This is a genomic window from Methanoregula sp. (assembly GCF_049686655.1).
In the GTDB taxonomy this organism is placed as follows: domain Archaea; phylum Halobacteriota; class Methanomicrobia; order Methanomicrobiales; family Methanospirillaceae; genus Methanoregula.
This window is the reverse complement of the sequence record NZ_JBAVIG010000065.1, coordinates 56,583-166,149: the sequence shown is the minus strand read 5'-3', so window position 1 is coordinate 166,149 and position 109,567 is coordinate 56,583. Positions and strand designations below refer to the sequence as shown.

Annotated in this window: 120 protein-coding genes, 2 tRNA genes and 3 pseudogenes (1 of these 125 running past the window's edge); 45 read left to right on the top strand and 80 right to left on the bottom strand. The window is 53.8% G+C overall.

Annotated elements, in window-relative coordinates:
• Positions 1-699 precede the first annotated feature (699 nt).
• The 5 genes from WBL42_RS09375 to htpX form a co-directional block, all read right to left on the bottom strand.
• Complete coding sequence (locus WBL42_RS09375) at positions 700-2,031, bottom strand: DNA primase family protein (RefSeq protein WP_424721002.1); 1,332 nt, start codon at positions 2,029-2,031, stop codon at positions 700-702.
• Between the two features lie 613 nt (positions 2,032-2,644).
• A tRNA-Val gene (locus WBL42_RS09370) sits at positions 2,645-2,718 on the bottom strand.
• 3 nt (positions 2,719-2,721) lie between these two features.
• Positions 2,722-2,792: transfer RNA gene (locus WBL42_RS09365), tRNA-Gly, on the bottom strand.
• A 143-nt stretch (positions 2,793-2,935) separates the two neighbouring features.
• Entirely contained in the window at positions 2,936-3,943 is a 1,008-nt protein-coding gene (locus WBL42_RS09360) for a hypothetical protein (RefSeq protein ID WP_424721001.1), read from the bottom strand.
• Between the two features lie 462 nt (positions 3,944-4,405).
• Positions 4,406-5,290: a zinc metalloprotease HtpX gene (gene htpX, locus WBL42_RS09355; RefSeq protein ID WP_424721000.1), complete on the bottom strand. Its 885-nt coding sequence runs from the start codon at positions 5,288-5,290 to the stop codon at positions 4,406-4,408.
• A 179-nt stretch (positions 5,291-5,469) separates the two neighbouring features.
• On the opposite strand from htpX, the gene WBL42_RS09350 reads away from it, so the two are divergent.
• A complete protein-coding gene (locus WBL42_RS09350) occupies positions 5,470-6,120 on the top strand; it encodes a putative phosphothreonine lyase domain-containg protein (RefSeq protein ID WP_424720999.1) in 651 nt (216 codons plus the stop codon).
• Here WBL42_RS09350 and WBL42_RS09345 read toward each other — a convergent pair.
• The 24 genes from WBL42_RS09345 to WBL42_RS09230 form a co-directional block, all read right to left on the bottom strand.
• A complete protein-coding gene (locus WBL42_RS09345) occupies positions 6,108-6,347 on the bottom strand; it encodes a hypothetical protein (protein WP_424720998.1) in 240 nt (79 codons plus the stop codon). The genes WBL42_RS09350 and WBL42_RS09345 overlap by 13 nt on opposite strands.
• A gap of 179 nt (positions 6,348-6,526) precedes the next feature.
• A complete protein-coding gene (locus WBL42_RS09340) occupies positions 6,527-6,673 on the bottom strand; it encodes a 50S ribosomal protein L40e (RefSeq protein ID WP_292544608.1) in 147 nt (48 codons plus the stop codon).
• A 45-nt stretch (positions 6,674-6,718) separates the two neighbouring features.
• Positions 6,719-7,288: an XTP/dITP diphosphatase gene (locus tag WBL42_RS09335; RefSeq protein ID WP_424720997.1), complete on the bottom strand. Its 570-nt coding sequence runs from the start codon at positions 7,286-7,288 to the stop codon at positions 6,719-6,721.
• A complete protein-coding gene (locus tag WBL42_RS09330; RefSeq protein ID WP_424720996.1) occupies positions 7,285-8,865 on the bottom strand; it encodes a bifunctional N(6)-L-threonylcarbamoyladenine synthase/serine/threonine protein kinase in 1,581 nt (526 codons plus the stop codon). The genes WBL42_RS09335 and WBL42_RS09330 overlap by 4 nt, the downstream gene beginning before the upstream one ends.
• A gap of 6 nt (positions 8,866-8,871) precedes the next feature.
• A complete protein-coding gene (locus tag WBL42_RS09325) occupies positions 8,872-9,063 on the bottom strand; it encodes a 30S ribosomal protein S27ae (protein WP_424720995.1) in 192 nt (63 codons plus the stop codon).
• 2 nt (positions 9,064-9,065) lie between these two features.
• Positions 9,066-9,365, bottom strand: a complete 300-nt coding sequence (locus WBL42_RS09320) for a 30S ribosomal protein S24e (protein ID WP_424028408.1) — start codon at positions 9,363-9,365, stop codon at positions 9,066-9,068.
• Positions 9,366-9,461: 96 nt separating this feature from the next.
• Positions 9,462-9,953, bottom strand: a complete 492-nt coding sequence (locus WBL42_RS09315) for a GTP-dependent dephospho-CoA kinase family protein (protein ID WP_424720994.1) — start codon at positions 9,951-9,953, stop codon at positions 9,462-9,464.
• On the bottom strand, positions 9,953-10,159 hold the full coding sequence (gene spt4, locus WBL42_RS09310) for a transcription elongation factor subunit Spt4 (protein ID WP_424720993.1): 207 nt from the start codon (positions 10,157-10,159) through the stop codon (positions 9,953-9,955). The genes WBL42_RS09315 and spt4 overlap by 1 nt, the downstream gene beginning before the upstream one ends.
• Positions 10,143-10,781 carry a DNA-directed RNA polymerase gene (locus tag WBL42_RS09305; RefSeq protein WP_424720992.1) on the bottom strand — a complete coding sequence of 213 codons (639 nt, stop codon included), beginning with the start codon at positions 10,779-10,781 and terminating at the stop codon, positions 10,143-10,145. The genes spt4 and WBL42_RS09305 overlap by 17 nt, the downstream gene beginning before the upstream one ends.
• Before the next feature lie 8 nt (positions 10,782-10,789).
• Entirely contained in the window at positions 10,790-11,167 is a 378-nt protein-coding gene (locus tag WBL42_RS09300; RefSeq protein ID WP_424720991.1) for a PIN domain-containing protein, read from the bottom strand.
• 2 nt (positions 11,168-11,169) lie between these two features.
• Positions 11,170-12,405: a translation initiation factor IF-2 subunit gamma gene (locus tag WBL42_RS09295; protein ID WP_424720990.1), complete on the bottom strand. Its 1,236-nt coding sequence runs from the start codon at positions 12,403-12,405 to the stop codon at positions 11,170-11,172.
• 245 nt (positions 12,406-12,650) lie between these two features.
• Positions 12,651-12,947: a DUF2098 domain-containing protein gene (locus WBL42_RS09290; RefSeq protein WP_424720989.1), complete on the bottom strand. Its 297-nt coding sequence runs from the start codon at positions 12,945-12,947 to the stop codon at positions 12,651-12,653.
• A gap of 108 nt (positions 12,948-13,055) precedes the next feature.
• Positions 13,056-15,653, bottom strand: coding sequence for an oligosaccharyl transferase, archaeosortase A system-associated (locus WBL42_RS09285; RefSeq protein WP_424720988.1), 2,598 nt, complete (start codon positions 15,651-15,653; stop codon positions 13,056-13,058).
• 63 nt (positions 15,654-15,716) lie between these two features.
• Complete coding sequence (locus WBL42_RS09280; RefSeq protein WP_424720987.1) at positions 15,717-16,850, bottom strand: glycosyltransferase; 1,134 nt, start codon at positions 16,848-16,850, stop codon at positions 15,717-15,719.
• 47 nt (positions 16,851-16,897) lie between these two features.
• On the bottom strand, positions 16,898-17,299 hold the full coding sequence (locus tag WBL42_RS09275; protein ID WP_424720986.1) for an acyltransferase: 402 nt from the start codon (positions 17,297-17,299) through the stop codon (positions 16,898-16,900).
• 197 nt (positions 17,300-17,496) lie between these two features.
• The gene (gene glmS / locus WBL42_RS09270; protein WP_424720985.1) at positions 17,497-19,242 is read right to left on the bottom strand and encodes a glutamine--fructose-6-phosphate transaminase (isomerizing); all 1,746 of its coding nucleotides are present in this window, start codon (positions 19,240-19,242) and stop codon (positions 17,497-17,499) included.
• A 1-nt stretch (position 19,243) separates the two neighbouring features.
• On the bottom strand, positions 19,244-20,398 hold the full coding sequence (gene glmU / locus WBL42_RS09265) for a bifunctional sugar-1-phosphate nucleotidylyltransferase/acetyltransferase (RefSeq protein ID WP_424720984.1): 1,155 nt from the start codon (positions 20,396-20,398) through the stop codon (positions 19,244-19,246).
• Between the two features lie 7 nt (positions 20,399-20,405).
• Positions 20,406-21,605, bottom strand: coding sequence for a bifunctional sugar-1-phosphate nucleotidylyltransferase/acetyltransferase (gene glmU / locus WBL42_RS09260; RefSeq protein ID WP_424720983.1), 1,200 nt, complete (start codon positions 21,603-21,605; stop codon positions 20,406-20,408).
• Between the two features lie 23 nt (positions 21,606-21,628).
• A complete protein-coding gene (locus WBL42_RS09255; RefSeq protein ID WP_424720982.1) occupies positions 21,629-22,879 on the bottom strand; it encodes a phosphopentomutase/phosphoglucosamine mutase in 1,251 nt (416 codons plus the stop codon).
• 58 nt (positions 22,880-22,937) lie between these two features.
• On the bottom strand, positions 22,938-23,573 hold the full coding sequence (locus WBL42_RS09250) for a hypothetical protein (protein ID WP_424720981.1): 636 nt from the start codon (positions 23,571-23,573) through the stop codon (positions 22,938-22,940).
• The gene (locus WBL42_RS09245; RefSeq protein ID WP_424720980.1) at positions 23,570-24,184 is read right to left on the bottom strand and encodes a cyclase family protein; all 615 of its coding nucleotides are present in this window, start codon (positions 24,182-24,184) and stop codon (positions 23,570-23,572) included. Before WBL42_RS09245 ends, WBL42_RS09250 begins: the two co-directional genes overlap by 4 nt.
• Positions 24,181-24,837: a protein-L-isoaspartate(D-aspartate) O-methyltransferase gene (locus tag WBL42_RS09240; RefSeq protein WP_424720979.1), complete on the bottom strand. Its 657-nt coding sequence runs from the start codon at positions 24,835-24,837 to the stop codon at positions 24,181-24,183. The genes WBL42_RS09245 and WBL42_RS09240 overlap by 4 nt, the downstream gene beginning before the upstream one ends.
• A 12-nt stretch (positions 24,838-24,849) precedes the next feature.
• Entirely contained in the window at positions 24,850-25,965 is a 1,116-nt protein-coding gene (locus tag WBL42_RS09235; protein WP_424720978.1) for a SufB/SufD family protein, read from the bottom strand.
• Entirely contained in the window at positions 25,950-26,681 is a 732-nt protein-coding gene (locus WBL42_RS09230) for an ABC transporter ATP-binding protein (RefSeq protein ID WP_424720977.1), read from the bottom strand. Before WBL42_RS09230 ends, WBL42_RS09235 begins: the two co-directional genes overlap by 16 nt.
• Before the next feature lie 122 nt (positions 26,682-26,803).
• Here WBL42_RS09230 and WBL42_RS09225 point away from each other — a divergent pair, with 122 nt between their 5' ends.
• Positions 26,804-27,721 carry a DNA-methyltransferase gene (locus tag WBL42_RS09225; RefSeq protein WP_424720976.1) on the top strand — a complete coding sequence of 306 codons (918 nt, stop codon included), beginning with the start codon at positions 26,804-26,806 and terminating at the stop codon, positions 27,719-27,721.
• A 13-nt stretch (positions 27,722-27,734) separates the two neighbouring features.
• On the opposite strand, the gene WBL42_RS09220 is transcribed toward WBL42_RS09225, so the two are convergent.
• The 3 genes from WBL42_RS09220 to WBL42_RS09210 are packed head-to-tail and all read right to left on the bottom strand — an operon-like array spanning position 27,735 to position 30,196.
• Positions 27,735-28,766 (bottom strand): hypothetical protein, encoded by a 1,032-nt coding sequence (locus WBL42_RS09220; RefSeq protein WP_424720975.1) that lies wholly within the window; start codon positions 28,764-28,766, stop codon positions 27,735-27,737.
• 6 nt (positions 28,767-28,772) lie between these two features.
• The gene (locus WBL42_RS09215; protein WP_424720974.1) at positions 28,773-29,585 is read right to left on the bottom strand and encodes a TIGR01458 family HAD-type hydrolase; all 813 of its coding nucleotides are present in this window, start codon (positions 29,583-29,585) and stop codon (positions 28,773-28,775) included.
• On the bottom strand, positions 29,540-30,196 hold the full coding sequence (locus WBL42_RS09210; protein WP_424720973.1) for a type 1 glutamine amidotransferase: 657 nt from the start codon (positions 30,194-30,196) through the stop codon (positions 29,540-29,542). Before WBL42_RS09210 ends, WBL42_RS09215 begins: the two co-directional genes overlap by 46 nt.
• A 137-nt stretch (positions 30,197-30,333) precedes the next feature.
• On the opposite strand from WBL42_RS09210, the gene WBL42_RS09205 reads away from it, so the two are divergent.
• A complete protein-coding gene (locus WBL42_RS09205) occupies positions 30,334-31,383 on the top strand; it encodes a ribonuclease H-like domain-containing protein (protein WP_424720972.1) in 1,050 nt (349 codons plus the stop codon).
• Positions 31,370-33,676 (top strand): DEAD/DEAH box helicase, encoded by a 2,307-nt coding sequence (locus tag WBL42_RS09200; RefSeq protein ID WP_424720971.1) that lies wholly within the window; start codon positions 31,370-31,372, stop codon positions 33,674-33,676. The genes WBL42_RS09205 and WBL42_RS09200 overlap by 14 nt, the downstream gene beginning before the upstream one ends.
• Positions 33,677-33,719: 43 nt before the next feature.
• Here the strand turns inward: WBL42_RS09200 and sepS are convergent, their stop codons facing one another.
• From sepS to WBL42_RS09155, 9 genes are read right to left on the bottom strand one after another with little or no spacing between them, the layout of a single operon-like run.
• Positions 33,720-35,366, bottom strand: a complete 1,647-nt coding sequence (gene sepS / locus WBL42_RS09195) for an O-phosphoserine--tRNA ligase (RefSeq protein ID WP_424720970.1) — start codon at positions 35,364-35,366, stop codon at positions 33,720-33,722.
• Entirely contained in the window at positions 35,363-36,262 is a 900-nt protein-coding gene (gene twy1 / locus WBL42_RS09190; RefSeq protein ID WP_424720969.1) for a 4-demethylwyosine synthase TYW1, read from the bottom strand. Before twy1 ends, sepS begins: the two co-directional genes overlap by 4 nt.
• On the bottom strand, positions 36,243-37,907 hold the full coding sequence (gene argS / locus WBL42_RS09185) for an arginine--tRNA ligase (RefSeq protein ID WP_424720968.1): 1,665 nt from the start codon (positions 37,905-37,907) through the stop codon (positions 36,243-36,245). Before argS ends, twy1 begins: the two co-directional genes overlap by 20 nt.
• A complete protein-coding gene (prf1, locus tag WBL42_RS09180) occupies positions 37,907-39,178 on the bottom strand; it encodes a peptide chain release factor aRF-1 (protein WP_424720967.1) in 1,272 nt (423 codons plus the stop codon). Before prf1 ends, argS begins: the two co-directional genes overlap by 1 nt.
• A gap of 41 nt (positions 39,179-39,219) precedes the next feature.
• Positions 39,220-40,104 carry an alpha/beta hydrolase gene (locus WBL42_RS09175; RefSeq protein WP_424720966.1) on the bottom strand — a complete coding sequence of 295 codons (885 nt, stop codon included), beginning with the start codon at positions 40,102-40,104 and terminating at the stop codon, positions 39,220-39,222.
• 2 nt (positions 40,105-40,106) lie between these two features.
• Complete coding sequence (locus tag WBL42_RS09170; RefSeq protein ID WP_424720965.1) at positions 40,107-40,604, bottom strand: NUDIX hydrolase; 498 nt, start codon at positions 40,602-40,604, stop codon at positions 40,107-40,109.
• Entirely contained in the window at positions 40,605-41,270 is a 666-nt protein-coding gene (gene queC, locus WBL42_RS09165) for a 7-cyano-7-deazaguanine synthase QueC (protein ID WP_424721008.1), read from the bottom strand.
• Entirely contained in the window at positions 41,270-41,878 is a 609-nt protein-coding gene (locus WBL42_RS09160; protein ID WP_424720964.1) for a 7-carboxy-7-deazaguanine synthase QueE, read from the bottom strand. The genes queC (WBL42_RS09165) and WBL42_RS09160 overlap by 1 nt, the downstream gene beginning before the upstream one ends.
• Positions 41,865-42,305, bottom strand: coding sequence for a 6-carboxytetrahydropterin synthase (locus WBL42_RS09155; protein WP_424720963.1), 441 nt, complete (start codon positions 42,303-42,305; stop codon positions 41,865-41,867). Before WBL42_RS09155 ends, WBL42_RS09160 begins: the two co-directional genes overlap by 14 nt.
• Before the next feature lie 165 nt (positions 42,306-42,470).
• On the opposite strand from WBL42_RS09155, the gene WBL42_RS09150 reads away from it, so the two are divergent.
• The 4 genes from WBL42_RS09150 (at position 42,471) to WBL42_RS09135 (ending at position 46,376) form a co-directional block, all read left to right on the top strand.
• Positions 42,471-42,899, top strand: coding sequence for a 30S ribosomal protein S12 (locus tag WBL42_RS09150; protein WP_015286779.1), 429 nt, complete (start codon positions 42,471-42,473; stop codon positions 42,897-42,899).
• 5 nt (positions 42,900-42,904) lie between these two features.
• The gene (locus WBL42_RS09145) at positions 42,905-43,495 is read left to right on the top strand and encodes a 30S ribosomal protein S7 (protein ID WP_424721007.1); all 591 of its coding nucleotides are present in this window, start codon (positions 42,905-42,907) and stop codon (positions 43,493-43,495) included.
• A 24-nt stretch (positions 43,496-43,519) separates the two neighbouring features.
• Positions 43,520-45,715, top strand: coding sequence for an elongation factor EF-2 (locus tag WBL42_RS09140; protein ID WP_424720962.1), 2,196 nt, complete (start codon positions 43,520-43,522; stop codon positions 45,713-45,715).
• A 148-nt stretch (positions 45,716-45,863) separates the two neighbouring features.
• Positions 45,864-46,376, top strand: coding sequence for a GTP-binding protein (locus tag WBL42_RS09135; RefSeq protein ID WP_424720961.1), 513 nt, complete (start codon positions 45,864-45,866; stop codon positions 46,374-46,376).
• Between the two features lie 1,006 nt (positions 46,377-47,382).
• Here WBL42_RS09135 and WBL42_RS09130 read toward each other — a convergent pair.
• From WBL42_RS09130 to WBL42_RS09110, 5 genes are all read right to left on the bottom strand, one after another.
• A complete protein-coding gene (locus tag WBL42_RS09130; RefSeq protein ID WP_424720960.1) occupies positions 47,383-47,856 on the bottom strand; it encodes a peptidylprolyl isomerase in 474 nt (157 codons plus the stop codon).
• 84 nt (positions 47,857-47,940) lie between these two features.
• Positions 47,941-48,651: a peptidylprolyl isomerase gene (locus WBL42_RS09125; protein WP_424720959.1), complete on the bottom strand. Its 711-nt coding sequence runs from the start codon at positions 48,649-48,651 to the stop codon at positions 47,941-47,943.
• A gap of 69 nt (positions 48,652-48,720) precedes the next feature.
• A complete protein-coding gene (locus WBL42_RS09120; RefSeq protein WP_424720958.1) occupies positions 48,721-49,404 on the bottom strand; it encodes a hypothetical protein in 684 nt (227 codons plus the stop codon).
• Position 49,405: 1 nt separating this feature from the next.
• Complete coding sequence (locus WBL42_RS09115) at positions 49,406-50,932, bottom strand: PEGA domain-containing protein (protein WP_424720957.1); 1,527 nt, start codon at positions 50,930-50,932, stop codon at positions 49,406-49,408.
• A gap of 56 nt (positions 50,933-50,988) precedes the next feature.
• Positions 50,989-52,170 carry a PLP-dependent aminotransferase family protein gene (locus tag WBL42_RS09110; RefSeq protein WP_424720956.1) on the bottom strand — a complete coding sequence of 394 codons (1,182 nt, stop codon included), beginning with the start codon at positions 52,168-52,170 and terminating at the stop codon, positions 50,989-50,991.
• A gap of 145 nt (positions 52,171-52,315) precedes the next feature.
• Here WBL42_RS09110 and WBL42_RS09105 point away from each other — a divergent pair, with 145 nt between their 5' ends.
• On the top strand, positions 52,316-52,753 hold the full coding sequence (locus WBL42_RS09105; protein ID WP_424720955.1) for a C-GCAxxG-C-C family protein: 438 nt from the start codon (positions 52,316-52,318) through the stop codon (positions 52,751-52,753).
• A gap of 378 nt (positions 52,754-53,131) precedes the next feature.
• On the opposite strand, the gene WBL42_RS09100 is transcribed toward WBL42_RS09105, so the two are convergent.
• The 3 genes from WBL42_RS09100 to WBL42_RS09090 all read right to left on the bottom strand — a co-directional run bounded on the left by WBL42_RS09100 (position 53,132) and on the right by WBL42_RS09090 (position 56,634).
• Positions 53,132-54,622, bottom strand: coding sequence for a DHA2 family efflux MFS transporter permease subunit (locus WBL42_RS09100; RefSeq protein ID WP_424720954.1), 1,491 nt, complete (start codon positions 54,620-54,622; stop codon positions 53,132-53,134).
• 10 nt (positions 54,623-54,632) lie between these two features.
• Positions 54,633-55,349, bottom strand: coding sequence for an HlyD family efflux transporter periplasmic adaptor subunit (locus WBL42_RS09095; protein ID WP_424720953.1), 717 nt, complete (start codon positions 55,347-55,349; stop codon positions 54,633-54,635).
• Between the two features lie 64 nt (positions 55,350-55,413).
• The gene (locus tag WBL42_RS09090) at positions 55,414-56,634 is read right to left on the bottom strand and encodes a hypothetical protein (protein ID WP_424720952.1); all 1,221 of its coding nucleotides are present in this window, start codon (positions 56,632-56,634) and stop codon (positions 55,414-55,416) included.
• A 229-nt stretch (positions 56,635-56,863) separates the two neighbouring features.
• On the opposite strand from WBL42_RS09090, the gene WBL42_RS09085 reads away from it, so the two are divergent.
• From WBL42_RS09085 to WBL42_RS09065, 5 genes are all read left to right on the top strand, one after another.
• Positions 56,864-57,526, top strand: a complete 663-nt coding sequence (locus WBL42_RS09085; RefSeq protein WP_424720951.1) for a TetR/AcrR family transcriptional regulator — start codon at positions 56,864-56,866, stop codon at positions 57,524-57,526.
• A 459-nt stretch (positions 57,527-57,985) separates the two neighbouring features.
• Positions 57,986-59,227, top strand: coding sequence for an aldo/keto reductase (locus tag WBL42_RS09080; protein ID WP_424720950.1), 1,242 nt, complete (start codon positions 57,986-57,988; stop codon positions 59,225-59,227).
• Positions 59,220-59,843: a TetR/AcrR family transcriptional regulator gene (locus WBL42_RS09075; protein WP_424720949.1), complete on the top strand. Its 624-nt coding sequence runs from the start codon at positions 59,220-59,222 to the stop codon at positions 59,841-59,843. Before WBL42_RS09080 ends, WBL42_RS09075 begins: the two co-directional genes overlap by 8 nt.
• A 4-nt stretch (positions 59,844-59,847) precedes the next feature.
• On the top strand, positions 59,848-60,573 hold the full coding sequence (locus WBL42_RS09070) for an ABC transporter ATP-binding protein (protein WP_424720948.1): 726 nt from the start codon (positions 59,848-59,850) through the stop codon (positions 60,571-60,573).
• Entirely contained in the window at positions 60,566-61,972 is a 1,407-nt protein-coding gene (locus WBL42_RS09065) for a hypothetical protein (protein ID WP_424720947.1), read from the top strand. The genes WBL42_RS09070 and WBL42_RS09065 overlap by 8 nt, the downstream gene beginning before the upstream one ends.
• Before the next feature lie 60 nt (positions 61,973-62,032).
• On the opposite strand, the gene WBL42_RS09060 is transcribed toward WBL42_RS09065, so the two are convergent.
• From WBL42_RS09060 to WBL42_RS09030, 7 genes are all read right to left on the bottom strand, one after another.
• On the bottom strand, positions 62,033-62,278 hold the full coding sequence (locus tag WBL42_RS09060; RefSeq protein ID WP_424720946.1) for a hypothetical protein: 246 nt from the start codon (positions 62,276-62,278) through the stop codon (positions 62,033-62,035).
• 138 nt (positions 62,279-62,416) lie between these two features.
• Positions 62,417-62,641, bottom strand: a complete 225-nt coding sequence (locus tag WBL42_RS09055; RefSeq protein WP_424028272.1) for a type II toxin-antitoxin system HicB family antitoxin — start codon at positions 62,639-62,641, stop codon at positions 62,417-62,419.
• A gap of 123 nt (positions 62,642-62,764) precedes the next feature.
• Positions 62,765-63,679, bottom strand: coding sequence for a DUF362 domain-containing protein (locus WBL42_RS09050; RefSeq protein WP_424720945.1), 915 nt, complete (start codon positions 63,677-63,679; stop codon positions 62,765-62,767).
• A 146-nt stretch (positions 63,680-63,825) separates the two neighbouring features.
• Positions 63,826-65,196 carry a flavodoxin family protein gene (locus WBL42_RS09045; RefSeq protein WP_424720944.1) on the bottom strand — a complete coding sequence of 457 codons (1,371 nt, stop codon included), beginning with the start codon at positions 65,194-65,196 and terminating at the stop codon, positions 63,826-63,828.
• Between the two features lie 22 nt (positions 65,197-65,218).
• Positions 65,219-65,482, bottom strand: coding sequence for an AbrB/MazE/SpoVT family DNA-binding domain-containing protein (locus WBL42_RS09040; RefSeq protein ID WP_424720943.1), 264 nt, complete (start codon positions 65,480-65,482; stop codon positions 65,219-65,221).
• A gap of 97 nt (positions 65,483-65,579) precedes the next feature.
• On the bottom strand, positions 65,580-68,231 hold the full coding sequence (locus WBL42_RS09035) for a PAS domain S-box protein (RefSeq protein ID WP_424721006.1): 2,652 nt from the start codon (positions 68,229-68,231) through the stop codon (positions 65,580-65,582).
• A 139-nt stretch (positions 68,232-68,370) separates the two neighbouring features.
• On the bottom strand, positions 68,371-69,153 hold the full coding sequence (locus tag WBL42_RS09030; protein WP_424720942.1) for a DNA-methyltransferase: 783 nt from the start codon (positions 69,151-69,153) through the stop codon (positions 68,371-68,373).
• A gap of 275 nt (positions 69,154-69,428) precedes the next feature.
• Here WBL42_RS09030 and WBL42_RS09025 point away from each other — a divergent pair, with 275 nt between their 5' ends.
• From WBL42_RS09025 to WBL42_RS09015, 3 genes are all read left to right on the top strand, one after another.
• Positions 69,429-70,217, top strand: a complete 789-nt coding sequence (locus tag WBL42_RS09025; protein ID WP_424720941.1) for a hypothetical protein — start codon at positions 69,429-69,431, stop codon at positions 70,215-70,217.
• A gap of 87 nt (positions 70,218-70,304) precedes the next feature.
• On the top strand, positions 70,305-70,805 hold the full coding sequence (gene tsaA, locus WBL42_RS09020; RefSeq protein ID WP_424720940.1) for a tRNA (N6-threonylcarbamoyladenosine(37)-N6)-methyltransferase TrmO: 501 nt from the start codon (positions 70,305-70,307) through the stop codon (positions 70,803-70,805).
• 200 nt (positions 70,806-71,005) lie between these two features.
• Positions 71,006-71,500: a DUF2124 family protein gene (locus WBL42_RS09015; protein ID WP_424720939.1), complete on the top strand. Its 495-nt coding sequence runs from the start codon at positions 71,006-71,008 to the stop codon at positions 71,498-71,500.
• 45 nt (positions 71,501-71,545) lie between these two features.
• Here WBL42_RS09015 and WBL42_RS09010 read toward each other — a convergent pair whose 3' ends face one another.
• Positions 71,546-72,517 (bottom strand): hypothetical protein, encoded by a 972-nt coding sequence (locus WBL42_RS09010; protein WP_424720938.1) that lies wholly within the window; start codon positions 72,515-72,517, stop codon positions 71,546-71,548.
• 239 nt (positions 72,518-72,756) lie between these two features.
• Positions 72,757-73,497, bottom strand: a complete 741-nt coding sequence (locus WBL42_RS09005) for a Yip1 family protein (RefSeq protein WP_424720937.1) — start codon at positions 73,495-73,497, stop codon at positions 72,757-72,759.
• Positions 73,498-73,704: 207 nt separating this feature from the next.
• On the opposite strand from WBL42_RS09005, the gene WBL42_RS09000 reads away from it, so the two are divergent.
• Positions 73,705-76,653 (top strand): phosphoribosylformylglycinamidine synthase subunit PurL, encoded by a 2,949-nt coding sequence (locus WBL42_RS09000; protein ID WP_424720936.1) that lies wholly within the window; start codon positions 73,705-73,707, stop codon positions 76,651-76,653.
• A 1-nt stretch (position 76,654) separates the two neighbouring features.
• Entirely contained in the window at positions 76,655-77,521 is an 867-nt protein-coding gene (locus WBL42_RS08995; protein WP_424720935.1) for a phosphoribosylformylglycinamidine synthase subunit PurQ, read from the top strand.
• Positions 77,522-77,544: 23 nt separating this feature from the next.
• Here the strand turns inward: WBL42_RS08995 and WBL42_RS08990 are convergent, their stop codons facing one another.
• On the bottom strand, positions 77,545-78,219 hold the full coding sequence (locus WBL42_RS08990; RefSeq protein WP_424720934.1) for a double zinc ribbon domain-containing protein: 675 nt from the start codon (positions 78,217-78,219) through the stop codon (positions 77,545-77,547).
• A gap of 170 nt (positions 78,220-78,389) precedes the next feature.
• On the opposite strand from WBL42_RS08990, the gene recQ reads away from it, so the two are divergent.
• The 3 genes from recQ (at position 78,390) to WBL42_RS08975 (ending at position 80,981) form a co-directional block, all read left to right on the top strand.
• Positions 78,390-80,189: a DNA helicase RecQ gene (recQ, locus tag WBL42_RS08985; protein ID WP_424720933.1), complete on the top strand. Its 1,800-nt coding sequence runs from the start codon at positions 78,390-78,392 to the stop codon at positions 80,187-80,189.
• Positions 80,190-80,233: 44 nt separating this feature from the next.
• A complete protein-coding gene (locus WBL42_RS08980; protein WP_424720932.1) occupies positions 80,234-80,602 on the top strand; it encodes a hypothetical protein in 369 nt (122 codons plus the stop codon).
• Between the two features lie 70 nt (positions 80,603-80,672).
• A complete protein-coding gene (locus tag WBL42_RS08975) occupies positions 80,673-80,981 on the top strand; it encodes a hypothetical protein (protein WP_424720931.1) in 309 nt (102 codons plus the stop codon).
• Between the two features lie 178 nt (positions 80,982-81,159).
• On the opposite strand, the gene WBL42_RS08970 is transcribed toward WBL42_RS08975, so the two are convergent.
• Positions 81,160-82,278 (bottom strand): hypothetical protein, encoded by a 1,119-nt coding sequence (locus tag WBL42_RS08970; protein WP_424720930.1) that lies wholly within the window; start codon positions 82,276-82,278, stop codon positions 81,160-81,162.
• A 208-nt stretch (positions 82,279-82,486) separates the two neighbouring features.
• Between WBL42_RS08970 and WBL42_RS08965 the strand changes: the two genes are divergently transcribed.
• Positions 82,487-82,633 carry a hypothetical protein gene (locus tag WBL42_RS08965; RefSeq protein ID WP_424720929.1) on the top strand — a complete coding sequence of 49 codons (147 nt, stop codon included), beginning with the start codon at positions 82,487-82,489 and terminating at the stop codon, positions 82,631-82,633.
• Between the two features lie 224 nt (positions 82,634-82,857).
• Positions 82,858-83,655, top strand: a complete 798-nt coding sequence (locus WBL42_RS08960; RefSeq protein ID WP_424720928.1) for an EFR1 family ferrodoxin — start codon at positions 82,858-82,860, stop codon at positions 83,653-83,655.
• 41 nt (positions 83,656-83,696) lie between these two features.
• Here WBL42_RS08960 and WBL42_RS08955 read toward each other — a convergent pair whose 3' ends face one another.
• The 7 genes from WBL42_RS08955 to WBL42_RS08925 form a co-directional block, all read right to left on the bottom strand.
• Positions 83,697-84,269, bottom strand: coding sequence for a hydrolase (locus WBL42_RS08955; RefSeq protein ID WP_424720927.1), 573 nt, complete (start codon positions 84,267-84,269; stop codon positions 83,697-83,699).
• A 524-nt stretch (positions 84,270-84,793) separates the two neighbouring features.
• Complete coding sequence (locus WBL42_RS08950) at positions 84,794-85,393, bottom strand: pyruvate kinase alpha/beta domain-containing protein (protein WP_424720926.1); 600 nt, start codon at positions 85,391-85,393, stop codon at positions 84,794-84,796.
• 357 nt (positions 85,394-85,750) lie between these two features.
• On the bottom strand, positions 85,751-86,719 hold the full coding sequence (locus WBL42_RS08945) for a serine/threonine protein kinase (RefSeq protein ID WP_424720925.1): 969 nt from the start codon (positions 86,717-86,719) through the stop codon (positions 85,751-85,753).
• 157 nt (positions 86,720-86,876) lie between these two features.
• Entirely contained in the window at positions 86,877-88,862 is a 1,986-nt protein-coding gene (locus WBL42_RS08940; protein ID WP_424720924.1) for an APC family permease, read from the bottom strand.
• Positions 88,863-89,485: 623 nt separating this feature from the next.
• Entirely contained in the window at positions 89,486-89,665 is a 180-nt protein-coding gene (locus tag WBL42_RS08935) for a CxxC-x17-CxxC domain-containing protein (protein WP_424024539.1), read from the bottom strand.
• A 416-nt stretch (positions 89,666-90,081) separates the two neighbouring features.
• The gene (gene queC, locus WBL42_RS08930) at positions 90,082-90,753 is read right to left on the bottom strand and encodes a 7-cyano-7-deazaguanine synthase QueC (protein ID WP_424720923.1); all 672 of its coding nucleotides are present in this window, start codon (positions 90,751-90,753) and stop codon (positions 90,082-90,084) included.
• A gap of 154 nt (positions 90,754-90,907) precedes the next feature.
• Positions 90,908-91,606 (bottom strand): shikimate kinase, encoded by a 699-nt coding sequence (locus tag WBL42_RS08925; protein ID WP_424720922.1) that lies wholly within the window; start codon positions 91,604-91,606, stop codon positions 90,908-90,910.
• A gap of 358 nt (positions 91,607-91,964) precedes the next feature.
• On the opposite strand from WBL42_RS08925, the gene WBL42_RS08920 reads away from it, so the two are divergent.
• Positions 91,965-92,219 (top strand): helix-turn-helix domain-containing protein, encoded by a 255-nt coding sequence (locus tag WBL42_RS08920; RefSeq protein ID WP_424720921.1) that lies wholly within the window; start codon positions 91,965-91,967, stop codon positions 92,217-92,219.
• Between the two features lie 65 nt (positions 92,220-92,284).
• Here the strand turns inward: WBL42_RS08920 and WBL42_RS08915 are convergent, their stop codons facing one another.
• From WBL42_RS08915 to WBL42_RS08905, 3 genes are all read right to left on the bottom strand, one after another.
• On the bottom strand, positions 92,285-92,815 hold the full coding sequence (locus WBL42_RS08915; protein WP_424720920.1) for a ribonuclease III domain-containing protein: 531 nt from the start codon (positions 92,813-92,815) through the stop codon (positions 92,285-92,287).
• Between the two features lie 172 nt (positions 92,816-92,987).
• Complete coding sequence (locus tag WBL42_RS08910; protein WP_424720919.1) at positions 92,988-93,155, bottom strand: hypothetical protein; 168 nt, start codon at positions 93,153-93,155, stop codon at positions 92,988-92,990.
• A gap of 416 nt (positions 93,156-93,571) precedes the next feature.
• Positions 93,572-93,889: a hypothetical protein gene (locus WBL42_RS08905; RefSeq protein WP_424720918.1), complete on the bottom strand. Its 318-nt coding sequence runs from the start codon at positions 93,887-93,889 to the stop codon at positions 93,572-93,574.
• A 340-nt stretch (positions 93,890-94,229) separates the two neighbouring features.
• Between WBL42_RS08905 and WBL42_RS08900 the strand changes: the two are divergent.
• The 3 genes and pseudogenes from WBL42_RS08900 to WBL42_RS08890 all read left to right on the top strand — a co-directional run.
• Positions 94,230-94,394: pseudogene (locus WBL42_RS08900) on the top strand (helix-turn-helix domain-containing protein); the annotation flags it as partial.
• Positions 94,395-94,469: 75 nt separating this feature from the next.
• A complete protein-coding gene (locus WBL42_RS08895) occupies positions 94,470-95,294 on the top strand; it encodes an ImmA/IrrE family metallo-endopeptidase (protein ID WP_424721005.1) in 825 nt (274 codons plus the stop codon).
• 130 nt (positions 95,295-95,424) lie between these two features.
• Positions 95,425-95,775, top strand: coding sequence for a hypothetical protein (locus WBL42_RS08890; protein WP_424720917.1), 351 nt, complete (start codon positions 95,425-95,427; stop codon positions 95,773-95,775).
• 134 nt (positions 95,776-95,909) lie between these two features.
• Here the strand turns inward: WBL42_RS08890 and WBL42_RS08885 are convergent.
• Positions 95,910-96,338: pseudogene (locus WBL42_RS08885) on the bottom strand (HIT family protein).
• Between the two features lie 181 nt (positions 96,339-96,519).
• Between WBL42_RS08885 and WBL42_RS08880 the strand changes: the two are divergent.
• The gene (locus WBL42_RS08880) at positions 96,520-97,167 is read left to right on the top strand and encodes a DUF3800 domain-containing protein (RefSeq protein ID WP_424720916.1); all 648 of its coding nucleotides are present in this window, start codon (positions 96,520-96,522) and stop codon (positions 97,165-97,167) included.
• Positions 97,168-97,280: 113 nt separating this feature from the next.
• On the opposite strand, the gene WBL42_RS08875 is transcribed toward WBL42_RS08880, so the two are convergent.
• Positions 97,281-97,517, bottom strand: a complete 237-nt coding sequence (locus tag WBL42_RS08875; RefSeq protein WP_424720915.1) for an HIT family protein — start codon at positions 97,515-97,517, stop codon at positions 97,281-97,283.
• 55 nt (positions 97,518-97,572) lie between these two features.
• Between WBL42_RS08875 and WBL42_RS08870 the strand changes: the two genes are divergently transcribed.
• Positions 97,573-97,791: a DUF2281 domain-containing protein gene (locus WBL42_RS08870; protein WP_424720914.1), complete on the top strand. Its 219-nt coding sequence runs from the start codon at positions 97,573-97,575 to the stop codon at positions 97,789-97,791.
• 35 nt (positions 97,792-97,826) lie between these two features.
• On the top strand, positions 97,827-98,189 hold the full coding sequence (locus tag WBL42_RS08865; RefSeq protein WP_424721004.1) for a type II toxin-antitoxin system VapC family toxin: 363 nt from the start codon (positions 97,827-97,829) through the stop codon (positions 98,187-98,189).
• Positions 98,190-98,249: 60 nt separating this feature from the next.
• Here WBL42_RS08865 and WBL42_RS08860 read toward each other — a convergent pair whose 3' ends face one another.
• Positions 98,250-98,459, bottom strand: coding sequence for a hypothetical protein (locus tag WBL42_RS08860; protein WP_424720913.1), 210 nt, complete (start codon positions 98,457-98,459; stop codon positions 98,250-98,252).
• 109 nt (positions 98,460-98,568) lie between these two features.
• Between WBL42_RS08860 and WBL42_RS08855 the strand changes: the two genes are divergently transcribed.
• From WBL42_RS08855 to WBL42_RS08845, 3 genes are all read left to right on the top strand, one after another.
• Positions 98,569-98,766: a DUF1016 N-terminal domain-containing protein gene (locus tag WBL42_RS08855; protein WP_424720912.1), complete on the top strand. Its 198-nt coding sequence runs from the start codon at positions 98,569-98,571 to the stop codon at positions 98,764-98,766.
• A 64-nt stretch (positions 98,767-98,830) separates the two neighbouring features.
• Entirely contained in the window at positions 98,831-99,103 is a 273-nt protein-coding gene (locus WBL42_RS08850) for a hypothetical protein (RefSeq protein WP_424720911.1), read from the top strand.
• 21 nt (positions 99,104-99,124) lie between these two features.
• A complete protein-coding gene (locus tag WBL42_RS08845) occupies positions 99,125-99,430 on the top strand; it encodes a hypothetical protein (protein WP_424720910.1) in 306 nt (101 codons plus the stop codon).
• Positions 99,431-99,463: 33 nt separating this feature from the next.
• Here the strand turns inward: WBL42_RS08845 and WBL42_RS08840 are convergent.
• A pseudogene (locus WBL42_RS08840) lies at positions 99,464-99,622 on the bottom strand (HIT family protein); the annotation flags it as partial.
• 113 nt (positions 99,623-99,735) lie between these two features.
• Between WBL42_RS08840 and WBL42_RS08835 the strand changes: the two are divergent.
• Entirely contained in the window at positions 99,736-100,836 is a 1,101-nt protein-coding gene (locus WBL42_RS08835; protein ID WP_424720909.1) for a type I restriction endonuclease, read from the top strand.
• 95 nt (positions 100,837-100,931) lie between these two features.
• Here the strand turns inward: WBL42_RS08835 and WBL42_RS08830 are convergent, their stop codons facing one another.
• From WBL42_RS08830 to WBL42_RS08820, 3 genes are read right to left on the bottom strand one after another with little or no spacing between them, the layout of a single operon-like run.
• A complete protein-coding gene (locus WBL42_RS08830) occupies positions 100,932-101,156 on the bottom strand; it encodes a type II toxin-antitoxin system HicA family toxin (protein WP_424720908.1) in 225 nt (74 codons plus the stop codon).
• The gene (locus WBL42_RS08825) at positions 101,153-101,383 is read right to left on the bottom strand and encodes a type II toxin-antitoxin system HicB family antitoxin (RefSeq protein ID WP_424720907.1); all 231 of its coding nucleotides are present in this window, start codon (positions 101,381-101,383) and stop codon (positions 101,153-101,155) included. The genes WBL42_RS08830 and WBL42_RS08825 overlap by 4 nt, the downstream gene beginning before the upstream one ends.
• A 54-nt stretch (positions 101,384-101,437) precedes the next feature.
• A complete protein-coding gene (locus WBL42_RS08820; RefSeq protein ID WP_424720906.1) occupies positions 101,438-101,623 on the bottom strand; it encodes a type II toxin-antitoxin system HicB family antitoxin in 186 nt (61 codons plus the stop codon).
• Positions 101,624-101,818: 195 nt separating this feature from the next.
• On the opposite strand from WBL42_RS08820, the gene WBL42_RS08815 reads away from it, so the two are divergent.
• Both WBL42_RS08815 and WBL42_RS08810 read left to right on the top strand, forming a co-directional pair.
• Positions 101,819-101,950 carry a hypothetical protein gene (locus tag WBL42_RS08815; protein ID WP_424720905.1) on the top strand — a complete coding sequence of 44 codons (132 nt, stop codon included), beginning with the start codon at positions 101,819-101,821 and terminating at the stop codon, positions 101,948-101,950.
• Between the two features lie 14 nt (positions 101,951-101,964).
• A complete protein-coding gene (locus tag WBL42_RS08810) occupies positions 101,965-102,129 on the top strand; it encodes a hypothetical protein (RefSeq protein WP_424720904.1) in 165 nt (54 codons plus the stop codon).
• A 487-nt stretch (positions 102,130-102,616) separates the two neighbouring features.
• Here WBL42_RS08810 and WBL42_RS08805 read toward each other — a convergent pair whose 3' ends face one another.
• Both WBL42_RS08805 and WBL42_RS08800 read right to left on the bottom strand, forming a co-directional pair.
• Positions 102,617-103,417, bottom strand: a complete 801-nt coding sequence (locus tag WBL42_RS08805; RefSeq protein ID WP_424720903.1) for a winged helix-turn-helix transcriptional regulator — start codon at positions 103,415-103,417, stop codon at positions 102,617-102,619.
• Between the two features lie 45 nt (positions 103,418-103,462).
• Positions 103,463-103,885 (bottom strand): pre-peptidase C-terminal domain-containing protein, encoded by a 423-nt coding sequence (locus WBL42_RS08800; protein WP_424720902.1) that lies wholly within the window; start codon positions 103,883-103,885, stop codon positions 103,463-103,465.
• 315 nt (positions 103,886-104,200) lie between these two features.
• On the opposite strand from WBL42_RS08800, the gene WBL42_RS08795 reads away from it, so the two are divergent.
• The 5 genes from WBL42_RS08795 to WBL42_RS08775 all read left to right on the top strand — a co-directional run bounded on the left by WBL42_RS08795 (position 104,201) and on the right by WBL42_RS08775 (position 107,434).
• A complete protein-coding gene (locus WBL42_RS08795) occupies positions 104,201-105,106 on the top strand; it encodes a hypothetical protein (protein WP_424720901.1) in 906 nt (301 codons plus the stop codon).
• Between the two features lie 24 nt (positions 105,107-105,130).
• On the top strand, positions 105,131-105,697 hold the full coding sequence (locus WBL42_RS08790; protein WP_424720900.1) for a YIP1 family protein: 567 nt from the start codon (positions 105,131-105,133) through the stop codon (positions 105,695-105,697).
• Positions 105,698-106,335: 638 nt separating this feature from the next.
• Positions 106,336-106,530, top strand: coding sequence for a hypothetical protein (locus WBL42_RS08785; protein WP_424720899.1), 195 nt, complete (start codon positions 106,336-106,338; stop codon positions 106,528-106,530).
• Positions 106,531-106,805: 275 nt separating this feature from the next.
• Positions 106,806-107,183, top strand: a complete 378-nt coding sequence (locus tag WBL42_RS08780; RefSeq protein WP_424720898.1) for a hypothetical protein — start codon at positions 106,806-106,808, stop codon at positions 107,181-107,183.
• Positions 107,180-107,434: a hypothetical protein gene (locus tag WBL42_RS08775; RefSeq protein ID WP_424720897.1), complete on the top strand. Its 255-nt coding sequence runs from the start codon at positions 107,180-107,182 to the stop codon at positions 107,432-107,434. The genes WBL42_RS08780 and WBL42_RS08775 overlap by 4 nt, the downstream gene beginning before the upstream one ends.
• 455 nt (positions 107,435-107,889) lie before the next feature.
• Here WBL42_RS08775 and WBL42_RS08770 read toward each other — a convergent pair whose 3' ends face one another.
• Complete coding sequence (locus WBL42_RS08770; protein WP_424720896.1) at positions 107,890-108,072, bottom strand: hypothetical protein; 183 nt, start codon at positions 108,070-108,072, stop codon at positions 107,890-107,892.
• Between the two features lie 427 nt (positions 108,073-108,499).
• Between WBL42_RS08770 and WBL42_RS08765 the strand changes: the two genes are divergently transcribed.
• The 3 genes in view from WBL42_RS08765 to WBL42_RS08755 are tightly spaced (each overlapping or abutting the next) and all read left to right on the top strand, a layout consistent with a single transcriptional unit that may run on beyond the window.
• Entirely contained in the window at positions 108,500-108,793 is a 294-nt protein-coding gene (locus WBL42_RS08765) for a hypothetical protein (protein ID WP_424720895.1), read from the top strand.
• On the top strand, positions 108,793-109,002 hold the full coding sequence (locus WBL42_RS08760; protein ID WP_424720894.1) for a hypothetical protein: 210 nt from the start codon (positions 108,793-108,795) through the stop codon (positions 109,000-109,002). Before WBL42_RS08765 ends, WBL42_RS08760 begins: the two co-directional genes overlap by 1 nt.
• On the top strand, positions 108,999-109,567 hold the 5' portion of the coding sequence (locus WBL42_RS08755) for a hypothetical protein (RefSeq protein WP_424720893.1). The gene runs 55 nt beyond the window's last position; only the first 569 of its 624 coding nucleotides appear in the window; its start codon is at positions 108,999-109,001; its stop codon lies beyond the right edge, outside the window. Before WBL42_RS08760 ends, WBL42_RS08755 begins: the two co-directional genes overlap by 4 nt.

Genomic DNA, 109,567 nt, shown 5'->3' with positions numbered 1-109,567 from the left:
CTCTACAACCTCTCGAAAATTATTCTTGCGATCTTCAGATGGATCTTTTACTGAGGAATTCTACAGAGCCCTTTTTACATAGTAACTTTTACTTGTGTGGAAGAACCGACCCCGCCATAGTAAAGTTTGGGCAACCCATGATTCCATTTTTTTCCCTGCTTTGGGTTTTCTCATCATATTTTTGACGTTGATTTTCGCCAATTTTGACTTTGAGGCTATGATGTAAATGAAATACATTGCTTATAAACTCATTTTAGTGTAGTACACAAAGTTTCAACGTAATTCATGCACCTGTGCTAAAAAACAAACCAAGATAGTTAGATAATATGCGATTCTAATGTCAGGAACTCTTGAATTAGTATAAGGAAATCAGCATAACAATAAAATCTGGGTAATTGTTCTGATGGCCTTGCAGATTTGTTTAAACTATTGGAATTAGTGTAGGATCATAACCATTCATTTTTACATAGCACGCGGGTGTGATGATGACCCATACCTAGTTGTCGCCCTGTGAGAGCGAAGCATCCACATTGACCATCTGTGCTAAAACAAAGTAGTTGTTCTGACTTCACGAGGTAATCACGCGATTCACTACATTTTGGCACAAACTTCTTTTATCTTATTTTTCTTACTTTCCAATAGTTATAGTAAAAATCTAGTGAATGTAGTGCTTAACGTCGATAAAAATAGAACTACTAATCAAGAATCAAATGGTGAAGGTTTAATTTTAAACCCACAATAACACCATTTCTTTTCTCCGTTGATCGTCTTTTGGCGCTTTCTTGCTCCAGCCTTCTGAATTCGACCTCCAAATTCTTTTGGGGTAGAATCAATCCCGTTGTCATCACAATATTTTTTATAATGCTTATACAACTCGTCACAGGATACAAAAGACTCAATATTCCTCTCAAGGTGAGTGTTAATATAACGATAAAATGGATCACTGCCATTCAACCAAGTTTCTCGTGTTTGTTCCCACGAGGTTGATATGATCGTCCCTTTTGTGATGATATCCCGAATCCTTCCTAGCACGAGATTAAGAAATGCTGAAAGGTTCTCCTCTGTAAACCATCTTTCTGCAAATGTTGGGTCTATAGGAAATGACTGATTGAATTGAATCACCATCCATCTTTCCCAGAAAGCAGGATCATCACAGTGAAGTGGCGGGAAATCATTAGTTGCAAAAACGAGTATGGCTTTATTCTGATAGGAAAAACTATCACAATACTTTCTTTCTATGTCAATGCGACCACCACCAGTTAGGGCTTTGAATTTACCCAAATCCTCTAACTTCACATTCGATAATTCATCTGCAATGTTGATCAATTTACCAACGAGCCCAGATGCCTTAAACCTGTCATTCATAAGTTCATTCAGAGGAATGTTAGCACAATTAGAAGTACCAAAAAACTGTTCATTCAGCATATCAAGAAATGTTGTTTTACCTGAATTCTTCTCTCCGATGCACAGATATGACTTCTTGTAATTTCTCCCCAACATCGAAAGTAACCCTTGAGCAGGAATTTGGGTGAGAAGATCAATATCGCACCCCAACGATTCCAAATATTTTCTTATCTCTGAAGGGTTTGCATCAGGATTGAATATTACCGGTAATTTGTATGTAAACCGATGTTCTGGAGAATCATCGAGAAGAGTCACATTTCCTGAAGTAAAGTTAATCTTTAATACTCCATTCTTGACGGGAATAAGGTTTGTAGAATTGTTAAATGGGTATTCAGGTTCAGATGTTTCGCACTCTATAATATGCATAATCTGCCGTGTTGGTTCAGTGTATGATTTTGAGTGAGAACGACCACTGCGGTTAAGGATTGCAATGATGTCTCTTTGAACCTGCCCCTTATTCTCTGTATATACACCTTCACTATAAACGAATACCTTACCCGTAAATGTGACGATGTGGTATTCTGCAATCAATGCATGAGCAATTCTGTAATAGTCTAGATCGCTTACTGTACTTCCATATCCTCCAGTCGAGGATGATAGTGTTGTCTCTAAAATTGATTCAGTCAATATATCACCTTTGAAGAGCCCTCGCTATCGGTATATCAAATTCTATAGAATGATGGTTTATCCAACCCCGCGTGCTGAAATAACATCACAGGGCTTAAAAGTTCATAAAATAGCAATCTTCCCCACAACTATACTTGGGGCACCAATAGATTGACTCTTATATTTACTTGTATGTTATTATCAGTATATAAGGTACTTGTTACTTTGTTCACGTCGGTAATCTCTTAAAAATGATACCTCAAACACGGTAAAGAAAGTTATATAACATTAGTTGCACAATATTATACAATAGATGGTGACTGGAATGAAACCTATTGGGAAGTCCAAAGTAAGCAGACAAACGTCGAAGAAAAATGCGATCTATCCGTTTGTTAGATTTCCTCAAGGGTATGAGGATCTTATTGGCAACACCATGACGATATACGAGACAGAGCACGAAGGAAGGCGCGCATTCCTACTTGTCCCTTATGATGAGACAATTAGTGCCCCTAAAGTTATACAACCGATTGCTAAACTGTCCATTGAAAAACGCATAGATGGCCTTGAAACAAAAATCAATCAAGTTATAGACCTTATTAATTCCAATAAGGAGCAGAATGGTTCAAAACCGACATGGGCCCGTCGTGATTCGAACACGAGATCTTCGCCGTGTGAAGGCGACGTCATAGCCAACTAGACCACGAGCCCCGATGCATCGACCGGGAATCGAACCCGGGCTATAGGCTTGGAAGGCCTAAGTCATGCCTCTAGACCATCGATGCACTGTGCTCTACAATTTTGGTGGGGAGTGGTATTAATAATTGTCACTGCCCGGATCGATTGCTATGGTTATCCTGAGCGTATCACCCGGTCTGGTGGGGAATGGTAAATGGAATTGCAAGATCTGGTAATCCGGAACGTGAATTCATGGAGTATCCTGTATCCGGGCCGGAACCAGTGCCGAGATCAGTGCGCATACCGGGCCTATGATCAGTCCTGCCCAGAATACCAGCCCCAGCATACCGATGAGCAGCAGGGAGATCCTGTCACGAAATGAGTAGGGGACGGGCCTTCGGGCAAGTCGGAGAGTGAAGATACCCAGCATCACAGGAACTGCTGCGAAGATGATGGTTATTGCCGCCGCTGGAGGGATTCCGGTGTTCTGGAATACCCGGAACATCTGGATGGTGGTCATTGCCGCCCCTCCCAGGTACATGAGACCTGCGACTGTGGCCAGCCAGAACACCGGCCCGGGCCGTGATCCTTTTCGTTGTTCGCGACGGGCAATCACAATGATACCGAGGATGATCAAGGCAAAGAACGGGGCGAGGATGGTTAGGACAGGCTGGTCTTCCCAGAGACGGGTATTTATCGTGCTGACCGGGATGAGCACCCACTCTATAAGTGAGAACTCTTTTTTGTATCCGGAAGAGAGGCTGTAGTGTGTTCCGTTCTTCTGGCTGACTATGGCGACATAATATACTCCGGGATTTCTGACATCCTCTGAATATGTGGCAACTTTATAGATGGCAGCCGGAGTAAATGGCTCGTATTCTGCCATTGCCGGTGCATGACCGGTTACGAGAAGTGTGTCATACCCGGCAGGAGTTTCAACTCCTGCAGAGACATTCGTTATCGTCCCCGTGATTCCCGGGATCAGGATCACCATATTGGGGACCGGGTCCTGGGGTCCCACCACCATCAACGACAGGTCGAGGTTGTCTCCTGTATTCAGAGAATAACGAAAATACGCGGTATCACTGGCGTTCTCAAGGTTGCCATAAATGATGTAGGTTTTTGCCGGATCATCGACAGAAAATGCGTTTTTAATATGGGTGTTTCCCCCGGCCCCGAGAGGGACAAGGGCTCCTGCAAGCGGAGTGAGAAGCATGAGGCAGAGAAGAAGTGCCAAAAAAAGCACTCTGGAGAACATAATCAGAAGATCGTCTTCCGGCGATTTATACACTGAGCCCGATGCAGGACCCTGACGCACCTTACCCTGCACGCAGATATTCATCACGGGATCGTTAAACCGGCGTGTTGCAGTTTCCCATCCTGATATCCCTGCCACGATCCAGGTAAAATTTTGCGTCGTCCGGCTTCCAGGACTTCTTAAACCTGCCGAGATACGTCAACGCATCCGTATTATTTGGAAGTTGGCCGATTACTCCCTGAATGTCTGTATTGCCGATTCAAGGTATTTTGTCCGCATGCACATCACGCCGATCTGTTCGAAGATTTTAACCGAGAAGAGGAACTCATGATGTCACTTTAAAATGTGAATATCGCAATCAGAATAAAAGAATAAGCGGTTACCGGCCCGGTTTTCCCAATGTCCGGCCAAGCCGGGTAGATACGATGCCCCCCCAAAAAATGGTTGAAATGGGTATGCTGGTTAATAACTCCTGATCTCGGCCTCCACCTTCTCGAGGTTGGCGATCCGCTTCTCGAGCGGCGGGTGCGTGGAAAGCAGTTCCATGATGGTATTACCGGACAACGCAGGGATGATGAAGAAGGCGTTTGCCCCCTCGATTTTCGCCTTCGCTTCGGGAGGCACTGCCTCGATCCTCCCGCTGATTTTGTTCAGCGCTGATATCAGTGCCCTCGGGTTCCGAGTGATGAGTGCACTGCCACGGTCGGCAGCGAACTCCCGGTAACGCGAGAGCGCGAGGATCAGGAGTGTGCTGATTGCGTAGACGACGATCGAGACGATCCAGATGATGATCCCAGCCCCTCCGTTTTCCCGATTGTTGCCCCCGAAGAGCATAGAGAAGAAAAAGCTCTGCATGATTATGGACGCGATCATCGCAATGAAGCTCGCGAGGGTCATGGTCAGGATGTCACGGTTTTTGACGTGAGACAACTCGTGGGCAAGAACTGCTTCGAGTTCATCACGGTTCAGGAGGCGTATGATCGAATCCGTGCAGGCAACGACCGCGTGTTTCGGGCTCCTGCCGGTAGCAAAGGCATTCGGTACCGGGCTATGCATAATAGCAATCTTTGGCATCGGAAGCCCGGCTTCCTGACAGAGTTTCTCCACCATCATGTGCAGGTCGGGTTCTTCATCCTCGCCGATGATCCGTGCCCCGGTGGTCCAGAGTACCAGCTTGTCGGAAAAGAAGTACTGGAACAAGCCCATGCCCACTGCCAGCAGGACAATGAACCACACCGCTACGCCATACGCAAAGAGCACGGTCATGAACACGAGGTAAAGCAGTAATAACAGCAGTCCTGTCAGCCAGACCCTGGCCGTCAGGCCCCAGTCACGTTTCCATTCCATAAGTAGTACATGTTCTCACCGTACTCTCTTAAAGTAATCGAAAATTGCAAAAATCTGCGCGATTTTCGTGGCGTTCCGGTTGCCCGGTTCAAGTACCCGCAATGATCGCAACCGGAACCATCCCGAAATCACAGGATCAATACAGAAACTTTTTTTTAGCCAGCATCTGACGGATACGTATGGCTGATGTCGATCCCGAAGCTCTGGCAGATGTTGCATACGGCATCTTCGAGCATCTCTTAAATCGCGGACTGCTGGAGCAGGACAAGTACCTGTATGTGCTGGTCGAGGGAGGTATCGACTTCACGGCTGATCTTTCCGGCATCTTCGGGAAGTTCCGGGAGGAATACCCGCAACTTGCCGAGGCAATGCTGGAAAGGTTCTCCAGCATCGATACAATTTACCGGATGCTGTGCGAAGGAGAGGGTGTGATCCCCTCAAAAACAACCCAGATGTACTGGATTGTGCTGGACGCTCCGGGTAGCGCGCCTGAAGCGATCGAGGATGAAAATGCAGGCAAGTGGCTGCTTTTCCAGGAGCCGGATGTGGTGGATGCGGCATGGAAGAAGATCAGGGATGCGACGGTTGCCCACGAACTTGGGATCTCGGCAAAAGTGAGTACCGCCAAACCCAATCCGGATTCCCGTGACAACCGCAAAGTGATCTATGTCTATACAAAAGATTGGGCCGATGAGGCGGATGTCATGCGGGTGCGGGAGAAGCTCCGAACGCTCGGGTTCACCGACAGGATCGGGTATAAGCGGAACATCGAGACATTTGCCGGGGAATATGCCCAGAAAGGAAAGCGGGTTACGTATTATTCCGCGTAATATGCCAATGCGACTATGGCATTTCCCGGAATAGTGGTGCAACCGGTTCTTTTTACTTTTTCCTTCTGTTCTCTCTCTCTCTCTCTCGGCGGGAATGGTCCTGTTCTTCTTAAATCTGCGGGATCAGCCCTCCGGAAATCCTTGTACGCTATATCCTCTTTTACCCTCCGCGAAAGAATTGCAAAGATCATCGCGGTGTGGATACATGGTTTTGGAAGAAGGTACATGTAAAAATCCGGATGGTTGTCCTACAACGATCCGGGGATCCCCAGCAGTCCCTAATACGGGATCTTGGTGATGTTAAAAGGAGTGGGTGCATAGTGCAGTTGCCACATCCTCAAATAGCAGTGAATAACTGCGATAAGGAAATGAGAAAAACCGGAAAAAAACGTATTATATCAGATCATTACGCTTTTCTTTCCTTGTTCTTGGGGCGCAGGTTCTGGTAACCGCATTTGCGGCAGCTGGTTGCGCGGATTGCATTGCGTGCGTTGCAGTGCATGCATATTTTCACGTTGAGTAGCCGGGCCTCGGCTTCGGGAAACTTTGCCATTATTAAACACTCCTGTCTGCCCTTATAACAAAGCTGTAAGACTTCTTAACCGTTTGTGTCAATCCGATCCCGGAACTCCTCCAGGAACCAGTCATGGAAGGCGGCAAGCGCCTTCGCCCTGTGGGAGATCCGATTCTTCTCTTCCACTCCGATCTCCGCGAGTGTCTTTTTCCCTGTCTCGAAGATCGGATCGTAGCCAAAGCCGGAATCACCCCGCGGACTGCTGCTTATCCGGCCTTCAAGCGATCCTTTGAAAACTCGGGTACCGTTCTCATCGGTAAACGCGATGGCAGTTGTAAACCTGGCGGTGCGATCCACCCTCCCTTCCATCAGCTTCAGGATGCCGGTGTTCCCAATTGCATGCTGGACGTACGCAGCATACGGGCCCGGGAATCCGTTTAAGGCATTGATGAAGAGACCTGTGTCATCAACGATGAGTGGGGTTTTCAGCTGCCCAAACGCATACCTCGCCTTGCCCAGTGCTATCTCCCCCACATCCTCTGAACGGGTTTCAGGGATGTCGAGCGGTATGTGTCCCACTTCTACTGCCCCATGGAAGAATGCTGCAACTTCCGCTGCCTTGTTCGCATTGCTCGTAACGACCGTTATCTTCACAGGTACCTTCCCCGTAGTCCGATCTCGTGTTCCCGGGCGATGACCTCATTGGCACCCGCAAATGTCTCCTTGTACCCTTCGGTGAATGCGGCCTTGAGCTGATCTGCCCGTTCAGGTGCCGTGCTCTCGAGTGTCTGGAACAGGACGTGGATATCTACGCCCTGTTGCTCGATTTCATTGGTAACCTGGGCTAGGCCGAAATCAATAAGTACGCACCTGCCATCGGTCTCACGCAGGATAAGGTTACTTGTGGTCAGGTCTCCGTGCATGATGCCTGCAGCATGGAGCCTCCCGATCACACCTCCGGCCTCTCTGACATTTTCATCGGTCAGTTCCTGGGTTAGCAGCGTGTCCCCTATCCGCTCCATAACAATTGTATCAGCAGTAATATCCCGGATTATTGGAGTCGGAGCGCCACCTCTCCTGGCGGAATGGATGAGTCGTGCCTCGGCCCGTGTCCGCTCGGCTATCAGGCGCCGGTCGAGTGCAGGAACACGGTATTGCTTCGGGACCCTGTGTTTCTCGACGACGTCATCATGGAAGGTGACTACTGCCTCCGCACCACGTCGCAATGACCCGGGAGCCGGTATCCGTTCTTCCGTATGTTGCAGTTTGTGGCGCCAGGTCACTTCGACCTCATCTGAACGGAACGAGGGATTGATCCGGGACGCTTCGACAGGGAGTAAACATCCGCTTTCCAGCATCAGCTTCCCTGTATATGCGATCATCGCACCGTTGTCACCGAGATATTTCTGTTCGGGCACAAAGAACCGGGCACCACGATCCTCGCACATGATCCGGAGCATCTCCTGCAGGCGCCGGTTCGCCCCCACACCTCCAACCAAAAGAACTTCATCTTTTCCGGTTAGGGACAGTGCCCGTTCTGTCACCTCCACGCACATGGCAAACGCGGTCTCTTGCAGGCTGTAGCAGACATCAGGTAGCGGCGCTTTGTGATCCTTTGCTGCGGATACAATGCCGGAGAACGCGAGATCCATTCCTTTGACCGTGTAAGGAAGTTCGGTATAAGTCCCGTTTTTTGCCTGCGCTTCGATATGCGGACCGCCGGGGTGTGGAAAATTCTTTGCCCGGGCAAATTTGTCAAGTGCGTTTCCGATACCGATATCGAGCGTCTCACCAAAGATCCGGTACCTCCCGTTCAGGTACCCGATGACCTGCGTATTGGCCCCGCTTGCATAGAGTATTACCGGGTCCCGGCAACCGGTTGCAAAGCATCCGATCTCCACATGAGCTACGCAGTGGTTCACTCCGACCAGTGGGACATCAAGGGCAAGAGCAAGCGAGCGGGCTGCAGTAGCAACGGTCCGGAGGCATGGGCCCAGGCCCGGTCCCTGCGAGAAGGCGATACCGGTAATTTTCTCCGGCTCCTTGAGAACGGAACCGATGATATCTTTCATTACCGAAGCATGGTGCTGGGCTGCCTCCCTTGGGTGAATACCCCCCTGTGCGGGATTGTACGGGTGTGAAGCAAGAGTGACGAGATCGCGATCAAAAAGAGCGGCACTGAGGTTCCAGGCAGTGCCCTCAATCCCCAGTATCTGCCCAAAAACAGGCATTGGATCTTATTTTCTGAATTCGGTGTATCCGCACTTTCCGCAGGTGGTCCGGTCCTTGTGGTCTGCCATCATAACACCGGGTCCGCAGCGCGGGCAGTATTTCTTTGCAGTGGTGACCTTTGCACCCTCGACCTTAAAGTATAAACCCCTCTTGGGCCCCTTCGAGGCTGCCGCCTTTTTTGCGGTTGCTGCTGCCATTGTTATGCCGCCCCCTCTTCCTTGGGCTTGGGCATACCGCGCGCTGAAAGGTGCGGGCGTTCTGTCTTCTTCTTACCTTCTTCGCTATCGTAAATGCGTGCTGATCCGGTAAGTTCGGTCTTGCCAAAGCTGCTGTGCAGGGTGTCAAGGGTAACCTGATGCTCCTTCACATTGAGCAGGGCACAGAGTTTGCCGATGATCTGCATACGGGAGGGGGTCGCTCCATCGTATTTGAGGGTAAACTGAACCTCTCTTCTGGATAAAAGTTCATTTCTTTTATCGCTGGTGATCTCAAAGTCCATCGATATCCTGTAATTATTGGAAACCGGGTTATTTAAAACATGACCCCCGGCCGGTATCCTGAAGACCGGATAAAAAATGCGTAGTGAAAACTGGATTCAGGCAGCGAAATGCGTGAAACACTCGAGAAATTGCCGGGCCACGAGCTTTGCTTCAGGAGTGACCCGACGAAGGACGACCCCTTTGTGGGGTTGCCCGTAGAGTACGATAGCACCTAGGGGAGCTGCTATCACTACGGGAATTACTGCGAGATCCTCTTCGCCATCAACAACGATGGTCACAGGTGGGATTGCAATCGCTTTGTTGACTGCTTCGATGAGGTCCTCAGTCAGAGTCCCTGCGGGATTTTTTACCCTGATACAACTGCCCCTGAGTGGTGACTGTCTGCAACAAGGAGCTCGCATCGTTAAACCATCTATGATGGCGACATCCGGTGTGATTCCATTTCTCTGGAGATTATGTGTTACTACGTCCCCGACGGAATAAATGATCTGGCCCGCCAAAAGGGGCATTATCTCGTTAATATTCCGGTATAGGTCGCCAAAAGGTTCCTGGAAGAGCTTCCGGTGCTCCTCTGGCAGGGTGAGCATCAGCGGACCTTCAGCGCATAACGGCCTGGGAGTTTGATGTTCATCCTTTTGGCCACTTCGGAATTTTCCGGATCGATAATAACAAGGTACCCGGACCAGTCTTCGCTCAGGTTCGTTGTACCGCAAACTACGCAGTTTTCGCCATCGACAACCCGATGGCAGTCACGGCATACCTTGCCCTGTTTCTTCTTATTCGTCGGAGGCATGGTCCTTCCTCCTGCCCTTTCCCTTTTCGGGTGCTTGCTTTACAGCACCTGCCGGCTGCCCCGCCTTCTCTTTCTCTTTGGTCATTTCTTCTTCGAGCCAGAGAGCTGTGCCAAGCCCTGCCTGCCGCATTGTAAGCCCGATCTTGCTGTCACGGGGTTCGCGCTCGTTTAAGGATAAGGTTACGACCCTGACCCTGACCACGTCCCCGACGCCAATGAACCGTTTGGATTCCTGGCAGATCAAGCGTGAGTTCTTCTCATCATAGTTGATGTATTCATCGGAGATCTGGCTGACGTGAAGCATTGCATCGATAGGTCCCAGACTGACGAACGCACCGAAACTGGTGGTCTCGACAACGGCCCCCTCGATCACTTCCTGCAGTGCAAGACGAAGGACCATGGCCTCAAATTTCACATCGTAATAGACACCCCCGTCGCCAGGAACAAGTTCGCCTTCACCAACATCCTGTACCTTGGTGACACAGATGAATATCCCGATCTCCTTGTCGATACTTCCTTCAAGCTGTTCCTGCAGAACATCGAGGATGACTTTCTCAAGTTTTTCTCCCAGCCGCTGGGGTGGAACCCGCACCTTGTCCTCAAGCATCAGTTTATGATACATACTTCATCTTACCTCCGCATTATCTCCAGTTTCTTCTGATTTCTCATGGATATTACGCTTATACCCCGCGCATTCAAGGCATCCCGGATGCGCCGATCATTCGTGACAACCATGCATTTTGTTTGTGCCGCATATTCGATCACCTTTGCATCAACCGATTCCGATTCCAGATCTCCGCTTTCCGCGAGGGTGCATTGCGCAGCAAGCGCAAGACCCACACGGGCCGCCGCACCGTGCCGGCCTCTGGCCCGGGTGAGTCCCTCGAGCTCCTGCAGGACGGCAGAGAGTACGACTGGCTCAAAACTCCCGATGAGATTTCGGAGTTCATCGAAAAGGTCTATCTGGAATTGTGCCGGCATCATGAGGGCATTGGCGTCCAGCAGCACCTTTACTCGTCCAGTACTCCCATCCCGATCAGGCGCCAGCGTGCTCCCACCTGCCGGCTGATAGCGATCCGTGAGCCTTCTTCTGCACAAACGGGTCGTTTCAGCTGGATCTCAACACTGTCCTTCTTTGTATTGGTGACGACACCTACGGTGACAGCGGTTCCGACGGATAACATAAGGGGTTCGGAATGTTTAAGCGGTTCGATAATGAGTTCGCTGGTTGCACCAACTACCCGCTCCATAAGGGTGACCCGGCACCGGATCTTCTCCCACACCGGGGGAAGTTTCCCCTCGTGGCCCAGTACCTGGCCGGCAAGTGCATCACTTTTTGTCAGGGCTGGATCGAGCCTGGTCCCGACGCCAAGAAGTCCCCCCGGGGTTGCTGCTTCAACAACTTTGGAACCCGCATTGATGGATGTGACGGTTGTTGTAATGGGAATCCATTTGATCCTGTTTTCAACCTGCATCTGCCTTCCCGGACGGATCTCGATCTTGTCATCTTCGCGGAGGATGCCCCGTATAAGAGATCCCCCTACGACCCCTCCTTTCACGTCCTTCCAGTTGCAGCCGGGTTTGTTCACATCGAATGATCGTGCAATCAGCATCAAGGGTTCCGCATTCGGATCCCGTTCCGGTTCGGGAATGACCTGGTCCAGAGCCTGCACCAGTGCGCCCATGTTGATCCCTTTTTGCGAAGAGACTGGGATGATAGGTGCATTCTCGGCAATTGTTCCTTTGATGAATGCCTTAATCTCCAGATAACTGTCCATCGCCTCTTTCTGGCTGATCACATCGATTTTACTCTGGACGATCACGATCTTCTTGATGCCGACGAGTTCCAGCGCCATCAGATGCTCTTTAGTCTGTGGCTGGGGACATTTCTCGCTGGCGGCGATGACAAGCATCGCCCCATCCATGAGTGCCGATCCCGAGAGCATGGTCGCCATCAGCGTTTCGTGTCCCGGCGCGTCAACAAAAGAAATGGAACGGAATGGAGTTCCCTTTCCGCCACAGACCGGACAATCAGGGCTTGTCGAAAAGGCGTCAGTACCTTCGCACTTTTCGCACCGGTAGAAGGTGGCGTCAGCATATCCAAGGCGTATGGAAATACCACGTTTTACTTCCTCACTGTGCCGGTCTGTCCATGTCCCTGTGAGTGCGTTAACGAGTGTGGTCTTGCCATGGTCGACATGGCCCACAACTCCGATATTGACACTGGGAACTGTCACATCATGCAAATGAAATCGAACCTCCTTACTCTATATATAATGGTCATACTTATACATAACCAGTAAGAGAGAACTTTCGTGACAGGTTAGCCGTTTGATTTTGTTTTGAATATTTATCGCGCTGGCCATAACAACAGAACCGGTCCCCTCCCCTCATAAAATTTGATCGTCAGCTTGGTTGTTGATTTATCTGTGAAAAAGAATACAGATGAATATCCTTACGGGAAAAGAAATAATTGGAATCGCGGAGGGAATTATCCGCCACCCTCGCAGCTCTGATCGATATTTTTCAAAGCTTCCTGGAGATCGCTCCCCGCAGCAAATTCCCGCTCACGGGCAACGACTTTTTTTGCATCTTCAACAATTGTCGCCACAGTTTTTTGTGTTGTTGTTGTTGCAGGAATCAGTTGATCGATCCGGTACAGGAGATTGGTACTATCGAGTTCAGCAAAGGTTACGCCTTTGACCTGCTTTGTGCGTAGGATCTTCCCGGTGGTTCCGGTCCGGGGGTATCGTACCCGCATCCCGGGAGAAATCTCTTCTGCGAGCATATTGTTGAATGAGATGTTTCTGAAGATAAATTTTGTTTCAATAAAAAAGCGGTATTCCTGACTTCCCAAATATCTCAAAGAAGAAAAATGAAAATAGGATTGTAAAACCTAATCAATGGTCAGACCCTGCATCACTGCCGATTCTGGCACATCATACTGGCGGTCTGTTCCTTCAATCCGGTATTTGCCGGTAGTTTTCACATCATAGGAATTTCCTGTGGTGGAATAGGGAACAATAAACTCCCCATTGACACTTGCCTGTTGGTACGTGAAATTCCTACCGGTATTGGTGACTACTGGTACTTCGATAATTCCATCACCCTTGATGTGGGCCCCTTTGACATATTCAAAGGTTTTTACGTATTTCAGATCCGCGATTTTGGGATCGAGTACGTTTCTTGGGGACTCGTGGACAAGTCGGTAATGCTGGAGTGCAGGTACAATATCAACCGGTGAGACGAGCGATGGACTAAGTACAGCCGCATGGTATCCCGCTTGTGCCTTCAGATTATACTGATCTACAGCCTGATCGGCAGCGGACACATTCATGGATTGTGCTGCAATGATAACCGGCAATGATGCATGGGTTACTGACGGATCAACATATTCGACATAATATACGTCCGTTGGCAGCGTCATTGAGCCGTCAAAGTTGTGGAGGCGGGATATCATTGTCAGATAATACGGTTGTTTATTGAGGGTCGCAAGCTGGTAACTTTGATCGGTATTCCCGTTTTGCAGAAACATATTTTCCTGATACGGTTCCGTTGCAGCAGAGGCATTGAACCAGGTTGACATGGCCCAGAATTTACCGGTATCCATCTCAATATCCGTTATAACATACCGTGTCCCGTCAACGTTCAGGATGTTATTTGCAGTTTCCTCGGAAGTTGCCATGAAGTATGCTGCGGCACCGTTATCACCATCTACACCTTCCTGGAATGGGTTTGCATTAGGAATTCTCTTCCCAATGGTTGTTATGAGATGTCCGTAATCCCACCATGACATGACTCCATACGACTCATTCGGGTACTGGAATGTATTTTCCGGATAGATTGTATAGTAATCCACACCTGGATCCGGTGTATTGTTACTCAACCACTCCACCGACTCCTTCCAATCGGGATTCATTAGTGTCGGGTTAGACAACGCACTGACATAACTATAGGAGGCGGATGTGTATGCAAACAGGATACCCAGCCCAAGTACGATAATTGTTATTGTTACCGGGATGATCACCCTTTCAGCCTCATGAACCGGTACTTTCTGCATTTTTTTCTGCTTTTTATTTTTTACCGGAGTCTCTCGAACATCCTGTTTTAAACTGGTCTCCGAATCAGAGGTTGCAGAATTGCTCATTATGAGAGATCGGATTACCGGCCAAGTACGGTCCAGAGTAAAACTCACACATAGCGCGGAGAGTAACGCGACATTAATTGCGAGATAATACTCGTACCTGACATGCTGCCATGTCGAGAAGAGGATGATCACCGACCAGATTATCGCGAGGATCTGTTCAGGACGCTCATTTCGTATATTGTTATAAATCATGACCAGGAAGCCACCGATCACGAGCAGGAGACCATAGTTAAATGTAGTCCATGCAAGATCCAGCGTCCATCCCCTGGCTTCCTGGACTGTATTGGTAATGGGTGCCTGTCCGAAGAACGCAAAAGAATCTACAATGAGGAGTGCGAACAGGTTCGGTGAAATAATATAGAGGGCAAGCAGGAAGAGAAGAATGGATCCAACGATTGCCGCGGGATAATAATATTTCGTTTTTCCCTTCAGGTACCGCTGGAGTACGTAGAGAAATGCCGTACCTCCGATCATGCCCAGGTCGGCATATACGTGGGCGATGGAATATGTGGAAAGTTCCGGCGTGGGACTCTTGAATCCAAATGCCAGGAGTCCGATTATGGCAACAATGAATATCCCGCTATTGATGATAAGGAGATATTCACTCGTCCGGTCACGATAAGTATCAATAATAAACTGGATGACCGTGAATATCCCGACGATCAATGCGAAAAGAATCATTGTCGGCATTACAAAAAAACCGAGAAGATATGCGATTCCTGCGAGAACAGAAAGCAGAATTGTCGATTTGTATGAATTGATATTTTTCAGATTGATGTTGGAATCTTTCTCTGACAGGATTGCATACATGTAAATCAGGCAGAATATCGTGGAAAAAAGAACTTCTGCAATATGGTGATCCATGTATCCATAGAGAGACCTGTAAAAATACTGTCCCGTCACTATCGCAGTGAAACCTGATGCAAGAATCCCGGTTTTCCAATCGCCGCAGGTTTTCCCAACAAAATACATGATCGCTGTAACCGCAGCTGCCATGAGGGGTGGAATGAGAAGTCCGATGCTGATGATCTCAGGGCGGGTTGTTGCGCCAGTAATGAGACAACATATTGCAATAATTGTCGGGAAAAGCGGACCCCAATAGACATTTGTCCCGTTAGGGTAGAATGTCATAGGATCGAACCATGCATAATTCAAATGATTGGTAACTAAAAGTTCTACCTGACGAAGGTTATAGAGCGGGTCATCACTCGCAACCATTGACAGGTTATCCGTATTTCCCATAGTAAACATTGGCAAAAGGCGGAGCCAGAGTGCGAATAGTGTAAAGAATGCGACCAGACCGAAGATCAAATAAGTCCGGCGATTTTTCAAATCAAGAGATATCATAAGATCAACCTATGTTGGGTATTTTGTTTCGATTGAGACCATTAATAAATTTGGATAGGCGCATCAGACGACGGTCCTGAGAATTTCCTCAAACTCCCCGGCTTTTTCCTTCCAGCTGTATTTCTCCACATTTAACGAAACTGTTTCCGGATTTGCCATCAGTTTTTTTATCTGGCCAATATACTCCTCCCGGGTCCGGTAAACAAGAAGGTGAGAACCTCCGATCTCTTCCACATCGGGCATTGGTCTCATGACGATTGGTTTTCTGCAGGCGGAATATTCAAAGAATTTATTGGGTAGTGCAATATTACCCCATTCCGGTGGAGAGAGCGGGATTGTGCAGGCATCCATACATGCGATGTATCGCGGCAATTCCTGGTACGGTTTGGTTCCGGTAAAAATGACCTGGGATGAAACGCCAAGCTCCTGGGCGAGCCCTTCAAGTTCTTTTTTATATCCCGTGAATAAGGAACCCCCGACGATCAGCAACTTAGTATTCTCATTGTATCTGATCAGTTCCGGAAGTGCCCTGATCATTTCATCGATAGCATACCAGCGCTCAACACTCCCTGAAAAACCGATAATGAAATCCTTACTACCAAGGCCCAGTTCTCTCCTTGTTTCCGTTCCATCGAGTGGTTTGAAAAGATCCGTATCAACACCATTAGTGATGAGTTGCGCTGAGAATCCGAATGTCTTAAGTTTTCGCACAAGAGACGGAGAAACGGTTGTAATTTTGTTGCTTCTGGACAAATTGTATCTTGTTACTGTCCAGACTGTCCTTCTGACAATCTCCTGGAGATATGTGTTATTGAAATACGCGGCTGCGGAGTCCGGAAACCAGTCTTTAAGATCGAATATCACCGGTATCCCATATCTTTTTGCAGCATTGATCACTGCAGTTCCGGCAAAGACATGAGCCGCAACGATCACATCAAAATGTTCATGCCTCAAGATCTTGTCAAAAATGTAAAAGTGATAAGGTGTATTGATTGTATAATGCAATAGCGGGCTTTTCAGGGGAAATTGCGTTGCCTCTTCAATCGTTAATCGGGTGGGATGTCCGTTACCACGACTGACATGAAAGTGTGCTACATGGACTTCGTGGCGCTTTGCGATCTCTTCAAAAATATAATGATGCCGCGAAGGGATTGGGTGATGTATGTAATCCTGAGTGGAAACGAGAAGAATCTTCATAGCAACACTTTTTCCCTATTGAGGCTACGCAGCAATTCATACGGCAGTTATTTTTGTGGAGTACATAGTATGGACGGGAGGTCTTTTATTCTTGCCGGGGAACCAATCGCAAGCATCCGGTCCGGCACATTCCGTGTTACAACCGCCCCTGCTGCAACCAATGCTCCCTCACCAATACAAATTCCGGGGAGTATGGTGACATTGGCACCAATTGCTGCACCATCCATCAAGGTGGGTCCTTTCAGGCCGCCAATATTTCTTGGGGGATATCGATCGTTTGTGAGTACTGTATTTGGCCCGATAAAAACCCGGTTTCCTATGCAGGTTTCTGTTGGTATGTACACCATGCTCTGGAGTTTTACGTCATCGCCAATAACCGTGTTACCTTCAATCACGGTTGCGGTTCCTATTGCGACCCTGTCCCCGATGCGGGTACTTTCCCGGATCATTACATTATGTCCCGTCTGGAAATCGTCCCCAATACAGACATCGCAATAAATAATAGTTCCAGATCGAATTATTGCGTTTTTCCCGATTGTTGTTCCCCGGAACCCTTTCCTGGAAAGGTTTTCCCGTGATGGAAAGCCAACGGTCACAGGTTCGAATATCCGTGCATCGGGACCGATGCTATTCAATCCATATTCAATCATTCGACTGTCACGCTCTTTGCCAGATTACGGGGTTTGTCCACATCACGACCTAATGCCACTGCTGTATAATAAGCAAGAAGCTGAAGTACTTCGAGCGTCGTAAGGATCTGGACAAACAGATCTGTCTTAGGAATGGGAATCAGATAATCGACAATATCTGACAATTCCATATCTCCTTCACACCCTATCGCGATTACCGGTGCACCTCTTGCTTTCATCTCTTTGATATTCGAGATCATCACACCATACGTATTTCCCGGCATACAAATAGCAATAACCGGTGTTTTTTGAGAAAGGAGTGCAAATGGCCCGTGTTTGAGCTCCCCGGCAGCATATCCTTCTGCGTGAATATAGGAAATCTCCTTCATTTTCAGTGCGCCTTCAAGAGACACCGGGTAGAATGGCCCCCGTCCAACATAAAATATACTGTCGGCATTTTTACAGAGTTTCACCGCTTCAGTCAAATCCATGAGCAGTACCTCCTCGATGGATTTGTGGGCGTTCTGGAGTATATCCTCGTATTTTCTATCGCACAATCCATTGATCATCTGCATGAGCACTGCCAGCTGACCCATGAACGATTTTGTTGCGGCAACGCTGATTTCGGGCCCTGCTCGCATGAAAATGGTTGCATCAGCAATCCTTGTGACCGTGCTCCCGAGGACATTTGTAATCGCGAGTGTCCGGCAGTTATGTGCCTTTGCCTGCTTGAGAGCGCTGAGGGTATCTGCAGTTTCACCCGACTGGGTGATTCCAATGACAAGCCCCTCAATTGGCGGAGGATAATATTTGAACTCCGAGGCAGCTTCCAGGCGCCCCGGAATACCGCAGGATTCCTCGAGAAGGTATTTGAAAATGAAACCCGCATGATATGATGATCCGCAGGCTACGATCGAAACGGAATCCGGGTGCCGTGTAAACGCAGGCATGGAATCTGGATCGACTGCACGTATGGTATTATAGAATGCCTGCGGTTGTTCATAGATCTCTTTGAGCATATAGTGTGCAAACCCACCCTTTTTAACATCGTCTACAGACCAGTCGATGAGCTCCACAGGACGGTTCACACGTCGTCCCTGATTGAAAATCTCAACTCCCTCCTGGGTCAATGAGGCAGTATCCCCGTCTTCGAGAAAAACTGCTCGCTCTGTATGTTCAAGAATCGGGGTCATATCAGAAGCAGCGAAGTATTCCCCGTCACCTATGCCGATTACAAGTGGGCTTGCATTCCGGGCAGCGATTATCCGATCTTCTCTGGCGGATATTACAAGTAAGGCATAGGATCCTTTAAGAGAGGGAATAACTGCCAGAACTGCTTTGTGGAGGTCATTTGTCTTATCGTATTCCTCCTCAATAAGGTGAACAATAACCTCTGTGTCTGTTTCGGAAAGAAATGTATGCCCCCGGGATCGGAGCTGGTTTTTTAAATCAGTATAGTTCTCAATAATGCCGTTATGGACCACGGCCAGTGTTCCTGAACAATCGGTGTGGGGATGGGCATTGGCATCATTGGGAACGCCATGTGTTGCCCATCGGGTATGGCCAATACCGATCTTTCCTTTCAGATAACGTGCGGCGCTGCTGTTTTCCGATATACGGCCCTGATGTTTGGCAATGAAAATCCCATTTTCGAGCGTCGCAACGCCAAAAGAGTCGTAGCCACGGTATTCGAGTTTTTTCAGGCCTTCGACGATCAAGGGGGCCGCGTCTCTCCTCCCGATATACCCCACAATGCCGCACACGTTATATCACCGTAGAATTGTCAAAAATATACCTTGACTTGAGAGAATCCTGCCCCTCTATGGTGACATTATTTCCGATAATGGAATTCTTGAATACCGTGAATGGGCCACTTGTTACTGTGTCACCAATAATCGCACCAAATTCAGATCTTGTCGCTATCCCCTCGATTTCAATTAATCCGGATTCTGTGCTGGTTGATGTATGGTCTGCAAGAGCGCAACGCTCTCCCATGACGGTATCGACAATCCTGGAGTGAGATCCAACCGATGAGTCGTCCATTATTATTGCATCCCCAATACAGGTAAATGGCTCGAGAATTACCCTTGCACCTATACTGGTATTCGGCAGAATGCAACAGTTTGGCCCGATGGTGCAATCGTTCCCGATAATTACCGGGCCGGTAATAACTGTATTGGGCCCGATTGTCGTACCTTTCCCGATTCTCACTGATCCCTGAATGATCGTCTGCCTGCTTACTGTACCTTCACGCGCAGGATCGAGGTTATGGAGCAGGCGTCGGTTCATTTTCAGCAGATCCCATGCGAAGATCGCATCCTGCCAGTCATCTGCGGGGATTCCCTGTATCTGCACCCCGTCTTCGATCATGGATGTTATGGCATCGGTCAGGTCATTTTCCTGTATGTAGGAAAAAACGTCCTTTTTGAAAGAATAGATCCCGGTGCTGACCATAAAACTGGGAGAATATTCCGGTTTCTCGATGATTCTCGAAACAAGCCCCTCATTAAGCATAACCACGCCGAAATTTGAAGGGTTTGGATGTTCCTTGACGAGCATCGAGTTCGGAATATCCATAATCCGGGCGATGGATGTAGGATCAATATAATTGTCCCCCGGGAGGAGGAGAAAATTATCTCGTATTTTTGATTCTGCGCATAAAAGGGCATGACCCGTTCCCAGTTGTTTGTCCTGCACTATCACTTCAACCGGCACGTCCAACTGGTTCAAAAACCTGGTCACCTGCTCTTTCCGGTAACCGACAACAACAATGATCTCCCGGATCCCGTTTTTCACCAGGGCCTCAATGACATACTCAATGATCGGGCGATTGGCGACCGGAATCATTGCTTTCGGCCTGCTCCTTGTCAGGGGACGAACTCTTTTTCCTTCTCCAGCTGCGAGTATTACTGCCTGCATGTGTTACCTACCGGATTATTGCCTTGTCTCCAATACATCCTTCAATGACTGAATTTGGTGCAAATTTTGCCTCGCTTCCAATCATGACACCAACGTTTATGGAACAATTGATCCCAAACCGGACTCCATCCCCGATAACAGCACCGAATTTTTTCCTGCGGGTATCTTTACCCCCGACTTTGATATTTGCATAGTCGTGACGCAGGTTTGCAATTTTTGTCCCTGCACCGAAGTTGCACCCGGTCCCGATGATGGAATCTCCAACATAGTTGAAATGGGGTATTTTTGTCCCGTTCATAATGATTGAATTTTTAATCTCAGTGCAGTGGCCGATATGGCAATCGTCGCCGATACTGGTTGACCCGCGAATATACGCGTGCGGACCAATACGACAGTTTTTTCCGATTATGCAGGGACCTTCGATGTAGGAACCGGATTTTATAATACTTCCCTCCCCGACGACGACACTGTTGTTGAGTGATACGTTGGTTTCGACCGTGCCACGGTTATCGGAAATCACGTGCTCCATAAGCGTGGCATTTGCCTCGAGCATATCCCAGGGATGACCGACATCAATCCAGTACGAGAGGTGATATGCATGCAATGTTCCGGTTTTTATCAGAATGTCGAGAGCATCCGTGAGCTCAAGCTCGCCCCTTGGGGATGGGCGCACCTGATCGATGAGCGTGAAGATATCCGGTGAAAAAAAATATGCCCCGGCATTGATGAGGTTGGATTTTGGATGTTTTGATTTCTCTTCTATGGATGTTACACAATTGTTTTCCACGAGAACCACGCCGAAATCTCCGGGATGATCGGTTGTGCTGATGCTCATGCAGGGTGCTCTTTGTTTGCAGAGGTCAGATATGTCTTCACGTCTTAGGATCATGTCTCCGTTCAATACAAGAAATGGTCCCGTAACAAGCTCGCGGGCAGCTTTTACCGCATCAGCTGTTCCTTGCTGGTGTCGCTGGGAGGCATATGAAATGTGCACTCCCCACGGCGATCCATCACCAAAATGTTTGCGAATCTCACGTTCACCATACCCCACAATAAAAATAAAATCATGGATCCCTGCATCGCGGGCTGCAAGAACGAGGTGCTCCAGCATCGGTCGGTTTGCAAGAGGGAGCATTACTTTGGGGCGCTTCGCTGTGAGCGGACGCATCCGCTTTCCCTCCCCTGCAGCGAGAACGACGCATTCCATACGTACAGCTGTTCTTACAACATTTAAGCAGTTTTCGCCTGCCGGACAAGATCCCTGCCCTTTTCAAGCATCTCTTTTGCCCGGGCAAGGGTTTTACCTTCTGCCGTGATCCTGATTTTTGGCTCAGTTCCGCTTGCACGGATGAGGCACCACCCGTCTTCTCCAGAGATACGAAGTCCATCTGTCGGGCTTGAAGCCCCCATTGCAGTCACCAGATCACGTGCGGCCTCGTTATGGAATGATTCGCGGAGAATAGGGTACGATGGCATTGAATCGATCTCATATGCAATATCCCATTCGGTTGCAATCTCGCAGAAAAGCGCTGCTGCATAGGGGCCATCAGGACAGAGAGAGATCATGGGGAATATCCATGCCCCGGAAGGCTCGCCCCCAAAATCACCCCATGATGCGAGTTCTTCTGATACATATGCGTCGCCGACCGGAGTGCGATGAACTTCTGCGACTTCCTCGATGATCATGGAAGCATCACTGGTGGTGACGACACGCTTGGCACCGGTATATTTTGCAAAGAGCATGAGCAGATGGTCACCATCGATAAATTTTCCCCTGCTGTCAAATGCCATCATCCGATCTGCATCCCCATCATGGACTACTGCACATCCAGCCCCGGTTTTTCTTATTATCTCTCCAACGTATCCCAGATATTCCGGCAAGGGTTCGGAGGGTCTGGCAAACGTTCCCGATGGATTACAGTTGATGCAGATTGTCTTGACACCCGCATCTGAAAGGAGTCCCGGTGTGAATATTGACCCGGCACCGTTTCCGCAATCGATTATCACCGGCCGGGCCGATCCTGGGTGGACCTGCTCTAAAATTGCATTTTTATGGGGAGTGATACCATCAACCTGCACCTCGCTACCCTGCTTCTGCCAGCTGGTCCATTGCCGGAGATCAATCCTAGATTCAATAATCTTTTGCTGGGATTGGGTGAAGGATGATCCGTCCGGGTTGAACAGTTTGAGTCCGTTATACTCTTCCGGGTTGTGGGAGGCCGTTATCATACATCCGGCCTTGCATATCCGGGTATTGAAGGCAACCGTGGGTGTGGGAACCACTCCTGCCATATGGACGCGCCCTCCACTACCAAGGATACCGGAAATCACCAGGTGTGCGAGAACCGGACTCGTTGTCCGGGTATCCATGCCAACAAGAATATCCGTAGACTTTTCTGCCAGTAACGATCCCACGCTCAATGCCGTGTCGACCAGTTTCTGATCGAATTTCCTTCGTATCCCCGAGGACCCGAAAAGCATGATACTGTATTGAACGTATACCCAAAAGATTTTGTGTCCCGGTATTGTGCCGCCGGTTTTATTCCTGGCGGATTTTATCGGAACAGATTCTTCCAAATGGACACCAATGCTCAAATTCGTGTAATCGGGCAACTCCGGCAGTTGACGGTCCGATGAATATGATCCGTTTGGTGGCCTTGTATTTTTCAACAAGATTGCCGGTAACGGGATCGATGCTAGCTTCCCCATTTATAATAATCAACTCTGCATCCGATGGATCGGAGACCAGATAATTTGTAAGGTGGTCTTCAAGAGGTGCAGTACTTCCGACAATGTGAATTTTTTTACCGGCCACTTCTTCGACCAACTGTCTAAGACATGCGTTGTGGGATGATGGGTGACAGGCCCTGAGCACCCGGGATATACAGAGAAATCCTGTGGCCACATTGATTATTGCACACGCAGCCCCTCTCACTGCATTGTTATCCAAAGGAGCCCCGAACATGAACGAAATTTTTGTCCGGGCGCGAATGGGATCGAACGTGACAAACTCTGCGCATCGCCCCCCGAATTCAGCAGTCATACATGCACCGTGCTCAAACTGGCAGTTTTTCGTGTCAGGATCCACATCAAGAAGAACCCCTGCATCTCCACATCCACTATGTTCAAGGAGTGCCTCAAGTTTTTTCACGGATTCTGTGATAATATCAGTCATGTCTGGACACCGTCCTGTAAGAGAATCACTCGTGCTGGCGATCCATCGAGACCGGAAAGGCGGAGTGGCAATGCTGCCATTATATAATCCCCTTCACCTACTGCAGAAAGATCGAGCAGTTCGATTATTACACAGTCATGGCCAAGAAGTTCACGATGGACAGCCCCATCACAGATGAAAGCCTCAATAGAAAAAGAATCAATACCCACGCAGTGAACCCCTTTTTTTATGAGGTAGCATGCAGCATCGTGAGTCAGTGAGGGGTAATCCTCCCTGAACGTTGTGCACGTTGAGAATGCCGTTTTCAATAGTATGCGGGATTTCCCATCAACCCGTCCCCGAATAACTGGCTCACTGATCTCCACTCCTGATTGTGATACATCCAGGACACGACAGGGACCCACAAGATGCGACAGGGGTATCGTATCGATCGTGTCCCCCGTTTTCAGGTAGTGAACGGGTGCATCAATATGTGTTCCGGAATGGCTGTTTATACGAATATCGGAGATCAGGTACTGTCCCTGATCATGTTGTGTGAAAACCGGAGGTGTGTCCCCTGGATAGACAACGGTAGATCCAGAGAGTGGCCGGGTGATGTCAATAATTTTCATGCATTCTCCGCCCAGCCGTATTCACCGATGAGCGGGACAAACCTGACTCCCCCGTGTGATGACTTCACAAGTCCCCGTACCTGCCGTGTAAGAGAGACCAGCTCTTGGCTTTCTCTTCCACCCACTGGTGCAACCAGTCTGCCACCTATTGCAAGCTGGTCTATCAAAGGCTGGGGAATATCAGGTGTAGCCGCTGTTATCAGGATCCCATCATATGGAGCATCTACCGGATATCCGCGAGTCCCATCTCCTACTAAAATCCGGACATTTTTTATATTGATAGCTGCCAGGTTTTTCCTGGCAAGATTCGCTACAGAAGGAATTCGTTCGATTGAGGTTACATGGTATGAAAGAACAGCAAGGATCGCCGTCTGGTATCCACTCCCTGACCCGATCTCGAGAAGGTTGTCACCTGGTTCAGGATCGAGGAGTTCGGTCATTTGTGCAACAATATATGGCTGGGAGATAGTCTGACTGCTCCCGATGGGGAGTGGATTGTCCTCGTATGCTGAGGTATCATAAGGGTGTGGAATGAAAATATGTCGTGGAATTTCCCGCATCGCCTCAAGTACACGGGAATTGGAGATCCCTCTGGCCCTGATCTGGTGCTCCACCATGGCAGAACGCTCGTCGGCCCTCGGGTACTTTTCCATATACGATCACCCTCAAAATCCTGCTTTCTCCGCCACATCTATAGATGCATCGATCTGTTTCTGTAAGGCTTCAGGAAGGCCGGAGATTTTCACATCGAGGAACCCCCGGATGATTGTTGCGGTGGCCTCATCCTCATCGAGTCCACGGGACATAAGATATTCAATCTCTTCCTGGGCAAGTTTACCCACTGCGGCCTCATGCGAGAGCTCAGTGCCGACTACGGAGCCTTCGATCTCCGGTATTGCGTAAATCAGCCCGTCTTTGAGGATAAGTCCCTTGCATTCCAGATGGCCCCTGGTACCCGCAGTTTTCCCGTTGATATGGCCACGGGAAATGATCGTACCCCCCTTGGTGATGGCACGGGTTATAAGCTCTGCACTGGCGCCCTTTCCCTCAAGGATTGCACGGGATCCGAGATCCATGTAGGACCCCGATGTTGCGATCACAACGCTGCTGAACCGTGCAACCGAATTCTCTCCTTTCAGTGTTGCTGTCGGATACATCTGCACCTTTTTCACCGGCTGCATGCAGACATAGTTGGAAAGAAAAACCCCATTCTCCTCTACAACGGACGCGCTCCGCGGATATACCTCGATATTCTCGCTCCAGTTGTGGATCATCGTGAAACTGATCTTCGCATTCTTTTTTACATAAAATTCGGAGATGCCGTAGTGCGCCCCGCCCTTCCCGACATGTTCGCCGCTGGTGCAACCTGATATGATATGGAGTTCGGCTCCTTCTTCAGCTATGATAATATTATGGACATGCTGGATCTGTTCGCGACCCAGAAACAGGCATGCCTGGATGGGGAAGATGTTATTTGATCCCTTATGCGCGATGATGACGTACCCTTTAGGATCGTTCTGGGCCGCAACATATTTCGTGACATCATCTTTCTCCGGTGACACGACCTTCCAGGCATAATCCTTAAGCCAGTCGTATTTTTCCATCGCTTTCTTGTACGGGAGGACTTCAATGCCTTCCTCAGCACATTCGGAATGCACAATATCCTGATCCATCTGGAGATAACTGCCACACCTGTTCTTCATCTCAAGGTCGATGCCCGATTGGGCGAGTCTCTCCCTGTCGACTTTTGAGATCTCCGGGACTTTTATGGGCTGCGACATTCCAGGCACTCCTTATAGCCGCGCTGTTTTATATCTTTCATGATTTCACGGGGATTCCCGTGGCACCGGATCTGCCCGTCGCACATCACATGACCACGATCCGTCTCGAGATAATCGAGAATATAGCCCGTATGGGTGATGACCAGCCCGCTCTTCTGGCGTTTGATAACATGTTTGTCTTTTTCCAGAAGGGATCCAATTGCGGTCCCGATGAGAGAGATGTTCTCTATATCCACACCGCTTTCCGGCTCATCGAGCATTATGAAATCCGGATTCTGGATCATCAGCTGGAGTACCTCGCTGCGTTTGATCTCACCTCCTGAAAAACCTTTATTGATGTCTCTCTCGAGGAATTTGTCCATATGGACTGACGCGGCAAGTGCGGGGATATCTTCTTTTTTTGTCCGGGAAATTGCCGTGAGCAGCTTGCCCAGTTTCAGGCCTGAGATGGTCGGCGGGCGCTGGAAAAGCATGCCGATCCCGCGCTTTGCCCGGTCATGGGCTCTCATCTTTGTCACGTCTTCTCCTTTGAAAATAATTTTTCCACTGGTGATAGTATAATTGGAATATCCCATGAGTGTCATGAGAAGCGTTGTCTTCCCCGACCCGTTGGGGCCCAGAAGCACATGGGTCTCACCCTCCCCGATGTGGAGATTGATGTCGTGTAATACTTCCCTGTCGCCAACTTTTACATGCAGATCCTCAATATGGAGCATAAGATAATCGTAGACAATATGTCCATTGCTGCATTAAACGCTTTTCTCGTTAATCCTGGCACAGTATTGTTTCGGCACATTTTACTCCCCGCATCGTACTACAGTATCCTGGGATTAAGAAGATGAAACCGGAGAAAGTTAAGGACAAGGAAGGGAAAGCCAGGATCCGCCAGGGTTCCCGGTATGCCAGGAAGAGTATCGCTACTGGCGATCCTGCCGATTTTCACCGGTTTGTGAATCGTATAATCTGTGGAGATGCTCAAACCGTTCTGTCTCACCTCCCTGACAACAGCATCGATCTTGTCATCACGTCCCCTCCGTATAACTTCGGGCATTCATACGCACAGGATCCTCACGATGATACGCACGAATGGAATGAATATTTTCAAAAACTGCTTGTTGTGTGGAGGGAATGCGAACGGGTGATCAAACCCGGCGGGCGGATTGCTGTAAATATCCAGCCTCTCTTCTCCGATTACATTCCTACGCATCACATTATATCCCGCCAGCTGGCAAGTCTGGGGCTTCTCTGGAGAGCGGAGATTCTCTGGGAGAAAAATAATTACAATGCCAAGTACACTGCATGGGGCAGCTGGAAATCCCCATCGATGCCTTATATCAAATATACTTGGGAATACATCGAGGTTTTTGACAAGGAATCTCATAAAAAACCCGGAAGAAAGGAAGATATCGATATTACAGCTGAAGAATTCAAGGAATGGGTGAAGGGCCGGTGGTCGTTTCCCCCGGAAACCCGTATGAAAGATCATAATCACCCTGCGATGTTTCCGGAAGAGTTGCCACGACGGCTGATGAAACTCTTCTCATATAAACACGACATCGTACTCGATCCGTTCAATGGGGCCGGCACAACTACCCTTGTAGCCTGGAAACTTGGCAGACGTTTTATCGGTATCGACGTATCGGAACAATACTCGGCACAGGCCATGAAAAGACTCAAAGATTCAAAAGACCCGGATCGGGAATCTCCTGGTTATCCGGCACCAGAATTTCTCTCTCTGGAAAAACTGGCGGATTAGGAAAATGATTGGTTTAAGACGGAAAATTCTGGCTTACATATTCGTATGTGCCTTTCCGGTCAAACTGATGATCAAGGATGTAATTATGGATCTCTGCAAGCAATAACCGCTTGTGCTGCAGATCGTTATAGATCGGCACACGCAAATTATAATCGTTCACATCATGAGCCTGGTAAAGACTGTCCATTTGTCCTTTCATCGCATCGATCTGGGGAGTAAGCGTATTCACTTCCTGTTCAGTCGAATGAAATACCGAATCCAGGTACTGGGACTCTCCGCAGCTTCCGAATGTTCTCGTTCCGTTCCCGACCGGGATTACAATGGGTGTAGATACGAGTTGTATGCCCCCTTCCAGCGTCTCTGTGGGAACCCCGACAAAGGACAGCTCGGTCGTTTCCACGAACGCGTACCCGGTATTCTTATAATCCGTTCCCGGGCAGACTACTCCTATTGCCATATGGGATTCATTGGGGAATGAGAGGAGGGCGACTTTGTACCCTTCCCGGGAGAGTATGCCTGCAAGCAGGATACTTTTGTCATCGCAGTCCCCTGATTTCTCTACATATGTTTCAATGGGAAATTTTGGTGGGTTCTCGCTGATTGTTTCATACTGGATTGACTGGACGAACACGGTGATAAGTTCCAAGTATTCGTCGTCGTTGAGCCCTTGTTTTTCCCGGACTGATCTCATGGCGGAAATAAGATCTGTATAAAACGCTTCCTGGTTGGGATCATTCATCATGGAGAGGTACGTATCCGTCAACAGGACATTATCTGAGATATTCCCACGGGTGTACGTATCCTTGTCGGCCGATTTGGCCCCGGCATACACCGAAGAATCGACCGGACTTGATATCGTGACCTGTGACTGTTCAAACGGGAAGGTATAGACCGGCGCCGGTATCGCAGTGTCTGTTTTTACCGGGGTGATATGCGGTGTAATAATCGTATTGCCGTTTGCCAGAAATCCTGCACAGATCACAGCAATAATCAGGAATATCAAAATCGCGATGACAGCAGTCAGTTTACGGTTAAGTGAATTCATGGCATCTCACAGGATCTCCTTTATGCCGGCAATGGAATCGATGGTCTTCCATGGGATGATTCCCCCCGGGGTGAGATCCTGTTCACGGAATTTACCTGTCCTGACAAGAATCCCCCGGATTCCTGCAGCCTGTGCCCCCTCAATGTCAGTAACGATATCATCACCGATCATTGCAACCTGATCCCTGTGCAGGCCAATCTCCTGGAGGGCAAGTTCAAAGAAAGCCCTGGATGGCTTTCCCACTACAGTGGCTTTTTTCCCGGTTGCGAACTCAAGCGCAGTCACAAACGGGCCGGCAGAGAGGGCCAGGCCATCGCCAGACAACCAGTACCTGTCTCTCTCAAGGGCGATCAGTTCAGCTCCCCCCATAAGCTGCCTGAACGCCCGGTTGAGGCTGTTGTAGGTAACTGCATCTCCGGCATCCCCGAGGATTACGTAGTCGACCAGTCCCGTCCCGTCGTTTAATCCGATATCGTTAAAATCCTGATCAACATCCCCTGTCGTGAGAAGATGATACCGGTTACGGCCGGTTTTTCTCATGTGAGCTATCGCGGCAAGAGGTGGAGTAAAAATATGTTCTTCAGGAATTTCGAAGCCCATCGCTGCCAGTTTCCCCGCTATAGTCCGCCTGGATTTTCGTGTCGTGTTGGAAAGAAACCGGAATGGTATATCGTTCTGCACCAAAAACGCGATCGCGTTACGTGCCCCGTCGATAGGTGTATCCCCGACGTAAATAACGCCATCGAGATCGATTAACAGGCCTTTGACGCACATCAGCGTCCCCATCCGTTCAGGAATTTTTCCGTCAGGATCCCACACCGCTCCTTATTACCCTCAATCTCGTGTTCCGAATCCCGCAGCAACTGATTTCTCTCACGTGGGCATAGCTTTTCAGACCATCGGGAGATGATCTTCAGTGTCACTTCCGGGTGGAACTGGACGCCCACTGCGCTTCCCAAACGGAACGCCTGGTTTTTCACACGATCTCCCTGTAAAAGGAGCGTTGCCTGCATAGGGAGATTAAATGTCTCATCGTGCCAGTGAAACACTGTACCTATTTGAGGAAATGGAAACGTATTTCCCAGATGATCCCCGTAGACCCGGCACCAGCCGCGCTCTGGTGTGGATGGGAAGACCCTCTCGCCAAATGCCGAGGCGATCATCTGGGCCCCAAGACAGATCCCGAACACAGGTCTCTGCCGTGTAATCATCTCCCTGATGATCTCTTTCTCCCGGATAAAATACGAATATTCTTCTGTCTCATTGACACTCATCTGACCCCCCAGCACGATAAGACTCGCAGGAATTTCGGTCGGCGTCTCGTTGGTTTCGAACAACCTGACGATGTCAAACGATGTGCCGTACTCCTCAAGGCAGGTCGTGATCTCCCCGGCAGATTCATCCTTGCCATGCTGGAAGATGGTGATCATTGCTCAAGAGGTTTGTTGCCTTGTCACATCAGTATTCCCGTCACTTTCACCCTGCACGGCCGGATCTTTAAACCTGCCAGTCATGATTTTGTATTCAGATAATGTTGTCCGTCCATGCCCCCCCAAGGATTGGCCCTATGTGGCAGCAGCGGATGCAGTCCGTCAACGAGTATGAAGTTGTCCGCGACGGGAACATTTTCGGCAGCAGCCTCTCAAACAATGTAGTTTTCGTCTCAGAATACGACCAGGCGCGAAAACAGATGGCAGCGCTCCTCGCCCGTTTCGAGGATACTCCCTTTGACTCTGCGTTCAATGGCTCCGAGGTCTCGAATGACGGGGGCAGTTGCTTTTCCTGTGAAAGCCGGCTGGATCTCTCGCGTCCCATGGTTGACATTGATCGATTCAGGAAAACGATTATGGGAGATCTCACTCTTGTACGGGGCATTGGGCGAACGACCGAGAAGAAGCTGAATGCCCGTGGTTTCCTCACCCTGTCAGACCTCATTTCACACCCCACGTTCCGGGCCGGGGCCCGTGACGTCCTTGAGTGCATCTCCGGTACAAACACTCTCGAGATAATGGAATGGATCGGGCGCAGACACGCGAAATCGCACCCGGCCATTCTCGGAACTGCATGCCTGCACAATCCGGAGGATTTTATTTTCATAGATATCGAAACGCTCGGACTGTTTTCACGACCTATCATCCTCTTTGGTGTAGGTTTGGTTGAAGGTCACAATATGAATGTCCACCAGTATCTTCTTCGGGACATAACGGAAGAGCTTGCAGCCCTGACCGCGACGGTCGAACACCTCTCCGGGGATAACCCGGCACTTGTCACCTTCAACGGCAAGTCTTTCGATCTGCCTTACATTGCCGACCGCCTGGCTTATTACGGAATGGGCTCTCCCGGCAGAATCCCGCACTTCGATGTGCTCCATTTCAGCAGGAGACGCTGGAAAGATAAACTTCCTTCGCTGCGCCTTACTGATCTCGAACGGGGGATTCTGGGTATTGGAAGAGAAGACGATATCCCGGGCCAGATGGTGCCGGAATTTTATGAGACGTACCTGCAGACGGGCAACATCGGGCCGCTCATTCCCATTGTTGAGCACAACAAGCAGGATATCCACTCGCTTGCCTTACTCTTTTTCCATCTCTTGGAGGAATCTTATGGCAGGGCCTGAAATCGTCCGGTTTCTCTACGCCAACCCAACATATGCCAAAAGAATTGTGCATACCGAGACAACTGAACCGGAGTCTCCCCGGTATGGTGAGCTTGATACCCCCCTTTCCAGGACCCTTGAGGCATACCTTCTGCAGAAGAGGATCCGGTTGTATTCTCACCAGTGTGAAGTAATCAACCATGTCCGGGCAAAACGGAATGTCATTATCACCACTCCCACAGCAAGTGGCAAAACTCTTGCCTTCAACATTCCGGTCTTTGAACTTTTGCATATATATCCTGATGCAAGGGCTCTTTACCTGTATCCGACAAAAGCGCTGTCAAATGACCAATACTCCACTCTTGCGCAGATGGCACAGTTCACGGGTATCCCTGCAAGTCCCGCGATATATGATGGCGATACGCCCCAATCGAAAAGGGCAGCGATCCGTGAACACTCCCGGATCATTATCTCAAACCCGCATGAACTCCACCAGGTGCTTTCATGGCATGCAAAGTGGCGCCCCGTTCTTTCCAACCTAGAATTCGTCATCATTGATGAATCACACCGTTACCGTGGTGTCTTTGGGTCACATGTTGCGCTCGTAATCCGGCGGCTCCTGCGGCTCTGCCGACATTACGGCTCCTCCCCCCGATTTATCCTCTCGACTGCCACTCTTGCAAACCCGCGAAAATTTGCCCGGTGTCTTACCGGCCAGGATTTTCTTCTTGTGGATGACGATGGATCCCCCCATGGCAGAAAGAGTTTTGTCCTTTACAACCCGTTTTACAACGGTGTCGGAGAGCGCTCTACGCACCAGGAGACCAAGGATCTCCTTGTTTCATGCATGAGGGAAGATCTCCAGACCATCTGTTTCACCGGTTCGCGGAAGATGGCAGAACTGATAACCGTCTGGGCCCGGGAGGACGCCCGTCGATTATCCGCACGACTTGCAGAATCTATCTCCGCATACCGTGCTGGATTTCTTCCGGAAGAGAGGCGTCGGCTCGAACGCCAACTGAAAGAAGGGGAGATGAAAGCCGTTGTATCGACAAATGCGCTTGAGCTCGGCATCGATATAGGTACCCTTGACGCTGTACTCATCTCAGGATTTCCCGGGACCATGATGTCGACCCGGCAACAGGCGGGGCGTGCAGGGAGAAGCGGTGGGGAGGCCCTTGCGATCCTTGTGGCACAGGCCAACCCTCTTGACCAGTATTTTATGAGACATCCGGACCAGTTCTTCAGCCGGCCCCATGAGCATGCGATCATCGATACGGAGAACCCGTACATTCTGTCCGGCCACCTGCTTTGTGCCGCCGCAGAGCTGCCCCTGAAAGACGATACCGAGCTGGATCTGTTCGGGAAATCTGCACCCGGGTTATTATCAGAACTTGCAGCAAGCGATCTTGTCAGGAAGACATCTCGCGGGTGGGTTTATTCCGGCAGGGGCCGTGCAGCCGATGCGGTGAGACTCGACGGGATTCCCGGAGAAACCTTCCGGATCATGTGCCGCGGCAGATTGCTCGAAACCATGGATCTCGGGCAGGCATACCGTGAGGCACACAAGGGGGCGATCATGCTCCACCAGGGCGAGACGTACATTGTCAACGAGATGGATCTCGAAACGCATGCCATCCGGGTGACGGAGATCGATGTCGATTACTACACCCAACCCCTCAAGGAGGTGAATCTCTCCGTTATCGAAGTCCTCGATACCCGGGTTGTGAATGGAGTGCGGTGCGCGTTCGGTGAGGTCGAAGTGACCGAATGCTTCACCGGCTATAAGATCAAACGCGGTGATACCATCATCGGAGTCGAGCCCCTGACCCTGCCACCGCTTACTTTCAGGACGAAAGCATTCTGGTTCATTGCTCCCGCTGCGACCGAACAGGCCATCAATGGTCGCGGACTTGATTTCGCCGGGGGACTTCATGGGGCTGAACATGCGATCATCGCCCTGATGCCACTGCATGTGATCTGCGACCGGTGGGATATCGGGGGTTTATCATCCCCTGCCTTTGGTGATGAAGGCGAGCCGACAGTGTTTGTCTATGATGCCTGCGAAGGAGGGATCGGGCTTGCTGAGAAAGCGTTCGGGCTCCTCCCCGGGATCTTTTCCTCCGCTTTCCAGCTGGTAAAAGATTGCCGGTGCGAAGACGGGTGTCCCTCCTGCATCTATTCCCCCAAATGCGGCAATGACAACCAGCCGCTCGATAAAACTGCAACGATCCTTCTCCTCGGGGAGCTCTCCCGGGTCCCGGACTCCCCCGTCTCCACCGGTGAAGTAAATCGGGAAGTACCCGCATCCTGATGAAAAAAAGGAACCGGGTGTGAGGATGCCGGCAGCCGGCAGCTCAGTCCCCGATAACGGATCGCACGGCGAGGAATACCGGCCCGCGGACATCGACCTTCTTCTTGTTGTCCGTGATGAACCGCATCGCATACTCCTCGATCTTCAGGTTGATATCGCTGGGGAGCTTTGCCATCTTCACCTGGATGTTTGCAGGTCTCCCGCAGCGGGCTGCCTCTTCGATCCGCGCAGCGGCAAGGGATGAGGCCGCGCTGAGGTAGGTGATCCCTGTCGTTACCCCCTCCGTCCGTACCTGTTTCCATTTTTCTGCATCCGGTACGCCCAGGATGGAGCCTTCGTGAACAAAGATCTCGTTTGCGCAGGCAGGGCCCAGGAGCTTCGCGTTGGACTCCGTCTCTTCCACGATCACCTTCAGCTTCAGGTCCCCGATGGTCCCCGCCCAGGCCTCAAAGGAACAGGGGCCCTGCTCGGTGGCATGGGCAGCCGCCGTCTGTGCAATGGCAGTGGCCATGAGTCTTCCTTCAGGTGATCGTGGCTCTTCCCGCAGGTGGACTGCCCGCAGGATCTCCCGGTCGGTCAGTTGCCTGGGTGAGAACTGCGGGAAGCAGAGCTGCCGGACATCATTTGCATTGTACGCGATCATTGCCAGCCGCTCGACGCCCAGGCCGAGGTTCATGACCGGGACGCCGATGCCGTACTCTGCAAGTGCCGAGGGAGAATACATGCCAAAGGTTGCAACTTCTACCCATCCGTGTACCGGGTGCCGGGCATAAACCTCGGTCTGGGAGTCCGGCATATAATACTTGGAGCGTTTCTCATCCGGCTGGAACCGGAAGTCGGTATACCCGAACGCCGAGAGAAGCGCTTCGCTGACCGCTTTTCCCTCCTCATTTGTGACATCTTCCCCAGCTACAATGCAGGAGGCCGAATGGTATGTCATGAGCCGGGTAGGCCCCTCAGCCTGCTCGCGCCGGAAACACCGGTCCACTGAGAACATCCGGATCGGCAGCGGAGTCTTGTCCCAGATGGAGCCAAGCGTCATGAACCAGCCGCTCGTCATATGACTGCGAAGGGTTGACCTCGAGGACTCCGGGGCAAGGGCCCGGAATTCCGGGAAGACCGCGTCGAGGATATGCACTACGAGTGCGTCGTCAACGCCGAGGACTTTTGCGAGTTCATAGGTCAGCTCGTCGCCATCAATCTCTGACTTCTTGTACGCATGGAGTGTCTCCCGTAAGTGCTCCTCGGTCTCCTTTGTCATCGGCTGGTAATGGCCATGGGACTGTCCGGCAGGGCCAGACTCCTGGTGGACGAGCGGATTCCTATGGCTCATCAGAATATCGTTGATCTCGTCCAGTTGTTTGCGGGCGATCCCTACGTTCGGGCGCGGGAGTCCGCCAAGATAAAAGACCCGGTCGAGGACGGCCATCGCCTCGGGACCGAACTGGCGGTAGATGTCCTGCTCTTCGATAATAACCGGGTTTTCCGCTTCATCGAAACCAAGGGAGAGGTACGTCTCCCGCAGCCGGTTGATCGTGGCAAAGATCGGGTGGGGCTGAGCCCTCTTGTAGGCTCGTGATGGGTAGGTGCCCGCGTGTCCTGCGGATGTCAGAACTGAGGGTCCTTCGTGCCATGCCCCTTCGAAGTTATCGTGTGCCTTCCGTTTCCATTCATCAGGATTGAACTTCATCTCTCTCGCTCCAGGCAGATCACTCTGCTCAACTCGTTTTCGTCCCTGAACCGGTAATCGCACGCCTTCACGATCTTCCCGGCAAATGATCGCACATACGCATGCTCCGGCATATTCTCCCTTGACAAACGATTTCTACTGTATCCCAGATACATATATCCCTTTACTTCAACGAATTGTGCCCCCGAATCCTGGAGGATTGCTGCATATTTTTCCGGTGAAAAATCATTGAGGCCTTTCACAAGAGTGATCCTCACCGCAGAGCGGCGCGAACCGAGGCCCCTGAGACTCTCCCCGACCCGTTCCCAGTAATCTCCGGACGGGCGGCACACGCTGAGGTACGTCTGCTCGTCAGGTGCATCCAGCGAGACATACATCTGGAAAGGGTTACATCTCCTGAGCATTTCCGGGCAGGTTCCATTGCTCACGAGGAATGTAGTGTATCCTTTGCTGTTGAAGAGGTCGATGAGCTGCGGGAGCCTGCTGTACAGTGTGGGCTCGCCCGATAGGGAGATTGCCACGTGACGGGGATCCAGTGCCTCCCGCCACCGCTCCTCCGTTACGGTATTATCGAGCACCGCATTGTATCCGGCCAGCGCCTTTTTCTGGAATTTGTGGATCCCTGCAAGGATTGTCTCGGGGGGACACTCCTCTTCTTCCACGGCTTCGTGCTCGAATGATCGCCAGCAGAAGAGACACCGCTGGTTGCATCGCAGGGTCGGCGTCAGCTGGACGCAGCGGTGGCTGTCAATTCCGTAGAACTGGTGCTTGTAGCACATCTCTCCCCCGGCCAGCGCCCGCTTGCACCACATGCAGGGCTTGAGGGCTGCCGAAGAGGTCTTTGAAAAAAACTGGTACCCCTGTTTCTGCAGGGATTTACATGGAACTGATGGCATCGATCCCAAGCGTTTCGAGGGACTCTTTGAGCGTGTTCTGCGCTGCCCTGACCAGCGTCAGCCGGCGGTCCCGGATATTCCCCTCACTCTTCAGCACCGGTTCAAAGTGGTAAAATGTGTTGAATGTATCCGCAAGCTCCCGGGCATATGTGGCAAGGATATGCGGCCTGAGTTCTGCAATGACTTTATCGATAACAACGGGGAATTTTGCGATCTGTTTAGCAAGCCTGATTTCCTGTTCCGTTTCCAGATCGTAACATTCGGTGAATATGCCGGCTTTTTCGAGAAGACTGCAGGCACGGGCGTGGGCGTACTGGATATAGGGGCCGCTCTGCCGCTCGAAATCCAGGGCTTCCTTCCAGTCGAACACCGTACTCTTCTCCGGTGAGACCTTTACGATATCGTAGCGGATTGCCGCAAGCCCGACCGATTTTGCAATCGAATGGCGTGTCTCTTCATCCAGTTCCGGCCTGCGTGTCGTTACCTCATTAAGGGCCCGCTTCGTGATCTCCGTGATCAGGTCATCGGCAGAGACGAATTTGCCTGCACGGGTACTCATCGATCCTTCCGGCAGGGAGACGAATTCGAACGTGACGATCTCCGGGGCCCTCTCTCCAAGCAGCCGCAGGGTGCACTGGAGCTGTGAGCCGATCAGCTTGTGGTCTGCCCCGAGGACATCGATCATCCGGTCGAAGTTGGCCGCCTTCCATACGTGGAACGCAAGATCCCGTGCCGCGTACACTGAAGTCCCGTCACTGCGCCGGATTACGTACTTGTTCTCGAAACCACAGCCCGAGAGGTCAAGTGCGAGCGTCTCATCGTCCACCGCCTGCGGGAGTTTGCGTATCCGGTTGATGATCCGCTCCGTGTACCCGTTCCGGATGAAATCGCTCTCCCAGACGAAACGGTCATGAGCCACGTTCAGGTTCTTCATCGTGACCTTGAACCCGTCGAGGCACCGCGAGACTTCCCTCCGGAATTTTTTGACCGTTGCGGGATCGCCGTTCTCTACCAGCTGCATCAGGGTGTTCACCTGCTGAGTGATCCCGGGGTCTCTCTCGATCTCCCGGTTCGCAGCAATATAGACACGGGCGATGTGGGCGTCTTCCTTCTCGCCCGGCAGCTGGGTGCTGTCGAGGTTGTCGAACCCCCAGACCACGATCGCGATCTGGCGGCCCATATCATTGACATAATACTGCACTTCGAGCGGATAGCCCGCTTTACGGAATGCCCGGGCAAGGGTGTCGCCGATGATTGAGTTCCGTATATGTCCCACGTGCAGCGGACCGTTCGGGTTGGCGCTCGTGTGCTCGAGCACTACCCGGGTCGGCTTTCGCGGGAGCGTCCCGTACCCGGGCTGCACCGCTGCTTTCACGGCTTCCGAGACGAACTCTTTCCCGAGAATGAAGTTGATGTAAGGCCCCTTCGCTTCTACGGTAATCCCGGCAAGCTGCGGGTTCTTTGCCAGTTCAAGGGCAAGGTCCTGGGCAATCTTCACCGGCGCCTGCTTCTTCTCTTTTGCAAGGGAGAATGCAACGGTCGATGCCAGGTCCGCATGCTCTCCGCCGTCTATGAGTTGTGCATCCGGCAGTCCGGTCTGTTCCTTTATTGCATTCCCGATTGTTTCGTATGCCTTGTGCAGCATCAGAGTCCCGTCCTGTAGCGGAGGATCGCTGCGATCCCGCCGAATGCCGTGAAGAGGATCGAACCCTCTTCGAAATCATCAGATATCAGCTCGACTTTTGCACTGCTCTGTTCAGCGAGTTTGGTCAGTTCGTCGATGATATCGATCTCCTCTTCGAGAATGAGCGGTGCGGTACATTTCGGACAGGAACCAAAGGGGATGTCCTGGACCGATTTTCCCGGCTCAATCTGAACTGTCTTCTCATCGGTGAAGTCACAGCTCTGGCATTTTATCCGGAGCCTTGATTTACGGAGGTTTGCCGAGAGGAGCAGGGTGTCGACTGCCCCGATCTCAAGATTTTTCCTGATACTCTCTTCCCCATAGGCTGCATTGTTGTCATCCTTGACAAGCTCCCGTAAGAACTTGTCCATGTACGCCTTCTCCTTGATGACGGTCATGCCCTTGAGCGCGTCCTTTGCCGCATCCACCAGCTCCGAAAGCCCGTCTTCGTTGGTATATGCTACGTCGAAGATCCCGATGATCCGCTTCTGGATCTCGTGGTGGAGGAAGTTACCGGCCTCGAACTCCTCTTTTGTCGGGCTGGGGCCACCGATCAGCACACCCTTGAATCGCTCGAAGAAATCCTTCTCTGCAAGGAAAATGGCACTGGCCCGCTCCCCGATTCTTGTATAGAACTCGGCAATCGCGATCTCCCTGAGACGCCCGAACCGGGCAGCGGACTGGCCGCCTTTGCGCGTCTTTCCCGGGACTGTTGAGGTTGTACCGCCCACGGGCTCGATCCGGTTGCCGCGTAAAAAGCCCCAGTACGCCTCCCGGCGGTCAAGGACGAGAAGCCCGTAGATGGTCTTTTCTTCGAGCATCTGTTTGAGCGGTTCGAGCTCGAAGTTCGAGCTGCACCGGTACATGTAGAGGTTGAGCGGTTCGGGAGGTTCGACAATTGTACACTGGAGATCCGTGCGATCACCGTAGAGTTTTACCGTCCCGCAGAAGATCGCGAGTCCATGCTGCGGGGGGCGCTTGTAGTATTTGAGCCGGGAGAGGATGGAGGAGATGGCACTCTGGACGTTGGTTTTGGTCTGTTTGCTCTTGATATTGGCGCACTGGCCAAACTCGTCCTTGAGCTGGTTGGTAACATCGTAGATCTGCTTGTCAGGAGGGATATAGATCGTGATAAGTTCCGTTCCGTCTCCCTGCTGCGACTCGAGTTTTTCGAGCGCCTTTTTGAACTCGTAACGCTTTCGCGCGTCGTCCATCTCCCGTTCTTCTGCCATTGCCGGACTCAAACCTCTCTGAAGCTATTACTTATTCACACTCACGTGCCATAAATTTGCGCCCATTGTGCTATAAGCCGCTGATCGACATCTGAGTTGATCCCGTGATCGCCATTAAACTCGATGAATGTTTTTGGCTCGTTTGCCGTAGCAAAGAGGGCTTTTCCATCGGCGAAGGGAATGAACGGGTCGGTTGCATTATGGAACATCCAGACCGGTCGGGGAGAGATCCCTGGCAGGTAGGTGCTCGGTTCAAGGGATGTAGCAAACCTCAGGATATCTCCCGACCCGCCCTGATCAAGAACCGCGTCCCGGAGTCCCCAGTCCGCGGTTGAAATCCCCACGTACCCGGCGAATTTCGGATCGACCCCGGCCGCTACTGCCGCGTATCGTCCGCCGTTGCTTCCCCCGACTGCATAGACGGGGACGCTGAACCGGCTGGCAAGCACAGCGCGTGCCGACGAGATGTCGCAGATGGTCAGATAGTACTGGGGCCAGTTGCCGCTCTCGAATCTGGCATAATCCGTCTGGGGATTGAACGCGTCGCCTTCTGTCTCCCCACCCCGGCCCCGGATATCGACAAACATGAATGCATACCCGGCTGCTGCATATGTTACCATCCGCTCTGCATGCCCCGATATTTTCTCTCCGGCACCAGGAATGTACACCATCACGGCTTTTGGCTGTTTTGGATAGCTCAGGTACGTTACTACATCACCGGTTTGAGTGTGCAGGACAACCCGCGATTCAGTGTATGTCTCGTTCGAGAAGAGCATGTTCTCGGTTGTCGTGACGGGTGCGCAGGTTACCGAGAGGACGCCGTTGTTATTTACGGAATAGGATGGCGTGGCAGGGGGACTGCTGGTGCATCCGGCAATGGCTGTCGCCGCAATGAGAATTATAATAAGAATAATGACTGCCCGCATCGTCAGCACCCCAGGCAGCGCTGGATCAGGCAGATCGTCTTCCCATCAACGATATCCCCGTTACGGATCATCTCCGGAAGGTCACCGATGGCAACATCGATCACTTCAATCACCTCATCCTCGTCTTTCCCATATTCCTGTGACGGTGACAAGTCCCTGGCCTCGAACAGGAAGATCTTTTCATCGGTAAATCCCGGGGTCGTGTAGATGAACCCCCGGGGAATAATCGTCCCGGCTGCAAATCCCGTCTCTTCAATCAGCTCACGACGGGCCGTTGTCAGCGGGTCTTCACCCTCTTCCATGGTGCCGGCAGGTGCTTCAATGATATGTTCATCAATCGCATACCGGTACTGCCGCAGGAGCTTGCACATGCCCTCGTGTATGGGAAGGATGGCTACGGCTCCGGACGGGTGCACGATCACCTTCTCACGCTCCCTGCCTGTCGGGAGACGGATCGTCTTTGTCTCGATCCAGAGGCGTCTGCTACGGAAGATCTCCATTTATCCCTCGTACTCGATCGGGTCCCGGATCCCCACAGCGTCAAACGCCTCCCTGCGGAAATGGCAGGAGCCACAGGTCCCGCATGCCTTTCCTTCGTTCCGGTAACAGGACCAGGTATGCTCGTAGGGTACTCCAAGCCGGCTGCCCTCGCGCAGGATATCGGTCTTGGTCATGCGGATGAACGGTGCATAGAGCGTGATTTTCGTGGTGTCTTTTGTCCCGAGATCGATCACTTTCTGGAAGGCTTCTATAAATTGCGGGCGGCAGTCGGGATATCCGCTGTAGTCCAGCGACTGGACTCCGATAAAGATTGCATCCGCATCCTTTGCTTCGGCAAAACCGGTGGCAATCGAAAGCAGGTTCGCGTTCCGGAACGGGACGTAGGTATTGGGCATATGTGCCCGTTCCGGGTCAAAATCTTCGACAGCGATCTCTTTATCCGTGAGACTGTTCGCCCCGAATTTTGCAAAATAATCCAGGTTGATCCCGACGAATGCCTTTGCGTCCAGGAGTTTTGCGATCTTCTTCGCACTTGCCAGCTCTTTTTGCTCCGTCCGCTGCCCGTAATTCAGGTGCAGGGCGAGAATATCGTATCCTTTGCTCTTTGCCACGTAAGCAAGGGTAGACGAGTCCATACCTCCCGATAATAAACAAACCGCGTTCATCATTTCACTCCGATGACCTTGTGCAGCTGAACCTGCATCCGGACCGGCAGGTTGTTGGTCAGGATAAATTTTGAGATTACCTGGTAATCCGCTCCGAAAACCGGTGAGAAAAAGATCTCCCCCGCTATCCGGTGCGAGGCGATCACACCTTGCGCGTACCGGCAGTCGTTTTCATCCTTTACAACAAACTTCACCGTGTCATCCGGGCGGATCTTCCCGAGCAGTCCGAGATCGCTCTGCACTCCCGAAGACGGGCATTTCACGTCCATGCAGACCGATGCGTACTTCTGGAGCGGGGAGAAGTCGATCGTACCGTTGGTCTCGATATCAATCTCTGTCCCCCGCCGGTGAAGGGAAGCGAGGAGGAGTTCGAGGGCATCTGCCTGCAGGAGGGGTTCACCGCCGGTAATGCAGACATACGTCGGGTTGACGCGCCAGATCTGCTCGAGGACCGTATCCATGCTCATGGAAATCCCCCCGCTGCGGGACTCTTTCGTATCGCACCAGGAACAGTCAAGATTGCAGCCGGCAAGACGGATGAAAAGACATGGCCTGCCCTGGTTCTTTCCCTCTCCCTGGAGGCTCACAAAGATATCAGCGATCTGCATCGGGAAGCTCTGATAATGTGTCGGGCGTCTTCAGTTCCGCATACGCGTTCGGGGATTCCCAGACCCGGATCCGGGACACGGTCGCATCGATCCCCTGCGTCTTACAGATCTCGTACAGATCGTTCCGGATAATGAGCGCAAGCAGTTCGCTGGTAGGATCGCCGGGAGTCGTGATCACATGCTGGAGCTGCCGGATTGCTGCCACCATCGGATCATCCTGGTTCAGGATGATCTGGTGATCGTATTTTGCCACCACCTGCTTGATCAGGTTGTAATCGATCAGGATATTGGTCTTCGCGTCGGGTTCCCCTTCAATCCAGACCTCCACCTTCCAGCGGTGCCCGTGAAGGCTGGCGCATTTCCCCTTGTAGTGGAGCAGGCGATGGCTCGCATCGATCTGCACTTCCTTATAGATCCCGACTTTCATTGTACAGTATTGGTTTAAGCGGGATATAAGATTATTATGAGTGAGGAATAATAGTATAAGACAGGCAGGTGGGGTGCCACAATTTATAAATCGATCACCCGCGTTAGTATATATCTCAGTGTGGGTTATCGATAACCACGAAAACAACTAAAACGAGGCTATTTAATGGGACAGGGTAAATTTGCAGCCAGAAAATTGGTTCGGGACTCAAATAAGTTCCGGTGGGCAGACAAGAACTACGCCCGCCGCGAACTCAACCTCGATGTGAAGTCGGATCCCCTCGAGGGTGCGCCACAGGCGAGAGGTATCGTGCTGGAAAAGATCGGTGTTGAAGCCAAGCAGCCCAACTCCGCTATCCGGAAATGCGTTCGCGTCCAGCTTATTAAGAACGGACGCCAGGTAAGCGCGTTTGCAGTCGGCGACGGTGCGATCAACTTCATTGATGAACACGATGAAGTGGAGATCGAAGGTATCGGCGGCCGTCTCGGGCGTTCGATGGGTGATATCCCCGGGGTCAGGTTCGTTGTGACCAAAGTCAACAATGTCTGCCTTCACGAAATGGTCATCGGCCGCAAGGAGAAACCGCGCAGGTGATGCAGATGACGGAAACCGAAGCAACAACCACCGGACAGAAACTTCTGTTCAACAAATGGGATGCCTCCGAAGTCAAGGTTACAGACCCGAGCCTCATGCGCTATGTCACCCTCACCTCCATGATCATCCCCCATACCTGCGGTAAGTTCTCCCGGCAGGAATTCGGGAAGAGCAATATGATGATCGTCGAGCGGTTAATCAACCGCCTGATGCAGACCGAGAATAATACCGGGAAGAAACAGCTTGCAATCCGGATCGTGCGGGACGCATTCGAGATCGTCAACAAGAAGACCAAACGCAACCCCATCGAAGTGCTGGTTGAGGCAATCGCCAACTCAGGTCCCCGGGAAGAGACCGTCCGCCTGAAATATGGTGGTATCAATGTCCCGAAATCTGTCGACACCGCACCCATGCGCAGGGTCGACACCGCCATCGGGTTCCTCGCTGAGGCAACCCTGAAGGCGTCCCGCTCCAGCAAGAAGAGCGCAAGTGCAATCCTCGCCGATGAACTGATCGCCGCCTCCAAGGGCGACATGAAGTGTTACTCGGTAGGGAAAAAGGAAGAACGCGAGCGCATTGCAAAATCCGCCCGTTAAACATCTTTTTTTGAGGTAATTTTCATGGTCCGCGGCAAAAAATCAGTCGAGCGCGTAACTGAGCTCATGAAGGAACCGAAGCACATTCGGAATATCGGTATCGTAGCACACATCGACCACGGCAAGACAACTCTTTCTGACAACCTGCTTTCAGGTGCAGGCATCATCTCTGAGGAGCTCGCAGGAAAGCAGCTCTTCATGGACTCAGATCCGGAAGAGCAGGCCCGCGGTATCACTATTGACGCATCCAACGTCTCGATGGTGCACGAGTATGAAGGTCAGGATTACTTAATCAACATGATCGATACGCCCGGTCACGTTGACTTCGGTGGCGACGTCACCCGTGCTATGCGTGCAGTTGACGGTGCAGTAGTTCTCGTTGATGCAGTTGAAGGTACCATGCCCCAGACCGAGACCGTGCTCCGGCAGGCCCTCAAGGAGGGTGTCCGCCCTGTTCTCTTCATCAACAAGGTCGACCGGCTCGTCAATGAGCTGAAAGTCGATGAGATGGAGATGCAGATCCGTCTCGGCAAGGTTATCGACAAGGTCAACAAGCTCATCAAGGGCATGAACGAGGAAGCCTACAATAGCGGCTGGAAACTTGATGCTGGTGCAGGTACGGTAGCCTTCGGGTCCGCGCTCTATAACTGGGCAGTTTCGGTACCCTTCATGAAGAAGAGCGGGATCTCCTTCAAGATTGTTTTCGATAAGTGCCGTGCAGGCGACATGAAATACCTGGCAAAGAACAGTCCGCTCTCGGATGTTCTCCTGGATATCGTGGTTCATCAGCTGCCAAACCCCCTTGAAGCACAGAAGCGCCGTATCCCGATTATCTGGCACGGCGACAAGGAGTCCAAGGAAGGAAAGGCGATGATCAACTGCGACCCCAAAGGTGCCGTTGCGATGATGGTCACCGATATCTCCTTTGATCCCCACGCCGGCGAAGTCGCCACCGGGCGCCTCTTCTCCGGCAGCCTCAAGCGCGGCGATTCGCTCTATGTGATGGGTTCAGCCATGAAGGAGAACCGTCTCCAGCAGGTCGGTATCTTCATGGGTCCCAAGCGTGTCGAAGTCGAGGAGATTGTCGGGGGCAACATAGCCGCGGTTACCGGTCTTCGGGACGCGTTCGTCGGTTCCACCGTCACTAACCTGCTCGAAATCACACCGTTTGAATCCCTTAAACACTACTCGGAACCGGTCATGACCGTTGCTGTCGAAGCAAAGAACATGAAGGACCTGCCCAAGCTCGTTGAAGTGCTCCGGCAGGTGGCGAAGGAAGATCCGACGCTGGTCATCACCATAAACGAAGAGACGGGCGAGCATCTCATCTCTGGTATGGGAGAACTGCATCTGGAGATCATCTGCGGGCGTATCAAGCGCGATAAAGGTGTCGAGATCGTCACCTCCGAACCCATCGTGGTATACCGTGAGACCGTGACCGGCAAGGTGGAGAATGTTGAAGGGAAATCCCCCAACCGCCACAACCGCTTCTACTTCACCCTCGAGCCCTTACCCGACGGGATCGTGGATCTGATCAAGAAGGGCGAAGTCTCCATGAACCAGCAGGCTCTTGAGCGCCGTGATGCGCTCCTCAAAGCCGGCTTTGACAAGGACGATGCCAAGGCTGTCAAGATGATCAAGGGCACCAACATGCTCATCGACAGGACCAAGGGTATCCAGTACCTCAACGAGACCATGGAACTGATCATTGAGGGCATCGGGGAAGCACTCGCCGGCGGCCCGCTCGCTGACGAGCCGGTCCAGAACCTCAAGATGAGCCTTACCGATGTGAAGCTTCACGAGGACGCAATCCACCGCGGCCCTGCACAGGTCATCCCCGCAGTCCGTGGGGCCATCAAGGGCGGTATGTTACTCGCCGGCGACTCGCTCTTAGAGCCGGTCCAGAAACTCCAGATCTCGGTCCCGATGGACCAGATGGGAGCGGCAACCTCCCAGATCCAGGGACGGCGCGGCCAGGTCTTCGATATGCAGAGCGAGGGCGACACCATCTCGGTAGTCGGCAAGGCACCGGTTGCCGAGCTCTTCGGGTTTGCCGGTGATATCCGGTCCGCTACTGAAGGCCGTGCAATGTGGAACACCGAGTTCGCAGGATTCGAACTGGTTCCCAACAACATGGTCAAGGAAGTCGTTGTCGGGATCCGCAAGCGCAAGGGCTTAAAGGAAGTTATGCCCACGCCGAACGACTACCTCGCAGTATAAATTTTCCCCCGATCCCATTTTCTCTCTCCGACAGGTCATCAGATCCGGAGGAAGAGAAGAACCCGGATGCGTTCTTCCCGTCGTCAGAATCCTGACGGAACCTTCTGAACCACAACTCTAAACATTCCTCCCGCCCCATTTTGTACCAATGCCGGAAGCGATAAAGCAGAAAATCGTTATTTTTGGTGCGTTTGGCGCGGGAAAAACAACGTTGATCAAGACAATCGATCCCGAATCCACCCATATCGAGGCGAATTGCGCCGGAGGGACAACCACAGTGGCCCTCGATTTCGGCCGTGTGGAACTGGACGGCCGCCATCTCCATCTCTACGGGACCCCGGGACAGGAACGGTTTGAGTTTGCCCGGGAGATCATAGCGAAAGGAATGGACGGGGCAGTCCTGCTGGTAGACGCTGGTTCACCGGTTGATGAATTCACCCGGCATCTTTATTCTTCGCTGACTGCGGCAAAGGTCCCGTTCGTGGTCATCCTCAACAAGTGCGAGGCTGAGGGACCGGTACCCGCGGGAATTGCTGCGGAGTTCGGGACAACGCCTGTGTGGATCGTCTCGGCCCTGGACAGGAAACAATGTCTTGATGCCCTTCGCCGGTTTGCCGGCACGCTGCCGGTCCGTACGAATGGGTCTTCCCGGAGCCGGTAATCTTTCCTGATTTCATTCAGGGCCGGCCGGAGTTCGAAAATTTCTGCCGCTGAAAAATCATCTTTTTTGTTGCAGTTGCTCCCGGTACCTTTGGCATGCCGGGTCCTGAAGAGTGGAAACACTCTGAAAAACCCGAAGGTCCTTCTTCGGCCGGTTCCTGTTCAGGATGTACCCGCGACCCCCCCGCGTCACGAGTGCTCTCTGGGGATGCCCCGGCGGCAGGGGCAGCTCGCCTGCCTCCACGAGCTTCAGGAAAAGATGTTTTCTCAACAGCATCGTTTTTAATCAATCGCATCTTCGATCCCATAACCAGGGGGTGAGATCCTCTCTCTCCACAAAGCGGGTGGCATGGGGCCGTAAGGGAACACCCGGTACCCCTTACTTTTTTTGCCGGGTCAATCCGGAAAAAAGGTCACATATCAGCGACCGGTTGCACGATCTTCCCGGTTACGATGGATACGCCGGCCCGGAAACGCCCCCCCATGGAACACCGCTAAAGAGAAAAAAAATCTTCCCGTTTTATACGTATTTTGATAATCCTGGAGGAATTCGTGGACTTTTTCCCGGCGGTGGACAGGTTGGCCATCAAAGGATGTTCACCGGGACCGGTGATCCGGCAACGCAGCCCGATACGGGCTTGTTTTGGCTGTACGCGAGATGAAGTCCCCCAGGGTGCCGGATTGAAGGGCCGCACCGGGGCAGGAGACCCGGGGATCATATTTTCCCGTGACCCGGATCCGGTGAAATCCTCCGATCGCACGATCTTGAGGGGCTTTGATTATCATAACCGGATAATGAACCCGAGGTTTACCTGAAGGTTTCCCGGGCAGAAATTTTCAATCGAACACTGCCTTGGAAACATGTAAATCCTGCCGGGAAATGTTCGATCCCAACAAGGATCGATCCCGGATCTCATTTCCGGGCCGGTGAACCCGGGAAAGAATATTTCCGTAGCTACCCGGATTATGGTCCTTTTAAAAAAAAAAGTGCTGTGGTTCCGGACGTGTTACGCTATCTCTGCCCTGACAATAACAACGTCCTTGAGCGGGCGATCCCCGTGGCCGGTCTTTGTCTTCCCGATCTTGTCCACGACGTCCATTCCTTCGACAACCCTGCCAAAGACTGGGTGCTTGCCGTCGAGGAAGTTGTTGTTCACGAGGTTGATGAAGAACTGGCTGCCGCCCGTATTGGGGCCGGCATTCGCCATCGAGATGGTTCCCCGGTCGTTCCGGTTGCCTGGCGAGAACTCATCCTTGATCGCATAGCCCGGTCCGCCCATGCCGGTCCCTTTCGGATCTCCACCCTGGAGCATGAAACCGCTGATGACGCGGTGGAAGATTACGCCGTCGTAGAACCCTTCCCTGACAAGTTTTTCGAAGTTCCCGGCCGTGATCGGCATGTCGGGGGCGAGGGCAATGGTGATCGTGCCCATGTTCGTCTCGAGTTTCACATGTTTTGGGGATTGATCTGCTTCAGTCATAGCTGGTTAAGAATATGTCATCTCCTGATTATTCTGTGTTGTGAATGACCGGGGGAGCCAGGGTGAAGAATTTAAAAAAAGTGTTCAGACCATCACAGCATGGATGATCGTTACATTCTGGAGAGGGCGGTTATTTGCATCGGTCTGCACGTTCCCGATCGCATCCACCACGTCCATCCCCCCGACCACGTTCCCGAATACCGGATAGTGGCTGTCAAAGCCGGGCTGAAGCGCACTGTTGTTTACGAGATTGATGAAGAACTGGGAGCCACCGCTGTTGGGCAGCCCGGTGTTGGCCATGGCGATTGCACCGGGGCTGTTTGTTTCGTTGGTCGGCTCGTCCTGGATTGTATAACCCGGTCCGCCCATGCCGGTTCCGGTGGGGTCGCCGCCCTGGATCATGAAGCCGTTGATGACCCGGTGGAAGATAGTTCCGTCATAGAAGCCCTTATTGACAAGGGTCTCGAAGTTCCCGGCCGTGACTGGCATCGCGGGATCGAGTGCGATGGTAATGTTGCCCATCGTGGTCTCGAGCAGCACCTTCCTGCCAGACAGCGCTGACGTGTTTGTCATGGTTGCCGTTGTTGTTGCCGTGGCGGTAACTGCTGTGGATACGGTGACTGTCGTAGCGGTGGGTGTCAGGGTCGCTGCCGCGGTTGTTGCTTCCGGTGTGGGGAGCGTGTTGGTTGCCTGAGCCTGCAAGGTTCCTGCAGGTGCTGGCTGGGTGCATCCCGCGCAGAACACAAGTGCTGCCGCAAGAAGACCAAGAATACATAGTGTCCGAGCTGGTGACATCTTCATAATATCGGTGCCACAGGAAAATAGAGGTTACGGGGACTTTCATCTCCCCGTCAGGGTATGTGTTCACTCTGCTTTCTTTTCAGTATCCCTGATGCCTTTTGTGCCGAAGAAGATCGCACCGACGACAAGGATCATGGATACAATACCTGTAAGGAGGATGAACCCGCCTTTCGAGGTTTCGTTATTGTAGTCCTTTGCCGATATATCGATGGCGAGCACGGCGACCGTGTTGCCGCCGGAGTCGTTGACTGAATCATCGATGGGGGCGTAGGCACTCAAGAACGAACCGTATTTTGTGGTGTACGGTTCTTTCGATGCGGTCGGGCCGGAGAGGGCGGCAAAGATCTCGTCCCGGTCCGGTGCGGTTGACACTTCGCCGATCTTTGCCGAGCCCTGCGGGTCCAGCGGGTAGAGATCGTCCACGAGGAACGTGGCGGTCTCGTCCGGGTTCACCTTGAGGATATAGGCATTGAGGATGTTGTCATCCATGCTGCGCATGGTCTCCAGGTGTCTTGCAACGGCGAGATATTGCGGCGACATCTCGTCTCCCGGTGTGAGCCCGGCAATATCGCTGGCATTGATCTGCGTGGCCATAACACTCACCGTTGACATCATCCCCTGCCGGGTGGAATCCCGGAGGGCGTTCTGTTCGCTGGTATAGGCAAATGCAGTGAGCGCGCCGATGATCACGATTGCGAGGATAGCGCCCACCCAGATCTTTTTGGTTGTTGAGCATGCACAGGTCATTTCAGGATCGCCTCCTGTGGGCAACGCACACCCCGGCTGCCACTGCAAGGCACCCGATGAATGTTACGGGGGATGGTGCGGATGCCGGCGTGGGGGATGGTGCGGGCTGCATACTGATCGCAAGTGGCATCGTCTGCCCGGAGGTTACGGACGCCGTTGCCAAGTAGTCGACATACCCGGTATACTTCAGCAGGATCTGGTGCTGGCCGGGAGCAATGTTGTTTGGCATTGACGGGGTGTAGCCCTGGAACAGGTTGTCTACATAGATTTCAGCACCCGCCGGTGTGGATACGATATTGAAACCTCCGGTTGCCGGGACAGGTGTCGGGTTCGGGCCGACCGCGGTAAGGACTGCATTGATGGGGGTGATGGCATTCGGCTGGACATAGACGGAGTTGATCCAGTCATTGTACCCTCCGGCACTCACTTTGATGAGGCGGTTACCATTTGCCACATTATAGAGCGTGAGTGTGCCTGAAGAGGGTATTGTTCCCTGATAGGTGCTGTCCATGTATACGCTTGCCCCGGGCATGGAGGTCACTGCTATCGTGCCATAGACTGCCGGGGCCATGATCGCGTTCAGGTTCTGGTTGGTATATGCATTAACGTAGACGTTTGCCGTGTAATCGTTATACCCCGTGAGCGTGAGCCGGAAGGTATGGCTTCCCGGGAAGAGGGTGACCGTGAGCGGGCCCTTTCCCTGGTAGGAGCCGTCAACGTAGACGAGTACGTGGTCCGGGTTCGACGTAACCGTGACCGTGCCGGTACTGTGTGGTGCCGGCGGCGACTGCTGCAGTGCCGGGTAGTAGGTTGCCGTCTGGCCGGCGTAGACGTAGACAATCTGCGTATCGGGGGTGTACCCGTTCAGGGACGCCTTCATGGAGTATGACCCCGGCACAAGGTTCGGGATGGTGACGGGTGAATACCCGTAGAAGTTACCGTTCATGTAGATCGCAGCGCCGACCGGGCTTGACTGGGCATAGATCGTCCCGCTTTGGACGGGTGGATAGGTTGTCGGTGTCACGATTGGGTTTATGGTCGTGTAAACCGCTACATGGGCCTGCGGAGCCGGCATGCTTGAGAGCGCACCGGACCACGTCGTATACCCGGATTTTGATACGGTAACCGTGCTGATCGGTGATCCCGTGACAACGACTGCTACGCTGCAGACCCCCCCGGCGATGGTGCATTCCGGTGCCCCGTCAAAGTACACCTGTGCCCCGTCCACATTGCAATAGGTATCGATCCAGCCCTTGTCTCCGCCAACTTGCGAGGGGGGGATGGTGATAGTCTCCGTGGTCTCGGCAGTCGTGGGCGGTATCGTTGTCACGATCGTCGTAGGCTCTGTAGTAGGCACCGTAGTCATGACCGTAGTCGGCTCAGGTGTGACGAATGTGACCGGTTCCGGTGTCGGCGTGGTGAGGACGCCGATTGGCGACTCCCCATCTGCAACAACCGGTGCGACAATCACAGCACACAGTGCACAGACCAGGAGTACGGCCAGGAGAATAGTAAGCGTATGTTTCACAGTATCTCTTCCTGTAAGAGTAAATCTTGAAAACCGATCTATTTATAGGGTGGGTATTATCTTCCTGCTAGCCCGGCGATTACCCGGGAGAGGCGGTGCATCCCCTCAGAGATCTGCTCTTCTGAAGCGGACGAGAAGTTCAGCCGTATCGTATCTGCCCCTCCCCCGTCTACATAGAACGGGAGGCCGGGCAGCACCGCCACTTTCTGCCTGACCCCTTCATCGAAGACTTTCCGCGAACTGAGCCCGGGAGGGAGAGTCGCCATCAGGAACATGCCCCCTTCCGGGTGCGTATGGGAGACGTACGGTATCAGGTCGTCGAAGAGATCGCACATCAGCCGGCACTTCCGGCCATAGGCCGCAACGATCTTCCGGATACTGGCGTCGAGATCGTTAGTGGTGAGGTAACGGTGGAGGATCTTCTGGCAGAGGAAGTTTGAGTGAAGGTCTGCTGCCTGCTTGACAATGTTGAACTTCGCGAGGATCTCCCGCGGGGCATACATCCACCCGATCCTCATCCCCGGGGCGACGATCTTCGAGAACGATCCCGAGATCACGGCCTGATCCGGGAGCCAGCGCTTCACCGGTGGGCGGGGCCGTGCATCGAAAAAGAGCTCGCCGAATGCATCGTCCTCGTAAAAGACGGTATCCGTGCCCGCGAGGATCTCTGCGATCGCTTTCCGTTTCTCCTGCGAGTATGTCCGTCCTGACGGGTTCTGGGAGTTTGGGATCCCGTAGAAGAACTTCACGTGCGTTGTGGTGACAAGATTCCTGAATGCGGAGAGATCGGGGCCGTCGTCTTCAAGCGGCACGGTATCGATCACCGGCTCGTAGAGCGAAAAGGCCTCGATCGCCCCGAGGTAGCCGGGCCGCTCCATGCCCACGTGGTCCCCCTTGTTGAGGAAGAGCTTGGCTACGAGGTCGAGGCACTGCTGGGAGCCGTTCACGATCTGGATCTCGTCAGCCGATGCCGGAAGGCCGAGGCGCCTGCGGTATCGTTCCGCGATATATTCCCGGAGTGGGAGGTACCCGTCGGTTGTCGTATACTGGAGCGCCACCCGGGGCTCCTCTTCCATCACGTCCCGGGTCGCCTGCGCGATGCCCTGCGCATCGATCAGTGCTGAAGACGGGAGTCCCCCGGCAAAGGAGATGATGGAGGGATCGGAAGAGACCCGGAAGAGTTCACCGAGAAAAGACTCCGGTGCCCGGGCCACCCTGTCTGCAAACCTGTACTGCATGCTCCTGTACCGGGGACCGGCTGGTCCCTTCCTCCTGCCGTTGCATTGGACGCAGAGGGAGAAAAATATACGGGCCGGCCTAGCCGGAGCACCAGCGGCCCCGACCTCAGCGAACGCTTTTGTGCCCCGGGACTAACCGGTAGGTATGGCAACCAAAGGGGACGACGCGGCCGGCCTGTTCCTGGAAGGCTGGTCCTGTTCGCAGGCAGTCTGCGGTGCATTCGCGCCGGACTTCGGCATCGATGAGAAGACCGCCCTCCGCCTCTCCTGCGCCCTCGGGGGCGGCATGGGTCACACGGGGAACACGTGCGGGGCGGTGACGGGTGCCCTGATGGTGATCGGGATGAAGTACGGCCGCACTTCACTCGACGACCTTGAGGCAAAAGAGAAGACATACGAAGTGGCACAGCAGTTCATCCGGGAGTTCCGGCGCAGGAACCATTCCGTCAATTGTACCGAGCTGTTCGGGCACGATCTTTCTGATCCGAACGCACTTGCTGCGGCCCGGGCAAAGAAACTGTTCCATGCGAAGTGCGCGAAGTTTGTCGGGGATGCGGGGGATATTCTGGAAGAGATACTGTAGACGGGGTTGGGGGGTCTGAAGGAGTCCCCGGAGAGTCACTATTTTACGGGAATCCGGTAACTTACAATCCCTTTTGGAAATAACTGCCCGTAAAACGCCCCGGTTGTCAATACGGGCCCTATTTGAAGGGTCGGTTTTTTCAGGTCTCGAATTTTCGCGAATATTTTTGCGAATTATAGAGCAGTGATTTTGCGATGAGGTTTTTATGGGGTTATTTTTCCCATACGGCGGGCAATTTGGGCTTTAAATAATATCTCTTGATTCCCTCCCGGATGATCAGGAGCGTATTTTTCCTTGTTGGAGGAAAGACGGGGAACTGGCGGGGGTCATTACTTGCAGAAGAGTGTCCTGAATTTTACTACTCATGAATATCAGGAATCATATTTCCAGAACAACCTCCTTTCCCTCCTCTCCCTTCCCCGTCTTCTTCACGTCGATCAGGAGCGCGAGCACTGCCGCCAGGATCATGACGAGAGAGCCGATGATAAAGATGGTGTGATAGGCAAGGACTTGTGCATCGAGGTACATAAGGGTGGTAGCCTGCTGCATCACCGCAGGAGTGTGCACGTTCACCACGGAGTGGGCCGAAATGGCCAGCATATTATCCTCGATGGACATGTTGAGCAGGGTGGCAAAGATGGCGATCCCGAATGCACCGGAAACATTACGTACCAGGGCAAGAACCGCCGAGGCGCTGCCGATCTCATCATTGGGAACGACCGCGGCAATGACGCCCGTGCGCTGGGACATGCCAAAGCCCATCCCGAACATCATGACAACGAGCGGGATAATGACGTCCAGTGAGCTGGAACGGACGTCCAGGCCGACGAACAGGAACAACGCAATCCCTGTCACAAGAGTGCTCATGGCGATCACATAGCGTGGCTGGAGTTTCCCGACCAGGCCTGCCCCGATAGGTGCCGCGAGCATGATAGCGAAGGCCATGGGAACGAACTGGAGGCCGGTCTCGGTTGCTGTCAGGCCGAGGAAAGTCTGGTCGAAGATGGGGATTAAGAACATCCCTCCCATCAGGCACATGAAGATCAGGAAGTTGTTGACTAGGGTAAAGACGAAAGCGGGGATCCTGAAAAAACTGAAATCAATGATCGGTTCCGGATGCCGGGAATCGATCAGGTAGAATATGTACATAAACAGCCCGGACCCTGCGAAGCAGAGCACGATAGGGAGTGATGTCCAGCCCCAGTCATACCCACGGTCCAGGCCGAAAACGAGGAGGGCAAGGGAAGTGCCCAGTGTTAAAGCACCATACCAGTCGAAGGAGACGCTCTTCTTGTTGCTTACCGATTCCGGAATGAATGTGAGGGCCATAGCGATCCCGATCAGGCCGATGGGGAGATTGATCAGGAAGACCGAACGCCAGCCGAAGATATCGATGAGCGGGCCGCCAATGAGCGGGCCGAATACGATGGCGAGAGCAAAGGCCGAGGACCAGATACCGAGTGCCTGGGCCCGTTCCTTGCCATTACTGAAATTTACCGCGATGATCGCCATGGCGGTCGGGTAGTCGGCAGAGCTCGCGATCGCCTGGATGATGCGGAAGATGATCATCGATCCAAGATCCCAGGCAAAGCCGGCGAGGATCGAGCCGACAATGAAGATGGAAAAACCCCAGAGGTATACTTTTTTCCGGCCGATAGTATCGCCGAGTTTGCCCCACACCGGCACGAAAACTGCGTTTGCGAGGATGTACGCGGTTGCTATCCAGGCCGCATCGGCAGTGAGGATATTGAAATCCAGCATGATCTTCGGTACGGCAAGGTTTACCACGGTCTGGTCCATAGCTCCCAGGAATGTGCCCACCATGACCGTGAGAAGAATCAGCCACCGGTTCCGGTTATTTTCTGCCATGAGAGGAAAATTATTTTGAGATCCACATCTTCGCAGACATACCGTTCTTCAGTTCAGGATAGGCAGTCACGTCATAGGAGACCCTGACTTCAAATTCCTGCTCCTGCCGTTTGTCAGAGATGGAAAAGACAATATCACCTGTCCGGGAAGATGGTGCAACCTTTTCGACCACCCCCTCGTACTGGGAGGACGGGAAGGCATCGACGGTAAACATTACATGCTGGCCGGGTGCGATATCCTTGAGGCCTTTATCTTCCTGCACCCTCCCGACCACACGGAGCTCCCGGGGGTCGATCATGGTAATCACGGGCGAGGGATCCAGGGACGGGTTTACCAGCTGGCCCGGGGCATTCTCAACACCCGTGATCACACCGCTGGTCTTCGCGACAAGAACCTGATCGCCGACCTTTGCGAGTACCTGATCTTTCCTGACCTGATCCCCGACGGAAACATACACATCAGTGATAATACCCGGGTTCGTAGGATTGATCGAGATGACAGGCGCGGTAATCTGGGAATTTTCGACGTACACCGTGCTCTGGAGGTTGTTCCAGTAGAGAAGCCCGCCGATGGCAGCCAGGATGACGAGGACGACCAGCCCCCCGAGTAACAGGGGATTGCCGCGTATCTTCTGTATGAGATTGGCCGCCTTCCCCTCCGTTTTTACCGGTAAGACTTCACTCCTTGTATCAGAAATCCAGTCGATTTGTTCATCTGTGGCTGTCATATCTTCATCATCAGATTGCGGCTGCCGGGGTTCATCATGAAGTCGTGCCATTCGTCAGACCCGTTTATTGCTTCTTCAGCTTCGATGTGATCCATTTCCGCTTCATGTACAGGACGATGCCGGCAATTACGATGATACCACCCGCTATGACGGGATAGAAGGAACCGGGACCGCCACCGGTAGTTGTTTGTCCGGTAGAACTGCTTATCCCACCCGGGGATCCTTCCGCAAGCGTGTGAAGATCAAGCGTAATTGTCGATGACTGAGTGTTTCCCTGCGAGTCTTTCCACCGGACCTGTACCGGCACTGCGGAGAGATCAGGGGAGATAAATGTCAGGGTAAATCTCGAAAAATCATCCGATGCCAGCGAACCGATCTGATAGTCCGGGTACGGCCCCACCGGTTTTTCCGGCGCACCGACAGAGACGACCATCCCCTGGGCGTCGGTGATGCCGGCGTTCCCAACTTCGCCGGTCATCGTGCAGGTCCCGGCGTTGCAGACAAGTGCGACATTACTGATGAGTGGGATTGCCGCAGACTTGTCTTCGCCGATGTTCAGGGGCAGGACAACTGTAGTTGTATGAACGTTGTCCCCGTTGCGGAAACTGACATTGAAGCTGACATCGGACTGCTGGTGAGGTGTTATGTCGAATGGAATATTCACCGAGGTTCCGGCCGGGATGGACTCCACGTAATCTTCTGAGGGTGATATGTCGCTTCCCGGGGAGGACGCAATGATCAGGACATCGGATATATCTCCGAGCCGCGGGTTCACGATACTTACATTTACCGTATCCGTCTTTTCAAGAGAGAATATAGTGGGTTTGTTCGAGACACTTGCTCTCACGTCGGTCGAGTCGATCTTCAGCTTGATCTGGGAATGGATCGCGAAGGTACCCCATGCGTTTGTGGAAACGGAGAAGAGCGGGAGATATGTCCCGTCGGGACCATCGGCCTGTATAACGAAATTATAATCGGCCGTTGCTCCCGGTCCGATTACCGTGGCGGTAGCAAATGCACCCTTGTTAATTACGTCGATGTGGGGATCCATAAGATCCGGCTGGGATACAGCCACGGAAGCATTCGCCGCATTGGTAACGTGTACCGTCAGGGTGCCGGTCTCATCCGGGTAAAAAACACCGGGGGTGAGATCATAGCCGGATACATAGACAAGCGCTGCGGCATCCTGGGGAGTCATTACTGAGACGGTACTGGTGGCCGCTCCCGCAACGGTGATCAAACATGCCAACGCGATAATACTGAAAACAATCAACACTCGTTTCATTTTTTCCTGTCCTTTCAATCTCGTGTACCCGGAAACTTTCGTACGCCCGGACGCTCATGGAGAATGCCGTACATTCTCCCTGATCGATCGTGGCATGGCGTGTTCGTTCGGCTTCCGTTCAAAGTCTCTTATAAAAATACTCATCAGTCATTATTAAAACTAACTATAAAGTCATTTAATTCACCCAACAGTCAGATTTATTATGCATACCGCTCTAAGTAAAATCACCATGCCCAAGGTTGTCCCGGAATACAAGGAAGAAGCAAAGAAAAAGATCATAGCCGCAGGTCGCGAAGTAATGAGCAAAAAAGGATACTACGCCACCACGATGGATGACATCGCTGCCGATGTCGGCGTCAGTAAAGGCGCACTCTACTTGTATTTCGGAAGTAAGGATGAACTGGTCGTTGAGATCGTAAAAGCTCTCCCCGAGCAGATCCGCGAGGTAAAAATGTCGATGTCCCATGCCACCGATCCGATTGATTCCTGGATCGCCGTCCTCGATTTTTTCCTGGAAAATAATGCAGAACAGAACGCTCTTATTTTCGAGTTCCTTTCCATGGCCGCACGGAATCCTGAGATCGCGAAGAGTTTCTCTGACAATATGGAGCTCGGACTCCGGAACGCTACCCACGGGGTTGCGGAATTGCAACGACGGGGAATCATCAGTCCGGATGCCGATCCCCGTACTATCGCTTTTGCTATGGCAAGCCTCTTCCAGGGTATCCGGTACTTCTCGCTTATCGGAGTGGGACGGGAAGAGCTCCGTGAGCGCTGGATTGAGATGGGGAAGATTCTGTTCGGATATAAGGGGAACCCGGAACTGGCGGGGAAGGGAAAGCTGGTTGAACGAAAGCCAGCAGTCCGATCCAGGACTAAGACGCTCACGTAAAAGGGAAGATGCGTTCAGGTTGATGACCGCTGTTCATCGCGTAATATTTTCTAACCACTCGCGAGCGTGGACACGCCCGGAACAGGTTTTGTCACGGTATCCGCTCAGGCGAAACTTCGCACCTTCCCGATCAGGGCCAGCTGGTTGTTGACCCTGTCCCGTTTCTGCTTCCCGATACGGTCCATGATCACCGCGACCGGCATCGCCAGGGAATAGTATTTGTTCGGGCGCCCCTTCCGGATGATCGGGAGGGTGTTTTTTCCTATTTGGAGGAAAGCCGGGGAACCGGCGGGGGGTCCGGGACCAGGACTTTTACGATGATCGCATCCGGGAAACCCGTCGCCGGCGTGAGGAGTTCCGCATCGGAATTCTCAGGTGAGCTCTTCTTCCAGGCCCGCACTTTTTTATATCATCGCTCCCAACAATTGACTGACTAGTCAATTCTTGTGGTGTTTCCCCATGTTATACCGAACTGTTCCAAAGACCGGCGACAAGCTCTCAATCCTCGGTTTTGGCTGCATGCGCTTCCCCTCCACCCGGACCGGCGGCGTAGATGAAGAGCGGGCGATCCGGCAGATCCGGCACGCGATCGATGCCGGTGTCAACTATTTCGATACAGCCCCGATCTACCACCTCGGGAAGAGCGAGCAGGTGCTGGGCAGGGCGCTTGCCGGCGGGTACCGCGAGAAGGTCCGGATCGCTACCAAGCTCCCCCACTGGTCCGTCTTTGAACGGGAGGACATGGACCGGATCCTGAACGGGCAGCTGAAGACCCTGCAGACCGATCATATTGATTACTACCTCCTCCACAGCCTTGCCGGGGCCAGTTTTAAAAAAATGCGGGACCTCGGGGTTGTTGAGTTCCTCGATGCCGCAAAGAAAGACGGCCGGATAAAAAACGCAGGTTTTTCGTTCCACGGGAACGTGAAGGAGTTCAGGGAGATCGTGGATGCCTGCGACTGGCAGTTCTGCCAGATCCAGTACAATTACCTCGACGAACAGAACCAGGCGGGAACAGAGGGGCTGCGGTATGCCGCGGCAAAAGGGCTTGCCGTCATCATCATGGAGCCGCTGCGGGGAGGTAACCTTGCCGGAAGAGTGCCCGCATCTATCCAGAAGATCTGGGACGAGGCACCGGCGAAGCGATCCCCGGCTGAATGGGGCCTGCGCTGGGTTTGGGACCATCCGGAAGTGACCGTGGTACTCTCCGGGATGAACGACGAGGTCCATATCGACGAGAACCTCCGGGTTGCGGATGAAGCCCTGCCGGGCTCACTCACCCCGGATGAACGTGCGCTCATCGACCGGGTGCGGGACGAGTACCGCCGGCTGATGAAGGTCGGGTGCACGGGCTGCGGATACTGCATGCCCTGCCCCTTCGGCGTGGACATCCCCGGCTGCTTTGCCGGTTACAATGCCCATGCGATCTTCCCCCATGACCGGGCCATAAAGTTCCAGTACCTCGGCCACCACGGCGGCCTCATGGGTGAGAAGTCGCATGCGGGGCTCTGCCGGCAGTGCGGGAAGTGCGCGAAGATCTGCCCCCAGCACCTGCCCATCCCTGCCCTCATGAAGGATGTATCAAAGGAGATGGAGGGCATGATGGGCGTTGTGGTCCCGGTTCTCAGGGGCCTGCTCTGGTGCTCACATAAGATCGGGAGAGTCAGGCGGGCGATCATGGGAGAAAAGGCCCATGCCTGAACCGGGCCCGGACAAGCAGGAAGCGATCCTGAACACGGCGCTCACCCTCTTTACCGAACGGGGCTTTTTCGGGACCCCGACCTCGATGATCTCAAAAGAAGCGGGAGTTGGCACCGGCACCCTGTTCTTCTATTTCAAAACCAAGGAAGATCTCATCGATACGCTCTACCGTCGGATCAAGAGTGAGGCAGCGCAGGCTATGTGCCAGGGGATCGGAACGGAAAAGGGCACAAAGGCCAAGCTCCGCCGCCTCTGGTTTAACGCGGTCGAATGGGGTATTCAGAATCCTGCAAAGATGAAGTTCATGGAGCAGTTTGCTTATTCCCCGTTTGTGTCCACGACCGCCCACGAGGAGGGCATGTCCCATTTCCACTTCATGCAGGACCTCGTGAGGGAGGGCATCCGCGAGGGGGTTGTCAGGGATTTCGATCCCCCGCTCCTCTTCTGCATGATGGCCTCGTCCCTCTCCGGCCTGATTGCCCGGGTCTCCTTAACGGATGACCCGGTTGAGCGTGAGGCAATCATCGGGCAGGGGCTGGAGTTTGTCTGGAACGGGCTTGAATGCAGGAGAAAGACACCAAAGAACGACACCATGAGAAAACAGGGAAAGGAGTGACCGTATGAAAAATGTAATGGAAGCAACTGACTTATCAAAAGCCTATGGCGATGTACAGGCAGTCGACCACGTGACCCTCTCGGTGAAAGAGGGAGCGCTCTTTGGCCTGCTGGGCCCGAACGGCTCCGGCAAGACCACGATGATCAAGATGCTCACCGGCCAGACGAAACCGACCGGCGGCACGGCGACCGTGCTCGGGGTGGACGTGATCAGTGACCCGGTCGGGGTGCGGACCCGCGTGGGGATCATCCCGGAGCAGGAGACCCCACCCAGTTTCCTGACGGCGATAGAGTACCTGGAGTTTGTTGCTGCAGTCCGGAAGATCCCGGAGATCGATAAAAAGGCAGACTTCTGGTTCGACTACCTCGACTTTGCGGACAAGAAGAACGTGCTCTGCAAGGACCTCTCCCGGGGCACCCGGCAGAAACTGATGTTCACGCAGGCTTTCATCCACGAGCCGGCCCTCGCACTGATCGATGAGCCGCTCATCAACTTCGACCCGATCATGCAGGACCTGGTCAAGGAGTTCCTTGTCGGGTACGTGAAGAAAGGCCGGACGATCTTCATCTCTACCCACATCCTCGAAGTGGCCGAGGAGATCTGTTCGGAGTTTGCGATCCTCCACAAGGGAAAACTCCTGCATACCGGCCCCGTTGCCGACCTGACCGGAAGGGGGGAACACCTCCCGTCCTTTTTCCTCTCGCTTGTCCGGAAGGGTCCCCATGCTTGAGCTGTTCAGGAACATGATGAAGGAGGAATGGCGTGTCCATTCCACGATGTTTGGCAGCCTTTCGTTTGCGCTCTTCCCGGTGATGATCTTCGGGATCGCTTTCATGGGCTCGTTCCTCATCCCCCTGATGCATACCACCATCCCGGCCGGCAACCTCACGCTCCTCATTCACGCAAACTACCTGATGCTCGGGATCATGGTAGGCGGGTTCGGGCTCCTTGGCAACGAGGTGATGAACCGGCGGTTCGGCCAGGCAAGCCTGCTCGCCTATTCCGCCCGGAGCCTCCCGCTCTCCGAGAAGTTCATCTTCACGAACTTCGTTGTCAAGGACACGGTCTATTACTTCTCCCTCTGGGTCCTGCCATTCGGCTTTGGGTATATCCTGGCCTCTCCTTTCACGGGTGTCCCTCTTGCCCGCGCCCTGCTCCTGCTCCTTACCCTGACACTCTCGTTCCTCTTTGGCCTCTGCGGCGTCTTCTTCCTCTCGGCAGTCTATGCCCGCTCGCGGCCGGCACTCTGGCTCGTCCTGCTTGCACTCGGTGTTGGAGTGGGTGGCCTTTCTGCCGCAACCGGCATGAACCCGGCGCTCTTCTTCCCGCCCCTGCTGCTCAACAGCGCGTTCACGTGGGGGAACCTCGTACTCTCCTGCGTTGTGCTCGCAATCCTCTTCGCTGTCGCGATCTGGCTGTTCAACCCGGAATCCGTTGGATCGGAGAAATCGTACAGGGATTCTTTTGCGCCCCTGATGCAGCGGTTCTCGTTCCTGCCACACCCCCCGCTCGCTGCCAAGGATACGCTCGACCTGTACCGGAGCGGGAGCATGGTCGGCCAGACAATCTTCTCGTTCATCCTCCCCCTCGCGGTGATCTGGTTCTTCCTCTCCCTGCTGGGCCCGTACTTCCCGCCTCACGGCCTGCTCTTCATATTCGCCATAACTGCCGGGGTGATCGCATCGACGATGTATACGTGGGTGACGATGTTTGACAGCTTCGGGCCGTACGCCTGCCTGCCTGTTGCCGTCAGCACGTTGATCGAGAGCAAGCTCACCACGTTCGCGGTTCTCCAGCTGGTACCGGCCCTCTTCATCGCGGTTGTAGCGCTTCTTTCCGGGGAAGGTGCATATCTTCTCCCCGCCGTGGTGCTCGGGATCTCGGTCTCGTTTTATGCCGTGGGAGTCATGGCTTGGCTGACCGGTCTCTCACCGAACGTGCTGGTCTATGACGTGAAAGTGCTTGCTGTTTACCTTGTCCTCGTTGGGATCGTCCTGACGGTATTCACCGGTCTCGCCTATGCTAACCCGCTCTATGCCTTTGCATCCCTGGCCCTTGCCATCCCGGCCTGGCTGTTCATCCGGAAGGCGAAGGTGAAGTGGGATGCCGTGGACCCCGCGGGGTTCTGAAACCGGCACTTTTTTTTTAAGCTGAAAAATGAAAACCGTTCAGGATCCGGCATACCGGTGTCACTTCAGGGACGTAGATGTCAGGGACACAGCCTGCGGCGATTGTGGAGGGATGATTACGATCCCCGGAGTGCTGGAATAATATCCATCTACCGGTCGGCCGTCTGCCCCAAAGTAACCGTTGACCTTCAGCGGTGGTCCGGTGACGGAGGCGGGGGCCATGGTCAGGAGGGCGTTGATCAGGAGCGATACGATAAGAAATGCGCCTATGAGCACCACGAGCAGCCGGAAATTATCTTCTTCCACGTTTGGTCACCTTTTGGTGCATGAACATTTCCTGTTCAGGTACTTAAATGTCTGGAACTGTCTCCACGTGGGCGGTCTACCGGGTCAGGCTTCCGTTACAAAAAAGGGTTAGGGTTATTTCCCGCCAGGGACGGGATGTTATGCGGAGTCAGCGACTTCGATCCTGATGATCTCAGAATGGACGGATGCAATGGTCTTGTGCAGTTCCGCATTCTGGGCTTCCCGCACCACTTCAATCTCTTCCCGGATCCTGGCAAGCGCCTCACCTTGGGTGCTGCCATACCCCCGGGCTCCCGGGATCTCCACGCAACGTGCGGTAAAACCGCCCATCTCGTGGGATTCCGTAATGATGGTGTAGTGCATGATTGTACAGGAATGATGGGTTTATTTACAAAGTTTCTGGTCGGAATGGTCATCCCCGGGCAGGAAAATCCAAAAAAGGTATGAACGCACCCTGAATACGGCCCGTGGTCCACCAGCCCGGAATTAACGGTCCAGGTCCAGCTGCTCCTGGATCCTCAGTGCTGCCTTCCCGGCCGCGTCATTGAGCGGGACGAGCCGGATGGCATCCGCCGAAGCAACCCCGATCCCGAGTTCTGCAGCCCGGGCGATCTGCTCAAGCCCGAAGATCTTCCCGTCTGCCACGTCAGGCACCGTGCCAAAGGACCGGAGGAGGGCAACACCTGCGGCATCGATGGCAACCCGGTCATTGCCGGCCAGCACGACCCCGGGCCGGATCAGTTTCCCCTTGTCCGGCCCGCCGCTTGCAAATCCTTCGGTTGCGTCGAGTACCACCAGGTCCGTCTGGAAGAACCGGCTGATCTCGGCGATCATCCGGCGCTGGTGGGGAGAGGTGTGCAGTTCGTTCATGAAATCGAAGTTCACGCCCGGCACGGTCCGGGCCACGCAGCCTACGGCGTTCTTGAGCGAGAGGGTGAAGTGCCCGCCATACCGGTGCGTCTTTAAGCAGCAGGTCTGGACCACGTGATCGGCCCGGGCAATGGCCGATGCAAGGAAGAATCCCCGGCTCCAGTGGAGGCCGGGGGCCTCTATTTCCTGCCAGCCGGTACGGTCGAGTTCATCGAGCACGGTTACGGTAAACCCAAGCTCGCGGGAGAGGGCGAGCACCCCGCACCTGTCCAGCACGTCACGGGTGTTTCCCATCCCGCTCCGCTCGGCAAGGGTGAGCCGGGCGGGTCGTTCCGCAAGGATGGCGCTGCAGATCTCCTCAAGCGTGTCCCGGTGCGTGGACGCCGGGAACGGGTCTGCGCTGTTGAAATTTGCCTTGACTGCAACGCTCGAGCCGGCGAGCACAGAGAGATCGAAACCCCCAAGCACGGTCCGGACCGCGTCCCTGCGGTCCGGTGCACCGGCAATGAACACTTCTGCGTGAGCGGCCATTGAGATCCTCACGTGATCCTCTGGCACAGGATCTTATGAACCTGATCCCCGGTTCCGTGCCCTGCCGGTTGTCCGGGACTGGCAGTGGCTCTGCGACACAACCGGGATATGGGTTGTTTCGTATCCCGGTATCCCTGTCTCCCGTGTCAGGCATCGGTGAGAATCTTCTCGAACGGCTGGACCATCCGGTTCCTGATGTCCCCGATCACCTTCTTCCGGAAGCCGGTGAATCTGGTGAATGGCACGATAAGCGCATTGAAAAGGCGTATCCCGTACTCTTTCTGCGGGAAATCGAACTCCCCGTTCTCCCGGTAATACCGGTAGTCGGCCTGGAACGCGATCCGCATCCTGCCCCAGATCGCGTCCCGGAAGATCTTATGTCCCCCGGTGCTGTAGAACGTGGGAGGTGGGATGTACTGTTCATCTGCGCACCGGACCAGCTCCGCCGCGAATCGATCGAGCAGGGCATCCAGTTCTCCGGAGTCCGTGGCCTCATCCGTCACGAACCGGGCGTTTGCCTTCCCGTTTTCTGCCCATGCCGAGAGTGTCTCCCTGAGCGGCTGGATCTGTCGGAGAGGTCCCGCGATGACAAATCCCAGCTGTTTTCCCTCCACGCTTGGGATATGGCCGCGGAAGAAACTCCGATCGAAGAACTGCTTCCATGCGGATGAGAGGTAACGGTCGGTGACCGTACCGGCAAGGATGATGATATCGGCGGGGAGGATCTTCTCTTCAAAAAATGCCCTGTAACCGTCTGTGTAGATGCAGGTATTGTCGTACCCGCACTGGATGCACCCGAGGCATCCTCCCCGGATGTCGGGATCCTGGAGCCGGATGAGCTCAACACTGCCCGAAAATGTCCCGCGGATCCGTTCGATCATCCTGCCGAGATTACTCTCAGGGTTATCCGAATCTGTAAGGATCAGGATCTTCTTCTGTCCCGCGGTCACCGGTGCCGTCACCGGCCCGGGTATATAGGCGAGTTGCGGCCACACGAGCGGGGCGTAGATCCGCTGGACCGGAGCCCTCTCTTCCGCTGCACGGAAGAAGAGCCTCGCAAAACTCTCCAGGCGCCGGCGTTCCGTCTCCCTCAGGAGATCGCTCATTTCTGCCGAGAACGAGCCGCCGAATCTCATACCGAGATCGTCGCAGACCGCGTGCATGTACTGGTGCGCTGTCTGGTCGAAGAAGTGGATGGATGTCGTGAGGACTGCCGCATATTTTCCCCGGAACGCGGCCCCTGCATCACGTTCATGGATCAGTTCGATGAACCTCTTGTACTGGGAGGGGACGAGCAGGTAATAGAGCGGGAATGCCCAGATTACGGCATCGGCACCGGCAACGGATCTGACAATCTCCTGGAACACTTCGGGTTCACGCCCGATCTTTTTGATCCCGGCTGCAATATTTTCTATGTGGTATTCGTGCTCCGGGAATTTTTTCATGATGTATCGGGCGTACTGCATAGTGACGCTGCGGTCTCCTTTCGGGCTGCCATTTAAAAGAATAATTTTCATTGCTCTCACCACGGGGACAGGATCATTCGTCCGGCTTGTTTGAGAGTTCCAGGATCTTCTTTGCAAATTCCTGGAGAGTGTCTGCCTTCACGAGCGCGATGCCCCGCTCCACGTCGCCGAGCACGAGCATGATGTCTCCCGGTGCAATCCCGAAGAGATCCCGGGCTTCCTTGGGGATCACGATCTGCCCGCGCTCGCCTACACGGACGCTGCCGAAGAGGTGCTTGGTCTTTCCTTCCCTCGGAGCGATCTCACTGGATACCAGGTCTTCTTTTCCGCATTTCATACTTTTCATACTTGTGTGAATAATCACACATAAATGTTTTCCTGGAACCGGATACGGGTCCACTCAAGGATCCAACCAAAATGTGGAAACACCGGTATCAGTGATGGTCCCTGGGAAAACGGTACTTGCCCTTTGGTACATGCATTTCGAACCGGGCACCCTGCCCGGGAATCCCGGTCTCGTGGATAGTGATGCCGGTCAACAGCAGGATCTCCTTTGCCAGGAAGAGACCAAAACCGGTATTCCTGCCATATCCCTTCCCGAAGATCTTCTCTTTCTCGGGAGACGGGATCCCGATCCCGTTATCCTCAACGCTGATGATCAGCTCCCCGGCGCCGCGTTCGCACCTGATGATGATCTCCGTGACCTTCTCCCCGTGACGGATCGCGTTGTCAAACAGGTTGTAAAAGACTTTCTCGATCATCGGGTCGGCAAAAATCTCGGTGGCAGCGCAGGTCCTGGAACACCGGACCTCTTTTCTCCCCACGTTTTTTACGATCTGACTGAGGTCAGACCATGCCGGGGCTTTGATGCCCAGTTCCTGGTATGTCTTGGTGAACGCGAGCTGCCGCTCGATCATGGTTGCCGCTGACGTGATCTTTTCCAGGAAGTCTGCGATCGCATGATCGGGATTTTTCATGCCGGCCAGCTGGGCATATCCCTTGAGGAGTGTCAGCTGGTTCACCATGTCATGGCGGGTGATGCTGTTGAGGAGGTTGAGTTTCCGGTTTGCCTCGCGGACTGCCTCTTCCATGGCCCTGGACTCGGTAATGTCCTGCACCGCCCCGTAAATCCGGGTTACCTTTCCGCCGGCACCCATGATCACCCCGTACCGGGCGGTCATGGTCCGGGTCTCTCCGTCAGACCGTACCAGCCGGAAATCCAGGTTCGATGCAAAGCGGGGGTCATTTGTGCCAAGCGCTGCCATGAGGGCTTCCCGGAACCTGCCCTTGTCATCGGGATGGACGAACCGCCGGATAAACATATCGGAGGGTATCCTCAACCCCCCCTCTTTCTCCGCGGTGGTCGAAAAGAGGGAAAAGATACGGTCGTTGAACACAAATACGTCCGTTGCAGTCTCGTATTCCCAGCTCCCGAGCTGAGAGAGGTCTATGGCATTCAGCAGCTGGCCCTGGCTTTCCCTGAGGGCATTCTCCGTTTTCCTGCGTCCGGTGATATCCCGTATTGTGCCTTCAACGCCGAGAACGGTGCCATCCTTATCATAATAGTAATGAGTGCTTGTCGATGCCAGCACCGGCGTACCGTTCTTATGCTTCAGGGTCACCTCGAACTCGGTGACTTTCCCGCTTACTGCAAGGGATTCAAGCAACGGTTTCCTGTCGTCAGGGTGGAAGTAGAATGTGTCTGCAATATCCCTGCCGATAAGCTCCCCGAGGTCATCGTACCCGAGGAGTTCTGTGAGGGAACGACTTGCCCTGACCAGCCTGCCCTCCCGGTCGCTCCGGTAATAGACGTCCTGGATCTGGTTGAGGAGGCTGGTATATTCGGTATTTGCCGCCACCAGTTTCTCTTCTGCCAGTTTTCGTTCCGTGATATCCTGCATCGAGGCGATGCTGCGGGTAGTCCCCGGTATCACATCCACGGTCAGGAAGACCTGGCGTATCACTCCTGAACGCTGCCGGAACCGGAACTCGTAGTGCCGGAGCGCTTCCTCGTTCTGCTGCCTCCGTGCCCGGTGCTGTGCAAGCATCCGGCCCAGGTCTTCCATCACTACAAAATCGGTCCACTTCTTCCTGTTCTCGATCTCCTTCCGGGAATACCCGCTCAGGTGTTCAAACCCGGAATTTGCCAGGCTGATTGTTGTGTCCTCCTCAATGAGAACGGTGGCGGTCCCGGTGTTCTCGAAGATCGTCCTGTACTTCAGCTCAGACTCCCGCAGCGCATCTTCCGTCTGCCTCCGCACGGTCATGTCCCGGACCGATGCGAGGACAACCCGTCTTCCCTGGATCTCGAAGGCCGAGAGGAAGACTTCTGCAGGGAATGTGTTGCCGTCCCTGCGCATATGGACCCACTCAAAGTGGTCCTTGCCGTCACGGTATGCCTGGCTGATATGGGTGTTCGCTGCTGCGAGCGATCCCTGCCCGTCCGGCTGGGCGGGCGGGGAGACATCTGATGGGTGAAGGTGGAGGAACACCTCCCGCGACCCGAACCCGAAGAGCTGCAGCGCCTGCTCGTTGCAGTCAAAGAACCCCTCCGTTGTCGAAAGGATAAGGGCGTCTTGGGATTTTTCAAAGAATGCCCGGAACTGTGCCTCACGCTCCCTTATCTGCTGCCCGCTCTTTGCCAGTTCGTCATATTGTGTCCGTAGTTCCTCCTCTGAAGCAGTGATCTGCTCATTTGCTGCCCGGAGTTCCTTTTCCGCGTGCCGCCAGCGAACCGCCTGCCGGATCCTGTGGGTGAGCTCTGCGAACTGGGCCGTCGGGTCCCCGCCCTTCTGGATGTAGAAGTCGGCCCCGTTGTTGATCGCGTCGATGACAACTTCTTCCCGTCCCCTCCCGGTAAACAGGATGAACGGGATATCCCCATAGGTGTTCCGGATCTCCTTGAGAAACGCAATCCCGTCCATACCGGGCATCTGGTAATCGGAGACAATTGCGTCGCACGAACGGATGATCGTGGATTTGAGTGCCTCTTCCGCCGACTTCATCGTCTCGACAGTAAAACCGCCGGACTGCTCGATAAAGAGCTTCCCGATCTCAAGGAGACCGGGTTCGTCGTCAACGTACAGGACTGAATGTGCCAGGTGACCCGCCTCTGGATGAGAATGGAGTAGTCACTGGGATGTGATAAATAATTCCCTTATTATTTCCGGTCCTCCGTGTGCCCGATCGCGGGAGACCCTCTTAAAAAACTCCCGTATTGCCGGTTCAGCTCACGTTCCCTGTCTTCCCCTCGTTATTCTCAATCCTTCCCTCTGCGATCTCGCAATACCGGGGATCGATATCGATCCCGATCCCTGTCCGCCGGCACTGCCGGGCCGCGACCAGCGTGCTGCCGCTGCCCATGAACGGGTCGAGCACGGTATCCTCAAGGAACGTGAAGAGTTTTATGCACCGGAGCGGGAGTTCCACGGGGAACGGCGCGGGGTGGCCGATCTTCTTCTTGCTCTCGCCGTTGAATGTCCAGAGCCCGTTGGTCCATGCCATGAACTCCTCCCGGGTGATGTCGGACTCCCGGGTGCCGCCCGTCTTCTTCCAGCTGTCCTTGTAGAGCACTACGATCAACTCGACGGGAGCGATTACGAACGGGGCCGAAGCGGAGAGCCAGGAGCCCCATGCGGTCCGGCGCGAGATGTTGCCCTCGTTCCAGACAATGGTCGCGTGGTAGGAGAACCCGGCCTCTTTGGCGATCGTGGTGAGGTCTGCTCCCACGCTCTGCTGTCCTCCCTTGTTCTTGTCGAGCGGGATGTTAAGGCAGAACCGGCCCTCCGGTTTCAGCCACCCGTGGCACCGCTTCATCCAGCCAGCCGAGAATTCCAGGTACTCCGCATAGGTAATCCGGTCATTGTGGGAGTTGTACTGGATATCCACATTGTACGGGGGCGATGTGACGACAAGGTCGATGCTGTCCTGTGCAATCTTTGTTGTGGCAAAGAGATCCTCGTTGATGATGGCTGATCGCTCGTCCCTGAAGAAATAGTCCTTTACCACGTGTTCATCTCAGGTATTTTTTGGTCAGCCTGCGGTATAGAAGTTCGTACGGGTATGGCCCCCTCCGGCAGCGGCACTCCGCACCAGGCCGGTCCTTTCCCGGATTATGCAGGATTCCGGCCTGTTCCGGAGTCGCCGTACCCCCGTACCTGCATACCATTGAGCTAACCGGGCGGTTATACGATTAACCCCGGCTATCCTACAAATATTATTTACTATCCATCGAACTATGGTGGCAGTGATATCATTACCAGATACGGTTCGGTGAATCCGGCATGATAATCGGCAACCGCAAGGCAGTACTGATCGTGGGAGCATGTCTCCTCTTCCTCCTGATCGCACCGTATGTCTCGGCATCGGTTGACAGCACAACCCTGCCCGTGGACACGACTCCCCTTGCCGAGAACAGCCCGGACCTGATCGCGGCCCTCAAGCTCCATGCCGCTGTCCTTGGACAGGACCAGGAAGCCCGCATGGACGGCATAATCGCATATATCAACAATATCAGCAGCGGGACAGGGGCCTCCAGCCTGCAGCAGATCAAGGATGATTATCTCGTTATCGCCTCCTCCATTCCTCTCATGACCACAAACGACGAGATCACCAGCGCACGGGATGACATGCGGGCCCAGACCCAGCTCTTTTCCGATGAGACCAATACCCAGCTCGTGATCTTCAACGGCAGCACCAATGACATGCGGGAGAGCATCGCCTCTTCCGAGCAGGCCGCGGACGCTTCGTTCACGGACTTCAGGGACTCGCTCTGGCTTGCCAGGGACTCGGCCCGGCTCACCCTGTTCGATGCAGACTCAGAGCAAAGAGCCCTTCTCCTCCGCAGCCTGGACCGGGAGGGGATCGACACGGGCCTTGCCCGGAACATCTCGGACCAGATCGATGCGCAACGGTCAGACCTTCAGGATGCCCTCTCCAACAACTCTGCCGATGCCCTGATGACTGCCAACGCCGGCATCCGGTCGCTCAACAGGGAGTTCCGCTCAACTGTTTCGGATTCTCAGGCGGCGATGGCAATCAAGCTCAAGGGTGAAGCCCTGATGTCAATGTAATGATAATTCCTCGAACGATCCTCTCCGGCCTGGTTGCACCCGGGGAAGAACCGCACGCATTTTTATCCCCGGCACCAAATCCTTTCCATGCAAGGGCAACCGGATGTCAACACCTTCACCTGTATCCCGATCGGGACAATCCACACCCCGTTCCACGACATCGCCGGTATGCCTATCCAGCCGAATGGCGCCCGGGGCACGAGGGGAACGATCGCGATCGGTGAAGGGTACCGGGAAGGGCTCAGGGACCTTGGCGGTTTCGAACGCATCATCCTGATCTATGCCTTTCACCGGTGCACCGGTCACAGTCTCCTGGTGAAACCCTTCCTTGACACAATCCCGCGGGGAGTCTTTGCCACGAGGTCTCCCCGGCGCCCGAATGCGATCGGCCTCTCGGTAGTCCGGCTGATCGCAGTCCGGGAAGGGACCCTCGAGGTTGAGGATATCGATGTCCTCGACGACACACCGCTCCTCGACATCAAGCCGTATGTACCTGAGTTCGACGCCTACCCCGGTTCCTGCTGCGGATGGCTCGAGACCGTGGCCGGGAATGCAAAGACCACCCGGTCCGATGACCGGTTCCGGTAACCGGGGCCATCACGATCCCTGCCCCCGAAGAATTACGGGAGAGAGGAAATCTTCGTGTCTCATCTCCGGTAAGATTCGCCCTCCCAAAGGATTCGCCGGGGAAAATCACCTGCGCGCAAACCAGCCCTTCGGGCTTATATTCCGTCTCACCGCCGCTGCTCCAAAATTCTTATCCCTGCCCCGCGTGTACGTTCCAGTACATGACAGATGAGCGTTTCCGGGGGATCACCGGGCTCCTGCGGCCGTTTAAGGAATATGTGCAGGACCTCGGGATCCACGAAGGGGACCAGATCGTATACTATGGCTGTGCCGGTACCTGTACTCCGTTTGTCGAACTCCTTGCCGTTGCAGTGCGGGGTCTTCATGCCGAACAGGTCTTCGTGCCCCTGCTGGACGAGACAAAGGCACAGAAGATCGTGAACATTGAGGACATCGGTATGCAGGTCTCGGGCGGGCCGGCCGTACTGCGCCCCCGTCTCCTCGTGATCATGGGCGGGCTTGCCATGCCTTATATGCCGGTGAAAAAGGAGCAGGTCCGCGACCTGGCAGCCCGTCATTCCGGTGCGAAGCTTGCCGGTGTCTGTTTCATGAGCATGTTTAAGAAAGCCGGGTGGCTGGACACGGTGGAATTCGACCTGCTTATCGATGCAAACCTTGACCCGGTCACGGTTACGAAGAGAGATACAGGAAGGTAGCGCTGTACCATTCTCCTCTTACTTACTCTTGTAGATCCTACGGGCTCAGCGCTGCAGGACCGTGTAAAGGATGATCGCGAGCACGAAGAGGATGCCAAGGACAAGCAGGGTACCGAGCCCCTGCGGGAGCTGGGGAACATCGGCGGGTAGCGGCGGGAGCTGGCCCGGCTGCACGGCAGGGGCTGCCTTCACGACAGAGAACTCTGCCATTCCCGTGCCGGTAGTATCGGTTTTCATCCATCCGACCAGGAGGTAATAGTTCCCGGGCTGGAGGCCGGGGGTATCGAACGTGCAGTTCCAGTGGTTGATATCGGCCCCGGCAGCGACAGGGAGGATCTTCTCCGTGACCCGCTCGTTCGTATCCCGGTTGTAGAGATCCGCTACAAGGGAATTCCCGGTCCCGATGTTGGTGGTCCCGGTGATCACGATCGTATCCCCGGAGGTCTGCTGGGGGAGGTTGTTGGTCCCGGGCCCGAGCTGGTCGACATACACGACCGGCTCCTCCACGAAGAACGTATCCAGGACGAAGGAGTCGTCAACCCCCGGGATCACTGCCGCGGATGCAAAGATGGCGGCAATGGGCTCGACCCTCCCCGAAAGGTCCTGTTGTGCCCCCAGGCGGTCGATGATCTTGCCGCGGTTCATGATCGTGAGGTTCCCGTGGCTGTCCGTCCCGGGCTCGATTTCCATTGTCCCATCCGGGCCCGGGTCCTGGAGAACTACCACAAACTGGCCACCCGTAAACTTCACCGTTTCGGTTGGTTTCAGGACAAAGGAAAAATTCCCGTGCCTGTCCGGGGCCATGGTCCTGACATCAAAATAACTCCTGCCGATGATCCAGAGGGCAACGGTACCGTTCATTGCACCGGTCCCGCTGACGGAGAATGAATCCCCCTTGGTGATTACCTGCGGTGCACTCGACGTGAAATAGACGGATGCGGCTGCCGGCATCACGCAGGATACCAGCAGGACGACAAGCAGTATGCCACACACGTGCGCAGGTCTCACTTGTTCCATACCCCGGTTTACACTCTACAGATCTGTGGGATGCAGACCGTTAAACTCTTTCTGAAGGCCCGTGTCCAGGGCAGGGACATCCCCTCCCATTCCGGCCCCGGTCCTTCCTGTTCTTCATGAGACGGCAAAAAGCGGCGGGGATTTCGCGGCGCTCCCGTTTGCTGCAAGAGGGAAACCGGCTCCGGGCACAGGACCCGCCTGCCTGCAGCAGGTCCTGCGCACGTGTGCAACCCGGGCCGTCATACCCATCCGCTCATGATCCGGGACGCCAGTAGGATGCCAAGGAAGAGGACGACCGGGACGAGAACCGTAATCGCTGCCTGCTTCGGGGTGAGCGACCGGGTGTGCTGCAGGGCATGAAACCAGAACCAGGCGCAGCCAAGCAGGGCAAGGGTGAAGATCATGAACGAGACGATGGAGTACTCGGAGAACGCGTGGCTGAAGCTGATGTATTTTGCCAGTTCCGCCGAGCTCACGGGTGCATACGGGCCGGAGCCGTTCGCCTGGCCTTTCATAGTCAGGTTGAAAAATCCCGGGGAAACCGTGACTGCCATGGCGTTCCGGTACAGGAAGAAGAGCGGTATCCTGATCGCATCGCAGATCACCAGGGGGATCATGCCCCAGGCAGTCGCCGTAGCCGTATGGGAGATGCTGCCGGTCCGGGAGAAAATGCTGCTGACCAGGTACAGGCCGAATGCGGCCACGCCCCAGTAGACAAAGGCCATAGGAAGGGAGAAGACCGCGCCCATGACGGAGATGACCGAGAAGATACCAGTCATCAGTTCCATGCCCTGCTGGTGCGGGGCTGCCTGGAGGAATGCCCCCATCACCAGGCTCATGTTCAGGAACGTGAGGACGGCTGTGAGGATCCCCCAGATGAGGACGATGAGGACCGGTATCCGGTAAGCTGCCGGGTCAGAGGCAAGGTCCCGGAAAAAGTCGCCGGGTCGCAGGATGAGGTCTTTGAGTGCAGGTGCCATACCGGGTTTTTTTCACCGGCATTATATGAATGTGCCGAAATACAACCGGGGAGATGATCCGGGGTGGTTCCATCCACGCTCCCGGGCCGGACGAGCCCGGGCCCGTAGACCGGGATGACCGTACTCCCGGGGGGTCGCCCGCCTCCATGTTCCGACAGGATGGCAAGGGCGATACCTATTTTCTCCTGTGCGCCAAAATCTGTATGCATGGCTTCTTTTGTCCACCGCATAGAAGTTCACTACTCCCATGATCCCCGCCTGAAGACCCGTACGGACCGGATCCGCTCGCTCGGCTTCGCGGTTGATGAGCTGCACCTCGCCGAGGTCTATACGATTGCTACGGCATCGCGGGACTTCACCCGTGACGAGCTCATGCAGATCGGCAGCCAGCTGGTCAACCCGGTGGTGCAGGAGTTCACGGTGGACGCAGCAACAAAGCCCCTCTTCGATTACGCGATCGAGGTCGGGTTCCTCCCGGGCGTGACCGACAATGTCGGGGCAACGGCCCGGCAGATGATCGAGGACTTCTTCTCCATGAAATTTGCGGACGGGGAGGCAGTCTACAGCTCCCAGCTGTACTTCGTCCGCGGGCGGCCCGGCGCGGGGGCGCTGCAGGGGCTTGCCGCCACGCTCGCAAACCCGCTCGTGAACCGGGTGCTCACAAAGGACCGGGCCGGGTACGGGCAGGCAGGCATGGACCGCATAGTGCCGTACGTGGAGCTCCACGAGCTGCCGACCGCGGAGACGGTGGACCTCGATCTCGATGATGCGGAACTTGCACGGCTCGGGAAGGAGGGGATCATGGACCCGCAGACGCACCAGCGCCGGGGGCCGCTCGCACTCGACCTCGCACAGCTCCACGCGATCCGCGATTATTTCCTCGCACTCGGGCGCAAACCGACCGACGTGGAGCTCGAGTCACTTGCCCAGACCTGGAGCGAGCACTGCAAGCACACGATCTTCGCGTCGGCAATGGACGACGATGTGCCGGATGGGCTGTACAAGACGTACATCCAGGCGGCGACAAACGAGATCCGGCAGGAGGCCGGTGACAGGGACATCTGCGTATCGGTCTTTTCCGACAACTCCGGCGCCATCGTCTTCGATGACGATTATATAGTCACCCATAAGGTCGAGACCCACAACTCCCCCTCGGCCCTCGACCCGTTCGGCGGGGCCCTCACGGGCATCGTGGGTGTGAACCGGGACACGATCGGGTTTGGCCTCGGCGCAAAGCCCTGCATCAACATTTATGGGTTCTGCGTGGGCAACCCGGATGCAACCGTTCCCCTCTACCGCGGGAAGGACACATCGAACCCGGTTCTCTCCCCCCGCCAGATCCTCGATGGCGTGGTCAGGGGTGTTGGCGTGGGCGGGAACTGCTCGGGCATCCCGACCCCGCAGGGCTTCTGTTACTTCGATCCCCGCTATGCCGGAAAACCCCTCGTCTTTGCCGGCACGGTCGGCGTGATGCCCCGGGTCCGGGGGGGGCGGAAGCTGCACGAGAAAGCGGCGCACGCCGGCGATCTCATCGTGATGGTGGGTGGCCGGGTGGGCAAGGACGGTATCCACGGCGCCACGTTCTCTTCTGAAGTACTCGACCACAAAAGCCCGGTCACCGCCGTGCAGATCGGCGACCCGATCACCCAGAAGAAGTTCTCGGACGTGATCGTGAAGGAGGCCCGGGACCCCGGGCTGTACCGCAGCATCACCGACAACGGGGCGGGTGGCCTCTCCTGCTCGGTGGCCGAGATGGCAAAGGAGTGCAATGGCTGCCGGGTGCAGCTCGATACGGTGCCCCTGAAATATCCCGGCATGGCGCCGTGGGAGATCTGGATCTCCGAGTCGCAGGAGCGGATGACGCTGGCCGTTCCCCCGGAGCAGCTCGCGGCCTTCATGGACCTGATGCAGCGCCGGGAAGTTGAGGCGACCGTGATCGGCAAGTTCACGGGTTCAGGCCGGTGCATTGTGGAGTGCGGCGGGAAGACGGTGATGGACATCGAACTTAAATTCCTGCACGATGGCCTGCCCAAAAAACACCTGAAGACTACGTTTACCAGAAAGATGCACCCGGAGCCCGACGCCCCATGCCCCGACCGGCTCGATGCGGCCCTGCTCGTGATGCTCTCGCGCAGGAACATCTGCTCCACGGAGTTCATCTCCATCCAGTACGACCACACCGTGCAGGGCGGCCACGTGCTCGGCCCGGTACAGGGGATGGGCCGGGTGCAGGGCGTTGCCTCGCTCACGAAAGTCGTGCCCGGCTCGAAGAAAGCGGTAGGGCTCTCGCAGGCGCTCTTCCCGTCCTACTCCGAGCTCGATCCCTACCGGATGGCCGGTGCAGGGATCGATACGGCGATCCGGGGGCTCGTGGCTATGGGTATCCCGCCGTCCGCGATCGCGATCCTCGACAACTTCTGCTGGTGCTCGTCCGACGAGCCCGAACGCCTCGGGCAGCTGAAACTCGCGGCGAAGGGGTGCTATGACTTCGCGAAGGCGTTTGGCACGCCGTTCATCTCCGGCAAGGACAGCATGTTCAACGACTTCTCGGGGTTCGATGCGGAGGGCATGCCGGTAAAGGTCTCGGTGCCGCCGACCCTGCTGGTTTCGTCGATCGGTATCCATGCGGACGCAGGGAAAGCGGTCTCCATGGACGCGAAGATCGCAGGCGACCTCGTGTACGTGATCGGGGAGACAAGAGAGGAGCTCGGCGGGTCGGAGTACTTTGCCATGCTCGGCAGCGTGGGCAACGAGGTGCCCGCCCTCGACGCAGGCGCGGCAAAGGAGCGCTACACCCGGCTCGCCGGCGCGATCGCCCACGGGTTCGTGGCCTCGGCATTCCCGGTCAGCCACGGTGGTCTCCTGGTGGCGCTGGCCAGGGTAGCGATCGCAGGCCGGCACGGTATGGACCTCACGGTCCCGGTCCCCGCCGGCATGCGCCCCGATCGTTATCTCTTTTCGGAGTCGCTCGGCAGGTTCGTAGTGACGGTTGCCCCGGACCACAAGCGGGCGTTCGAGCAGGCGATCGGGTCCGATGCGGTGCTGCTCGGCCGGGTGGCCGGCAGCAGGCTGCGGGTGACGACAAAGACCCTCGTCCTGGATGCGGAGATCAAAGAGCTCGAGAAGGCCTACAAGGCGCCGTTCGGGGGGTACTGAGATGGCACCTGTGCACAGGAACGTGAACCGTCCGGCGACCGTGGCGAAACCCGCCCCCGCACGGGAGCTGATCCCCGAGAAAGCCCTGGTCATGAGCGGGTTTGGGATCAACTCCGAGATGGAGACGCAGGTGGCGCTGGCCCGGGCCGGCATGGGCTCGGATATCGTGCACATCAACGACCTGATCGCGGGCCGCACACGCCTCTCCGCTTACCGGCTGCTCGTCTTCCCCGGCGGTTTCTCGTACGGGGACGACACCGGCGCCGGCAACGCATATGCGAACCGGATCAGGAACAATCTCTGGGACGATCTCCTCGAATTCATTGACGGCGACAATCTGGTGCTCGGGATCTGCAACGGGTTCCAGATCCTCGCAAACCTCGGTCTCGTCCCCGCATTTGACAGGACATATGCCCGGGACATCGCCCTGATGCCGAACCGCACAGGCCGGCTGGAGTGCCGGTTCATCACCATAAAGCCAGCGAACGAGAACCTCTGGACAAAGGACATCGGGCGGATCTGCTGCCCGGTCTCCCATGGCGAGGGCAACTTCTCGTGCTCACCGGAGACCCTCAAAAAGATCAGGCAGAAGAAAATGGTCGCGTTCACGTACTGCCGGGAGGACCTGAGCCCCGCGAACGGCGAGTATCCCTTCAACCCGAACGGCTCGGTGGAAGACATTGCCGGTATTACGTCGGCCAGCGGCCGGGTGCTCGGCATAATGCCGCACCCCGAGCGGGCGATGGAGTTTACGAACCTCTATGACTGGCCGCTCCTCAAAGAACAGATGACGCGTTCCGGCACGGCCCTGCCCGTGGAGTCGCTCAATATGCAGATCTTCCGGAACATTGTCGCGTACTTCGATTGAAACGCGTGAAATGAGAAGAAGAACTATTTTTTCAGGAACCCGAGGACTCCCTTCTTGTCCGGGGACCGCCCTTTCCGTGTGGGTTCGGGCACATCCCCCGCATCCTGGTACGAGGGTTTTGAACCTTTCAGTTCGTCGGCGATCAGCGGGAGGTGGCCGTATTTTTTCGGGGGCAGGGAGATCTGGGCTGACCGCGGGCTCCGGGCCTCGTCAGGTTCGTCCGCAGTGAGCGGCAGGTGGGCATAGCGCTTCTCCTGCGGGGCGGGGAGCGGCCGGGCATCGAACTCCGAACTACCGTCGCTCCAGGGATCCCATTCGGCGACCGGCGCGGCCGGTCCAGGCTCTTCCTGCACCGGCAGCGTGGCCCGCTTCTTTGTCAGGACCACTGACGGCGACACCTGTCCGATCGGCTGCTGGGCCGGGCGGGTGGCAGCCGTGGCAAAGATCGTGCCGCACCGGGTGCAGAACTTCGATTCCCGGGTGATCGCCTTGTTGCCGCACGACGGGCAGGAGGGGCGGACCGGCGCACCGCACTTATCGCAGAACTGCGCGAGGGTGTCGGAGACCACGTCCCCGCAGCTGTCGCAGACCGGGAAGTGCGTATCCGGCACGTCCACAATCGCTGAACCGCATTCGTTGCAGAACTTCGCCTTGTCGTTTGGGGCAGGGGTACTGCAGCTCCCGCATTTTCGTGTCATGTACTCCATTATGGTTAAAAACGGGAGCGGCATAAACCCTCTGGTCCGTCACCCGGGATCCCGGCCGCGGATGCCCTTCACTTTCCCTCTCCTATCCAAAGCCTTATTCCCGCCGGCCTGCCTATTCTCTGCCAGCATTCCCGTCTTTACGGGCAGTTCTTGGGATCCCTATGGTCACGACCGGCGAACTCCTGCATACCTACTGGGGCTCTTCTGCCTTCCTGCCGCACCAGGAAGAGATCATCGGCTCTGTCCTTGCCGGCCACGATACCCTCGCGATCATGGCTACGGGCGGCGGCAAGTCGCTCTGCTACCAGCTGCCGGCCCTGTACCTCGGCGGCCTCACGCTCGTAATCTCCCCCCTGATCTCGCTGATGAAGGACCAGGTCGACGACCTCAATGCCCGGGGCATCCCGGCCGCTGCCTGGAACAGCACCCTCGACTACCGCGAACGGGTCCGGCTTGAAGAGGGCCTTAAGGATGGCAGCCTCCGGCTCCTCTTCATCTCGCCCGAGAAGTGCGTGCAGCCGGGTTTCTTATCTTCGCTCGCCCACGTCCCGGTCCGGCTGATCGCGATTGACGAGGCGCACTGCATCTCGGAGTGGGGCCATAACTTCCGGCCCGAGTACCGGCAGCTGGTAAAGCTCCGGAAGTACTTCCCGGGTATCCCCCTCATCGCCCTGACCGCGACCGCTGTTCCCGAGGTACGCCGGGACATCCGGCAGCAGCTCGGCCTCTCCGGTGCCCGCGAGTACGTGGGCAGCTTCAACCGCACGAACCTCCGGTACCGGGTAGTCCAGAAGAAGAACCCGCTCGTCTTCCTCATCAATTATCTCGGCCGGCACCGCGATGACTCGGGGATCGTCTACTGCCTCTCCAAGAAAGAGACCGAAGAGGTGGCAGCGGAACTGCGGAAGAAGGGCTTTTCTGCGCTCGCCTACCACGCTGGCCTCACAAAACAGGTGAGGGAGGAGGTGCAGGAAGCATTCATCCGGGACCGGGTGCAGGTGGTCTGCGCCACGGTCGCGTTCGGCATGGGTATAGACAAGCCGGACGTGCGGTACGTGATCCACTACGACCTGCCCAAGACTATCGAGGGCTATTACCAGGAGACGGGCCGGGCAGGGAGGGACGGCCAGTACAGCGAGTGCCTCCTCCTCTACAGCCGGGGCGACTACGCGAGGGTCCGGTCCATGCTCGAGCATGACGATGCGATCGGCCAGCACCTCAGGATTGCCTTAAAAAAACTCCAGGACATGGCAGAGTACTGCGAGACCACCGGCTGCCGGCGGAAGTTCCTTCTCACGTATTTCGGGGAGGAGTACCCGCAGGAGAACTGCGGGTCGTGCGACAGCTGCGACCATCCCCCCGACATGGTGGACTGCACGGATGCAGCCCGGACCATCGCTGCCTGCGTGAAGCAGCTGCCCGCAAACTTCGGGATCGAGCTGATCGCCGACGTGCTCCGCGGCTCGAAGAGCGCAAAGATCCAGGAGTACGGCCTCGCCACCCTGCCCGCGTACGGGGCCGGGAAGAAGTACAGCAAGGCCCAGTACCGCACCTGGATCGGCGAGCTCGTCCGTCAGGGCTTCCTTGCCCGGAACGGCGACAAGTACCCGGTGATCCGGTGCACGCCCCGGACGGACGAGCTGGTGAGGGGCCACTGCCGGGTAATGCTGCCCGTGCCCGAGGCCGGCCCGGTGAAGGCGGAGGCAAAGGCCCCGTCACAGATGGACTCCGGCGCTGAAGACCTCTTCCTGCGCCTAAAGGCCCTGCGCAGGGAGCTCGCAGACGAGGATGGCGTGCCGCCGTATGTAATCTTCCCCGACCGGACCCTCCGGGAACTGGCGGTCGCCCGGCCCCGCGATATGGCCGGGTTCGGGGCGGTCTTTGGCGTAGGTGAGTTCAAGCGGGAGAAGTACGGGCCGGCGTTCCTTGAGGAGATCCTGCGGGAACAGGCGGGGCTGTGATCTATTCCGAAAGAGTCAATTTCCCCGGGCTGCGATAGTTCTGCATGAAGCAGTTCACCCGGGATGCAGTCGGCCTGGGCATCGCATTCTGGCTCGCTGGCTACCTCCTCTCGCTCGTCCTCTTCTTCACGCCCCTTGCCCCGGTCATGGGCTGGGTCCTCTTCGTGTGCCTGACCCCGGTTATGGCTGCCGTGACGTACTGGTACTTCCTGCACCGCGGGCTCCCGCTTTCGTATTTTGTACAGATTGCCGTGGCCTGGACGGCAATTGCGATCCTCTCCGATTACCTCTTCATCGTCCTGCTCTTTCATCCCGCGGCATATTACCAGGCCGACGTGCTCTCCTATTATGCGGTGACATTCCTCCTCCCGCTCGCCGTTGGCTGGTACCTGCGGGGTTACAGGCCGGCCTGAACCCGGTGCCTGCCCGGGCCCACTGCCCGCAAAGAAGGGCATATGAGGATCAAGCGCCTATTAACTGAGCATGAAATATACGGCGCGGCATATCCAGCGTTTTCTCGAACAGGGAAAGATCGATCCCACCCTCTGGAAGAACAACTTCCCCTCGCTGCTGCCAACCCAGGTGCCGACCTGCGCAGAGTGCGGGGAGTTCAGGGCAAAGACCTGTACCGGCGACCGCGACCCGGTCGAATGTTTCCTGGACAAGGTACCGGCAGCATCCCCGGATGACGGCGAGCCCCGGAAGAAGAAGCGTGACCCGATGCTCGGACTTGGCGCAAAAGGGCCCGGCGCCCGCGGCACCGCCCTCCCCCGCGACCAGTCGAAGATGTAGTATCAGCAATCTTTTTTTAAAGAGATTTTCAAAAGGCATTACTCAAAAAAACGGCACGAGGTTTCACCTTCCCCGGGCCCCCGGAAGCGTCTCCTGTGAAAAACGATGATTTCACCAGAGCCGTTATTTTTTTAAAGGCAATATACAAAAAAATGTAAAAAAGGATCTCCTTACCCTTTTACTCTGTCCCCGGCCCGCGGGCCACGTGGCTGCTGCCCCGGAACTGGAACTCCGGCGCCTTCCGGTACTGCTCGTAATAGTTCCCGATGAGGTCTGTCACCAGTTCCCGGAGCTGGTGCGGGAGCACGGGCTCTTCTATCGTATGGTACGAGAAGTGTGGCACCGTCCCCTCCCAGGATCTCCTGCCCTGTTCTGCGAGCTGCCCGGCACAGTTTCCTGCCCTGCCGATGAAGATGACCTCCTTTGACCCGGCATCGAGGAGGAGGTACAGGCCCTGGCCATCCGGAACATTCCGGATGTGCTCTGCATCGAGCGGTGCCGGGTCGCTCCAGGTAAGCCCCATCCATCCCGGTTCCCCGGGCGTGCCCGACGGAATGAGCGGGAGCTGGCCCGGTCCCCCGGCCGGGTTGTCCCTCTGCCCGCCTGCGAGTTTTCCGCCCCGCTTCCCCTCTTTCTTTGTGGTGGACCTGCGGTACCGGGCGGGGAACCGGCCGAGATTGCAGAGCGGCGACTCGCCGTACTCCTGCCGGTACCGGTACAGGAGGAAACTCTCCATGCCCCGGCGCCCGCTGTCGGAGGCGTCGAGCGGTGCGGCGGAGCATTCAAACACGGATATTTCTGCCGGCAGGGCCTCTTCCATGACTGGCTGTTCACCAGCAGCCTCCTCCAGGATGGCATTTCCTGTTTCCGGAACCGGTCTGCTCCCTGCGGCAGGACTCATCTTGTCCCCCGGGCCTAGCAAGCTCCCGGAATTCGCCGGATCCTGCTGACCTCCTTCGCTTTGCCGTTCTGCCAGCCACTCGGACTGCCACGCCCAGAGCGCCGGCGCTTCCGTGTGGGGATCGCTCCAGGGCATCTGTTCCGCCTTTGAGAGTTCGATCCGGAGGGTGTGCAGGCGCTCGCGGAGCGTCCGCCTGGTCTCGCCGATGTACACGAGGTACTCCTTACCCACCGGCCGGATGCGGTAGAGGCCGGGTTCTCGTGGGATCCTGGTCCACACCTGCTTCGTTGCGGAGAAGGGGATCCATTCGGTCCAGGTGAGGTTGCACCAGTTGTCAAAGAAGTGGTCTATGGCTTCGAGATCGGGGACGGGGGGCTGCTCCGGGTCGGGACACATGGCTGTTCATGGATTGGGCGGGGGGGTGCATAAGCGTGAGGGTGCCGGCCTGTCGCCGGTTCCCTGCGGGAATTTTCTCCAGCCGGTTTTTTCTCAATGAACAGTAGTCCGGCCGGAACTATCCTTTCGGCTGTTTCTTAAAAGCAGGCCTTCTGGCGAACGCACTGCTCCCGTCATATCTTTATACCGAAGCCGGCAATCATTCCCCATGGATAAACAACCCCAGGCCCAGACGAAGGTTAAACGCGACCGCCCGATCTGCGAGCAGTGCCATGATCCCAATATCGTCCAGAAGCCCGACGGCTCCTACCGGTGCAAGCGGTGCGGGTACGACAGCGGGAAAGGCGCGAAATAAGGACAGGCGTTTTAAAAGGGAATTTCTTCTTAAACCTGGGCTGTTTCACGCCGGCCCGGTATACCTTACAATGCCCGGGTAAGCGGAGTACTCTTCATCCAATGGTTCCGGCACCTCCCCTGCCTCCCGATCGTTACTGTGACTTTATTCACTTGGGGGACTTTCATAACGGGACGCGGGCAGATTTTAATGGAGGTGTCTTTATATCATGATAGAGGCGGATTATGAAGACCATCATCTACTATTTTACCGGCACCGGCAACTCCCTTGCAGCAGCAAGGAAAATCGCCGCAGTACTGGGTGACTGCGAGCTCGTACCGGTTGCATCATTGCAGGACACAACCGGGGATATCCACCCGGGGGCTGACCGCGTCGGGATCGTCTGCCCCGTGTATTTTACCGGCCTGCCGGTGATGGTGGCCTCCTTTGCCGGGCGCCTTGACCTTTCCGGTTCGCAGTACATGTTTTCCGTGGTAACCCCTGGTGGTTTTGGCGGCCCGTCTGCCCTGCGGCAACTGGACGGCATCCTTAAGAGACGCTCCGGCCGTAGACCCGATGCCGGTTTCATGGTGAAGATGCCATCGAATTACATCCTCATGTACGAACCCCCCTCGGGAAAGAAATGCGAACAGATCCTTGCCGCTGCTGACGTACAGCTTGAGGATATTGCGCAGGCAGTAAAAAATTCGGCAAAGACCGGCCCGGGATATTCACTCCTGGCCCGGCTGGCGCATCTCCTGTTCTATCCCCGGTTCGCGTCCCGCGTCCACGACGATGACAGGAAGTTTTCCGTAAATGATCGATGCACGTCGTGCGGGACCTGTGCAGCCATCTGCCCGGCAAAAAATATCGAACTCGTGGGTGGCAGGCCGGTATGGAAACACCGGTGCGAGCTCTGCTGCGGCTGCATCCACCTCTGCCCCGCGGAGGCGATCCAGGCAGGAAAACAGACAGCAGTACGGGTACGGTATCGCAACCCGGAAGTTAACAACGCGGACTTCAAAGCGCAAAAAGGGGATTGACCCTGGTAACCGCCTTTTATAATTTCAGGGTACCGGTACAGTTACCCGATAGCCCTGAGGATATCCTCGGTCTTCCGCACCCTGCCCATTCTTTTGAAGATGAAATTCACCGCCGCGTTGTGCGACTCCGCTGAGCCCGAGGACATCGCGTCCTCTGCAAAGACCTGCTGGAAGCCGAACTCGTACGCGAACCGGGCCGTGCTCTCTACGCCGTACTCGGTGGAGATCCCGCAGAGCACGATCGTGTCCATCCCCCGTCTCCGCAGCTGGAGTTCGAGCCCGGTGCCGTAGAACGCTCCCCACTGCTTCTTCGCGATCACAACGTCTGACGGGACCGGCGCGATCTCCGGGACGAACTCCGACCAGTCCGGGGGCATAGTCGCGGGGCGGTTGAATGTCGTGTCGCTCTGTACCTTCAGCATTGTCTCCGGCGATGCAACGACATGCACGAGGAATACCGGCATGCTGTTCTTCCGGAACGCTTGCACGAGTTTTGCGGCATTCTTCACTACGTCCTGTGCGGTGTGCGGCTGCGTGGGCATGGCCGCGATCCCTTTCTGCAGGTCAATGACAACGAGGGCTGTTGTGGTCCTGGTTAATTCTAACTCCGGCATTGGTATCACCTGTGTGAAGATGGGAGAGCGGGAGGTATTTATGTGCTGCGGGAGCGGTCCCTGCAATAGCGGCCCGGGATTTTCCGGCCGCACCCCTCATAACCGGGGGCATGGTGGTTTCAACCGCCATCATCATTTCTGCAGAGTACGGTTTTCATGGAAAATCTGCTCGGGAGAAATCCTTGTGTTGGAACAAATAGTGCTGGATTATATTTTGAGAGGAGGGGACAGTGCCTGTCCCCCCTCACCACCCCCTGCGCATTGCGATGCTGCAGGAATTACCTGTTAAGCGATTGCCACAGCGGCTGAGTTGAAACACTTGATAGCGTTCCCAATGAAAAACAATGATCTACAACCGAATTTCTCTTAAAAATACTATACCCTCTCGTGCAAACCGCACGGGAACTCCAGGATACGTGCAGCCCATTTCCGGGAAAATTGAATGGCCCGGAATCCCATCAGTTCAATCTCCGTACAAACACGGCCAGGACCAGCCTTGAAAAAAGAAATAATTTCCCGCGGAATTACCGGGATGATTCCTGTGCCATCTTTGCATGGAGCTCCTCGATGTTCAGCGGGTTGAGGGGTTTTGCGAGGATCTCGTTGACCCGGAGCTTCTTCAGGTGCTGCGAGGATGCCGCCTGCATGACCAGCGCTGTATCCGATCCCCGCCCTGTCCCGGCAATGGCGATGATCTGCTCGCCGCTCTTCAGGTGGCCCGCGTCGGTTGCCATGAGCACGATCTCAAAGCAGACCTTGAACCCCTGGCAGAAGCAGCGCAGCAGGTTTGCCATCAGCTGGGGGACAGCCGAATCGTACAGCTCGCCCGTGTGAAAGAGCATGGTGCCGAAGTGGACCACGTGCCCCGCCCCCCGCAACGTGGCGGCAAGGTCTGCGGGGAATGGGTTGACCTCGCGGTGGAAGTCCCACTGGTGGGGGATGACGACCAGCTGCACCCCATCGTTTTTGAAATACTCCATCGCCTTCTTCGCGGTCGCGCCTGTTGTTGAGGCGATCACGATCTTCCGGATCCCGAGCTCGTGCGCCCGTTCGCGTGCCAGCCGGAACGTGACATCCGTGTTCTCCGGGCTGAGGGTCTCAAAGTACGTTACCGTGCGTTCCATGACCACAGGTATGGCAGGAGGATCTGATAAGGGGTTGCGATCAGGCAGACCGGCCCCGCGGCAGCATATCCCCATGTCCACGGTCTTTCCCGGGGAACGGAACCGTGCTGTACCGGGCAGGGTGTTACCGGAGACAGGCCTGTCCTGTTGTTACGGGATGCAATGGTCGGAACGGTGAATTGATGCAGTCATCCCCGGGTTCTTTCTCTCCGGTTTCCCCGGACTTCACAGCAATGACATTTTTTGTGCCACGCACCCGGAATATACCCGGTCCCGGTAAAAAACCAGCTCCTGCCCTGCAATCCTGTGCAGCCTCTTCTTCGTGCATCCGCACGTCTTGGCGCCCGGCCCCCGGTTTTACCGGTGCTCTATTAAGTAAACAACCATAAAGAGCAGTGTCGCAACTGCCAGAGATGCAATGAAGATTGAGATGCGCCGGAGCCATACCCGGCGTCCGGTGAGCGATCCCCCGGCCACCGGCTCCGCGTGGAACTGCGACAGGTCCAGTTCTGCAGAATGCTCCATATCATACCGGAATGCGCCGGCGGACTGGTAGCGCAGGGCGGGATCGCGGCAAATCGATCTGAGTACTACGGCCTCTATGCCCGGCGGGACTGACGGCTGGAACCTGCCGGGCGGGATGGGGACTGCCGTGAGGTGCTGGTTCATGATGGAGAAGGTATTATCCCCGGTGAATGGCAGAGTCCCGGTGAGCATCTCATAGACAATCATCCCCAGTGCATAGAGATCTGTCCGGGAATCCCCCCGTTTACCTTGGATCTGTTCGGGTGCCATATAATCCACGGTACCAACGGCATATGACCCCCACCTCCATGTCACCCGCCACGACCCTTCCTGTAACGCAGTCCCGAAGTCGAGAAGGTGAATCCTGCCATCGGTCCCGACAATAATATTTTCCGGCTTCAGGTCACGGTGATACACTCCGTGGGAATGGATATAGTCAAGGACATCAGCGAGCTGGCCGGTAAAAGAGAGGACCTGGTCAAGGGGTAACGGTGCATGTCCGCTGATATAGGTCCGGAATGATGTGCCTTCTACATATTCTAGGACAAGCGATATCGTGTCCGCCCCTTCGTTAACGGCGATCACCCGCGGGATTGCAGGATGGTCCAAGCTCTGCCGGATGGCGGCTTCACGCCGGAACCGGGCAAATGTTGCCAGATCACCGAGTACAGATATATCCGGGATCTTAAGTATTACCGGCGTGCCATCAGGATCGCCTGCTTTGTATACCTGGCTGAACCCCCCCCGGCCCAGGAATTCCGAGATCGTGTATTCACCGATCCTGTCGCCCGGTCTGAGCATCAACGACACCCCGCCGGCCCGGTTGCGGGGAGACCGGACCGTTCCGTGGTCCTGCCCGCTCCCCGGGACCTGGCATAATCTCCACCCGTCACCCGGTCGCGGCCTTCCCTCTTTTTTCCCGGAATGTTTTCCCAAAGCCTCGTCGTCATGGCCGGACCTACCTCTCCGCCTGGACCGGCAGGATAACCGTCGTGATCCCACTGTAGTGGAGACGGCGCTGGATCGCAAACGCGGTCTCGTTGTGCAGTATCCGCTGGAACGGGTTCTCGTGGCGGAATACCAGCTGCCCGGTAAAGAACGTGGAATTCGGGAACTGTTTTGCAATATTTTTACACAGGGGGACGGCCAGGTTAACCACATCCGTGCCGAGGTCCATCCGGTAATCGGCAGCAAACCCCATGTCCCGTGCCAGGTCCACGTATTTCAACAGTGCGGACTCCGTCGATTCTGCGAGGGCATGCACTTCTGCCGTACCTTTGAATGTCCCGGAATCGACCACAGCAATGGAGACAAAGATGAAGTTTTCATATACCCCCGGAAAATTCTTGGCAATGGAATAGAACGTGTTCACCCCGAACCCGTTGAACCCGGTGACCAGCTGGACGGCGGTCATTTTATGCGTGTTGACCGGATCAATATTCTTTACCCCGGTGGATGGGATGGTATCGAGGAGGACATCCAGCTTGCGCAGCCACCTGGCAACTTCTGAATAATGACGGTGGATAGCAAAACATACGCAGATGAGTACGGAAGTCATGAGGAGTGTCAGCCAGCCGCCCTCTCCCAGCTTCTCGTAGAGGGTGATGATGAGGATGGTGACGCATAACAGGAACCCGATGATGTGGATGGGGATATGCCGTTTCCAGTGCTCCTCCGTGTCCCGTCTCTTATAAAAAAACCGTGCCATGCCGAACTGGGAAATGGAGAACGTGATGAACACATTGATCGCATACATAGTGACGAGGATGACCACCGATCCCTGCGTGATGAGCAGGAGCAGGAGTGCCACCCCGCCCATGAGAATGACCCCCCGGATCATGGTGAACCGTTCCGAGAGCAGGGCGAAGGAGCGCGGGAGCCAGGAATCGATCGCCATATTTGCCATGACCCTCGGGCCATCGATAAACCCGGTCTGGGCGGCTACGCAGAGCAGGGCCCCCTCGGAAAAGATAGTGACCAGCGCAAGCGCCTGCCCGAAAGGCAAGCCGCCAAAAACATTTGTCGCCAGCACGGCGTTCAGCGTCTGCCCTGCCACAGGATGGACGTTCCAGAGCAGGTAACAGAGGAAGAGTCCTCCGGATATGGCCGCAAGGGAGACCGCCATATATGCCATCGTGCGTTTACCGGTCTTCACCCGGGGTTCCCGCATGATCTGCATCCCATTGGCTACCGCTTCGATCCCGGTATAGGTCCCGCCACCGAGGGAATACGCCCGCAATATGATCGCGAGCACGCCGATGATGCCGATGGTCGACAGGTCACCGGAAAAGGAGGACTGTATCCCGGCGGCGACCGGGGCGATCCGGGGTGCGTGGGCAAAGATCCCGTACCCGAGCAGCAGGAGATGCGCCGCGATAAATACAAAAAATATCGGGGCGAGTATCTTCACCGATTCCTTCACGCCCCGCAGGTTCAGCTCGATAAGGATGAGGATGAGCAGGCAGCCAAACGCAAGTTTGTACGGCTGGTAACTGAGTGGCAGGAACGAGAAGATTGCATCGGCACATGCGGCGATGGAGACCGTAATGGTCAGCATGTAGTCGATAAGGAGCGCACTGCCGGAGACGACTCCGGCCTGTTCGCTGATGGTGTGGTTGGCGACAATATACCCGCCGCCGCCACCGGGGAAATGCTCAATAATCCGGGTGTATGCATACGAGATGATAAAAACCGTGAGCGCTGTCCCCAGCGCGAGAAAAATGGCGAGGTAGGCATGGTTGCCGAGGGCGATAAACGCCTCGGGGGGACCGTACGAGGATGACGAGATCCCGTCCGCCCCCAGCCCGATCCAGGCAAGTACCGGGATAAGGGCGATCTTATGGAATATGTTGGGGTCTTCTATATTCTTCCTGGCGCCGATAATGGTCTTCCGGGTACGCGACCGGATCTCTTCCCAGTTCCACCTTTCTTCAGGAATGGCCATGTATTATCTGTCTGTAACTGACACAATCACGGATGCTGACGGTAATCCAATGCCCGGGTGTGCTACCGGGCAGGCCTACGCTTATAGATCTTTTTCAGAAAATCAGCAAACCGCGTCTTTCCCGGAAATGTTCCGGTGGTTGTGCCAGGAGGGGCTTTCTGAAAAGAGGTCATCCCGCCAGGAACAGCGCGTGGGGATGCAAAAAACCGTTCTGCCTGTTCAATCCTGTAAGGATCCCGGGTCCTTTCCGATCCAGGGTATAGTGTAATGAGATGGCTGGATGGATCAGAATTTTCTTTGTCCAGTTTTTCCACGCATAACCGGATTTTTTGCATTAGAAATACCATTCCACCCATGTAATATATATTTTAATTCATCCGTTCGTCCCGCACCGGGCGCCCGTTCCCGTACCAGCCGGAACGTGACGCCCGTGTTCTCCGGCCGGGTCTCTTGAAAGCAGGTTATCGGGCATTCCACGACCAAAAGGTATGGCAGGAGGGACTGACAAACCCTGTGATCATCCGGAAGTCCCTCCCTGCGGTGCCCGGGAAGACGGTGACGTACCGGGCGGGGCTGTTACAGGAACATACTAAAAAAAGAAAAAATGATAAACCGTTAAGCACTCAGAAGCGGGGCTTCCGGTGTTTCGGCAGGCAGTCACGGCAATAGACGGGCCTGCCCTCGGTTGGCTTAAACGGTACTTCGCACTCTTTTCCGCAGTCTGAACAGACTACTTTTGTCATTTCACGGGGACCCATATCGCGGGGACCGCGGTTTCCACCAAAATTCGATGATCCGAACATAATGATTTCTCTTGACTGTCTGATTATAAACAGTGTTCTAGTATATTAGACTCCGGAGTATAAGATATGGTGGGTTGGGGAACCGGCTGAGGCATCCGGAGCCGGGGGGCCCGTCCGCATGGCTGTTTCCTGAAAAAAACCTGCTCTGTAGAAAATCATTTTTTTTCAAAGAGACGATGAACCCCGAGTCAAATGGCAGGTAATACAATAGTCATCGCAACCGGGAGATGCCATAGCAGCGGGGGCAAAGCCCAAAAGAGCGTCAGCGGTTATGAGGTTTTCTCCAAGAGCAAAAAAACCGTACGGATACAGGCCCCGCGTGGACCTGCCCCGGAGGCCGGGATCCTTGAGTTTTTGCGACAGGAAAATTATGATCGGGCGAATTTTTTCCGGGGTTTATTTTTTACCCTTAAAATTTATTCATATTCCAGGGGGTCCGTAGCACCGGCCTCTTTGAACGCTGCCAGCCGTTCATCGCACGAGCCGCACTTGCCGCACGGGAGTTTCCCGCCTTTGTAGCAGGTCCAGGTCATGGCATAATCCACGCCGAGTGCGATCCCCTGCTTCACGATATCGGCCTTTGTCTGGTACAGGTACGGGACTTCAAGGACCACATCGTTCCAGTCGCAGAGGTGAAGGGCTGTAGCCATTGCGCTGACGAACGCAGGCCGGCAGTCCGGGTAGATGGTATGGTCCCCGGCATGGGCCGCGTAAAAGAGACGGTTTGCCCCGATCCCGATGGCATACGAAGCGGCAAGGCTGAGGAAGACCATGTTCCGGTTCGGGACTACGGTCTGTTTCATGGACTCCTCGGCGTAATTTCCTTCCGGTACCTCCCACTGGTCCCGGGTGAGGCAGGAGGGGGCGAGCTGGTTTAACACCGCGATATCAATAACTTTGTGAGGTATGTGCAGCTTCCTGCAGCTCTTCTTTGCGCACGCGATCTCTTTTTTGTGCTTCTGGTTATAGTCAAACGTTATCGCATGGACTTCGTACTCCTGGCTGATGAGATCATAGAGGAGCGTGGTGCTGTCCATCCCCCCGGAGAGGATGAGGACTGCCTTTCCCGGTCTTGGTTCTGGTGTCATGTATGAATGCACCGGGTTTTGGCGGGATGGGGGAATAAGCCTTGCTGCACGGGGGGTGTACTATTTTGTCCGGCAGGATGTGCTGCCGGCGGCAGTTGCCAGGTATTTCCTGATACCTGGTTCCGCTCCGGGCCCGGTCGCGGTTATTTCCGGGTCACCGGTACCCGGCCTCTTCCCGCCCGGCGGACGTTCCCAGTTCCCGGACAATCTTCCCGACCACCTCTTCGAAATCCCAGCCCGGGAACCGGATGGTGATCCCGGCGTACTTCCGGTACAGCGGCACCCGCTGGTCGTACATGTCCCGCAGGCCCTGGCCCGGGGGAAGGACGATCCCCCGGCTCGTGATATTCCGGAGCCTTCGTTCCATCTCCGCAAAGGAGATCTCCAGGTACACGACCATGCCGTCCTCCTTCAGGTGCTCCATCGCTTTCCCTTCCAGGACTACGCTGCCGCCAGTGGCAATGACGGCGTTCTTCACGTGGAGGGAGAGGATCGCCTCCTCCTCGGCCGCAAGGAACCCGTCGGTCCCTTCCGCATCGATGATCTCCTGCAGGCGCCGGCCCGCCCGCTGCTGGATCATGATGTCGGTGTCGATGAAGTTCATGCCCAGCGTCTTTGCAAGGATGACGCCCACGGTGCTCTTGCCTGCGCCGGGCATGCCGATGAGGACGATGTTGTGCATGGCTGTACCGGATATCTGCAGTGCGGGGATATGAAGGGTGGTGGTGACGCTCAATGGGGGCTGCCGCCCCGGGCCTGCGTGGGCTTGCCCCACAGTCCTGTGAACATCAACGACCCGGAAGATTTTCCGGCACTGCTTGAGCCTGCGGAGATCCGGGCCGACGAATCCCATCGCGGATACCGCCGCATCGTTGCGGTACCCGGGAATTGAGTGGCACCGGATTTTCCACAGGCCGGGCCGGTCCCGGAAGGGAAAAAATTTCCTTTCCGGGTGTCGGGTGAGCGTAGCGTTTTGCCTCTATCCCGTATGCCGGTGACTGGTGAAATTTTCCCGGACTGCCGGAGTGCCATGTCAGAATATTGGTTTACAGCCGGGGGTGGCCACTCGGAATTTTCTTTTTGGTCCGGGGTTTGACGAATATGGTTCACCAGGCACCAAAGTATGTGTTGGCGGGCGGGGAGGATAAATTTGTCGACTATAGTCTGCGATAGACATTACCCTCTTTTCAACGGAATCTCATCCAGTGAACATGCACGAGGAAGAAATTTTTGGTAAGATGCTGCAGGAAGAGCGGAAAGCCAAAAAAATTTCCCAGGAAAAACTTGCAAAACTCGCCGGCCTCGACCGGACCTTCATCAGCCTCATCGAGAACGGAAAACGGAGCCCGACATTTTCTACTATCCTGAAGATCTGTTCAGCTCTTGAGATCGCTCCTTCTGAACTATTCTCGATTTACGAGAAGAAGGATCCGGATTACATGGCGAAGAAAGGCGGGAAGCGTTAGAAGTTCTGACGCTCATTGGGGCTTGCGCCCCGGGCCTTGCGTGGGCTTGCCCCGGAGGTTGAATCCTATTGCAGGTTCTCTTTATTTTTATCGATCTCTTCGAAGAATTTTTGTTTTCTTAAGAAATCTTTTACGGCGTCAACGCCACGTTCGAGATAAATAACTCCAATCACCATCTCAAAGCGATCTGCTAACATCGTTGTTGTGGAATGATCCCATTTTTTCTGGGCTCTCTCATCCGGCCCCCAGAGAATAAAATTTTGTAAATGGAGACAGTTTTTCGAGAACCAGTGGAGTGTTTTATTCCCCCCATAAAATTGCCGGAAATCATCAATTTCTTTTGAAGTGTAATGTTCTCTCATCGCGAAATGATCGAATATTACAAAATCCAGAACAAAATCTCCCATAGTCTCGAAACTCGTATCGACGGGAATTTTTTTCAATTGTTCAAATTCTACTTTTTCATTCAGGAAAGCATTACTGATAATAGCACTGATGAGGCGTTCTTTATTCTGGACTGAATAACCAAGAAGAAATTTTTCAATCGGATAACATACTTCATCCCGATATTTGATCCATTCGGTAGTATTCTCCATACGTAATCGTCCCCTTCATTAAACAGCAGAAGTATCGCTCAGAGCATAATGTTTATCGATCATCCTGGCCAAGTGATGCACCTGCTGCGATTTACGTACGATCATTTGTGTACATTTTGATGCGTCACCGTTCAGCGGGTCCCGGATGTTGAAGTTGCCCCGCTGCCTGAATTCATCCGTCGCTGAAATACCATACCCACACGCTGAACGCTCCGGTCCCAAGAAGAAATACCGCTGCGAACACGACCGGCGTATTCTGCCACCCGTCGCATACGTGGAGGCCTGCGTAAAGTGTGAGGCCGAGGGCTGACCCGGCATATCCTGAAATGATAGTTGTCATTTCGGTTGTCATTCAACCAGATCTTTTTTTCACGCTGACGTGGTTTGCTGCTAATTCTGGCCAGCCGGAATTACATGCGATAATGGGTGGTTAAGTCTGGTTAACCAGAATGAGATTGATGTGCCGGTCTTCCCGGTTATTATTCAGGGAAAGACCCGGTAAATTTCTTCCCGGCTCTTAACCCGGCAAAAACGATCCTGTTATCAGATGTTATCTTGCAGCCGATCCGGTATTTTCCGGTACGGATGCGATAATTATTCTCGTATCCTCTAATCTTGTGGATATCGAGATCGCGAAAAATATTTTCTGACTCCGGGATCTGATCAAAGACCAGTCTCTCAATCCGTGAACGATACCGGGAAGGTATCGCCGCGAGATCTTTCAAAAAGATCTTTTTATATCCACATGCCGGCATTTCAATCCTTTTTCAAAGACCGGTAGTGCTTCTTTGCTTCCTGTACAGAGAGGACTTCGTCCCCTTCTGCCTCTTCATTCTCCCGTGGTTTCTGGGGAATATTGCTCTCGATGAACGGATAGTAATACAGCAGCCACTTCTCGATGAGAAGGCCCAGCGGGAATTCAATCCTGTTGCCGTTCCGGTGTTTGAGATGCTGGTATTCCTGGGAAATTTCAACGGCCCCGCGGAGGAGAGCAAATTTGTACGTGGTATCCTTACTGTCCCGCTCGATAATCGTGTTGATCGTTTTGAAATTTTCCAGATCAAACGATTCCATAGTGAGATTGTATCGGTCAATGCTCTTGCTTGTTTCTATGTGCCAACCGGAAACGAAGGGTTAGCCCACGCGGCAAGGGGCGGCAGCCCCGATGAGCGTCAGACCCCCCCACGTTTGGTTTCATTGCTCTGAACGAAATTTTCCCTCTTTCTCTGATTCCTGCCCCGGGCCCATTGACCGAGTAATTCTCTGGGGGAATCGGGGCTTTGGTTCTGTCGAACAAGGATCTCACGAACGATGACAGAACCGCTGTGGGGACAAATGATATCATTATAAATATCAGGTTACAAATAGTAATGTAGTTAGTCGATTTGTAAACTAACCATTTCTGGTGTACCTGATGAGCCTGGGAGAGAGCATTAAGCTGAGACGTGAAATTCTCAGGATTTCCTTGAGGGACCTTGCCGGGAAAATCGGTGTCTCTCATACAACGGTGAATAAATACGAAAAAGGTATCCTGACGCCGGATTCACAGACCCTCATCCGGATAAGTGGAATATTGCAGATACCGCTCGCATCGCTTCTCCGGCCCCAGAACCAGCAGATTCAATTAAATCCATTGGCATTCCGGTCTAAAAAAATGAAGAAGCGGGACGAGAAGCAGATCAATGCCGAGACCAAAGAATGGCTCGCCAGATATTTGCAGATTGAGAAATTATCCGGCAATCATCGTATTTTTACGATGCCACGGGGCTTTCCGAAGAAAGTCACTTCCTATGAAGATGCGGAAAAGGCAGCCCGGGAACTCAGGAAGATATGGGATCTGGGGAGCGATCCAATAGAGAATCTCACAACGCTCCTGGAAGATAAAGGAATAAAAATCGGGCTTATCGAGGGTATCACAGAATTTGATGCCCTGTTTACCGAATACGACGGATACCCGCTTGTTGTTATGAAAGAGGGATTACCCCGTGCCCGCCAAAGGTTTTCCCTTGCCCATGAACTCGGACATTGTCTCCTTGATATTGAAGGAGATATCAGGGAAGAGTCAGCAATGCACCGGTTTGCCGGCGCATTCCTCGTCCCCGCGGAAAAAGTCGTATTCGAACTGGGAGAGAAGCGTCAAAAATTATCCATTAAGGAACTACAGATTCTCAAGAAAAAATACGGTCTTTCAATGGGAGCATGGATATTCAGAGCAAAGGATCTCGGAATAATCTCCCCGGAATTTTTTATTCTGATACAGAAATTTTTTTCAAAACGGGGATGGAGAAAAGAAGAGCCCGATGACGGGGAGGACCCCGGAGAAATGCCGGTTCAGATGTCCAGGCTTGTTTTCAAAGCCCATGCAGAAGGACTTATTTCCACATCGAAAGCTGCTGAACTCCTGAACCAGAATATCAGTACATTCTGTTCATTTGAAGGAGAATCCGATTTTGAGCAATCCGCAGTTTTATGTGGTTGACACAAATACGATTTTTGACCTGCATTATGGCAATCTGCTCCCGATAATATTCACTCTCCCGTGTAAATTTCTTATCTCCAATATCATTGTTCATGAATTACGAGATCCACCATTCCATTCATTGGCTTCCATGGGATTGCAGGTTGAGAATCTCAGTCCGGAAAACGTGGAAGAGTTGATCGCTCTGATGGCCCGGTACGAAGAGCCATCGTATGCAGATATCTCGGTTCTTGTACTTGCAAAATCCAGGAACACGGTTCTTATTACCGGTGATAAGGCCCTGCTGCGTGCTGCAGCAGACAACCGTGTGGACTGCCGGGGAACCTGCTGGCTTATTGATTATCTGGCAAATCAGTCCATCATCACATTCTCCGGGGCCATTGCTGCATATGACAGAATACGAAAAAACCGGCGAAATCCTCCATTCGATGAATGCCGGGCCCTCATTGCACAATGGAAACAAAGACAGAAAATGGAATGATAACACACAGAAAAATGTTCTCCTCTCCTAAAAACAAGGTGGAGATTCTGTCATTGGTTTTTGTAAAATATTCCTCCGGGGATAAGCCCACGCTGGCTGTGGGGCGGCAGCCCCTTTTGAGCGTCCAAACCTCGTCAATCCCCCCGCTTCCCCGGCACAACCCCCTCCACCCCGCCTCTCGCATCCGGCACATCCCCAACATACCGCGGGATCACATGACAATGGCAGTGCATCACCGTCTGCCCGGCCGCCGTACCGACATGTCGAAGACTCCGTCTTCTCCTGCTTCAGGTCTGTGCGACCTTCAGCACATTGAACCCGATGTTATACCCGGCCGGCGTGAAATTCTCCTCAATCACTTCTTTACAGGAAGTAATCAACGCCATCGCAGCCGCCCTCTCCTCAACCGTCATCGAGAAGAAATCCGGTGTATGGCGGAACGGGATGACCAGCAGGTGGCCGCGGCTGACCGGGTGCCGGTCCCAGAGGGCATAGCACAATTCGTTTCGGGCGACAATATCCTCGGCGATGGGATTGCAGAACGGGCATTTCACCGGTGCCATGCACAGCACCCCCGGTTCTCGCGTTCGGATGTTTTCATAGTGAACAGGTATCCGTCCATGCTTTTCTCTTTTCTGTTTACCCCCGGGAAACGAGGGGTAAGCCCACGCAGGCTTGGGGCGAAGAGCCCCAATGAGCGTCAAAACCCCATGCAAATATACTTCCCCGTACAATACTTCATTTGTGAAGATATACATCGACGAATCGGGGGATCTCGGGTTCACAGACCGTTCATCACCCTACTTCGTCATCGCGGCGCTTGTCGTCCATGACCCCCTCGCGATCCGCCGGTGCTTTGCAAAAGTCCGGAGAAACAAACTTAAGAAAAAATACCGTGAACTCCCTGAATTCAAGTTCAACAACTCCGGCCCGGAGATCAGGAAACGAATCCTCTCCTGCATCGCATCTGCCGATGTGGATATTGCCTACTGCGTGCTCCGGAAAGAACAGGTGTACCCGCACCTGAGATCGAATCATCAGATTGTCTACAATTATCTGACCGGGTCTCTCATCTCTCACATCGTCCAGCGGTTCTATGATGGGGGCCGTGTTGAGATTACCGTAGATAAATCACTCAATGGGATCCAGCGGGAAGCTTTCGACCAGTATCTCGTGTACAAAACGTTTGAAAAGAACCAGGCAAACGACCTCGCCGCGATCCCGATAGAAATCGTACATGCCGATTCAAAGAATGAGCCCTGTATCCAGGCCGCCGACTTCATTGCAGGAGCCCTACATTATTATTACCGGACCAATGACGATACATTTTCTGGTATCATCGATGAAAAGGTGGCATTGGCATATGATTATTTCAAAGGTCCGCAGAAATGAATCAGTGAACCCTCCCCTACTTCGTCCCATCCACCTCAGGGTGGCATCATCCTTTTCGGGAAGGACTTACTCACTGATGTATACATATGCAGTGCAATATTAATAAATTACGATTAAGTACCATGAAAATTCCTTAAAAAGAAGAACACGGACCTCCCGGCCCATATATCCCCCTCCTCAATACCCCCTCCTCCCCGGCACAACCCCCCCACCCCGCCACGCGGATCGCCAACATCCCCGGCATACCGCGGAATCACATGACAATGGCAGTGCATTACCGTCTGCCCGGCAGCAGTACCAACATTGAACCCGATGTTATATCCGGCCGGCGTGAAATTCTCCTCAATCACATCCTTACACCCGAAAAGATTCTATGGTTAAGAAACAATAAAATACTGAAATCACATGTCCGCCTCATCAGGATCCGTAGAAGAGAAAATCCGGATGCTCCCTCCTGATTTACGTGAGGAGGCAATTCACTATATCGATGAGCTGGTGAAACGCTCAAAGAGAGCACCATCTGCACCATTCCGGTTTGCTGCCGAAGGTTCTCTTGCTGATCTTGGCAAACGCTATTCTTCTGTCGAGCTCCAGCACAAGGCATCGGAGTGGCGGGAAGCCTGATGTATCTTCTCGATACCAATATTTTCCTCTAGTACATCCTCGGCCGCTCACGGGTCGGGGAAGTAAAAGATTTTTTTCGCCGGGCTGAGCCTGCGACGCTTCATGTCAGCGATTTTTCACTGCACACGATAGGTGTGATTTACCTGCGGGAGCATAAATCGCGCGACTTTCTCACTTTTGTTGATGAGGATATCATCGCGGGCGGAATCCGGGTCGCGAGCGTGACTCCCGAAAATTTCTCCAGGATCACCGGGGCAGCAGACAGGTTTCACCTGGATTTCGATGATGCGTACCAATACGCTGTCGCGGAGCAAAACGGCCTCTCAATTGTCAGCTTTGATAAGGATTTTGATCGGACAGAAAAAGGAAGAATGGAACCGAAGGATCTTGTAACCTGATTTCGTTCAAATCCTGGTCGCCATAACAAAGAGAAAGAATAGACAATAAGAATTTGAATATTACTTCGTGATTTTCTTCTTCCGGCGCTCTTTGATCCCGGCCATGACCGTATCGAAATCCTCATCGAGCCACTGCCTGCGCTCTTTGGTATAATCCCCGCTGCCGCAGGTGTAGCTCTGGATGAATCGGATTGCATCGGCAGGCCCAAGATTCTTCACCAGCACGCGGAACCCCGTGATCCCGATCTCATTCAACGTCTTCGCTTCCATCCATCGTCACCTCGATGGAGCCACTGCACGGGATTATGTACTCCGGTAGTGATCTTGTCTTCGTGCCTCTTAATAGATTTTAGGGAGGGAATCATCGGTTGTCAGGACGGTGATATTCCGATTGCCAAAAAAAGGCTACACAGTGTGTAGCGAATTGAGCTGGTCACATTACCGTCTCCTGATGCGGATGGAGAACCCTTCCGCCCGGGAATATTATATCGGAGAATCAATAAGCCAGAACCGGAGCGTCCGGGCCCTTGAGCGTCAGACACCTGAAAAATCCAGACGGGCAGACAACGCATGGTGAGAGAAGCAAACTATTTTCGGCTCGTCCCAGTTGTTATATATAGTTATATAACAAAAATCATCTCATGACATCAGCATCGAAAGCAGTTCACTCGCCCCAGCTCGACACGGTTCTGATGGTTGAATCGTTCATCAAAGAGCACAGTGGGGAATACAAGAAACGGGCGCTGTGGGAGAACCTGCCCAAGAAGATGATGTACCAGACGTTTTCGGTTATCATCGGGTACCTGCAGGACTCCGGGAAGATCGCGACCGACGCCGAAGGAAAAATCTGCTGGATCTATAACCCGGAACTTATAAAACGCTATCTTGACAATGCTGATCTGAAGATCCAATGAAGGCGGCCCTCTATTTTATCGATGAATGAGGCCCACCAGGCTTTTTCTGCACTCGCTACCGGCAAAGCGGAGGATAGGGATCTTGCAAGAGAGCTCAAAGGTGCGTTCGATGCAATCGCGCCTGATGCGTTTTGCGGCATTCAGATCCCCAAACGACTGATCCCAAAATCCTATATCAGCAAATACAGGATCGACAACCTGTGGAAATATAATTTCCACAAGAGCTGGCGACTCATGTATACGGTTGCCGGAGATGGTGAGAATGTTCTTGCCCTGATCATCGAGTGGCTGCCGCACAAGGAGTACGAGCGAAGGTTTGGTTATTAAAAACCGGGAATCCTTCGAGCCCCACGTGAAGCGTCAATACCCCCTCCCCCCCGGCACAACCCCCCGCACCCCACCCCGCGGATCGCTAACATCCCCGGCATACCGCGGGATCACATGACAATGGCAGTGCATCACCGTCTGACCCGCCGCCTCGCCGACATTGAACCCGATGTTGTACCCGGCCAGTGTAAAAGACAAACGACCCTCCGTAGTAATCTATATGACAATATAGCCGACAAAAAAATATTTTTTTCCGATAATCAAAACAGAATGTTTATCGTTTGAAATTTACATCCATTATCAATATGGACTTTATAGATCTTATCAAAACCCATGCAAAAACTATTCCGGCACTCAAGGAGAAAATTCAGACTGAGGAAGGAACGAAAAATGCTCTTATTATGCCTTTCATCCAAATTTTAGGCTACAATGTTTTCGATCCCTCGGAAGTAAACCCGGAATTTACCGCCGATGTAGGTACTAAGAAGGGTGAAAAAGTCGATTATGCGATTATAAAAGATGGAAAACCTTGTATTTTAATTGAATGTAAATCAATCAATTCGGATTTAAGTAAAGAACAAGCATCACAATTATTTAGGTACTTTTCTGTAACAGCTGCGAAGATCGGTATCCTTACAAATGGGATAATTTATCAATTTTTTACTGACCTCGATGAAAAAAATAAGATGGATATAAAGCCATTTTTAGAAATTAATTTGTTAGATATAAAAGAGCCATTAATTGACCAACTTAAAAAATATACAAAACAAGCACTTAATCTCGATGAACTTCACGATGATGCGACCCAATTAAAGTACACTAAAGAAATTATTCAAATTGCCAACAAAGAATTTTCACAACCCTCAGAAGATTTTGTTAAATTCTTCGCACAGAAAGTTTATCCAAAAAAATTAACTCAAAAAGCCCTTGAAAATTTCACAATAATAACCAAAGATTCGCTAAATCAATTTTTATCAGATAAAATAAACGAGCGCCTTAAATCTGCCATGCAACCTGAATCACCATCTAAAACGCCGGAAGCACAATCAACGGAAATTTCTCAACCTCAAACAGCTGAAACTACTGATGTAATAGTGCCAACGGAGGATGAGTGGGAAGCCTACTATTTTGTAAAAGCAATTTTGCATGATTCAGTAGAACCCTCAAAAATTGTCATGCGTGCTTCAAAATCATATTTCTCCATATTATATGAAAATAATCGTTTAAAACCCATCTGTCGTCTGTATTTAGGGGGGAAACAGAAACACGTTGGTATTTTTAATAATAAAGAAAGACAAGAAAATAAAGTTGCCCTCGATAACATAGAGGATTTATTCAAATTGGCAGATCAATTCAAGGCTACTATAGCAATGTACCAGGCTCCTGCGCCCACTCAAGCCACCTAATAAATATCGCGGGTTTTTGACCAATACCATATTTATTTCACGGTTGATTGTTATTTCCATCAGAGAATATATGACGGCAGGGCCGGAGCGAACTCTCACAACAACGAGGTGAATTTTTCTGAAGAAAGATGGGCCTGTTCGAGGATGGACTTGAGTGTCTTTGGTGCAAGCGTCTTTTTTGCATGCACCGGTACGGTTACGATACAGTCGTGTCCGGGGTGGTGGAGATAGTGATGGCTTCCCCTGATATGGACAAGAGAAAACCCGGCACCCTGGAGAGCTTTGATAACTTTTTCACCGGTCACCCGGGGGAGTTTCATGCAACAACCGGATCTTTTAATCTCACTTCAACCTCTACCGGTACCGGTTTTTTCAGAATTGACAATGTCTCGATATAGCCGGTGATTGCTTCTTCGATATTTTTCAGCGCCGAATCCCAGTCAGTTCCTTCTGAAATACACCCTGGCAGTGCAGGAACAGTAACCGTATACCCTCCCTCTTCGTTCCTGTTCATCAGAACGGTATATCGCATACGTGTATGTTTCATGGTTTATCCCTCCCGGCCAATCGCTGATCCTTACTAATCCATTATCAGCCGGAGTTAATTTGTATTGTGATGGTCTGCAAGGGAATCCTCCATGCAGAGCTCGATAACTTCCTTGATGCGGACGAGTGCCTCATCAATGGTTTTCCCATAGGTGTGGCAGCCTTTGAACTGGGGGCAGGATACGATGAAGATCCCATCCTCATCAGTTTCAATAATGATGGGAACATGGATCGATTTCATATACACATCATCGGTATTCATGCATTAATTCTTTTTTGCATCCCGTTCCCCCTTACCTGTCACCGGCCCACGCAGCTGGGGCGGAGCCCCGGTAAGCATCAATCCCCTCACTCACTTTCACCCCCTCCCTGCCTCCCCCCTATCATCCCCATTCCCCCATTCCCTCCTATGAAAAAACCCATCCGGAACTGGTGCATGGAAACAGCGAGGGTCGAACGGGCACAGGAGCTGGACCCGGCCATCGGGCTTATCCCCTGTCTTGAAACGGACTGCCCGCGCTATAAGCCGGAATACCCGTACTGCATCCAGATGAAGATAAGCAGGTGACGGGGAGACTGGTTATGAACGAAGAGATCGTGTTCCGGTGCATGGACCCGGGACGAAACAGGGATGGGGATGCCGGCATCGTCCTCTGCACCGGGCCGGACTGCCCGGAGTACGACCAGGGCTGGTGTATTCAGATCCGGGAAACAGGAGGCGGTCCTCCCTGTACTGGTTTTTTGTGATGGAAAACAGATCCCCCTCCCAGGTTCCCGCACCCGGAAAGATTCCCTGCATAAAACGATAAAATACTGAAAATTCATGTCCGCCCCATCAGGATCAGTCGAAGAGAAAATCCGGATGCTCCCACCGGATTTACGTGAGGAGGCAATTCACTCTATCGATGAGCTGGTGAAACTCTTTCGAAGAAAGCACCATCCCCATCATTCGGGTGGGTGCCGAAGGTTCTCTTGCTCACGCTCGGCAAACGTTATACTTCCGCCGGGTCCCGGCATTCATCAATGGCGTGGCGGGGAGCCTGATGAACCATCCTGATACACAAAAGGGAAGCGGCGATTACACCAAAGATGAGAAAGCAGTGGCTAAAAAAAGATCCTGGCAAATATCCTGCGGCTGCTAATCGTCCACGGGAAGAAAAAGTCCCGGGCATAATTTTTTTGAGGTTGTTCCGGAAATGCCCGGGCAATGATTTTCATACACCGATCCACTCCTTTACTCCCCTGCCTCCTTCCCGGCCCCCGCGCTCCCCGTCCCCATCCCGGCCTCCTCCCTTAAATAGCGTTTGAAAATATTCACACCCGCAGGGCACAGCGTGTACCGCGCCTCCTTCCCTTTCCTGCTCTTGGTAATAATCCCGTCGCCGGACAACTTCTTCATGTGCCAGGAGATCGACGGGCCGGCGACGCCGACCCTCTCCGCGAGATCCTTCCGGGCGACTTCCGGGCTCGTGGCGAGAATATCGAGGATCCTTCGTGTCGTCCGGCTCTGGAGATACAGGAACACCTTCTTTTCCACTTCGCCGTACAGGCCGTTGTTCTCGAAATACCGTATGGACCTGCCGGTGCCATAGGAAACGATCTTCTGCTTCGCCCCGAGAATCAGCATGTGGTACTTCAGGGTCCCTTCTTTTACGCAGGTCAGCCGTTCCAGTTCATTTAAATTCAGGCCAGGGTGTTCTGCTATGCAGTCATAGATCTTCTGGCGCTTCTCGTTATACGAGACGGCATTCTGCTCGACTTTCCGGTATCCGAGGACCGTCAGCAGCTTCAGGAAAAAGAAGAGTTCGATCGGGTAGACAAGTACCGGACAGAACGAGAGCGCAACTGCGAGGAGCATCTCCCGCAGCGGGAGGTCCCAGAACGAGATCGGCACGGGATCCTGGTGGTCATCCGGCACTGCACCGGTCAGGCCCGGGGTCGTGCTGTATCCGCCGGTATCTGCGGCGGCGAATGGCACGATGACCATAAAAATGGAGATGAAGAGGGCGACAGCCCTCGCCTGAGAGGGTTCCATCAATGAATCTTTCTCATGACAGAATATCAGTTTTATGATTTTGTTTTAATACGTAACAAAATTATAACTCTGGGTTCCCAGGACACTCACCCCGTACACCTTGAAGTTCCATGTCCCGGGAGCAATTCCGCCCGCCCTGCTGATCGTAAGGAAGATCCTCCCGTTTGTCACGCCGTCGGCTGCATCGTAATACGGGCCGAGGGTCCCATCCGGGGCAATGGCCGTGAGCGACAGCGAATCGGGGATATATCCCCAGTTCAGGTCCATGGTCAGGGATGACTTTCCTGCGGGGATCACGAGTGAATACCAGTTAGTCTGTCCCGTGGTGATAGTTCCCACGGTCATGGGTGACATAACCGCTGGCAGGTACAGGTTTCCTGTCGGAGTCACGGAATACCCCGCACTTTTGTCGACATTCAATGCAGAAACTCCCGATATGAGCACGAGGGCGCAGACCAGGATTGCCATACTGATTCGGGATACGTTCATAGTATACCGGTTCTGCGGTTTCGTTATCCGGCACTTAAAGTTTCTAACGCGATCATCTACACGTCAGGAATCGTGTAGAGGCGTGCGTTAGAATCGTTATATCCCCCGTCATGAAATCTCCCTGCGTGGCCTGCCGGGGGCAGCCACAAAAACAAAGGACCGGGTTTACAAAACCACGCACGTCACTAAAACCCGGTCCCGCCCGGAGGCATGAACCATGTTCCCATGCACCTCAAAAAAAACTGAGTTGGATCATGCCTTCCGGGTGAAGCGTTTGAATGGGAGGAAAAAACCATGAGAAAAATGAAATCTGGCGTCATCCTGCTGGCACTGTTGCTTGCAGCGATGGCGATGGTACCGGTGGTAAGTGCGGGAAATCAGATGCCCGTACTATCGTCAGATGTGAAAACATTGCAGGCGAGTCAGTCACCGGATACCGATATGTTCGCATATCTGGGTATCGCAAAACCTGCTCTTTCGGCCGGTCCGAAATGGCAGACCTATGCTTCTTCAAAAAAAGAAGTTGACACTCTCTTGGGAAAAGCCGGAAAACAAAAGGATGTCAGGAATGTCATCGGTTACCTGGACGGAACAAACGAACAGGTCGTTCTTTATTCTGGTAATGATGGAAATTTCTACGCTCTTCTGCAAAAAGAGGGCGCGATAACCATAACGAAAGTAAGCTCCACCGTTATTGGTTCAAAGGTGGAACAGTCTGTGGATGTATACTCCTCGGGAATCACGCTGGACCAGAATAACAGATCAGTTCATACTACGCGTTACGAGCTGAGCAGGATCTCGCTGGCAGGTATTGGATCATCCGAATTCAGCACCGCAACTGTTTATTCAAACCATATCACCAGGACAGACAGCTGGATCTGGCTCGGGATCTCGAGGGCGTCCCTTTATACCGATGGGACTTTTACCTATGATTATGGTAACCGGATCCTGGCCATCAATGATAATTCCAACACCTATCAGGCTCTCGGGTTTGATCAGTGCCAGTTCACTCACTCAACCCGTATAACCGGTATCACGGGATACATTGATTCATCCGTAATCTGGTCTGTATACACGGCCATGCCACCGAAACATTCTGTAAATGCGTGGATAAGTTGTAACATATACGGATCCACAAATGGGAATTCCGCTACCTCAGACTGGGTTGCAACCGGCTTCGGTTGTTTCGGAATCCCATAATCATTTTTTTCAGGAGAGTTTTACGTGATTGCATTAAAAAAAATCAGGGAAATAATCCTCAGTCCTTCCGGATACCTGGAAGAGATCAGAGACCAGCCGTTGAAAGACGATATTCTTTCTTTCGTTCTCGTTACAGTAGCCGGATCGATCCTGATGTTCTTTTCAACGGTCATCACGACGGCCGTCAATGGTCGGGGAGAACTCCTGGGCCCAGCAGGAATAGTAGTCATGATCTTAACGATACTGTTCCTGTTTGTTGTTGATGGATTATTCCTGATGCTTATTGTCAGTCTTATCGAGCACTGTTTTGTCCTATTTACGGGTGAACACCGGGGTTTCGAAAAAACAATGAAATCGGTGATTTATGCATCTGTCTTACCGGTATTGTTCTTCTGGATTCCGTCGGTTTTCCATATTACCTGTTCAGCTCTCCTTCTTGTCGTCGCATTCGGTATCATTACATTTTATAGTATTCTCACATTCCATGAAAAAACGAAAGACAGGGCTGCGTTTGTGGCAATATTTACGATGGGATTTATTTTGATCCTGTTATGGTTTGGCAAAGTAAACATAATCGGAAATGCCTGGTGATAATAGCTCGGAAATCCGGTAGATGATTGCGTTGGAACTATTATATACACCGCAAAAAAATCTCAACGGCGGACCAAAGAATTGCTCAGACAAAGGCAACGGTTGCTGCATTCAGGTAGACGGGGCTCACATATCATGATTGTAACGAGGAAAATTGCCATTATCTGTCTGGTAACAGGACTCGTCCTGGCGATTTTACTCATCATAAATCCATTTTTTTCCGGAACATCAGGCTATGATTGCTCTCATCAGGAAGATTCCCGGTTTTTCGTTATTAATAAGGATCTGAACAGATCCCATACTGTCGATATTTCCGTATACAATTCCTCTCATACGATCCAGACCCGGGGCCGTTATGATGTGGTGCCTGGTAATGTTACCGCACTGACACTTCATCCACAGGCAGGAAGTGACGGTAACTATTCTGTAACATTCATTGAGGATGGAAATATTTCATCTCATTACGAACAACTGGCAATCTCTTCGGATTGTACAGAATCATTCAGTCTCGATCCTGAACGAGGTGTCCTCAGGCCGTTTGACCTATGGTGTGCGGGCAGTGCCTCTAATGAGCAACAGACATCCGTTCTCCCAACAAGGTCTCAGCAAAAAACGAATTGAAACGGGGTGATCCGAAAATGACAACCAGCAAAACCCTCCAGTTTTTTTTCAACTTCGTCATGGTAATGTGTATTTACCTGATCTCAATCCCAGTTGGCGAATTTGTTGCAGGACACGATGCAGGAGCAGGTCAGATTGTATTTTTCCTCGCTGTACTATTTGGCATGATATTGTTCTATGTTGGTGAAGTATTCTCGAAAAGATATCCCTGATCGAATTTTCAATAAAAAAAATAGCCACTCAATACCCCTTTTCCTGGATACACTTCTCCGCACCATGGGACAATCATAAAAAAGATTCTGGGCCGTCCTGAGTGTCTACTGCTCCAGACTCCCGTGTGATCCAATCTCAGGTAGACGATTGCGTTAGAACCATTATATACGCCACAAAAAAAACTCAACGGCGGACTTTCAAAAGAGTCCCGGACGGTTGCATGGCCATGGAACGGAATACATTGTTGTTATTATTATTGATTACCGGTTGTATCGTGTGTCTGGTCGGATTTGTTCTTGCCCAGTTTTTCCCGGCACTCTTCATCGTGACACTTATCGTTATCACGTTTCTCTACCTGGATTTCCAGGAATCGCATAAATCCAGCCGTAAGGATCTCAAAAGAAATGCGGCTGTCGCTGTATTCGTGATCGTGACCTTTTATTGCATGATAACCGGCTGGTGGATTTTCTGGGCCGGGATCACAGCCATGCTCTATATCGATGCCCTTATAGAATCGATCAGGGATTGGCTGGATGCCCGCCAGTTGCTCTATCTCGAAGCAATGAAAACAACGAAATCACCAGAAACTCTCCAGCAATCCATTCTTCACCTGGAGCAACGGGTGAATACTCTTGAACGAGAGAAACAATGACCGGAAACAAGACCCCGGTGACCTGCCTGCCTGTGCAGCTCTGCACATTCGGAATACTTCTCCTGATGGCCGGGATTCTGATCCTCCTGCTTTCCGGAACTTTCTTTGCAATCCTGTTCGATCGGAAAGACCTGTTATTTGGGATTGTTCTGGATGGGTGGGCAGCCCAGGTGTCCCTGTTCGTGAAAGCCGTGGTGGAATCCGTTCTTCTCGTCCTTATAGATATCCGATATCTTTCGACCTTTTGGTGAAAATCTCCCTTGTTTTCTCAGGTCTCCTCCTGGCAGATTCGATTCTGCCGGCAGGGGCGACTCTTTATGGATACCAGGATTTTTCCCCTGTTCCCGGAGTTTTTTTTCCTCTTGGGCATTGGACTTGTAATTCTCCACATGTCATCAGAAATCCGTAAAACCCCAAAATCTCTCAATTTTTCCCCGGTCCTGTTAATATCCGCTGTAATTGTCATCCTCTGGTTGATCCCGGTATTCTCACTGAGGGATCAGGCAGGCAGCGGTGCATGGGGTTTCGTTTCGATTATTGCGCTCCTGCTCACGATCATTTCCCCCGTTGTATATGGGTGGTATTCGCGTGACGGAACCGGTGCTATACTTATCGGGGCATTACCGTTCCTCCTGACGACCGGTGTTTCAAGGATTCTTCCCAGTACCAGCCCTCCCGGTATCGGTTACCTGATCTATTCGGTTTTTTATATCGTATCATTGAGTCTGGTTGGCGGGCTGGAGGGATTTTTCGCTGCAGAGAAAACTGCAGGATCGTTATTGATCGCGTTGCTTCTTGCAGGAATATGGACGGGAATATTTTTCAGCGGAATCTGTTGAGTCTGGAACGAGAGAAGTGGGGATAATTTTTGAAGAAGAACAATCGTCATGGAAGATTCCAGCCTTATTGTCCAAACTCTTATTCTCATCATTCTGTTACCCAGCCTGGTTCCTCTTTTACCGGGTCAGCGTGTTTCAGGTTCTCGTAGTCATAATCCGGACCGTCAAAGCAATCCGGGACAGAACAGATCGATATTCCTTTTTCAATCGGATACACCGGGGGGCTTCATGTAGATGGATGCGTTAGAACCGTTATATATTGCGTAACGAATGTTTCTTCGTGGGCAGCCGGGGGAGCTGTCCCGCAAAGAAAGTACAGGTCCACCAGGTGACGAACTGTGTTGGATCTGATCCCGCCCGAAGGATCATTTTTCGTGGTTTGTCGGGCTAAGCACATGGATGTGAAGAGAAAAAACGAAACCGGAATATTCAGCAAGGTAGGCAGCCCGGGGATCATCCTGCAACATCTCTCCTGCAGTGATTGTCGCGCCTTGGGGCAACGGGCCGGCCGGGGGAACCTCTGCCCGGTTTTACAATGATGGAGCTGATAACATCGATACCACAACAAGCAGTAAGAACTGCCGGGATCCGGTGGGCCCGGCCGTAAAACCGGAAGTGATTCCGGAGAAGAAGAGCGAGGTGTTTTCCTGGTTCGTGGATCGTCTTGACCTTATCCTGGACAGGATCAATAAAAAGTTTGAGTGGTTCAGGAAATGGCTCGATGAGATGGACCGGCATATTCTCGTCTTTCCGAACCCGGGGTGTTCCTGATGCCCCGGAAGCCGACCGAGACTGAGAACAGTATCCCGCTCTGGCTCATCCCGCAGGTGATCCTGAAATGGATCCATGTCGTGGGGGATGAGCTGGACTGGATCCATGTACGCCGATCGAAGTTCCACTATTACACGATCCGCATCCGAACCCGGCCCGTGAGGAAGGAATTCGGCTGGCGGGCTGTACGGACCGGGGGTGCGGGATGAGCGGGGGCCGGCGTTCGGACCGGGCCCTTGCCGCCGCGGAGCAGGTTGCCCGCATGCGGGGAGAGGTGATGTTTCTCATGCAGCGCCCCGGTTCCTGCTTTGACTTCCTTGTCAGCGGACCGACCGGGACCAGTGCCATCCGGGCAGAACGAGCGCTCCGCATCCACGGCTCCCCTGCTGAGATCGCCGTAACGCATGCTGCGCCGATCGCCCGTATCAGTGCCGCGACCCTTGCTCCCGGCATCTCCCGCGAGCTCTGGTTCTGGTCCCCCTGGGGTACCATGCGGTACTTCCGGGTCGATGGCACATCCCTGATCGAGCTCGACATGCTCGGAGTTGTCCGGGCACCGCTCGTGAAAGGTGCACTTGCCGGTGCGGTGCGGCCGCGTTGGAGGAAGTCCCGGAGGAAATCCGGTGGCCCGGATCCATTGCCGGGTCCCGGCCCGGGGCAATCCCCGGGCACCGGTTTTCATCATCAGAAGCCCGGCACACCCGGCCCCTCATTGGCGCCGGCTGGCAGCAGCGACCGCGAGCCTGCGCCGGTCCGGTACCTCCGGCGCAGAGC

Bases quoted from the DNA above. Each gene is read 5' to 3' on its own strand.
- WBL42_RS09360 (WP_424721001.1), bottom strand. From the start codon at position 3,943: ATGTTCTCCAGAGTGCTTTTTTTGGCACTTCTTCTCTGCCTCATGCTT.
- htpX (WP_424721000.1), bottom strand. From the start codon at position 5,290: ATGGAATGGAAACGTGACTGGGGCCTGACGGCCAGGGTCTGGCTGACA.
- WBL42_RS09350 (WP_424720999.1), top strand. From the start codon at position 5,470: ATGGCTGATGTCGATCCCGAAGCTCTGGCAGATGTTGCATACGGCATC.
- WBL42_RS09345 (WP_424720998.1), bottom strand. From the start codon at position 6,347: ATGTACCTTCTTCCAAAACCATGTATCCACACCGCGATGATCTTTGCA.
- WBL42_RS09340 (WP_292544608.1), bottom strand. From the start codon at position 6,673: ATGGCAAAGTTTCCCGAAGCCGAGGCCCGGCTACTCAACGTGAAAATA.
- WBL42_RS09330 (WP_424720996.1), bottom strand. From the start codon at position 8,865: ATGCCTGTTTTTGGGCAGATACTGGGGATTGAGGGCACTGCCTGGAAC.
- WBL42_RS09325 (WP_424720995.1), bottom strand. From the start codon at position 9,063: ATGGCAGCAGCAACCGCAAAAAAGGCGGCAGCCTCGAAGGGGCCCAAG.
- WBL42_RS09320 (WP_424028408.1), bottom strand. From the start codon at position 9,365: ATGGACTTTGAGATCACCAGCGATAAAAGAAATGAACTTTTATCCAGA.
- WBL42_RS09315 (WP_424720994.1), bottom strand. From the start codon at position 9,953: ATGCTCACCCTGCCAGAGGAGCACCGGAAGCTCTTCCAGGAACCTTTT.
- spt4 (WP_424720993.1), bottom strand. From the start codon at position 10,159: ATGCCTCCGACGAATAAGAAGAAACAGGGCAAGGTATGCCGTGACTGC.
- WBL42_RS09305 (WP_424720992.1), bottom strand. From the start codon at position 10,781: ATGTATCATAAACTGATGCTTGAGGACAAGGTGCGGGTTCCACCCCAG.
- WBL42_RS09290 (WP_424720989.1), bottom strand. From the start codon at position 12,947: ATGCTCGCAGAAGAGATTTCTCCCGGGATGCGGGTACGATACCCCCGG.
- WBL42_RS09285 (WP_424720988.1), bottom strand. From the start codon at position 15,653: ATGATATCTCTTGATTTGAAAAATCGCCGGACTTATTTGATCTTCGGT.
- WBL42_RS09280 (WP_424720987.1), bottom strand. From the start codon at position 16,850: ATGAAGATTCTTCTCGTTTCCACTCAGGATTACATACATCACCCAATC.
- WBL42_RS09275 (WP_424720986.1), bottom strand. From the start codon at position 17,299: ATGATCCGGGAAAGTACCCGCATCGGGGACAGGGTCGCAATAGGAACC.
- glmU (WP_424720984.1), bottom strand. From the start codon at position 20,398: ATGCAGGCAGTAATACTCGCAGCTGGAGAAGGAAAAAGAGTTCGTCCC.
- glmU (WP_424720983.1), bottom strand. From the start codon at position 21,605: ATGGAATGCGTCGTTCTCGCTGCAGGGGAGGGAAAGCGGATGCGTCCG.
- WBL42_RS09255 (WP_424720982.1), bottom strand. From the start codon at position 22,879: ATGCTTTTCGGGTCCTCGGGGATACGAAGGAAATTCGATCAGAAACTG.
- WBL42_RS09250 (WP_424720981.1), bottom strand. From the start codon at position 23,573: ATGACTGATATTATCACAGAATCCGTGAAAAAACTTGAGGCACTCCTT.
- WBL42_RS09245 (WP_424720980.1), bottom strand. From the start codon at position 24,184: ATGAAAATTATTGACATCACCCGGCCACTCTCTGGATCTACCGTTGTC.
- WBL42_RS09240 (WP_424720979.1), bottom strand. From the start codon at position 24,837: ATGGAAAAGTACCCGAGGGCCGACGAGCGTTCTGCCATGGTGGAGCAC.
- WBL42_RS09235 (WP_424720978.1), bottom strand. From the start codon at position 25,965: ATGTCGCAGCCCATAAAAGTCCCGGAGATCTCAAAAGTCGACAGGGAG.
- WBL42_RS09230 (WP_424720977.1), bottom strand. From the start codon at position 26,681: ATGCTCCATATTGAGGATCTGCATGTAAAAGTTGGCGACAGGGAAGTA.
- WBL42_RS09225 (WP_424720976.1), top strand. From the start codon at position 26,804: ATGAAACCGGAGAAAGTTAAGGACAAGGAAGGGAAAGCCAGGATCCGC.
- WBL42_RS09220 (WP_424720975.1), bottom strand. From the start codon at position 28,766: ATGAATTCACTTAACCGTAAACTGACTGCTGTCATCGCGATTTTGATA.
- WBL42_RS09210 (WP_424720973.1), bottom strand. From the start codon at position 30,196: ATGATCACCATCTTCCAGCATGGCAAGGATGAATCTGCCGGGGAGATC.
- WBL42_RS09205 (WP_424720972.1), top strand. From the start codon at position 30,334: ATGTGGCAGCAGCGGATGCAGTCCGTCAACGAGTATGAAGTTGTCCGC.
- WBL42_RS09200 (WP_424720971.1), top strand. From the start codon at position 31,370: ATGGCAGGGCCTGAAATCGTCCGGTTTCTCTACGCCAACCCAACATAT.
- sepS (WP_424720970.1), bottom strand. From the start codon at position 35,366: ATGAAGTTCAATCCTGATGAATGGAAACGGAAGGCACACGATAACTTC.
- twy1 (WP_424720969.1), bottom strand. From the start codon at position 36,262: ATGCCATCAGTTCCATGTAAATCCCTGCAGAAACAGGGGTACCAGTTT.
- argS (WP_424720968.1), bottom strand. From the start codon at position 37,907: ATGCTGCACAAGGCATACGAAACAATCGGGAATGCAATAAAGGAACAG.
- prf1 (WP_424720967.1), bottom strand. From the start codon at position 39,178: ATGGCAGAAGAACGGGAGATGGACGACGCGCGAAAGCGTTACGAGTTC.
- WBL42_RS09175 (WP_424720966.1), bottom strand. From the start codon at position 40,104: ATGCGGGCAGTCATTATTCTTATTATAATTCTCATTGCGGCGACAGCC.
- WBL42_RS09170 (WP_424720965.1), bottom strand. From the start codon at position 40,604: ATGGAGATCTTCCGTAGCAGACGCCTCTGGATCGAGACAAAGACGATC.
- queC (WP_424721008.1), bottom strand. From the start codon at position 41,270: ATGAACGCGGTTTGTTTATTATCGGGAGGTATGGACTCGTCTACCCTT.
- WBL42_RS09160 (WP_424720964.1), bottom strand. From the start codon at position 41,878: ATGCAGATCGCTGATATCTTTGTGAGCCTCCAGGGAGAGGGAAAGAAC.
- WBL42_RS09155 (WP_424720963.1), bottom strand. From the start codon at position 42,305: ATGAAAGTCGGGATCTATAAGGAAGTGCAGATCGATGCGAGCCATCGC.
- WBL42_RS09150 (WP_015286779.1), top strand. From the start codon at position 42,471: ATGGGACAGGGTAAATTTGCAGCCAGAAAATTGGTTCGGGACTCAAAT.
- WBL42_RS09145 (WP_424721007.1), top strand. From the start codon at position 42,905: ATGACGGAAACCGAAGCAACAACCACCGGACAGAAACTTCTGTTCAAC.
- WBL42_RS09140 (WP_424720962.1), top strand. From the start codon at position 43,520: ATGGTCCGCGGCAAAAAATCAGTCGAGCGCGTAACTGAGCTCATGAAG.
- WBL42_RS09135 (WP_424720961.1), top strand. From the start codon at position 45,864: ATGCCGGAAGCGATAAAGCAGAAAATCGTTATTTTTGGTGCGTTTGGC.
- WBL42_RS09130 (WP_424720960.1), bottom strand. From the start codon at position 47,856: ATGACTGAAGCAGATCAATCCCCAAAACATGTGAAACTCGAGACGAAC.
- WBL42_RS09125 (WP_424720959.1), bottom strand. From the start codon at position 48,651: ATGTCACCAGCTCGGACACTATGTATTCTTGGTCTTCTTGCGGCAGCA.
- WBL42_RS09120 (WP_424720958.1), bottom strand. From the start codon at position 49,404: ATGACCTGTGCATGCTCAACAACCAAAAAGATCTGGGTGGGCGCTATC.
- WBL42_RS09110 (WP_424720956.1), bottom strand. From the start codon at position 52,170: ATGCAGTACAGGTTTGCAGACAGGGTGGCCCGGGCACCGGAGTCTTTT.
- WBL42_RS09105 (WP_424720955.1), top strand. From the start codon at position 52,316: ATGGCAACCAAAGGGGACGACGCGGCCGGCCTGTTCCTGGAAGGCTGG.
- WBL42_RS09100 (WP_424720954.1), bottom strand. From the start codon at position 54,622: ATGGCAGAAAATAACCGGAACCGGTGGCTGATTCTTCTCACGGTCATG.
- WBL42_RS09095 (WP_424720953.1), bottom strand. From the start codon at position 55,349: ATGACAGCCACAGATGAACAAATCGACTGGATTTCTGATACAAGGAGT.
- WBL42_RS09090 (WP_424720952.1), bottom strand. From the start codon at position 56,634: ATGAAACGAGTGTTGATTGTTTTCAGTATTATCGCGTTGGCATGTTTG.
- WBL42_RS09085 (WP_424720951.1), top strand. From the start codon at position 56,864: ATGCCCAAGGTTGTCCCGGAATACAAGGAAGAAGCAAAGAAAAAGATC.
- WBL42_RS09080 (WP_424720950.1), top strand. From the start codon at position 57,986: ATGTTATACCGAACTGTTCCAAAGACCGGCGACAAGCTCTCAATCCTC.
- WBL42_RS09075 (WP_424720949.1), top strand. From the start codon at position 59,220: ATGCCTGAACCGGGCCCGGACAAGCAGGAAGCGATCCTGAACACGGCG.
- WBL42_RS09070 (WP_424720948.1), top strand. From the start codon at position 59,848: ATGAAAAATGTAATGGAAGCAACTGACTTATCAAAAGCCTATGGCGAT.
- WBL42_RS09065 (WP_424720947.1), top strand. From the start codon at position 60,566: ATGCTTGAGCTGTTCAGGAACATGATGAAGGAGGAATGGCGTGTCCAT.
- WBL42_RS09055 (WP_424028272.1), bottom strand. From the start codon at position 62,641: ATGCACTACACCATCATTACGGAATCCCACGAGATGGGCGGTTTTACC.
- WBL42_RS09050 (WP_424720945.1), bottom strand. From the start codon at position 63,679: ATGGCCGCTCACGCAGAAGTGTTCATTGCCGGTGCACCGGACCGCAGG.
- WBL42_RS09045 (WP_424720944.1), bottom strand. From the start codon at position 65,196: ATGAAAATTATTCTTTTAAATGGCAGCCCGAAAGGAGACCGCAGCGTC.
- WBL42_RS09040 (WP_424720943.1), bottom strand. From the start codon at position 65,482: ATGAAATGCGGAAAAGAAGACCTGGTATCCAGTGAGATCGCTCCGAGG.
- WBL42_RS09025 (WP_424720941.1), top strand. From the start codon at position 69,429: ATGATAATCGGCAACCGCAAGGCAGTACTGATCGTGGGAGCATGTCTC.
- tsaA (WP_424720940.1), top strand. From the start codon at position 70,305: ATGCAAGGGCAACCGGATGTCAACACCTTCACCTGTATCCCGATCGGG.
- WBL42_RS09015 (WP_424720939.1), top strand. From the start codon at position 71,006: ATGACAGATGAGCGTTTCCGGGGGATCACCGGGCTCCTGCGGCCGTTT.
- WBL42_RS09010 (WP_424720938.1), bottom strand. From the start codon at position 72,517: ATGGAACAAGTGAGACCTGCGCACGTGTGTGGCATACTGCTTGTCGTC.
- WBL42_RS09005 (WP_424720937.1), bottom strand. From the start codon at position 73,497: ATGGCACCTGCACTCAAAGACCTCATCCTGCGACCCGGCGACTTTTTC.
- WBL42_RS09000 (WP_424720936.1), top strand. From the start codon at position 73,705: ATGGCTTCTTTTGTCCACCGCATAGAAGTTCACTACTCCCATGATCCC.
- WBL42_RS08995 (WP_424720935.1), top strand. From the start codon at position 76,655: ATGGCACCTGTGCACAGGAACGTGAACCGTCCGGCGACCGTGGCGAAA.
- WBL42_RS08990 (WP_424720934.1), bottom strand. From the start codon at position 78,219: ATGACACGAAAATGCGGGAGCTGCAGTACCCCTGCCCCAAACGACAAG.
- recQ (WP_424720933.1), top strand. From the start codon at position 78,390: ATGGTCACGACCGGCGAACTCCTGCATACCTACTGGGGCTCTTCTGCC.
- WBL42_RS08980 (WP_424720932.1), top strand. From the start codon at position 80,234: ATGAAGCAGTTCACCCGGGATGCAGTCGGCCTGGGCATCGCATTCTGG.
- WBL42_RS08975 (WP_424720931.1), top strand. From the start codon at position 80,673: ATGAAATATACGGCGCGGCATATCCAGCGTTTTCTCGAACAGGGAAAG.
- WBL42_RS08970 (WP_424720930.1), bottom strand. From the start codon at position 82,278: ATGTGTCCCGACCCGGAGCAGCCCCCCGTCCCCGATCTCGAAGCCATA.
- WBL42_RS08965 (WP_424720929.1), top strand. From the start codon at position 82,487: ATGGATAAACAACCCCAGGCCCAGACGAAGGTTAAACGCGACCGCCCG.
- WBL42_RS08960 (WP_424720928.1), top strand. From the start codon at position 82,858: ATGAAGACCATCATCTACTATTTTACCGGCACCGGCAACTCCCTTGCA.
- WBL42_RS08955 (WP_424720927.1), bottom strand. From the start codon at position 84,269: ATGCCGGAGTTAGAATTAACCAGGACCACAACAGCCCTCGTTGTCATT.
- WBL42_RS08950 (WP_424720926.1), bottom strand. From the start codon at position 85,393: ATGGAACGCACGGTAACGTACTTTGAGACCCTCAGCCCGGAGAACACG.
- WBL42_RS08945 (WP_424720925.1), bottom strand. From the start codon at position 86,719: ATGCTCAGACCGGGCGACAGGATCGGTGAATACACGATCTCGGAATTC.
- WBL42_RS08940 (WP_424720924.1), bottom strand. From the start codon at position 88,862: ATGGCCATTCCTGAAGAAAGGTGGAACTGGGAAGAGATCCGGTCGCGT.
- WBL42_RS08935 (WP_424024539.1), bottom strand. From the start codon at position 89,665: ATGTTCGGATCATCGAATTTTGGTGGAAACCGCGGTCCCCGCGATATG.
- queC (WP_424720923.1), bottom strand. From the start codon at position 90,753: ATGACACCAGAACCAAGACCGGGAAAGGCAGTCCTCATCCTCTCCGGG.
- WBL42_RS08925 (WP_424720922.1), bottom strand. From the start codon at position 91,606: ATGGGATTCGTCGGCCCGGATCTCCGCAGGCTCAAGCAGTGCCGGAAA.
- WBL42_RS08920 (WP_424720921.1), top strand. From the start codon at position 91,965: ATGCACGAGGAAGAAATTTTTGGTAAGATGCTGCAGGAAGAGCGGAAA.
- WBL42_RS08915 (WP_424720920.1), bottom strand. From the start codon at position 92,815: ATGGAGAATACTACCGAATGGATCAAATATCGGGATGAAGTATGTTAT.
- WBL42_RS08910 (WP_424720919.1), bottom strand. From the start codon at position 93,155: ATGACAACTATCATTTCAGGATATGCCGGGTCAGCCCTCGGCCTCACA.
- WBL42_RS08905 (WP_424720918.1), bottom strand. From the start codon at position 93,889: ATGGAATCGTTTGATCTGGAAAATTTCAAAACGATCAACACGATTATC.
- WBL42_RS08895 (WP_424721005.1), top strand. From the start codon at position 94,470: ATGAAGAAGCGGGACGAGAAGCAGATCAATGCCGAGACCAAAGAATGG.
- WBL42_RS08890 (WP_424720917.1), top strand. From the start codon at position 95,425: ATGGGATTGCAGGTTGAGAATCTCAGTCCGGAAAACGTGGAAGAGTTG.
- WBL42_RS08870 (WP_424720914.1), top strand. From the start codon at position 97,573: ATGTCCGCCTCATCAGGATCCGTAGAAGAGAAAATCCGGATGCTCCCT.
- WBL42_RS08860 (WP_424720913.1), bottom strand. From the start codon at position 98,459: ATGGAAGCGAAGACGTTGAATGAGATCGGGATCACGGGGTTCCGCGTG.
- WBL42_RS08850 (WP_424720911.1), top strand. From the start codon at position 98,831: ATGACATCAGCATCGAAAGCAGTTCACTCGCCCCAGCTCGACACGGTT.
- WBL42_RS08845 (WP_424720910.1), top strand. From the start codon at position 99,125: ATGAATGAGGCCCACCAGGCTTTTTCTGCACTCGCTACCGGCAAAGCG.
- WBL42_RS08835 (WP_424720909.1), top strand. From the start codon at position 99,736: ATGGACTTTATAGATCTTATCAAAACCCATGCAAAAACTATTCCGGCA.
- WBL42_RS08830 (WP_424720908.1), bottom strand. From the start codon at position 101,156: ATGAAACTCCCCCGGGTGACCGGTGAAAAAGTTATCAAAGCTCTCCAG.
- WBL42_RS08825 (WP_424720907.1), bottom strand. From the start codon at position 101,383: ATGAAACATACACGTATGCGATATACCGTTCTGATGAACAGGAACGAA.
- WBL42_RS08820 (WP_424720906.1), bottom strand. From the start codon at position 101,623: ATGAAATCGATCCATGTTCCCATCATTATTGAAACTGATGAGGATGGG.
- WBL42_RS08815 (WP_424720905.1), top strand. From the start codon at position 101,819: ATGGAAACAGCGAGGGTCGAACGGGCACAGGAGCTGGACCCGGCCATC.
- WBL42_RS08810 (WP_424720904.1), top strand. From the start codon at position 101,965: ATGAACGAAGAGATCGTGTTCCGGTGCATGGACCCGGGACGAAACAGG.
- WBL42_RS08805 (WP_424720903.1), bottom strand. From the start codon at position 103,417: ATGGAACCCTCTCAGGCGAGGGCTGTCGCCCTCTTCATCTCCATTTTT.
- WBL42_RS08800 (WP_424720902.1), bottom strand. From the start codon at position 103,885: ATGGCAATCCTGGTCTGCGCCCTCGTGCTCATATCGGGAGTTTCTGCA.
- WBL42_RS08795 (WP_424720901.1), top strand. From the start codon at position 104,201: ATGAGAAAAATGAAATCTGGCGTCATCCTGCTGGCACTGTTGCTTGCA.
- WBL42_RS08785 (WP_424720899.1), top strand. From the start codon at position 106,336: ATGACAACCAGCAAAACCCTCCAGTTTTTTTTCAACTTCGTCATGGTA.
- WBL42_RS08775 (WP_424720897.1), top strand. From the start codon at position 107,180: ATGACCGGAAACAAGACCCCGGTGACCTGCCTGCCTGTGCAGCTCTGC.
- WBL42_RS08770 (WP_424720896.1), bottom strand. From the start codon at position 108,072: ATGACGATTGTTCTTCTTCAAAAATTATCCCCACTTCTCTCGTTCCAG.
- WBL42_RS08760 (WP_424720894.1), top strand. From the start codon at position 108,793: ATGCCCCGGAAGCCGACCGAGACTGAGAACAGTATCCCGCTCTGGCTC.